Source organism: Bacillus sp. RO2, assembly GCF_012911845.1.
In the GTDB taxonomy this organism is placed as follows: Bacteria; Bacillota; Bacilli; order Bacillales; family Bacillaceae_I; genus Sutcliffiella_A.
Genome location: NZ_JAAXCU010000057.1, coordinates 288358 through 388557, shown reverse-complemented (window position 1 = coordinate 388557; position 100200 = coordinate 288358). Strand labels below are relative to the sequence as shown.

The following is a 100200-nucleotide window of genomic DNA, read 5'->3' as shown; positions in this document are numbered from 1 at the left end:
GACCGCCCGCAGGCAAGCGAAGCGCCTGGAACGGAAATCAACCGGATTTTCAATTTCTTAGATTAATGAAAAACAAATGACCCTGCCAAGGCAAGGTCATCTGTTTTATATTAGTTATTTACTTCCTCTTTTTCATAAATGGGTACCCAACCTTCTGTAGTAACGAAGATTCGAACAGCAACTACTTTACGATCATCCATTAAGGTGAAATAATGTCTGACATTTGGAGGGACAGAGATTAAATCCCCAGGTTCCAATTCAACATCAAAGAAAGAACCATCCTTTCCTTGAATGACAAAAATACCATGCCCACTAACAATAAAACGGACTTCATCATCTGTATGATGGTGCTCTTTATTGAAGTTTTGAAGAAGTTGCTCCAGGTTAGGTGTTGTCTCAGATAACGAGATAACGTCTTGTGCCTTGTATCCTCTTTTTAAGGAGATCGCAGCAATCTCCTCTTTGAAAACCGTTAAAATTTCTTCTTTATTTTCGTCAGATAGTGAGAAATTTTCTTCTAGGTGGGAAGGTAATTTTGCTATGTCCCAGTTTTCATAGATTACTTCGTTTTTGTTTAAAAAATTTTCTACCTTTTCCTTCCCTACGATTCTTTCATTTTTTTCATGCAATCTGATTTCTGCCATGTTACATTCCTCCTTAGGTTAAATAGATATTTTTGGTTGAACCAGGTTTTTCACACTTAGTAATTTTAAATGATAGGAGAATAGAAACTCCCAGGCTTCTAGGTATTTTTTTGCTTCAAAGGCAGTTTTGCCCCAGACGGTGATTCCATGATTTCTAATGAGGACTGCGCCAGCGTCTCCTTCAATAAATGAAGAAAATTCATCTGCTAGTGCTGGAATATCAGCATAATTTTTAATAATTGGGATGCTTACCTCAGCATCTTCCTCCCAAATACCAAATGCTTTAATGATTTCCTGCCCTTTGAATCTAATTTCCCTTTGTTCGCCGTATAGCTCAGATATGACATTATTGTCTATCGTATGGACATGCAAAGAGCAACCGGCTTTGGTTTTCCGGTATACTTCAAGATGCAGTAATGTTTCGGCTGAAGGCTTCAAGTCAGTATTCTCAACGGCTTTTCCTGATTCATCCACAAGTAGGAAATCCTCTGAGGTTATCTTCCTTTTATCTTTGCCACTTGAGGAAACCAAGAATTGCAGTGGGGAGTCTGCTACTTTAATAGAAAGGTTTCCACTTGTACCAAAGAACCAATCACGTAAAGCCAATTCTTCCTTAACCTCAGAAAGTTCTGTCCATTTCTTTAATAATTGGCTCATGCAGTCACCTCCCGTTTTTTCAAAGTATCCATCACATCATAAAAGGTTTCGAATGGAGAAAAGGCGATGGACTGCTCCTCGCACTTTTGAATAAGAAAGTCTCTCGCAATTACTTGATCAGCAAGCTTTGCCGCCTCTAAATCTGTAATGGAATCTCCAATCACAATTTTATGGGTGTCAGGTTCGGCAAGCTTTCTGATAATGGATGGCTTGCAACAGCCACAATCATTGTTACAGTTGTCATCACAGGCATGCGGCCAAAGGATATTTATTGTTTCACCGGAAAAATCAGACTTATTGCAATAGATGCTTGTTTCCTCTATCACGCCTGCTAAAAGTGGTTCCAAAAAGAAATCAATACCGCCAGATACAATATAAAGTGGAATTCCTTCTTCTTTTGTGAAAGCGACAAACTCCTTGAAGCCATCACGTATCTCAGCATGCGAGACTATATATTCCGTTATAACTTCCCTCTGTTTAGTAGGAAGAAGGGCAAACATTTTTCCTACACCTTCCTTGATGGAGATCTCCTGGGATAGCACTTTATTTTTTATGTCGTCCCATTCTTCAGGAGCGAATTTCTTCATGATGGCAATAATATTGTCACTATTGGTGATAGTTCCATCAAAGTCACAAAATATCATCGGTTTTTTACCTGTCATGTTGTAACCTCCACACTCCCCCACTGCTTAAGGGCAACCTCTAGCTCAGGATGCTTATGTGCGTAATTTGCCAGTGATTCCCCTGCTTTTACCGCATCTACCGCTTGACGGAAAGCTTTTGCCCCTGCTGCTCCTCCAAGCTCATGACCGTGAACCCCTCCTCCTGCATTGATGACCGCGTCATTTCCGAAATCTTGATAAAGTAGCGGTACAAGTCCAGGGTGTATGCCAGCAGATGGGACAGGCAGAGTCGCTTTTAACTGATTGTCTGATACCGTTAATGCATCACGGATTCCAAGCGCTTGTTCCTTTGGCAACGCAACACTTCCGTAAGGTGAAGGGAATAAAGAAAAGTCGGCTCCTGCAAAGCGTAAAAGTTTTCCTAACAACAATTCATTTGATATTCCATAAAATTCTGATGGTGTGATGGCTCCACTAACTGCCGGATGCGCCATGATTGGAATGGCTACTTCCTTGTCTTCAGCCAAACTTTGGAGTGTATCAAGACCATAAGCAAATACATTGAATAATAGAATATCAGCACCTAATTCTACAGCCCTTTTTGCCTTATCTTTAAGATCCAACGTACGACCTGTCAGGTTTACCGCATATCTTGCACGATGACCAGTCTCTTCTTTCACTTCCTCTAAGATCCTTCTGCCTTCGGTGATCCTTTTTTCAAAAGGGGTTAGTTCGTTTTCAAACAATATTTCGTCATCTTTGATGAAATCCACTCCTCCGAGTGCCTGCTCTTTCAACTGTTCCGTGTGATAAGCAAGGTCCCTGCCAATCACACCTTTGAATATACTCATGACAAATGGTCGATGATGAACGCCAGTAAGGGAGCGAAGCCCTTTTATTCCCAATTTCGGTCCCGGATAAGCTAGCTTCAAGTCTTCACTGAACTCGAGATCAATCAGTTTTATCTCCCCGTCAAGTGATAGCTTGCCAAATACCGTGGTTAATATGGCTGGGAGGTCATTGCTGAAGTTAAAACTGGGATATGCTATTTGGATGATTCCGCGTGTTACCACTTTCCCAAAATATGCATCCACCTTATCACTAGAGGAGAGTTTATTCACGCTTACTACTCTGCCTTTGTGCTTTTTTAGCTGTTCCTGTTCAAGCTGCGGGAGGTCTGTCCAAGATCCGATTGTAAGTCCGAGTGCGATACCTTCCGCCTTTTTTTCGAGATTGCCTTTTTGGTCATGTACCAGATAGGTTGCTAGAATTTCTGACATTATGTACACCCTTTCTTCCGATGATAAAAACAAAAAACCCCTTCCATAAGAAGAGGTTAGTCTATCTAACGTCCTCTTATCTATCAGCTTTATGCTGCAAGATTTAGCACCGTGCTTAATTGAATAAGTCGGTTGCCGGGTTTCATCGGGCCAGTCCCTCCACCTGCTCTTGATAAGATTGGATAATAATATTTAGAAATTATACTGAATTCTAGTTGAGATTATGACATCATTCTGGCTTTATGTCAACAGACTATTCAGAAAATCTTTAACTCTCTGATTCGTTGAACAGCTTCTTGTAATTTTTCTGTACTAGTTAATAAGCCGACGCGTACATAGCCTTCTCCAAAGGAACCAAAGCCAATACCAGGAGCTACAACCACATGTGCCACTTCAAGGAGCTTGTCTGCAAACTCCTCAGAAGTATATCTTTCGGGAACTTTTAACCATGCAAAGAAGGAGCCTTTTGGAGCTTGCACTTCCCAACCAATTTCCTGCAACCCCTGAATAAGGACATTTCGTCTTTCCTCATACAAATCTACCAGTTCTTCTACACAGGTTTGTCTATCTAATAATGCAGTGGCAGCCGCCTCTTGTATTGCTCCAAAAATACTTACATACATATGGTCCTGCAAAAGATTAATAGCTTTGATTACACTTTCATTACCTACTGCAAACCCCACACGCCATCCTGCCATATTAAAAGTTTTCGACAAAGTATAGATTTCAATACCGACATCTTTTGCACCAGGGGTCTGCAAGAAACTTAGCGGTTTTTTTCCATCAAACCCGATAGCACCATAGGCAAAATCATGCACCACACAAATATCGTGTTCCGTTGCAAGTTCTACTGTTTCCTTGAAGAATACAGAATTCGCCACAGCTCCTGTCGGATTATTGGGATAATTGAGGAACATGAGCTTAGCAGCTTTTAAGACTTCGGGATTGATGTCTTCATAGTTTGGTAAAAAATGATATACTTCTTTTAAAGGCATATATTCCATTTTAGCTTTTGCCAATGCTACACCAGACCAATAATCCGGATATCCCGGGTCTGGGACAAGTACAGTATCCCCTGCATTTAATAAGCATTGGGGAATTTCCACTAGTCCCGCCTTCCCACCAAAGAGAATGGCTACTTCTGTATGTGGATCTATTTCAACATCGTATTCTCGTTTATAAAAAGTTGCTATAGCTTCTTTAAAAAATTGGTGCCCCTGAAATGGGGAATATTTATGATGATTCGGTTTTTCGACCGCTTCTTGTAAAGATCTTACAATATGTTCAGGAGTCGGCTGGTCCGGGTTACCTTGGCCTAGATTAATAACATCGTGTCCTTGTTCCACAACCTTACCCACTTTTTCAACCAACGAAGCAAAGAACTGTTTAGGCAGTGTATTTAATAATTCAGATTGTTGAAAGTTTTTCACCTTTTTCACCTACTTAAAAAATTCTTGAAATCCTAGTCACAAATCATATATTGTTAGATTCAACTTGTAAAGTATTTTTTCAACGGGGGGACAAACTAATGAAATGGAAAATTGCTTGTATTCAATTTGATGTAGCCTTCGGAGATCCCGAGGCAAATATAGAAAAGGTGTGTGAATTGTTGACTGTGGCAGGCAAAGATCGCCCAGATATTATCGTTCTTCCTGAACTTTGGTCCACAGGCTACGATTTAGGACGCCTTGATAAGATTGCGGATTCCGGCGGTTTTGTGACGACCAAATTCCTTAAATCGGCTGCAAAAGAATTAAAAACTCATATTGTTGGTGGTTCTGTCGCGAAAAAGACGAACAAAGGAATTTATAACACGATGATCACTGTCAATAAAGACGGAGAAGTTGCAGGCGAATACAGCAAATTGCACCTTTTTCGCTTAATGGACGAGCATCATTTCCTTCAGCCTGGGAAGACAGATGGAATGTTCGAGCTGGACGGGCAAACTTGTGCAGGTTTCATTTGCTATGATATCCGTTTTCCTGAATGGATTCGTGCGCATACCACCAAGGATGCAAAAGCCATCTTTGTTGTTGCGGAGTGGCCTTTGGCAAGAGTTGACCATTGGCGTACCCTTCTTATCGCGCGTGCCATTGAAAACCAGTGTTATGTTATTGCATGTAACCGTTCAGGTGCTGATCCGAAGAATGCTTTTGCTGGCCACTCGATGATTATTGATCCTTGGGGAGAAGTTGTGGCTGAAGCTGGAGAAGCGGAGGAAATCATTACAGCAGAGATAGATTTGGCGAAGGTGGAGGAAGTAAGAAAAAGAATCCCTATCTTTGAAGATAGAAGACCACAATACTATTAATCAATATATTATAGTTGATTAGTTTGTCGCCGCTGTTCCTTTCCGCAAATGGCTTCGCTTTCCGCGGGACGGTGCTTGAGCCTCCTCACTTCGTTGCGGGGTCTCAATCTACCGTTACTCCCCCGCTGGAGTCTCAGCCTTTTGCTCCAATCCACAGCTAGTAATATGTTAAGATACTTTAATGCCTCTTCATGTAGCTCGATTAGATGGTTTTTCTTTAACCTAAATAAAATGAAGTCAACTAGTTGATTGGAGTGGAAGGCGCGCAGACGCCCGCAGGCAAGCGTAGCGCCTGGAACGGAAATCCACTGTATTATATATTCTCTTAATCTTTCAAAACTCTTTCAAAACAAAAAGGACTCCGCGATGGAGTCCTTTTCTATTTGGCTAGCATTATTTTGTAACGTTAGCAGCTTGAGGTCCACGAGCACCTTCAACGATTTCGAAAGATACTTCTTGGCCTTCTTCTAAAGTTTTGAAACCTTCGCCTTGGATTGCGGAGAAGTGTACGAATACGTCGTCTTGACCTTCAACTTCGATGAATCCAAAACCTTTTTCTGCGTTGAACCATTTTACTTTACCTTGTAACATGTTTGTTCCTCCTTGTGGCTAAACCACGTAAATATTACTATTCTTGCTCTTTCAAACATTTCAAGACGAAAACGTGTTTCTGACTTTCCATATTCACGAACAAAAATAATAGTTTAATAATAACAGGTGCCTATCATTTTTTCAAGGTTTTAACCAAACAATTCATACAATTCCATTTAATTCTTCTAAAAAATCAGATATTGGCTCATAAAAAGATTTTCCAAAAACTTATTGACAACTTTCCCGGCACCTTGGTATTATTTTCAACAAGCAATAATTTTCACACAATTTTATACATTCGCAATTAATTGATTGCGATCTCTTATCAAGAGCAGGTGGAGGGATTTGGCCCGATGAAACCCAGCAACCGACCGTAATACTGTTGTGAGACAGGGCGTTACACATTTGTGGACGCCGAACGAATTTGTTCTTAAGGCACGGTGCTAATTCCAGCAGAAATTATTTCTGGCAGATAAGAGGGGAGAAGTCTACTCTTCAAGCCTCTTTCTTATGGAAAGGGGCTTTTATTTTTGAATAAATAAACGCCCCGTTATTAATTAATCACATACACGGGGGTAATGAATATGACAATTACAGCAACTACTGAATATGAGCCGTTAACAGATTCAACCGCTATTACTTTAGCCAAAGACCTAAATTTTTTCAAAGATGGTGCACTCTTGCACTGCCGCGAAATTGGTGATGGAAATTTAAATCTTGTCTTTCACATAAGAGACGAGAATAATACAGGGATTATCATTAAGCAGGCTTTGCCTTATGCCAAAGTTGTCGGGGAAAGCTGGCCGCTGACCTTGCACAGGGCAACAATAGAGGGGAATTACTTAAAAAATGCCGCTACATTGGTTCCTAATCTAGTTCCGAAAGTCTATTATACGAACGAAGCTTTAGCGATAACCATCATGGAGGACCTTTCCCATTTGGAAATCGTTCGAAATGGTTTTCTTAATGGCAAAGACTTCCCTCTTTTGTCAAAGCATATAGGAGAATATTTGGCAAAAACACTATTTTACACTTCTGATTTTGGTTTGAATCAGCAAGAAAAGAAAAAGCTGCAACAGTCATTCGCAAATCCAGAGCTTTGCAAGATTACGGAAGATCTTGTTTTTACAGATCCATTTTTTGATAGTGAGACTAATGACTATGAGCCTGAACTGCTTAGTTCGATTGAGGAAATTTGGAATGATCAGGAGTTAAAGCTTGAAGTGGCAAAGCTGAAATACACATTTTTGACAAACGGAGAAGCACTTCTACACGGAGATCTCCACACAGGAAGCATCTTTGCTAATGAAATTGATACTAAAGTGATTGACCCAGAATTTGCATTTTTCGGACCGATTGGATTTGATGTTGGGCAGTTCTTTGCCAATATCCTATTACAAGCAATCACTAGGGATGTCAGTCAAAGGTCTAGTATCACTTCCCACCTGAATCAAGTATGGGAAGGATTCACTTCCACTTTCTCAGATTTAGGGAAGTCAACAAGTGTGGAATATTACTCCCAAACACCAGGCTATATGGAATTCATCCTGAAAAAAGTCTTTAAGGATGCTATTGGCTTTGCCGGATGTGAGGTTATCCGTCGAACGATTGGGCTGGCTCATGTAGCCGACCTTGATACCCTCAAGCCTTATGAACGTAGAATTTTAGTAAAGCAGCAAGCTTTGTTAGTAGGGAAAGCACTTGTTAAAAATGCTGCAACTATCCGAAATATCCAAGATGTAGAAGCACTACTTGAAATAAATATAAAAGGGAATGTTTAAATTATGACAGTCACTACTAATCTACCGCTATCAGTTGAATGGAAAGACACATATATTCGTTTATTAGATCAACAGAAATTGCCTCAAGAGACTGTATTTATTGATTTGCAAACCATTCATGATGTATATGATGCCATAGTCACCCTTAAAGTAAGGGGTGCGCCTGCAATTGGCATAACAGCTGCTTACGGCCTTGTCCTTGCTGCAAATTCATATACCTTGACAAGTTTACCTGATTTTCAAGATCAGTTAAAAAAGGACAGGGACTATTTGGCGACTTCTCGTCCAACAGCTGTAAACCTTTTTTGGGCAATAGACCGTCTGATACAAATTTCCTTGCAGGCTTCTTCAGTGAACGAAGCAAAAACAAATCTTGTACATGAAGCAATTCAAATTCAACTAGAGGATGAAGCGACATGCAGGCTTATCGGAGAACATGCCCTTTCCTTGTTCCAAAAAAATGATAAGCTGCTGACTATATGTAATGCGGGGTCTATTGCGACAGCACGATACGGTACCGCATTAGCTCCATTCCATTTGGCAAAAGAAAACGAGTTCCCCTTAAGTGTTTTTGCCTGTGAAACGAGACCTGTATTACAGGGATCGCGACTAACTGCCTGGGAGCTGCAACAATCAGGTGTGGATGTAACGTTAATCACTGATAACATGGCTGCACACACCATGAAATCCAAAGAGATTTCTGCTGTTATTGTCGGAGCTGACAGGATCACGGCCAACGGGGATACTGCAAACAAAATTGGCACTTACGGACTTGCTATTCTTGCTAAAGCTTTTGGTATTCCATTTTATGTAGCTGCCCCTTTATCGACGTTTGATTTATCTAAGGAAACTGGGGAGGAAATTGAAATTGAAGAAAGGAGTTCTGAGGAAATCACCCATTTGGGAGGAAAACAGATAGCACCAGATGGCATTTCCGTATTCAATCCTGCATTTGATGTAACTCCAAATGATCTGATTACTGCCATTATTACTGAAAAAGGTATCATCAATGGCGACTATACCAAAGCGATTCCTACACTTTTTGAAGATTGATATTCAAGAACCCTAAGTTCTATCAGCTTAGGGTTCTAAGTATTATTTCGCCCACATTTCTGTTGGGTTTAGTTCGTAAATTCCTGCTTCTCTATACATGTAATGATTAATAATGAATTCCCGGCGGATCGTTGCATAGTCCTCATGGAATTGTTTGATGTGTTCATTGATTTCCTTTTCACTGTACTTTTTACCCATTTCCAAGTCTTTTAGGATATGTTCGAATACAATTAATTTCTTCTTTCTTTGGGCAGGAATGGTTTTCAATTTCCCATCTCTGGCAAGAAAATTTTGCAAGATCTGCTCCCTCTCTTTTTGCTCTTCCATCGTCCTCTCCCCTTTTCCGCTTCTTTCTAACACGATAAAAAGACCTTCACTATGTTGTTTTAAAGCCTTTGAATTTAAATAATAATAGACCGTGTTTTTTTCTCTTCTTTCGTACACAGCACTTACTTCTTTAAGCTTAGAAATATGATGGGAAATCGTCGGGGGCTTTACCCCTAACCTTTCTGCTAATTCTTGTCCACTTAATGGTTCTTCAGTGGATAACAAGACAAGCAGTTTTATTCTAGTCGTATCTCCCATTACTTTATAAAAGTTAACGAGTTTATCCAGTTGCAAAAAAGTTTACTCCTTTACCTTAAATTAGACGTACATCTAATTAGATGATAATCTAATAACAAGGTAAAATCAACCTTTTTTCTTATTTTTCTTTAATATTGACCCTTTTTCTTCCACACTAATGATATTAAGTTTGGCTAATACTTCCGTATAAAAAATGAGTTTGTTATTTTTCCCCATTTTTATCATCTCCACTTTTGCCCTTGAGCAACTTTTTTAGTCTTAGTAAATTATATGAAGAAATAGAAAAAATGATACACGCATGCAACTCTTAAATAAAAAAAGTACGATAGCATATATACTATCGTACCTTGTAATAACTTTATTCTTTTTCAGCTCTATGCCAATGCGCCTTCTAATCTTAACAGCTCTTCTTTCATTCCGATTTTATCTCCTGCGTAACCTACCAGGTCTTTATTCTTACCAATGACACGGTGGCAAGGTATAACAATCGGCAGCGGATTTCTTCGATTCGCTTGTCCGATTGCCCTTACTGCTAATGGTCTGTTGATTTCTTTGGCAATATCCTGATAACACCTCACTTCACCATAAGGGATGTTACACAATGCGTTCCAAACTTCCTCCTGAAAAGGGGTACCATCCAAATTATATGGTACTTCAAATGAGGAACGGTTGCCCGCAAAATATTCTTGAAGTTGGGATATAACCATCTGACATAGTTGATCTTCAGGGGCAAAAAAGTAAAGACCTTCCGTGTCCTCCTGGAGGAATTCTGAATCAAACTCTATTCTAACTAAATAATCTTTACGACATATTACGTAAATAATACCTATTGGAGTTGGTGTGCTACTGTACTGATACATGTCTAGATACCCTCTTTCTTTTCATCCGATTCAATGCACAGTCGGAGACCCTATTGGTAATTTTATATAGAAGGTAGTACCTTTGCCAACCTCACTGCTGACTTCGATGGTACCATTATGTTCCTCTACAATTTTATAGCTTACCATAAGCCCCAACCCTGTTCCACGTTCCTTTGTCGTATAAAAAGGTTCACCAAGTTTTTTCAATTTATCTTCTGGGATACCTATCCCTTCATCCTTAAACGAAATAAGAACCTGTTCACCAGCTATCTTTTTTAAATCTACAGATACAGTTCCACCGCTAGGCATCACTTCTATCGCATTTTTTAAAATATTAATAAAAACTTGTTTTAATTGATTTGGTTCACAATATATATCCGGTAACCCTTCTTCAATGGAACTAATAAACTGTACATTCTCAAGGGATGCTTGTGCGCTTAACAGATCAAGGGTTTCTTTCATTATAACTGATATATTTTTTCTTTGATAAGAAATGGCTTGTGGCTTAGCCAATACGAGAAATTCGGTTATGATGGATTCAATTCTCTTTAATTCAGAGGTGATGACATCAAAGTACATGCCATATTGGTCTTCATTCATGCTGTTTTGTAAAAGTTGGATAAATCCTTTTAGAGCTGTCATTGGATTTCGTATTTCATGTGCGATCCCAGCAGCCAATTCTCCTACAACCGTCAAAGTATCTGACTTTCTTAGCTGATCTTCCATTTCCCTTTTTTCTGTTATATTTCTAAATATCGTCATGTGCAATCCTTCAATAACATGCTTCTTGGCAGAGTATTCAATAATCTGTTCTCCACTGTACCCTTCTATACATAATTCTCCACTTAACTCTTCGCTTTCTGGACATTCTTTCCACTGTGCTTGGAGTTCCTTAAGCTGTTCTTTAGGAATATACCAGTGAAGCTGATTATTCATCAATTCTTCTTTAGAGAGGCCCAATATCTTGCTTGCATTAGGATTGGCATCTATTACATCACATCTATCATCCCATAGAAGTATACCGTCCATGGCATTATTGAATATCTTTCTAAATTTTTGTTCGCTTTCTCTTAAGTCTTTCTCCATCTTCCTTCTTTCGCTCACATTTCGAAATATTATCATATTATATCCATCAATGATTCCTTTGTTTGCTGTGAATTCAAGAAGTTTTTTCTGTCCATTCGGCATATGGAACTCGAGTTCTTCTCGAATTTCTCCCTTTGCTCCAAACTGTTTTACGATGGAGAACACTCTTTTATCTTTTTTTGGAACAAATTCATGAAGCTTTGAGCATACCAAATCATCAAGTGGCAATTCAAAGGCTCTGCTTGCCGCAGGGTTGGCTCGCTTTATACTCCCGTTATTATCCACCAATACGATTGCATCTAAAGCATGTTGAAACATCTCTCTAAAACGTTCTTCGCTTTTTTTCAGTTGCAGCTCCATATTGCGTTTTTCTGTTACGTCTCTCATTATCGCTAAATAGAAATCGTCATAAATATTGGCGGTGATGGTTACTTCGAATGTTTTACGCTCACCTGTATGAAGAACTACCGGCAATTCTCCCCTAACCCTTCCATGACTATCTAGAAGGTTCCAAATTTTTGTCATCTTATATTGGAAACCATCTTCCAAAAAGTCATCTAACTTTGATTGCAGAAGATCTAATTTAGTCATAGCAAAATTAGAACAGAATGCAGGGTTAACATCGATAAATAAGCCATCTCTATCAAATACGACAATCCCGTCCACCGCTCTATTTATCACATCATGATACATTTGTTTACTTTTGCTTGATTCCTTTTCTAATTGTTTCTTAGCCGTTACGTCACGGATGATACATATATCGAGGCCACTTTCATCCGGATTACGAACAGCTGAATATTCCACGAATTTAATTGTTCCGTTATCTAAACGGACAATCAATTCATTTTTCAACTCTCCCAATTCTGTTAATTGTGCTTCCTGGTACTCTACTTCCTCTTTTGGCATTAGCTCCAGAAAATCATGTAATTTTCGTCCTAGTAATTCCTCTCTTGGTATTTCAAAAAGTTCGCAAGCTTTGGAGTTCACTTGAAAGAATTCGACATTTTCATTGAATAAAATTATGGCATCATTGGCATGTTCAAATGTAAGTTGCAGAAACCTGTATTCCTTTTCCAGCTTTTGAAGCTTGGCAGTTAGAGTTTCTATTTCTGCCTCCAACTTCCTGGTTCCTTCCTTCACCATGTGTTGGATCATGACCTTCCCCCACTTATTATATATTTAAATTCTTTTCTCAAAGATTATCATTATTGACCACGGACAAGTGACTTACTAGTAAAAAACATTATTTTTCCACCACTCTATATTCTTCTACATACCTTATCTAAATTCCTTTGTTCAACATTTAAAGCAATAAAAAAGTCATTTCAGAAATCATTTTGTAATAATTCCAGATTTCCTGTTGATAATGGAAGAGAGGAAAGATTTACTAGCCTTAGAAAAAAGGCATGAATTTATTACTCACCATATTTAATTGTGATAAACTATATTAGTTATAGAATTTTTCAATAGGAGTTTGATGGATTTATAATGAAGATAATTGCCACTACATTAAACGCGAAATATATCCATACCAATCTTGCCATTCGCTATTTAAAAGCTTATGCAGAGCCGGAATATACAGTAGATTTAGTTGAATACACGATTAAAGATCCAGTGATGAATATTGTGTCGGACCTTATCCAAAGAAAACCTGATGTTATCGGCTTTAGCTGTTATATTTGGAACATAGAAGAAACAATCAAGGTCATGAGCATGTTGAAGAAAATTAATCCAGAGCTTATCCTCGTTCTCGGTGGACCTGAAGTAACTTATGATGTGTCGGAATGGCTTGACCGGTTAACCGACGTTGATTTCATTGTTCTCGGTGAAGGGGAAATCACTTTTAAACAATTGCTTCATGAAATTCAAGGTGAAAGAAATTTCGAGTCCATCAGTGGCTTGGCTTATCGGGATGGAGAGGACAAAAAAATATCTCCTCAACGAAATAAAGTAGATTTAAAAGAACTTCCATCGCCATACAGATTTGAGGAGGACCTATCACAACTTGGTAAAAGAGTGACATACTTTGAGACAAGCAGAGGCTGTCCTTTTAGCTGTCAGTTCTGTTTATCTTCCATTGAAGTGGGAGTCCGCTATTTTGACCGAGAAAAAGTAAAAGAAGATATTCGTTTCCTGATGAATAATGGCGCGAAAACGATTAAATTTGTGGACCGCACCTTTAATATTAGTCGAAGCTATGCAATGGAAATGTTTCGCTTCTTAATCGATGAGCATCTTCCAGGGACTGTTTTCCAATTTGAAATCACAGCCGACATCATGCGACCGGAAGTTATTGAATTCTTGAACCAAGAAGCACCTGCTGGATTGTTCCGATTTGAAATTGGTGTACAGTCTACCAATGATGCCACAAATGAGCTTGTGATGCGCAAACAGAATTTCTCCAAATTATCTCGTACTGTGACGATGGTTAAAGAAGGCGGAAAGATAGATCAACACTTAGATTTAATTGCTGGTTTGCCTGAAGAAGATTACCACTCATTCAAGAAAACGTTCAATGATGTATTTGCCCTTCGTCCTGAAGAGCTGCAACTTGGTTTCTTGAAAATGTTGCGTGGAACAGGGTTAAGGATTCGCTCAAACGATCATGGATACAATTATATGGATCACGCTCCTTATGAAATTCTTGGGAATAACATTCTTAGCTTCGATGACATCATTCGAATCAAGCAAGTGGAAGACGTACTTGAAAAGTTCTGGAACGACCACAGGATGGATGCGACTGTGGAACATTTGGTTACCCATGTGTTCGAAACACCTTTTGACTTCTTCCAAGATTTCGGTGCCTACTGGGATAAACAAGGATGGGCAAGAATTGGGCATCAACTAGAAGATCTTTACAAGCGTTTGTATTCCTTTTTACATGAAGAAAGGCCAAACGCTTTATCCGTAATGGAAACGTTGATGAAGTATGACTATTTACGCCATCAAAAATTCAAGCCTCGTAAACCTTGGTGGCAGGATCGTCTCGAAAAAGAAGATAGAACCAATATTTATAAACAAGTCATTGAAAACCCTGCTTTATTAGGTGACCAATTTGCAGCACATAAATTGAACGAAAAAGAACTATATAAACACACGATGGTTGAAAGCCTTCAGTTTGATCTCGAACACTACCTTGTTCATGGTGAAATCGTTGAAGAGCAAAGCTATGCAGTAGTTTATTTCAATCAAAATACTAACAAAGCAGAAATTTATCCTTTATCATCTAAAACAAGAAAAACTGCTAGCTGAATCCAGCTAGCAGTTTTTCTTGTTTTTCTTTTTATTATTAGACTCTATTGCATTCTCAAATGCCTTCGCAGCATTTGGATCGCCAAATTCCGGACCAAATTCTTCGTTTAAACTATCTTGAGAAATAGCATGCTCCGAACTATGTGCCTGCTTTTGTTTTTTCTTTTTTGCATCCATTCTATACAGCCCCCTTATTTACCTTGTCTGCCGTGTTTAGAATTACGGTTTGCTCCACGAATCATATCCTCTTTATCATATGCAGCAGAGAATTCCGTATCAGGTAAGCTTTCCTTTGGAGTTTTATTATTATTTTTCGCTGCATCATGAGCAACTTTCCTCTTAGCCAATGCAATCACCCCCGTACTTATAGATTGCCCCTTTGTTATTTTTCACATTCTTCATATGCAATCAAAACTATTTCCTCTCCCATTTCTTCCCGCAACTTTTGTTCATATTCTGCAATTCGATCAAGTTTATCCTGTGACAGGTTGGCAATTTCAAATTTTTTAGTCATATTCGTTCCCTCCTACTTTTCTTCGTACATACTTATTTATTTTAATGAAATGCTAAAACTATACATTCGGAGGTGAAATCTATGGCTGATCAAGATAAGTCATTGGAAGTCCCATACATGGAAGAAACGATGCCGCATCAGATCAACTCCCCTTCCTTCAAAGGCTCTAATTTAAAAATGAAACCGCCTTTTGTTAACGAACACGGCGTAGTAATCGGTGATAGCAAATATAATTCAGAAGAGTCTCCTTTAAATAACTGGAGCGACGAAGTGGACCCTGCCATTATGGCCGGTGACCAATGGGTGCATCCAACAAATGATATCGGTTGGAACTCTGCCGAAAACCGCGAGCTTGTTGAAAAATCAATAAAGCCACAAGGCTTCCCATTTACACACCCAGATAAAGATGTTAGTTATGATGGGGATTAAACCTGTTTAAAAAAATTCCTTTAGGGGTCAGACCCCTAAAGGAATTTAACCACCTATGTCGAAGCGCACCAAAAAAGCAGAATGGAAATGTACTCCTTCCCTTCTGCTTTTTCTTTGGGTTAATGTGATTCGTTTTATTTTCCGCCTGTAAAAGATATTCCTTTGATGAAGTAGCGATTAAAGAAACCGTAGATGAGCAGGACTGGCAATGTGAAGACCATTGATGCTGCCATTATATAGTTCCAATAGCTGATATATTGTCCTTTAAAAGTATTCAGTCCAAGCGGCAAAGTGAACATTGAAGGATCTGACAAGATAATTAACGGTCGCATAAAGTCGTTCCAAAATCCCATAAAAACGAAAATAGCTTGTGCTGCAAGTGCAGGCTTTGCCAAAGGAAGCACTATCTTAAAAAATGTTCCGAATCTGCTTAGTCCATCCATTTCTGCCGCTTCTTCCAATTCTTTAGGGAAATTGATGAAAAACTGCCTCATCATAAAGATGAAAGTGGCGTTAATCATAGCAGGTACAATCATACCCTGATAAGAGTTCAACCAACCCAACTCACGTAAGATCAAGTAGTTTGGAATCATTGTTACTTGAGCTGGAATCATCAAGACTGCCAGTATAATAATAAACAATGTTTTACGCCCGGGGAAACTCAAACGTGCCAAAGCATACCCAGCCATCGAATTAAACAGCAGGTTGAGTGAAGTTCCGGCAACCCCAATTATTAAGCTGTTTAACAGCCAACGAGGGAATAACTCCTGCTCCAAGAATATCTGCTTATAATTATCAAATGTAAAATTATTAGGAATGAAATTAATTGTCCCACTTACAATTTCTTCAAGAGTTTTAAAGGATGATGAGACTGCCCAAATAAAGGGCACCAGTGTGATGACTGCATATAAAACGAGAATACCATACAATATTGATTTTCCAACGCTAAACTTCTTCTTCATATAGCAGCCTCCTTAATAAAGAGATTCTTCTTTTGAAAATTTTCGTTGCAGTAATGTTGCCACTAAAATCACGATAGAAAGCATAACTGCAATAGCAGCAGCATATCCCATTGTACCAAGACTCTTGAACGCATATTGGTAAATTAATAAAACGACAGTTAATGTTGAATTATCGGGACCACCCGATCCTCCAGAGAATATGAAAGATTGGTCAAATAGCTGAAATGTACCGATCAAACCCATAATTACCACAAAAGAAGTAACTGGCCGCAAATTCGGAACTGTTATATAGATGAATTTCTTGAAAGCATTTGCCCCGTCTAGTTCCGCCGCTTCGTATAACGAATCTGGAATGTCTTGCAAGGCAGCAAGATAAATGACCATAAAAAACGGTGCTGTTGCCCAAATGTTCATTATCATAATGGCAATTAAAGCTACACTAGGATCACCCATCCAGTTATAAGTTGGCAGGCCTAATATTGATAGGATTTCGTTGACCAATCCATTTTGGTTGTACATCCACATGAATATTAAGGTCAATACAGCAGAAGAAGTTAAGGTCGGAAGGAAATACACAATTCTAAAAATACTTTGTCCTTTTAATCCTGCGTTTAATGTTGCTGCTAAAATTAATGCTAGCAAGGTTTGTATCGGTACTACGATAATAACGTACTTAAAAGTATTCCAGAGTGCACGTAAAGCTCTACCATCATCAGAAATATTTGTAAAATTACTTAACCCAACAAACTCATACGTAGCAGTACCTAACAGCTGAACCTTATGAAAAGATAAGAAAAATGCATATAAGATAGGACCGATAACGAATAATGCCAGTACGAAAATTGTTGGTGCCATGAATGAATAGCCTTGTGATGCTTCTCTTAGCGACCGTTTTGAGTAGGTGCGCTTTTTCTTCATAAAATTCACTCCTTTTCCCTTCAAAGAGTCCCTCTTTTTCTACATGAACTCTTTCTAAAGAAGAAGAAACTAGACATTCTTCTTTACAAAGAAGTCAGTAGGGACTTCCAGGAGCCTGTCATCATCTACTTCTCAGACAGGCACCTTTAACGTCCAAACCTTCATCATTTAAGAAGTATTACTCTCCAATTTCTTTGTTCGCTTGCTCCTCTGCTTCTTTCAATGCTTCATCGAGCGGTCGCTGCCCAAGGAAAGCGGAAACGAATTGGTTATTAAAATTGTTCATAATAGTAGGAAGATTTACTCCATTTGCCCAAACAGTAGCATAGGATGCACCTGCCACCAGTGCTGCACGTTTCTCATCTTGATCAAATCCAAGTTTCTCGGCAACAGATTTTCTAGTTGGCAATGCATATCCCTTTGAAGTCCAGATCTCCATGCCTTCAGGACCTGTCAAATATTCAATCAGTTTCCATGAGGCTTCTTTTTTCTCGGATGCTGCATTCATTACATAGGAAACGGTATAAGCCATAGTCGATTTTTCACCATTTACTGTTGGAATTTCCGCTGTACCATACTCAACATTTGGGAATGTATCCTCAAGGAAAGGAATTGCCCAGTTACCTTCAATTACCATCGCCGCTTTTTCCTGTCCAAACATTTCACCGCCCCAGTTTGCTCCTACATCTGAAGCTTGTGCTGCAGTTTTATCTTCATTTCGTTGGTCGATGATTGGTTGTAATGCTTCAATAACTTTCTCATCTCCAAAGTTTGCTTTATTGTCCTTGACAACTTGTCCACCTAGAGATTCAGCTATATAATACATTCTTGCAAGTTCAGGAGCTACACCAAGTCCTACAACGCCATCCTTTGTCAGCTGCTTTGATACTTCTCGAAGCTCATCCCATGTAGTTGGCACCTCTACCCCAGCTTCTTCAAACATTTTCTTATTGTAAAATAAGGCGAGAGTGGAATAATCTTTAGGGAATCCGTAAGTTACACCATCCTTTTGGAAAGCTTCTAGTAGCGGCTGTTCAAAATCTTCCACATCAAACTCATCTGTTACATATTCATCAAGAGGTTCAAGTACTCCAGTTTCAATTAGAGCAGGAGCTTCAAAAGCATCTAAATAGAATACATCGGGTGCTTCTCCCCCAATTAACCGCGTCTTCATTACATCCATATACTGGTCGGAAATAACTTCATGTTTAACTTTGATATTGGGGTGTTTTTCTTCAAATGAATCCAAGGCCTCTTTCAGCAATCGTGTTTCAGATGGGTTCCCACCCCATCCGGCTAATGTAATTTCTACATTGTCTCCGGTGCTTTCTGAGGAACCACTGCTGTCTCCGCTACAACCTGACAATAACCCACCAATAAGCATCGTAGAAACACCTACTGAAGCCAACCATTTTTTTGCTTTCATCTTAAATCCCCTCTTCCTGTTTTGTGTATTTATTTGGACCAAGTTCACAGCAACTGCTGAGACCCAGCCATTTTTCAAGAGGAATATTCCCTCTGTAAAACCTAACTCTGAATGATTTCATAACCTGTAGTATTTTCAACAATTGTTAGCTCCACATTTCCTTCAGAACTTTTTTTAGCTATAAGGGATAGAAAACCTTCACCAATTTTAACCTTCTCTACATCAAGTTCATTCATTCCCTTTGGAAGTAATGGAGAAATAGAGATTTTCTTTTCTAAAGCATCAGGGAAAAGACCTAAGATAGTTTGAACAAATACAAGTGGTGTACCCGCAGCCCATGCTTGCGGAGAACAAGCAACTGGATATTTAACTGCTTTGCCAACAGACTTATCATATCCACAGAATAATTCTGGAAGACGATCATATTCAAAATGAGCGGCAGCCTCGATAAGCCCTTCAATCACTAAGTTGGCAGCTTCCTGCCTCTGTACTTTGGACATTCCTAGTAACACCATGCTGTTATCATGCGGCCAAATACTGCCGTCATGGTAACTCATTGGGTTATAACCCGCTTCCCCTGTGCCCATAGTACGAATTCCAAAACCTGAGAACATTTTTTGGGAAACCAGCGTCTCAATGACCGCAGTAGCCTTATCCTCATCGAGCATTTCAGAGAATAAAATATGTCCTGGGTTTGAAGTAATTGTTCCAACTTGTTGTTTATTTTTATCCAAAGCAATCGCATAGAAATTGACATCATCCATCCAGAATTCTTCATCAAACTTCTTTTTCAGCTTCTGGCTTTCTTCCCTTAATAATGCTGCCCTATTGGAATCCCCAAGCTTGTCATAAATCGATGCTATACCCATCTTAGCTTGATATACATATCCCTGAACTTCCGAAAGTGCTATAGGAGTATCAGCGTAATCTCCGTTTCGGTGAACAATTGAATCTCCGGAATCCTTCCATCCTTGATTGGCAATTCCTTTGCTCGCCTCCTGATGATATTCTACAAACAAATCGCCGTCGCGGTCACCATACTGGTCAATCCATGTCAATGCAGCTTCTATGTGTGCTTTTAGGTCCTCAACTACATTAAAGTCCCCTGTCCATTTAACATACTCTGATAGAAGTATTAAGAATAATGGTGTTGCATCAATAGTTCCGTAGTAAGGTGTAAATGGAATTTGCTCGGTTGTTGCAAGCTCCCCGTAACGAATCTCATGCATGATTTTTCCCGGTTGTTCATCCCTCCAAGGATCTACTTTCGTCCCCTGTTTACTAGCCATTGTATAAAGAGTACCTTTTGCCACTTCCGGTTGGAACGCAAGCATCTGGAGAGCTGCGATTAGACTGTCCCTTCCAAAAGGAACCCCAAACCAAGGTAGCCCTGCAACAGGAAACTTACCATATCCAAGGTCTGTCAATAATACTCTCAAATCCCCAAGACCCCGATCAATAAGGCGTTGTAAAGGAAGCCAATCCGTTTTCACTTTTGTGACGTTGGTATTCCAGCTATTATAGGATTCTTTCAATTTCTCTAAAGCAACAGAAGCCGAAAGAATATCATCTGACTTTTCTTCACCATGTTGCGGTTGTATCTTTAAAGTGATAGTCTGTTCTTCTTCATGATCTAACTTAAATTGAAAGAAAACTTCTCCTTTTTCTCCATTAATGCATTGAGCATCCTTATCCCATTCAATGTATGTCCGTCTTGAAAGATTATCTGCACCATCATAGTGGAAGGTCATCGTCTCCCCATCCACTGTTTGGCCAGCCCTTTTTCCAATTTCTCCATTTTGAAAGCCACGAACAATGAACATATCAGCGAAGTCCACGTCCATATGAACGCTCAAATCGAAATTTACACTCTTAGGGTAATAGTTTTTCAATGTCAGAGATTCGTAGAATACATCATTATAGATAAAACGTGTGCGTTTAATCTCGACGGATTCTCTCCATAAAATTAGTTTTCCATCCCTCTCCATATGTGGATTGGTCATAAGAATTGTCGCCTTATAATTTTCTGCTGCATCAGAGTGTAGCAGAATAGGTTCTTCGCCATTAATCTTTAGATCCAACTTGCTCAAAAAACGTGTATCTTTTGTATACAACCCCAGTCCGTAAGGGTGTTGCTCAGGAATATTTCCATTTGTATCTGTAAGTAAAAACAAGTCATTTTCTTTTATTACTCTATAATCCATTGTCCTACCTCCAAGGTGTCTAAAGTATCCGAAACGTTTTGGTTATTAGTTAAAAATAAAACCGAACTTTTTCCAAAACGTTTCGGATTTTTTACTTGTAAAAAAGCACTTGTAGTGCCTTATTTTGTTGATTCTCTTATAATAAGCTTTGTATCAATAATTTTTGCATGAGACTGCTCTTTTCCCTCCAGCATATCTAAAAGGAGGATTGCAGCTTCAAATCCTAATTTGAACTTATCTTGTCGTATTGTTGATAGACTTGGATTAGAATAGGAGGCTAGCATAATATCGTCATAGCCTATAACCGCGATGTCGTCCGGTACTTTCTTTCCAATACTCTTTACTGCCCTTAATACACCTAGTCCCATTAAATCACTGGCACAAAAAACGGCTGTGATCTCAGGATGTTCCGTCAACAGTTCCACTGCAACTTCTTCTGCTACTTTTTCTTTAAAATCTCCATTTTTAATCCATTCTGGTCTGAATGTCAGTTGCTCATTAGCCAGCACTTCCATATATCCTTTTAATCGTCGAATACTTACATCTGCCTTTTCATGTCCGTTTATCATGGCAATATTTTTATGGCCTCGTTCAATCAAATGGGTTACTGCTTTTTTTGCACCTTCTACATTGTCCGTCGTAACATAGCCTACTGTTGCTGATTCCTTAGGGATATCCACTAGAACGCATGGGATGTCACTTTCAACAACCTCTTGCAGATATGGATCATCCGTTTTTATCCCTTGCAATATCACACCATCTACTCTACGTTCTCTGCAAAGCTGAGTATAGGTTTTTTGGCTTTGTTTTGATGAGGTAGTACTAAAAAGGACAAGATCATAATCAGAATTAGCAGAAGCTTCATTAATTCCGCAAAGAACTTCAAATGTGAAGTTATCCTTGACTCCCTCTCTATTCATATCAGAAACAAGTAGCCCAATTGTTTTTGACTTCTTCATCACAAGACTTCTGGCAACTGTATTGGGACTGTAGTTTAATTCCTTTGCTACTTCCTCAATTCTTTGTCTTGTCTTATTGCTCACATCACTATAACCATTTAAAGCTCTGGAAACAGTTGTGACAGAAACACCAGCTACTCTAGCGATATCTTTTATAGTCGTCATGGTCTTCCTCCCAAAACGTTTCGGTTCATTTGTTACTTGAAGAATAACACGTTCCTGAAAGCGATTGCAATAGTTTTTAATAAATTTATGAAAAAAGAGACCTTTAAAGGGTCTCTCTTTAGAAAACATTTATTGATCAACCAATAATAACTCTCTCTACCGGGTAATGATAGTTCGGCGGTTTTTGTTTGCTTTCAAGAATGAACAGGAATGTTAGCAATCCGACTCTTCCAATAAACATTAAACAAATAATGATAAACTTACCTATGGTAGACAAATCCGGGGTGATCCCCATTGAAAGTCCAGTTGTTCCGAAAGCTGAACAGACTTCAAATATGATTTGAATCAACGCAAATTCTTCGGTGACGCTAAGTACGATGATAGCTGATGAACATATTAATATGGCTAGCAAAAGTACTACTAGCGACTTTATTATATCTTCCTCATGAATTTCTCTTCCAAAGATTTTAATGTTTTTATTCCCTCTGGCAAAATGAAATAAAAATAGAATGTTTAACGCAAATGTGGTGGTCCTAATACCTCCACCAACGGAACTTGGCGATGCACCAATGAACATTAGCCCACACATTACTAAAAGAGTAGAAAGGCCAAATTCACTGACATCCATAGTCGCAAGGCCTCCGCTTCTTGTAGTAACAGACTGGAATAAAGCATAAAATAAAGATTCATGCCAGCTCATCCCTTTGAAATAGGCGTTTGATTCCAGTATGATGATAGCAAGAGCACCTAAAGTAATTAAACAAGCAAAGGTGATGCATGTAATTTTCGTGAATAAAGAAAAGCGGAACCTTCCATTTTTATGCATGATGAATTCTTTTACTTCCACCAACACCGGAAAACCGATAGCACCAGCAGTAATTAAGATCATAACAATGAATTGGACGAAATAATCATTTGCAAATGGAATGAGTGATTGGCCGGTAATGTCAAACCCTCCATTAGTCGTCGCACTTACGGACGCAAAGAAGCCTTGAAAATACGCCTCTTGCCATGTATCAAAATGAGATAAGAAATAGGTACCTAAAATAAGTGCTCCAAGCAATTCAATAGTGAGGATCAAAAAAAGAATCTGCTTTATCAGCTTTACTATTCCTGAGAGATTCGACTGATTTTGGTCAATCATCATCAGCCTTCTCTCTTTTAGACCTATTTTACGTCCTAAGATAAGCCAGATAAAGGTACCAACTGCCATAACCCCCACACCGCCGAATTGCAGAACAAACGCCAAGATAAAGATACCCGGTACTGTAAACGTCTCTACTGTATTTAATACTGTCAAGCCAGTTACGCTAACTGCGCTGACTGCGGTAAAGAGCGCATTGATAAAACTCCAATCGACTCCCTCGTACCTTGCAACAGGAAGACTAAGCAGACTTACTGCAATAACGACAGCAATAAAGTAAAAACTAACTATGAGTTGTGCAGGAGATAAATTATTTACTTTCTTGCTTACTGAATTTTTTAATGTAGTCATAATTGCCCTTTCACATAACAATAAAAATAAATCTTAATCAAGTTAACTAATCCCCACTTATATTACAGTATTTGTCTAATACTTTCCAGTATTGATTAGAAAGAATATCTCATACTAATTTTACAGCTTTCATATAGGAAGCTGAACATAAAAAGGAGTGATAAAAATGGCACGTAGCAATAAATTACTCGTACCTGGAATCGAGCAAGCTCTTGACCAAATTAAATATGAAATTGCTCAAGAATTTGGTGTATCTCTTGGTTCTGACACTGCTGCACGCTCCAATGGATCTGTTGGTGGAGAAATCACTAAACGCCTAGTAGCACAAGCACAATCTCAAATTAACGGAAAATAATTTAATAAGAATGGATAAAACCCAGAGTAAGTTACTCTGGGTTCCTCTTATGTAGACTAAAATAATAATCGTGATGAAGAACAAGCGTACTTAATCGTTATCGTTGTCTTTCCACTTGTTTTCTTTTTTCCTATCGTCTTTTTTTTCTTCCCTTTTCTTTTCTTTCCTATCTTCTCGCTTTTCTTTCCTATCTTCTCGTTCTTCTTCTCTCTTTTCTTTCCTATCTTCTTGCTTTTCTTTCCTTATTTCTTTCTTTTCCTCTCGCTCTTGTTTCTTTTCTTCTCTTTCATCTTCCCTTTTTTCTTTCTTATCTTCTTGCTTTTGTTCTCTCTCTATTTTCCGTTCCTCTTGTTCCTTCTTCCGATCCTCTTGTCGAGCTTTTTTCTCTATTTTTTTCTGTTCCTGCCTGTCTTCACGCTCTTTTTTATCCGCTTCTTTTTCGCTCTTCTTTATTTCTACAAAGCTTGGCGGACCACTTTTCTCTTCTTGTGCATTGGCATGCTTGATTTCAAGTGGTTTTTGGTTCAGTGGCATAGTCGGTGCAGATTCTGACTTGGACGTATCTTCGCTATCCACCAACTCTGTTTTTTGTTCTTTTTGAATGTATTTTCCCGGAGAAATACCTTCTTTTAATGCATCCGAACGTTCTTCAATCGTAGTTTCTAATGTCGTAATACTGACCTTATCTTCTTGAACTTTCTCCGAAATCGTCGTTATCTTATTCTGCATCAATGTTTTCCAGTCAGAATTAGTTTCATGAGATAGAACAGATGCTATAAGTACTTCACTGTTTTCAGATAAAAAGCCCTTTTGGCGAAAAACATCAAAAATTTGTGATGACACGTTTGTGATATCCTGTTTCTCCCAATTTTTCAATTGGTTGATAATATCCTCGCCCTCTTCATTATATGCTTCCATAGAGATAACCTTCATATCTTTGTTTATACCTAGTTCAATACTTGGATTAACATCAACGGAGACATACGCATACACTTGGTTACTTGCATATTTAGGATACAGAGAAAAAGCTAAAATAATGGCAGTCATAACACTAATTAAAGCCCATTTTCCGCGTAAGCCCAAGGCTAATTTCCCTTTTTTTGCGGTCTCTGCCCTATGCAAAGGAAAAAAAACGATTTCCTCTCCTAAATCTACTTGCCCCTTTTGTTTTCGTGACTTCAAAAACTCACCCTCAGGGGTCAGAATGGTGACATGTTCATCATGAACTTCGAGCACAATCCCTTTTTTCACTCGTAATCGCCCCTTTTAAATAATCTTTCAAATATATATAATCCCCCGATAATATAATGGAAACGGCAATGATGTATTTTCGGTTGCGTTCTATTGTTTTCCTACTCACATCCACCAAGCCTTCCAACTGCTTCATTGGCAGCATTTTCTTTTCAAACAAATGGTTTTTTAAGTCTTGGTTTTGTACGAGTGTATGTGCAACCTCAATGGCATTTTGTCTTGCATCAGAATGCTTAGGTGAGCATTCCAAAAGATCTGCAAAGCTAAGGCCAAAATCCTTTAACACTGTTTGATAATACTTTATTTCTTCTCTTCGATGTTCTTGATCGATCTGCTTATTGAATTCTTCTACGGATAATGTAGCTTCTATTTTGTTAGAAGAATAATCGTCTTGATCTACTTCCTGCTCGGACATTGTAACGGTAAAGTTTTTGCTCTCTTTTCTTATATAGTCAATTACCCTTCGTTTAATGATCAGATCTGCAAAAGAAATCAAGGAGCTGCCTTTATCTTTGGAGTATTTCTCTATCGCTTCATTAAAGGCTATCAATCCGATACTGAATTCGTCATCCGTTTCACTAATATACCTTTTACACACGGATGACACTGCTTTAGCGATAAAAGGTTTATATTTATCAATCAGATTGTTTTGTAGTTGAACATTGCCAGCTTGTATCTCCAGCACTTCATCTTCAAGAGTCTTTGTGCGTCGTTTGCCGAATTTAAAAAGTAGGCTCAGCACCGGCTTCACCTCTCCTCCTGCTTATCTTATAACATATTATATAAATAAATGATTTCATAAGCATGTATTAAGAAGGAGGCTTTTTCATCTATAGAAAAAGTCACCTGTCCTATATATAAGGTGTACTTTTATCTATAAAATGTCAATGTAAAAACCTGTTAAGCCGGGGCCGGTTGTAATAATAAGTTAATATAAGTAACATTATTCCATTATCAAAATATTCAGAGGTTTTTATTTTTCCAAAAAATAAGTTTATTAAGTATCCATTCAGTCGGTTTTTAGCGTTATTCCTTGTCCTCCTTTATCGCATTGGCCAATTATCATTGACTAGTCACTTAAATGTTACGTGAATGTTTCAATCTTTTCGGGGGAGAAACAAAAAATAATTTTAGAATACTTCGAAATGCCTACTATTTTTCTTCAATTAGTTCTTTCGATTCGGATGCTAAAAACTTTAGGTGAATGGTTTAACCCACTGATCCTTTCTGCAAATGGCTTCGCTTTCCTAGGGGAGCTGGTGGAGCCTTCTCGGCTTCGCCATTCTACAGCTGGAAATTAGAAGAACGCAAGGTTACTGCTTTTTGGGGTTAAACTCGGTTTTTTAATATCTTCAAACAATGGAATAATCTTGTTTATTTCAGTGGAAGTGCATAGACGCAGCAGGCAAGCGAAGAGCATGGAACGGAAATCAACAGGTATTTAAAATTTCTAACTTTAATAAGAAAAGGGACTACTGCTCCTCATAGTCCCTTCGAAATTCAAATTCTGTTATGATATATGGATGTGTTTCATTTGGTCATATTTATGTTCGTTATAGTACTTTACCATCATATCAGCTGTTAAATGGAATGATGGGCAATTTATATCAGCATCATCAAGTATCCTTCTTGCTTCCCTACAATCAAAGCTGCCTCTCCATGTGTAATAATCCAAGGCCTCGCGTTCGACTTTCAGCCATTTCCTTGCTGTTGGAACACGCAGGAATGTTTTTGCCAATGGAAGAGGTATAGATCCTGTTGGTGCCTTTTTTAGAAACTTCTCCATCAAAACAGTATAGGCTTCTCTTATTGAGATAGGCTCAGGGTTGGTTAAGTGTAGGGTCTTACCTTGAGCACGCTCTGAATGGGTCAGATAGCATGTACTTTTTACAATATAATCAATTGGGACAACATTGAACTCCGCTTCTCCTTTACCCAAATGGGGTATTAATGGTAAAAACCGAAGAGAATGAAGGAAGTTTAACATAAGATAAGGACCATCGAACTTGGTTGTTTCCCCGGTTTGACTATGCCCTTTTACTATTCCTGGACGAATTATCGTGATTGGTAGCTGTTCTTTTTCCCTATCCACTAATATTTCCGCTAAATATTTTGTTTCCTCGTAATGATTTTTAAACGAAGCTTCATGTATTAATTCCGTTTCCCGAATCTTTCCTTCCCTTTTTCCAGACACATAGGCGGTACTGAAATAGATTAATCTCTTAAGATTCGTCAATTTCTTTACCCATTCAAGCACTTGTTTTGTTCCGATGACATTCACTTGAAAGGCGATTTCTCTTTTTACTGCTAAATCATAGATCGCTGCAAGATGATAAACATAGTTGGTTTTTTCTTGTACAAGCTGTTGGTCTTCCTTATTCATATTTAAATTTGGTTGTGTAATATCCCCTTCAACAAGGTGGAACGTTGTTGAAGGGAATTGTTGTTGATAGGTGTGGATGATAGGCACAGACATACTTTTTTGGGCTGGAAGTACTAATAAAAAAATATTGGTGACATTCTGTTTTGTTGATAACAATTCACGAACCAGTTCTTGGCAAATAAATCCTGGAAATCCAGTAAAGAAGTATCCACTCATATCAAAACACCCTTTCCAATAATTATCATACTCATCTTTTACAATAAGGATAAACTACAATCGAGCACCTGAATAGTGCTTTTGTCAAAATATTAAGATAATTTAGGTGATATAGCATGCACACAATGTGGAAAGGTTCCATCAGCTTCGGATTGGTCAACATACCGATAAAAATGTACTCTGCCACAGAAGACAAAGACATAAAGCTAAGAACATTGCATAAGGAATGCCACAGCCCCATTAAATATGAGAAAGTCTGTCCAAATTGCGAAAAAGAAGTGGAACAAGACGACTTAGTAAAAGGCTATGAGTATGTGAAAGGGAAATATGTCATTTTATCCGATGAAGAGCTGAAACAATTAAAAGAAGAACATGAAGACAAAAGTGTAAAAATCATTGATTTTGTTAAGCTTGAAGACATTGACCCTATTTACTTCAACCGCTCATACTTCTTAGGACCAGGGGAGAACGGCAGTAAGGCCTACTCCTTATTAAGAGAAGCCTTGGAGGATTCCAAGAAAATCGGAGTTGCCGAAATTACCATTCGATCCAAGCAACAACTTGCGATTGTCCGTGTCTATAAGGATTGTCTTGTAATGGAAACGGTCCATTATCCCGATGAGGTTCGGAATGTGGCAGATGTACCTAGTGTACCTGAAAGAAAAGATGTAGATAAAAAAGAGCTCGATACTGCCATTACGTTGATTGATCAGTTAACTACTGAATTTGACCCAGAAAAGTACCATGATGACTACAGAGAAGCAGTGCTAAGACTGGTACAAGAAAAAATAAATAAAGAAGAAGGAACGACGACACCTACTGATTCAGATAAATCCAATGTTGTGGACCTAATGAGTGCATTACAAGCAAGCATCGAAAGAACGAAAGATCAGGGCGAGAAACCCGTAAAGAAAAAGACGGAGACAAAGGCTGAAACTCCAGAAAAGAAAACATCCAGTTCCAAACCCAAAAAGCGGACAACCAGAAAAAAGAAAGCATCTAGCTGATAAGTTAGATGCTTTCTTCTGAACCATGCACTTTCTTGATAGGAAAGGAGTTATTATAATGATTAAACCGATGCTTCCGACACTTCATCAAAACCCACCGCAAGGGAAGGACTGGGTATATGAGGTCAAGTATGATGGATATCGATGTATCGCTTCCTTAGACACCAATAACGTTATCCTCCAAAGTAGAGGCGGAACGGACCTTTCCCCTTCCTTCCCAGACATCGTCCATTTTCTAAAAGACTTAACTCTTATTAATGCCTGGAAAAAAATGCTTCCCATCATTATAGACTGTGAACTTGTAGTGTTAACTTCCCCGCGAAAGGCGAATTTTGAGATTATACAAAAACGAGGAAGAACGAAAACAAAGGAAAGTATCAGCAAGTTATCCCACGAACATCCAGCCACACTTTTAGCCTTTGACTTACTAGAACTAGAAGGAGATACTCAAATCCCCAAAAAATTTTCAGAACGAAAGAAAACACTTCTACATCTTTTTGAACAGACTGGGTTACCCCTTTCACCAGTTGTGAATAACGTGTCAAAACTTCAGTATGTTCCTTTTTCAAACAACTCTGAGGAGTTATGGGAGCAAATTAAACTCGAGCATGGTGAAGGACTAATTGCCAAAAAAATTAACAGTACATACACCTTAGGAAAAAGAACAACAAATTGGATTAAAGTAAAAAATTTTAAAACGGTAACATGTTTCATCACTGCTTATCAAAAGGAAAATGGTTACTTTCATGTAGGTGTATTTAAAGGAGATGAAGTGGAAGGTATTGGTCTTTTTTCTCATGGACTAACATCTGAGGAGAGATCTGCACTAATTGAAGTCATCAAGCAAAACAGTTACAAAGAGGATGATAAGTTTGTTTATGTTAAGCCAGGTATTTGCGTAGAGATATTTTATCTCGAAGTTTATCAGAATCAATTAAGACACCCTGAATTTAGTCGTTTCCGCTTTGATGTAGAGGTGAAGGAGTGTTCCACCGAAACATTATTTAAACCAACACTTCCTGATTCTGTTACCATAACGAACCCAGATAAGCCACTTTGGGAAGAGCCGTTGGTGACTAAACAGGCCTTTATCGACTTCCTTTCTCATTGCTCTCCTTACATGCTTCCATTTCTAAAGGACAGAGCTATGACTGTCATTCGCTTTCCGCATGGTATGTCTGGAGAAAGTTTTTATCAGAAGAATTGCCCTGAATATGCCCCTTCATTTGTAGAGACTCATGTTGATCAAGATATTAACTTTATTTTATGCAACAATATGGAAACCTTGATTTGGCTTGGCAATCAACTTGCACTTGAATTTCACGTGCCATTTCAAACCGTTCTTACAAGTCAGCCGAGTGAAATTGTCTTTGACTTGGACCCTCCCTCTAAAGAGCATTTTTCCATCGCAGTAACAGGAGCTTTGATGATGAAGGAAGTTTTCAATCAACTCGGGTTGCACTCATTCATAAAAACATCAGGTAGAAAAGGGCTCCAAGTATACATCCCTTTACCGGATGGACAATTCACCTATCAAGATACCAGACAATTCACTGAGTTCATTGCAAATTACTTAGTTTCCAAAGAACCTACTCTCTTTACAGTGGAACGTCTAAAAAAACATAGAGGAAATAGAGTATATGTGGATTATGTGCAGCACGCTGAGGGCAAAACAATCATTGCCCCTTATTCACTTAGAGGGAATGACTTGCCAACAGTTGCTACACCCTTGTATTGGAGGGAAGTCAAAGAAAGCTTGAGACCAGAAGAATTCACGATATTCACTGTACAAGAAAGGTTAAAAAAACTTGGTGACCCTTTTCAAGATTTCGCTGCAAGTAAAACGACACAAGCATTCCAAGACGTACTATCCTCTCTAAGAGAATTGCGTCAATAGTATGAATGATAGCAGTGAATGCACTATGTATAGCAGGAAGTAATATTGGAAAGGATGGACACTAAAAAAGGAAAAGGTGATTGTCGTGCAAGCCTTTGCCGTGGTCCATCCCATTATTGAATTAGATGACAGTATCATTATTGAATTTTTAGACGAAACTGAGCCTAAAGATAGCCGCAAGTACCGACTATTTTTAGGAAAACGTACGATGCAAGTGTCTAAACTGATTGTTTTTCGTCCAACACTGGAGTCCTGGCAGGACATTACATCCATGATTTCTCCATTTTACTTGGCTTCATTAAGAACTAAACTGTTAGAACAGACCTCAGATTATATGGATAAAAAGGACGCTATTTCTTAATGGAGGTTACAAAAGATAAAGAATGAACAGTAAACTCGTGACACCAACAAAAACAGAAGCTATAAAACCAGCTACAAAAGGTTTCAGTCCTAGACTGCGAATGTTCTTCCACCTTACCTGAAGACCGACCCCAGCCATGACCATTACAATCAAGAATTTCGCAATAGATCCCATGTATCCACTGATTGCTTCCGTGATGATACCGGTTGAATACATTCCGCTCATGAATAAAAAACCGAAGATAAAAACCGGAAAGGCCCCTTTCAAACTTTGTGTACTGTCATTTCTGCGAACCATAATAAATGAAATGGCGAGTACCAGAGGAAGGATAAACAGGGTACGAACAAGTTTAACGGTTGTAGCAACTTCCCCTACCTCATCACCAAGTAAATATCCTACCGCAACTACAGATGAAGTATCATGAATGGATGTACCTGCCCAAATCCCCATTTGAATAATAGATAACTGAAGCCATTGGCCAAGTACAGGATAAAGAAACGTTGCCAAAATGTTAAAGAAGAAGATGGTGGAAATGGCATAAGCAACGATGGCTTCCTTTGCCTGTACTACCCCTTTGACGACGGAAATGGCTGTTGCACCACATATGCTGGTCCCGACTCCAATCAACAAGGCTAACATTTTGTCTATTTTCATCAGTTTACCTACTAATAATGTAACTCCTATCCCTCCGGAAACAACTAGTATGATCACTAGAATAGATTGAGCGCCGTTATCAAGGATACTTCCAAAGCTTAAAGTCGCACCTAAAAGGACAATCGCTACCTTAAGCCATTTTTTCACAACTGTCGATATTCCTTTATTGTATTTTTCATTGAGTTGAAAACTGTTACGGATTATGATTCCAATTAATAGAGCGAATAGTACTCCACCGATTGACGGGAAAAATCCACCGAGTAGTTTGGCGATTAGAGAAATGACTAGGATGAGTAATATTCCTGGAATCGTTTTGTTTATGCTTGTTTTATTCATATCCTGACCCCTAACAATTGTAAATGCACACTTCTCCTATTTTAAAGAATATAAAAAAGCCTGTCGAGAACTTTCGACAAGCAAAACATTATATAAAAATTAGTGTTTGAAAAACACCCGCAGTTGATTTCCGCAAATGGCTTCGCTTTCCTAGGGGCTGACGAGAGCCTCCTCGGCTAAGCCTGCGGGGTCTCCACCAAGCGCTATCTCCCTCAGGAGTCTTCGCCTTTTGCTCCAATCAACTGCTAGAAGATAAATTTATCAAACTTCTAACCGGTGGAAGTGTTTGCGCAGGCCTTCTCCCAATACATTAAAGGTTAGAACTGTAAAAGCAAGTGCTAGCGCTGGGAAAAACGGGATCCAAAACGCACGTAACAAATCCCCTCTCGCTTGACCAAGCATCGTCGCCCAATTCAAACTTGTATTCTCAATAATACCTGAACCATAGCTTAACTGAACAAACTGCTGAGTAATAAAAATACTAAAAATACCAAGCTGTCCAATCAACAATGCAATCCTGCCCATATCAAGGAAAAACTGAACCACCAAATCCGGCAAGGCATTTGGCAAATAATACGTTGTAAAAAGAGTGAGCGGAGATACGCCGACAGTGATACCCGCTTCCACATAGGGTGTCTTTTTTATCATATGGAAGTGACTTTGCAAGACTGTACCTACCCTTCCCACTTCAATCGCTGCCAATATTACGATTGCCCAGAAGAGGCGGTGTTCATGGAAAAAGATGATAGGTAAGCTCAAAAGAATGATAGCTGAAAAAATAACCGGCAAGGCAGAAAACACTTGATTCCATCCTTGAAGGACCCAATGAAATGGGCCCTTTTTATTTACTGACAGGACTGCAAATATTATGGCTATTCCATAGCGTAATGCGGCAACGGTCAAGATTAACCCAAGAGTTTCTCTTGCCCCGACCACTATGATGCTTAATAGATCCCTGCCCTCTTTATCAGACCCTAATAGAAAATCTGCTGAAGGCTTAAAAGGTGCCGTTTCCACTCCAGAGTCCGTGAAAATAATGCGTTTTGTTTCTAATACATTGTCTATAAAAGGCAGGTAGGGTCCTATTAGGGTGATTAGTACTAAGAAAAGAAAAAAGCTACTGCCTAAGATTAACGTCCAATTACGTTTCATCGTATCCACTCACCTACCTTGGTTCAAGTTTCTTCATTAATAGGATGGAAAGGACTTGCGCGATAAATACAATTACCATAAAACTTATACCGAACCCGATAATAAGCCCCGACTCATTCACATAACGCATACTCCCTGATAAAGAGCTTTTAACATCGAGTGCCTGAAACATTCTATAGGCTGCTCCCCTGTAATCTAGAAACCATTCCACTATAAGAAGATTGGATAATAAATAGAGCATGACAGCTGAAAGATTGGACATGATTGGATAAAGGCTGTTTTTTAGCATATGCTTCCATAACACTTTTTCTTTTGACAACCCTTTGGACCGGGCAACCTGAATATACGGTTTCCCTTTTTCGTTCCCAAGTGTTGCGGAGGTGATTCTTGCAACATAGAGCATTGGATATAATGCCACCAATAGTCCTGCTATCAAGAAACTAAACCAATGGGTATGGCCAAACAATTTAATAAATGGGAAATGAAAAATAATCACCCATTGCAGGCAGAGAATTAAAAAGAAATCAGGTATTGATTGAATGAGCCACGTCAACCCTTTTCCAAACACATTCCATCCATTATTACGGTCATAAAAGTCGAAAATTCCTTTAAGTATTCCAAAGATTATCGTGATAGCACATGCTGCCACTATTACTTTTAGACTTCTTCCTAAATGAGGCCAGAGTTCCTCTTCAGCCGGTTTATTATACCTGGTCATACCTAGTGTTTTATTTTCTTTTACATCATTAATAAAGATAGAAATATTGTGTTGGTATGCTGCCCACGAAAATTCATACCCATATTCCAGCGTTTGAGCCCTACCATGAACAGCTATGTCAGGTTGCCTTGGAAACAAGACTGCCAATATAAGTAACACAGCAATAAACAAAAAGAACAGAAAGGACTTTAATATTTTCCATAGAACCCCCATGACTTCCCCCTATAATCCCACGAATTCCGAAACATTTTCAATATAGTAAAATACTACCACTAATAGCTATGTAATTCTATGAAAATATTAACTATTCTGAACATGTGACCTCTATGCTATCCGTTGAAATCTTTAAAACTTCGTAGTAATATAGTGATTTATGATAGATTCGATAAATGTTCACTTGCCAAAAAACTATATTAAATGCACCCACCCTAAGGAGGTTTGTGCCTGTGAATAAAACAATTGATTGGTTCAACAGTTTCTGGACTGCGGATTATTGGACGGATATGAATTTTTGGATTGATATAGGGGTTTCCCTACTCATCCTCCTGTTGTTCCTTTTATGGAGAAAGTTGTTTACAAAGTACTTCTTTAAAGGTCTTTTGGCCATTTCCCAAAAGACACCTACTGATTTATTTACTTATATCGTGCTTGCCTTTAACAAACCAGTTAGAATGTTCTTTGTGATACTTGGGATATTTTTCGCTTTAAAAACAGCACCATTCTCTTTAATGGAGGCACAAACATTATCTAAACTGATGCGATCTTCCATTATTGCACTGTTTGCTTGGGGTATATTCAACTTCATCCCTTATTCTTCTAATCTATTTACCAACCTTTCAACCAGATTAGATTTTGAAGTAGACAAAATTGTCATGCCGTTTGTAACTAAAGTTTTGCGATTTATCCTATTAGCTCTATCGTTCAGTATTGTATTGGAAGTGTGGGAATATGATGTCGGCGCAATCGTAGCAGGATTAGGACTGGGTGGACTAGCCTTTGCATTGGCCGCACAGGAATCCCTGAAAAACTTATTAGGTGGCTTTATCATTGTAACGGAAAAGCCTTTTACGATGGGAGATTGGATTAAGACTCCAAGTGTAGAAGGTGTAGTAGAGGATATCTCTTTCCGCAGTACACAAGTAAGGACTTTTGCTCAAGCTGTGGTTACAGTTCCAAATGCAACATTATCAAATGAACCTATTACAAACTGGTCGAAAATGGGCAAACGACAAATAACCTTTAAGCTTGGCGTACAGTATGATACAACCCGTACCAGTTTAGAAAGAGTCGTGCGAAGAATTGAGAATATGCTTCGCAACCATGAAGCGATTGATCAAGAAACGATTCTTGTCCGCTTTGATAGTTTTGGAGCTAGCAGCTTAGATATCTTCCTCTATTTCTTTACGAAATCTGTCATGTGGGGCGAATATCTAGAAGTGAAAGAGGATATCAACTTTAGAATCATGGAGATTCTTGAGGAAGAAGACGTAGTCGTTGCCTTCCCAACCAGAACACTCCATATCGAAAGCCCACAAGAAGAAAAAGAAAAACCAAAACAATACAGCTTAAGAGGCGAAAAGGCATAACCATGTAACATAATTGAACGAAGTGGAAGGCGCGTAGACTTGAAAATGCTAGCGCATTTTCTTCGTGCGATGAACCGCTGTCGTAGCCTTCCTTGTCCTGCGGGAGGAAGGGACAAGGGAGACAACGAAGGCAAGCTATAGCCACTGTAAAGTTTTTCATGATTTCTAGCTGGTGATTGGAGCAAAAGGCGAAGACTCCTGAGGGAGATAGAGGTAGCTTGAGACCCCGCAGCGAGGCGAGGAGGCTCAAGCACCGCCCCTAGGAAAGCGAAGCCGTTTGCGGAAATCAACAGCGATGTCTGAACAACATCTAAAATCAATGACTTTTTTCAATGGACGAAGGCTTGCCGGGGAGGCTCCCGGACCGCCCGCGGAAGGCGAAGCGCCTACAACGGACTAAAACAAGTTAATGTGGTACTATAAATGTACAAGAAGGCATAACCCTAGCAATTAGGGTTATGCCTTCTTTATTGGACTGACTTTCTTACTAGGTACATCATAAAAGAAATAATTGTACTCCGTCTTCAACTCAGACGTTGTCATCCCATCCAACACCAGCGAGTCATACACCCCGATTAAAAGAAGTTTATTTATATAATACTCACGTTGCTGCTCTAAAGCCTGTTTGAGTTTCCTGCTCATTATCATTCACTTCCCTTTCATAGGCTACATGTAAAAAGGTAAGGTTTCGGTCTACGATCCTAATTACTTAGAATATACCCAAAAAATATTGATACAGGATAAAGCTATTGTAAATTATTCTTAAATTTTATTTCCTAATGAAATTTTGCCACTCCGGTGGAAGAAGACTCCTATATTTTGAATAGAAGTAACGATCATCTATAAGCAGTATGAACCCAGTGTCTTCTTCACTTCGAATTAACCTTCCCCCTGCTTGCTGCACCTTATTCATACCAGGGTAAACATAGGCAAAATCAAAACCGTTCTGCCTTTGTTTTTGAAAATGCTCCTTCATGACATTCCTTTCAAGAGAGATTCTCGGTAAGCCCACCCCAACAATTCCAACACCCTTCAAGCGGTCTCCTTTTAGATCAATTCCTTCAGAAAAAATCCCTCCCAGCACCGCAAACGCTATAAAGGTACCTTCCCTTGCAGGGTTGAAGCACTCTAAAAACATTTCTCTTTCCTTTTCTGTCATGACAGGTTGCTGTACAAGTGTTTCAATGGAGTCTTCCAACGCGAACTTCTCATATGCTTCAAAAACCAAAGATAAATATTCATAAGAAGGAAAGAAGATGAGAAAATTCCCTTTTTCCGTATGAAACACCTCCCTGATCGTCTCCGCAATAGGTAAAATGGATTTTTCTCTATCTTGGTATTTGGTTGAAATGTTTTTGGCATAAACCTTCATTTGTTCGGGGTGAAATGGTGTATGAAGCGATAGATGATAATCCCTCTCTTCCCCACCCAAAACGGTTTGAAAGTAACCAAGCGGATGAAGGGTTGCAGAGAAGAACACCGTTGCAACTGCCTTACTTGTCGACTCTTTGATAGCAGCCGAAGAGTCCATACAAGCAAGCTTAACCGACACTTCACTCTTAAAAATCGTCACAATGGTTTTATATCGCTCGTTATAGACTTTTGCTATTCTTAGGAAATCCTGACCTTCAAAGTAGGCTTCCAATATTTCTTGGTGTGCCATCCCTGAAGGATTTCGAATCAACCATTGTTCACAAGCTTCCACTGCTCCCATAAGCTCTTCAATTATTAGTGACGGCTTATCGTCAAATACAAACTCGTTTGTGATGAGAAGTTCCTTTTTCCACTTCAACAAAGAGTCATTGACTGCTTTGATTTTCATGTACAACTCTTCATCTGTTCCCTTTACTTGTCTTGCAGCCTGCAAAAAAACGGATTTTGACAAAGAAGCGGAAAGCATCTCACGTGATCTATCCACAAGATTATGTGCTTCATCAATTAACAGGATTGTCTCCTTATGGAAATCTCCCCAACGTTGCAACCGCACCTTAGGATCAAAAAAGTAATTATAATCACAAATCACCACATCAGCAAACATCGCAAGGTCAAGAGAAAACTCAAATGGACAGAGCTGATGCTTTTTTGCATATACCTCAATTGTTCTCCTATCCATCAAACGCTCATTCTCTAAGATATCTTTAATACCCTCCTTCAGACGGTCATAATAACCATCTGCAAAAGGACAAAATTCCTTTTGACAAATGGTTTCTTCTTGAAAGCAAATTTTTTCTTTCGCGGTGATTGTAACTGTTTTCATGTTCAATCCATCTTCTATAAGTAACCTAAACGCCTCTTCTGCCACCATTTTTGTGACTGTTTTGGCAGTAAGATACATTATTTTTTCTTGCTTCCCCTCCTGCAGGGAGAGTACCGCCGGAAAAATGGTGGCAATAGTTTTCCCGATCCCAGTGGCCGCTTTGGCAAACAACCTTTTTTCTTCCCGTATGGTTTTATAAACTGCTTTTGCCAGATCTCTTTGTCCCGTTCGATAGGAATCATACGGAAACTTAAGTGTTGAAATACTCTCCGTTCTAGCTTGTTTAAACTCCCATAATTGTTTTTGAAAACTAAGGTATTCTTTGGTTAGTTCCTCGACAAACACTTGTAGTTCCTTCATCTCAAACTGTTTTTCAAAAGTCTTTTCGTCCTTGTTTTCCCTTTTTGCATATACCATGTGGACTGTTATGTCGTCTAGTTCATTTTTTAAGCAATATATAAACGCATACATTTTCAGCTGTGCCCAGTATGCTTTATAATCTTCTTCAGTTACAGTGTTCAAATCCCTTGCAGTTGTTTTAATTTCCTCTATGATGACTTGGTTTTCATTGCGATAGATTCCATCACATCTTCCTTCTACATGCAGTTCATAGTCTTCTATTTGCATTTCGATGGAAAGATAAACCTCCTTTTCATAATTATCTCCTCTCTCAGCTTGCAGTCTTTGGTGGGTCCGAGTGCCCTCTTGCATAATATTGGAGCCTGCAAATCTTGTGTCAATGCTTCCACCCATCATAACGAATTCAACAAGTTTTCTAACTGATACGGACAATTTCTTCATCAAATAACCCCTGAGTTCTCATTTTCTTTAAGTATAACAAAAGAACTTCTTCTGCTATGCATAATTACAACCTTGTCATAGGAAAATAAAGTAAGTCGAAAGATCTAGCTTTGAAGGTGGTGAAGAATACCATGACGAATAATGATCCGCTCATATTGACGACAAAACTCGAAGAAAACCTTCTTCACTTAAGAGAAAGGTTTGTCCATTCAGAGGATTTCATCATGGAATATCTCCACCTACAAGATGAGGAGGCCTATTTAGTCTATATTGAAACAATTATAGACAAGAAGCTTGTTCAAGAAAGAATTTTAGAGCCCCTTAAGGAAACTAGAATCAGTTATAACGACTTAAAGCAACCTCTTTCATTAGTTAAAGAAACAAATAGTATGAAAGAGATTACACAGTCCTTACTCAAAGGAAGTTGTATCGTTCTTAGCAAAAATTCCGACCTTGCTTATATTTTTGAAGCGCCCTTTTCCAACAATCGAAATATAAAAGAACCCGAGACAGAAGGAATTATACGAGGTGCACATGACGGATTTGTTGAGTCCCTGTCTACAAATATTTCACTGATTAGAAAACGCATACATAATCCCCACCTTAAAGTTAAGTACTTTTCCATTGGCAATGATTCTCATACAAAGGTTGGCTTAATCTACCTTGAACATATAGCAAATAAAAAAACCGTGTCCATTATCGAGCAAAAATTATCTGAAATAAATATTGATTTTGTGTTAGCACCGGGCTTTATAGAGGAATATGTCAGCGACAACTCCTCCATTTTCCCAACTATGTTCAGCACGGAAAGACCAGATCGCATAGTTGCTAATTTAATGGATGGAAGAGTTGCCATCTTGGCCGAAAGCAGCCCTGGTGCGTTAATTGCTCCAACCACCTTCTTCACTTTTTATCAATCGCCTGATGATTACAACAGCAGGTGGTATTTTGGTTCTTTTATTCGTTTTTTAAGGATTATGGGTTTCCTGATTTCTATTGCTCTTCCTGCATTATATATAGCCATCGTGTCGTTTCATTTTGAAGTTCTACCTACTGAAATTGTGTTCTCTATTAAATCCTCCTTAGAGAACGTACCTTATCCCCCTTTGATTGAGGCATTGGGCATGCAGATTACTCTGGAGATTTTGAGGGAAGCTTCTATTAGGCTGCCGAGTAGAATCGCGCAAACGATCGGGGTTGTAGGGGGATTGGTTATTGGGACTGCTGTGGTAGAGGCGAACCTTGTATCTAATACCATGATTATTGTGGTTGCCATTACAGCAATTTCTTCATTTATCGTACCGATTACAGAGATGGGCTCCGCCATAAGATTGTTGGGCTTTCCGTTTATGCTCATGGCAGCTATGTTTGGCTTGATCGGAATGAGCTTCTTTTTTATGTTTCTACTTATCCACTTATGTAAACTTGAGTCCTTCGGGACGCCTTATTTCGCACCATTTTCCACATTGAGATGGTCAGAGATGAAAGACACTTTAATTAGAGTGCCATTCCCGCTCTTTAAAAAGAGACCTAGTGAAACGATGCCACAAAAGAAAAATAAGAAAGTTTAATAAGGAGTTATTCTATGCAAAAGGGCAGTAAAGTAAACATCAGTCAAGGGCAGTTGTTTTTCCTTATTATACAGGCCCAAATAGGCGTTGGTATCCTTTCCTTACCATTCGCTGTACACAGTACCGCCAAAGGGGATGGATGGATATCCACACTTTTGGCGGGTTTTGTGATTCAACTATGGATGATGATTTCTTTAATAATATCCAGATGTTTTCCTGAGAAAAATTTCTTTCAGATTTTACGTCATCTCTTTGGCAGGATATTCGGAAGTTTTCTCATCGTTTCCTATATCTTTTATTTTACAGCCGTTGCTGGCCTTGTAGCTGTTTTACAAACCGGACTAATCAACAAATGGATACTTCCCCTGACGCCATTTTGGGTACTTTATATACTGATTATTATCATTGCTGTATATTTAGCGACGGACAATATTTTAATCATCGCAAGATTTTTCGGAATAACTACAGGCGTCATCGTGTTTTTCATTCTCCTTATTGCAACCGTTTATCGAGATGCAAATAAAGCATACATTTTACCAGTCGGTCAGAGTGGAATAAAAAATATTATTCTGGCAATCAAGGATGTCTTAGTTGCTTTGACAGGCTTTGAGCTCATCCTTTTAATTTACCCTATGATAAAAAACAAACAAAAAACAGCCAAAACGCTCACCTTTGCCAATATAACAACTGTGCTCATTTATGGTTTCCTTGTATTTACAAGCTTAATTATTTTCAGCCCTGAAGAAATAACACTCGTCCCAGAGCCTGTCTTGTATATGTTAAAGGCTATATCCTTTGAAGTTATTGAAAGGCTTGACCTTATATTCTTGTCTATTTGGGTGATTCCCATGACGAACTCTTTCATCATTTACTTGTATCAAGCAAGCAAAGGATTAAAGGAATTATTTCATACACAATCCCATACACCTTTTGTACCTATAATTGTCTTACCAATATTCATATCAGGGTTCTTTCTTCAAAATAAATTTATTATTGAGGATATAAATAAGTTTTTTCAATACATTATTTTTGTTTTTGCTTTTATGTTACCACTTTTCATCTTACTGATTGCTTTAGTTAAAAAGAAAATGCATAGGGGGAAAAGTAATGAGTGGGCGAAATTTTAGAACTATAGTTTGCTTACTATTGGTATTGCTTCTCCTGGCAGGCTGTTGGGATCAACGCCTGTTAAAAGATTTAAAACTTGTGTTTACGGTTGCATTCGATTTAGGTGAAGATGGTTCAATCATTTCCCATATTGCTATTCGAGAATCGGAGAAATTAAGTGTCGGAGGACAACCGGGCCAAGCAACTGTAGCAGTGGTAGAAGGTAGGGGAATTACACTAAGGGATACCCGGTTAGCCTTTGATAGAAGGATTCCAGGAGAATTCTCACCTAGTAAGATGAGGGCGTATTTAATGGGTGAAAATCTTGCAAAGAAGGATATCTATTCCATCCTTGATATCTTATATCGTGACCCCAAAGCACCATTAGGGGCAAAGCTTGCCATTGTGCAAGGAAAGGGTCAAGACATCATACAGATGAAAACAATTAAAGAAACCCTGTTAACAGAAGCTATTTCAGACCTTTTGGATACAGCAGAAAACAATACTATCATCAAAAACGAAACCGTCCAAACTGTTTGTCCAACCATGTTTGATCCAAGTGCGGACTTCACTCTGCCTGTTATTAAAAAGATTGGATCAGATGATATTGAAGTAATAGGCATGGGATTAATCAGCGATAAGAGCTTTACCGGAATTACACTTAACGACAAACTATCAACTATCTTACTTATGCTGGCTAATGAAAAAGGGAAAATGGCACAAGTGAATATGCTGGTACATCCAGAAGAGGAAAATCCACAGAATCAGCATATGACATTAAGTATTTCCAAAGCGAAAAGTCATATCAAAACAACCGTCCACTCTCCAACGGATATTAAAGTGAAGATAGATTTAAAACTAACTGGTTCAATTGCTGAGTACCCGAAAAATCATTTGGTGGATAAACAAAAGGTAAAGGAGCTTGAAGAAAAAGCGACCCAACATTTTATGGCCAAGTCAGAAGAAGTGATAAAAATCATTCAAGATGCCAATAGCGATGTATTAAAAATCGGACAACATATCAGGGTTCATCACAATAAAACATGGAAAGATATTAAGTGGAGGGAAGTGTATCCGACCATTGAAATCGTTCCGAACGTGACTGTGGAAATAACAGGAACGGGAATTATTAATTAGAGGATAAAAAAGGAGGAGCGTTAAAAGCTCCTCACGATGCCTTGTACGATTCGTTTCCATTGTTCCTCTTTTGAGATACTTGCTTCATTATCCCCTTTTTGGAGACCATAATCTCCAAACTGAGAATGATTTCCGCCTTGAATAATAAATGTATACATCTGTGATGGCAAACGGGAATCAGCTTTAGTTAATTTTTCCTCATCAATAACACCATCAAGTTGGGCTTCAAAAGTAATGACATCTCCCTTAAATGTTGTTAAATCATCATCTTCTGAAGGGTATGCTGCCATTAAGATTAAGCCTGTGATTTTATCAGGATTGTTTTTCACATATTTGGCTGCCATAGCTCCACCGAGAGAATGTCCAGCTATCAACCATTCCCGGTCATCATACTTCTCAATGATCTTGTCCGCTTTTTCTGGATTTAGCACTGCCAGATGCAGAGGCATCTTCGCAATAATAAAAGGAACCCCTTGCTCTGCCAACATCTTGCCGAGTGGAGCATAGGCCGCAGCTTCTACTCTACCGCCAGGATAAAAGATGATGCCGGCTTCATCACTCTCTTCAGTTGGAAAGAAGGATATCCATCCACTGTTTTCTTTTACCGTTACTTCATCGGTTGATTCCCTACTCTCTTGATTAACCAATTTATAAGGTGTTGCAATCAGAAATAGACATGCTGCAGCCGCTACACCCACAACAATACCTAAGGTAACTAAACTGATTTTTTGCCATTTTTTCATCTTTGTACCTCACCATAATAGATTACTGTCTATTTTATGAAAACAAAGAAGGGAAAGCAAATTTCTACCACTTATTTTCTATAAGTACCGCTCTAACTGGGCTTCCATCCGCACCCTTTATTTTCAAAGGCAGGGCAATCAACTCGTACTCACCTTCTTTTATTTCACGTAAATCAATTCCTTCAAGTATACAAATGTTGGCTTGATGCAAGCTATGATGGATAGGTAGATCTTTACTATCTAACACATCTACACTAGGAAGGTCTACTCCAATTAAAGGTACTTCCATTTCCTTCAACATTCCTATCACTTCTAAAGATAGCGTTGGTATTTGTTCCGGAAACTCTCCTTCGTTCTCCCATGCATCCGTTCTAAAGAGAATTCGTTTTGCATGGTGCTGGTTAATAGCTTCTTCTACATGCTTTCGTTCAATTATATGATGCCCTCTCACATCCACAACGACGGCTGGACCTTTGAAAATAGAAATGTCCAATTCATCCATTCGCTTTCCCTTGTCATCAAAATGAAATGGTGCATCTACATGTGTTGCGGTATGAACACTCATTTTTATACTGCCCACATTAACTGACCCTGTATGCTGCTTGGACCAGTTTACATGATAGTGAAACGGAGTATCTCCTGGCCAAGTGGGAGTGTTCTCACTAAGTGGCCTCGATATATCATACATTTTCATCATCCTGCCTCCTTAAGCAACTACTTCACGTTCGTTGGAGTATTTTTCATAAAGTTTATCATCCATAATAGTTCGCAGAATCTGCACCGTTTCATAAACGTCTTTATAAGTGGAGTATAGTGCAACTGGAGCCAATCGGATGATATTGGGCTTACGGAAATCTGGCACCACTCCTAGCTCCTTCAATGCTTTACATATGCGTGCAGCTTCTGGATGTTCTAGACTCACATGTCCTCCACGACAAACATCATCCATTGGATTGGTCACTTTGAATCCATATTCCGAAAGCTCTTGATCAATTAGGTCCATCATCACTCTAGTTTGATGGAGTGATTTGTCCCTGATATTCTTTATCCCAATTTCTTCAAACATCTGTAAAGAACCAAGCAACGGAGCCATGCTGAAAATATGAGGTGTCCCAATCTGATAGGCACCACTTGTAGCAGCAGGTGTAAACGAATGCTCCATATCAAATTGTTTTTGCTTATCCGAACCAAACCAGCCTGTTAATCCAGGTGTTTTATCAAAGTGTTTTTCATGGACAAACAATGCCCCGACTCCTCCTGGACCGGAGTTTAAATACTTATAATTGCACCAATAGGCAAAATCAACATTCCACTGGTGAAATTCATGCGGAATGGCACCAACGGAATGGCATCCATCCCAACCGACAATAACACCCTTTTCATGAGCTGCTTTTGTAATTTTCTTTATGTCAAACAGCTGACCACTTCGATATAAAACTGTTGGCAAAATAAGAATGGCCACTTCTTCATTAAGCTGTCGGATGATATCCTCTTCACTAATGGTATGTCCATCCCTGCTCTTCACTCTAATTAGATCCTCTTCTGGATTTAACCCTTTTAGCTTTAGGATACTTTGGATCGCATATATATCGGAAGGAAAGTTCAACTCATCTGCCACAATTTTCGTCCTTTTCCCTTTTGGATGATAGAAAGTCGCTAGCAATTGATGTAGATTACTTGTGGTAGAACCTGTAACCATCACTTCTCCCTTTTTCGCACCTACAAGCGGCGCACTTAATTCACCAAGCTTTTCAGCAAAATAGAACCAGGGCTCCTCCCCGCTCGTCCAACCATCTATCCCGTGGTGTTTCCATGAATCCAAGAGGCTCAGGAGTGCTGATTCTGCCCTTTTCGATAGAAGCCCAAGCGAATTCCCATCCATATAAATAGAACCTTCTTTTATGTAAAATTCTTCACGATACTTTTTTAAACAATCCTCTTCATCCCATCTATGAATCATTTCCATCGTAATACTCATCTGTCATCCCCCTTTGCATTTCAACTACATTATCTCATTATTCTGTTAAGTGGAACAATGAAAAATAATTATGTATCAAGAAAATGATGTTCTTAGTGATTCATAGCTGTTGATTGGAGCAAAAGACGAAGACTCCTGAGGGAGATAGCGCTAGGTGGAGACCCCGCAGGCGTAGCCGAGGAGGCTCCAGCAGCGCCCCTAGGAAAGCGAAGCCTTTTGCGGAGATCAACAGCGGAGTCTAACAGAAATTAGCATAAAAAAAAGACTCTACTAATAGAGTCATCTAAAGAACATTTTGAGTTAATTGATAGAATAAATCCTGCATTTTCTTTTCCGCAAGATCATTCACGATATTTCTAGTTTGCAAGGAAGGATTACCATTGATTCGGAAACTGTAGTCAAGAATTTCTGGATGCATTTCGGAATACATAAATTCAATTTTCACTTTATGTCCTTCTGATTCCATCATCAGTGTGCATACTTTATTACCCATAAATTCTGTAATTTTCACGACGGATTCCTCCTTCTCTCCTTTCATAACACTAACTATTTCTACAGATAAGGACAAATTCCCTTTAAGTTTCAGCAAATTGTTTGAATTTTTTGCAAAAAAGAAGAAGCGGTTGTCGTTTCCGCTTCAAGTTAACTTTTACTCGTTGATTTACCTATCAGGCGCTTCGCTTAAAAATTCTTTTTCAAGTAGTTGTTGACTCTTCTAATTTCTCGATTGTTGCCTAGTGCATGGGTTACTCCCCATATGTTTGTTTCGCCTTCTTCTTTTGTTACTTCATTTAGGGTTACGTCCAAATCATGAAAGATTCGGTGCAAGTACTTCAGTGCCATTCTGTCATCGTTTCGTTCCACAAGCATAATAAGTCCGTTTGCATTTTCCATGTCATTCCACACTTTGGACGGGGCAAACCCTTCCGTTTTCATCCAACTGACTGCAGCTTTAAGTTCTTTCCAATCGTCAGATGTTTTCAAGTTGCGAAGATCGACTGTGTCGGCCCCTCCCCATCCTGTTACATTATTCAAATATTTATGTTGTTCTGCTAAGACTTCTAAAGTGCTAACTTCCCTGTTTTCCTGATATAAAACTGCATCTTCAAACTCTTGATGCTCTATTTCTTGCACACTTGCAAGTGTAGTAGAAGAAAATAAGGAACCCCCATCCACATAATCATAATAATGATAACCAATGCCCCCGATAATGGCCACCAGCATAAAAGTAGAGATAAATTTTAACAAAGTGCTCACTCCCGATCTGTCTTGCTCTCTTACCCTTTGCTTTGCCCTCTTCATCGTTTATTGGTAGGATAAAAGAAAAAAGCCATAGGTGAGAAATGATGAAAAAAAATCTAATTATCTTTATTATCGTCTGTTCTCTTACATTGTTAACAGCATGTCAGGAACAAAAGGAGACAAATGAAGCTGGCCCTTTGGACGGGTTGTTTGCTGGAAGTGAGCTTTCCTATGAAGAATATAAATTCATTATGGAATATATCGTAGATCGCGCAAAAGACATGGAAATTGAAAACAAAAATCTGGAAAAATGGGTCATCCGCGCAATTGGCGATGAGAGGCTTATGAATAAAAGAGACCTCACCAAAGAGGAAGCATTGGAGAAAGCAAAGTATAACTTGAGGTATTATGAAACATTTATGACTGTAGCCGAAAATAAATATAATATTACCGTCACAGAGGAAGAACTTGACACATGGATAACGGAAGGGCCGGACCAGAGTGATGTTCCCCAGCATAAAGCGTATGCTGAAGCACTAGGATTGACCCTTGTGGAATTAAACCATAATTATGATAGAGACTTATACGAGCAAACAATGGTGATGGAAAAACTCCAGTCTGTGTTATTTGAAGAATATGATACATCCGATATAGATGAAGTTAGAGATAGGTTCACTGAAGAAGTAGAGGAACAAATGAAATAGAACGGCCCTTTTGGGACCGTTCTATTTTATTTTCTGTGATAGATTAGATTCAAAAGATAGGCCCGCTTATCTTTGTCCCGATAAACCTTCATCATCTCCATCGAGAAAATGCAACATATTAACCAAATCATTCCGACGGCATAGCCTGCCAATATATCACTTGGGTAATGAACCTGTAGGTAGACCCTACTTAGGCCTATGCTGAATATAAGGACGGACAACAACCCAATCACAAACATTCTCGTTTTAAAGAAGCGTTTCTCTCTACCAATTAGATAGATAATGAAACCATATAAAATAAAACTCCCCAACGCATGCCCGCTCGGGAAACTATATCCGTTCCCGTCGTATTCGGGTGCTAATGTAGGTCGTTCGCGTTGAAAAAAATACTTTAAGACAAAGATAAATAGTCCACCACCCGCAATTGCAAGTATGAAAAAAACAACACCGTGAACATCACGTTTTTTCAACCAAAGGAATAAGACAGTGAGAACACTGGCAGCCGTTATCCACCAAATGGAACCTGTTTCTGTGATGGTTCTTAAAATGTTTGTCAATCTCCCGCTTTCTATAGATTGAAAATAATTCATGATGACCTGATCAAACGCAAACTTTTCCTGCTCCCATACATCCTCTGCCAATTCAAAGAACAAAGCCGTAGCGGTAATCATGAGAACTATTCCCGTAAAAATAAGCAGAGCAGGCGCCCATATCTTCCTTAGATCAATCTGTTCTTTCCAATAGCGAGCTTCCTCTTTTACATTCATTCAATCGCCTCGTTTGTGTCATAAGTTTGCCTATTAACTTATTCCACTTCAGGGACTACGTAAAACGTTAAAAGTGTTCAAAACCGAAATCAACCTCTTTAAAGTAAACCATAGGAAAAAGAGGCCACCCGATGACATCGAGCAGCCCCTATCAATCTATTACTTATAAACTTTTACTTGAACCTCTTGAACACCATAGTTAATAGCATCTTGCTTGTCCGGAATGAAGATATCAATTTTGTTTCCTTTGATTGCTCCACCAGTATCTCCAGCAATTGCCTCACCATAGCCTTCGACCCATACTTTTGATCCCAAAGGAATAACATCAGGGTCAACAGAAATAACTTTCATATCAGGGTTTTCTAATAAATTGATCCCTGTTGCAGTGATACCAGAGCATCCTTCACAACTTGCTGTATAAGCAGTAGCTGTCATCGTTAATTCTTGTGCTACCTCTTGGTCAGCTGCCGTTTCTTCCTCTGCAGGCTCTTCAGCTGGTGCTTCTTCTGCTGGCTCTTCTGTTACAGGTTCTTCAGCCGGTGCTTCTTCTGCTGGTTCCTCTGTTACAGGCTCCTCAGCCGGTGCTTCTTCTACTGGCTCTTCTGTTACAGGTTCCTCAGCCGGTACTTCTTCTGCTGGTTCCTCTGTTACAGGCTCCTCAGCTGGTGCTTCTTCTGCTGGCTCCTCTGTTACAGGCTCCTCAGCCGGTGCTTCTTTCTTTACAGGAGCTTCTACAGGAACTGGATTTCCATCAACATAGATTACCAGCTCGTCCCCTGCATAAATTAAATCAGGATTTGAAATGGAATTCCATTCTGCTAACTTTTGATAAGTAACACCTTCATAGTTTTGAGAAATCCCCCATAACGTGTCACCTTTTTCAATTTTGTAGCGTTCAGATAACGCCACTTTCAATTGATCTTGTGGGTGGATTACGTCACTTGATAGACCGTTCCATTCTTTGATTTCTTCTACTGATATATTGTTCGCCTTAGCAATGTCCCAAAGCGTGTCGCCTTTCTTTACCGTAACTTCTGCAGCAGAGGCATTTGCACCTAAACTAAACGTACCTGCAAGGGCCGCTGCCGTTACTAAAGAAACCATGCTCTTTTTCATACTAAATACCTCCTATGTATTTGACTCAGTGTTCTTATCATAACATGGTTCTAGTAGTTTAAAAGAACAGCAGAATAACATTTAGGTTACGTAGATAACGGGTATATTAAGGGATTATTACGACTTTTCCTTATATTAGAAGGATAAGGAAAACTATTCTAATAGAGGATTATTACCCCACAAAATAGAGCTCAGTTTGGAAATTCTCCAAAGTTGAGCCCTTCAATCACGATTCAATTTAATTTAATTTGGTAAAGGTAATTTGATACCAGCCGCCTTCTTTGATGACCGGCTGCATTTTTTCCACTTTCAACTCAGCTACATCTGCCAGATTTTTGAGATCATCTTCGGAAGGAAGAGGGTACAAATTATCAAATGCGGTAAAAAAACTGTTGAACACACTGGAGAACTGACCACCATGTTTAGAGTTGTGTATAGGTGAAACCACTGATAATGTTCCTTTATGAGGCAACCATTCACTTATTTTTTTAAATAGCTCCGTCCGGTCTTCTGGAGAGATATAATGTAGAATGTTATTTAACATAACAAAATCTACCTTTTCCTCCGGGGACCACTTATGAACATCTTCACAAACAATTTCAATTTGACTTTGTTTTTGACAGTTTTTACTCGCTTCTTCTGCCACGTCCTCATTGAGCTCGATACCAAGCATTTTCGCTTTCGGAAACTTTTGAGAAAGCTTTAGTAAATAGCCGCCGCTTCCACACCCGACATCTATCACAGTATTTGGTTTCGTTTTTTTCATCACCTTCATCACTCTTGGAATAGCCAGCTGTTCTAAAAGTGAAGAGGTTTGCGCGACAACCATTCCATGTTCTTTTTGATTAAAAAGCTCTTTCTTTTCCGTCTTCATCATTTTTGGGTACTTTATCAGAGTAGGTATATGAAGTTCCATCATCTCTTTTAAAAGCACCCCGGTGGAACGAGGGTTATGTTTACTCGAAGGGACCATGAACTTTTTCACGGTTTGGTAGCGTTCCTTCGATTTCTTTTTCAAGTATCCGATGACACCGCCTACTTCTACCCATCTTTTCAATAGGTCTTCCTTTAAATCGTGTTCTTTTGCTACTTCCATGATTGTTCTAGGTTTTTTGAAAGCTTCAAATAAATCTAGCTCATACCCAACATAGGCATGCCAACTATATAGGAAGGGCAAGTTTCTCTTCATATACCCTCGTGCTTTAAAAAGTCTCACATATTCACTTATCATACCTATGCTTCCTCCTTATTTCTCCATGGGTAATCTTCTTCTTCTGTAAAAAAATGACGGCGGTCAATGATCTGCTCATCCCGTTCTCTCCTCTTCGGGACAACACCAGACTGAATGACCCTATCCATTAGGGACTCTTTCCAAATGCCCAAGCCAGAGATATTTAGCATATGTTTAATATGAAGAACAGGGTCGTTTGTCAGCTGATCCATCACTTTGCTTCTCCACGTCACAAAAGATTTGAGAGGACGGGAATAAGCCAAAGCGGATAGATGACTCAATTTTAATACATGCCGAACTCTTGGTTTTCTTACTTCTTCATAAAAAGATAGATATTCTGTGGAATGTCTTTCTTTGTCATACATCCAACACAGCAATTCTCCAAGTACATCTCCGTCCTGAATCGCCAAGTTCATTCCTTCGCCTGCCATTGGATGAACGCTATGAGCCGCATCCCCAAGCAATGCTATGTTGCCTTTCACATAGTTAGAAACGTGATAATGCACCGGAATCATGAGCTGAATTTTTTTCCAAGAATCTATTTTCTGAACAAATCCATCCAGTTCTGGGCAGAGTTCTAAATATTTTTGGTAAAACGATTCAAGTCCTTCTTCAATCATCTGTTTATAAGAGCCTTTTGGAATTAGATATACGCTGCGCACAAGGTTGTCGGGCAAAGGGAAAAGCCCCAGGAAGGTATCATCTGTAGAAATGATCTTTCCTTCTATCATGTTTTCAGGCCTCGGAAACGTAACAGTCAGAAAATGATGATCATATTTCTTTTCTTTCTTCGGCACATCCATCGTTTCACGAACCTTAGACTTACGCCCCTCTGCACTAACATAATAATCTGCTTCTAGTAGTACCTCTTCCTTATCCATTCTCACCTTTGCCTTGTTCCCATCAAAACCGACGAACCGTCCAGGTTGAATATATTTGAAGGAAGGATATTTTTTTGCTTCCTCAAGTAGAATAGTTTTTAATGTTTCATGGGGGATCATCAATGCATAGTTATAAGGGTCTGGAAGTATGTTATAACTCATAGATTGAATCGGTTTTTTGTTTGATTTATTCAGCTTCTTCTTCTCTATCAACTCTATGCGGTTAATTTTATGTCCACATTGCAATACCTTAGGAAGAATGCCATTTTTCTCGAAAATTTGTAGCGTTTTCGGCTGCACTAACTCTCCCTTGTACATGTGTGGGCTCCCTTTAACCTGTTCCACAACCGTCACACCAACACCACACTTCGCAAGCTTCAGCGCAACCGTCAAGCCGCCAACACCGCCCCCAATCACCAACACATTCGCCTTCAACACCATCACCACCTATACATATTTCATTCCACTAAACCAACAAAGCAAAACTTAGAAACTCTCTGGGCGAAGGAGAAAAAAATCCCTTCAGGGGGTCAGACCCCTGAAGGATTTTTGAGACCAATGTCGAAGTCACCTGGCGCCGTTCTTGGGCCAGCTAGAAGGTAGCTGTAGCAGCTTAATGACGAAAAAAAGCGATAAATGCAGCAAAAACGGATTCGGGCGATTTTTAGAATTTACGGGCGACTTTTGAGATTTACGGGCGATTCGGGACCACTTTCGGGCGATAATTTCTATTTACGGGCGATTTTACAGATTTACAGGCGAAAATAGAAAAATACGGGCGATTCCCCTTATTTGTAAAATACTCCCTCGCCAAATCGCACACATTTTAGAATTCCAAAATCAAAAAACAACCTCTCCGGCTCTGAATAAAAGCCAAAAAAGTTGTTTCCCAAAACCAGCATTATTATAGATAGAAACTCGTCATTCATCTTACCTGTACCTTCCGCCCCCAGTAGTGCGTTTCAAAGCTTCAATATCCTCTTCAACGGACCCCCAACGTTCTTCCACCAATGCCTTCGCATCGGCAATTCCCTGATTATAATAGTAAGGTCCCAATTCTTTCATAAAGATGTCCAGCAATAAATCGGCACCTAACTCGCCAATCTCTTCGTCTCGTTCTTCTTCGAAATATGCCTGGATCCTGCCAATCATTTGATCTTTCATTTCTTTAGGAATAGAAATCATCTTCAACACACCCTTATTAACGTCAGTTAGCCGCTTTGTTCCGTTGCTTCCAATAACGGCTCATACATCATAATAGCATGATTTTCGGTTACATATTGGTCATCGATTTCCATTCCCTGAAGGTTCATCACTTTTCGATAAATAACATTATGACGTAAATAACCTCCCCAATAAGCGGATGTGATGCTATGGTCTTTTTCATACACCTTATACTTTACCATTGGAGGATTTGCTGACCTCCATTCCCCGAACAAGAAGTCTCCTTCTATTCTTACCTTTAGTTGAAAAGCTTGGTCTGTATCATTTTTAATCTGTAGATCCAGATAATTATAAGAGCAGGTTGCACCACTGCCAAAAGGCTGCGTTCTCCTAGAATCAGGAAAAACATCAAAACTGTGGCGGTATCGTTCTGTCACAGTCAGCGGTGTGTGCAATGTCATCCAATAAATAAGATTTGACATTTGACACAAACCTCCTCCAAGCCCTGGCTTAAACGTACCATAAAAAAGAACCATTCCATCTACATACCCTTTGCTCTTCGTTGGCTTTCCAATCAATTTCCAATAGGAGAAAGTTTCACCCGGTCGAATTACTACGCCATTTAACTTCTGCAGGGCGATTTTCAAATTAGTTACCTTATTGTACTGGTACCACATATCTACATCCTTTAACTTTCTAAGCGTAGGAGTCTTATGTACAAAAACTTGATATGGCAATAATTCCTCTGTCATTTCTTCTGCATAGATTTTCTTACCTGTCTGCCACTCTACCCATCTCTTGGCTATGTAGAACTGGGTTCCAAGCCAAATGCGAAGTTTTGACCTTTTTTTTGGTCGTAAATCTACGTGATTCATCGCGAGACCACCTCCCATTTTCCCCTAATAAGTTAGACGGACAGCCCATGTAAATGTTTCAAAATATTCATAAAAATTACTCTATATAACTAAATAGTTTTACAATATTTCTCAAGGATATTATTCCCGATTCATTTAACACTAAAATTAAATTCCTATTGACTTTGATGAGAAGAAACAATTAAAAGTAGGTGACTGACATGGACATATACCAACAAGCTCCGTCTTCCTCGCTACAAGAAGGAGATGTAGTGTACTTATTTTATCGTAATCCGCACACACAGAATGTCGCATCCATCCAACAGGCAAGCATCATGGCTAATCCCTACGAGGAAGGACAGCTTTCCATCTTTCTCTATGATACGTATTATCCATTATCGGATGAGTTCGTTTTTTTCACTTCATTAGAAGAAGCAGAGGCATTATATAATGAATATTTTGGACCAACATACGAATAAAAGGGGGGCAGTACATGAAACCATTTGTTCCACAGCTTGTATATATTGAACCTAAAGCGCTTGACTATCCACTAGGAGTAGAATTAAAAGAGAAATTTGAATCGATGGGACTTGAAATCCGTGAAACTACCTCTCATAACCAGATAAGAAATTTACCTGGAGATAATGATTTTCAAAAATACAGGACGGCTAAATCCACACTAGTTGTCGGGGTAAGAAAAACACTGAAGTTTGATTCATCCAAACCTTCTGCTGAGTATGCCATCCCTTTTGCCACTGGTTGTATGGGCCATTGTCATTATTGTTATTTGCAGACAACTATGGGAAGCAAGCCTTACATCAGGACTTATGTGAACCTGGATGAAATCTTTGACGCAGCCGATAAATATATGCAAGAGCGTGCTCCAGAAATCACTAGGTTTGAAGCGTCCTGTACATCGGATATCGTCGGTATTGATCATCTTACTCATTCTTTGAAAAAAGCGATTGAGTACTTTGGTAAATCTGAACATGGTCTTCTTCGGTTCGTGACAAAATTCCATCATGTCGATCACTTGCTTGATGCAGACCATCGAGGGAGAACAAGGTTTCGTTTCAGTGTGAATGCTGATTATGTAATAAAAAACTTTGAACCAGGAACATCTTCTCTAGATTTAAGAATTGAAGCAGCTGCAAAAGTTGCAGGTGCAAACTATCCACTTGGTTTTATCGTTGCACCAATTTACTTGCATGAAGGCTGGGAAGAAGGATATAAAACCTTATTCCAAAAGCTATATGATAAGCTTCCTGCACATGCCACTGAGGACCTTACATTTGAATTAATTCAACACCGATTTACCAAACCTGCAAAAAGGGTCATTCAACAAAACTATCCGATGACAAAGCTTGAGCTAGACGAAGCAAAGCGTCAGTATAAATGGGGACGCTATGGGATTGGGAAGTATGTATATACGAAGGACGAAGCGACCGAGATAAAAGAGACATTGTCAGAGTATATCCATTCTTATTTTCCTCAGGCGCGGATTGAGTATTTCACATAATAAAACGTCCCACGATCAAACAATCGTGGGACGTTCTTCACTTTAGTACTTCACCATACCAGACAACAAGTAATGGTAAATCAATTTCTCCGTATTTTCAATCGAGCTTGCGTGTGTGCGTTCGAAGGCATGGGAAGATTCAATTCCCGGGCCAATCAATCCGTGGATGATATCGTGGCCAGAACGGATGGCAGCGGATGCATCTGAGCCGTAGTATGGATAAATATCCACTTTGTAATCCACTTCGTTTTTCTTTGCGAGATCAACAAGGTGCTTTCTTAATCCATAATGGTAAGGTCCGCTGGAATCTTTTACACAAATAGACACTGTGTACTCGTCTGATGATTGTCCATCTCCAAGGGCTCCCATATCCACCGCAAGGTATTCCACGGTCTCCGGGGTGATATTGGAGTTCCCACCATACCCTATTTCTTCATTATTAGAAATCAAAAAGTGTGTAGTATATGGAAGAGTAATTTTATCGTTCTGAATAAATTTTATAAGTTTGAGTAAAATCGCCACGCTAGCTTTATCATCAAGGTGCCTAGATTTGATGTATCCACTTTCTGTGATTTGTACTCTAGGATCAAAAGAAACAAAGTCTCCCACTTCAATTCCTAGAGCTCTTACTTCATCTGCGTTGGTGACTTTTTCATCGATGCGTACCTCGATATTCTCATCGTTTCTTGGTGCATCTCCAGCATTTTTATAGACGTGCACAGAAGTTTGATGCATGAGAATGGTCCCTGTGTATGTTTTTCCAGAAGATGTTTCTATCTCGCAATATTCCCCTTCGACGGAATTCCAGCGAAACCCTCCGACTGTCGTGAGTTTTAATCTACCATTCGATTTAACTTCTTTTACCATAGCTCCCAATGTGTCGACGTGGGCTGTTAGCATGCGATGTTCTTTATCATTGGTTCCTTTAATGGAAGCAATTAAGCCTCCCTTACGGTTTCGTACTGTTTCTACTCCAGATTCGCTTAAGTACCTTTCAACATAACCTATTACCTTGTCCGTATTTCCTGAAGGGCTCGGAATAGAAACAAGTTCTTTGATTAATGAAAAGGTTTCCTGTACATTTGGTTGATAAGTCATTGAGACACTTCCTTTACTACTAATATTTACCTCTATTAAGCATAAGAGAAAATCCTTGTCTTGTATAGTCCGGTGTCAAGGTAATTTTAATCCCATAACCGAGCAGCTGACAGACATAAAAGAGCATTTCAAAGAAGAAGCATTTGATTTTAAGGAAAATATAGTATACTGTATATTATTACTATGCGTTAATAGGAGGGATCAAATTGAATGAAATCTCCAAGAAACTATCACAATTACTTCTCGATAAAAAGGTGGCCTCCGGTTGGTCTTGTGTAAAAGATACCATAGATCAGGGCTACAATAGTTCGTTTGTTTATGACTTTATCCTTCGTGACGCCATGTACCGCATTGGCGAAATGTGGGAGGAAAATAAAATTTCTGTTGCGCATGAGCACTTGGCGACAGGGACATGCGAGATGATTTTGACCAAATATCATTTAGAAAAATTAAATGATAGACTAATAGAGGAGCACTCTCCTTCCCCACGAGCCATGTTTTTTTGTGTAGAAGGGGAAGAACATGATTTGGGATTGAAAATGGCCTCTTCCCTCTTTGAAGAATTTGGTTGGGATGTGTATGACCTTGGTTCCAACCTGCCGTTGGACTATGCAGAATATAGCTTAAAAAAATGGAACCCGGATGTTGTATGTATATCCGTATCCATTAGACATCACCTTCCAAAACTAAAAGAAACAATAGAAAGACTGCAAACTATAAACGCTGGCACCACTTTCATAGTTGGAAGCCGCCTGCATGCGGAATCTGCTTTTCGGTCATGCTGTCCTGCGGAAACTCTCATTGCTAAGGATACAACCTTCCTTTTTCAATGGTTGGAAAATTATAGAAAGGAAGCCGGAACTATCAATAGAGGAGTGCTTCTTTAATGTACCGGATTCCCGTCCCATATTTCAAAATGACTGAGGATTTTAAAATTATCGATGTATCCCAGTCAGTCACCCGCATCTTCTATCCAGTTACCTCATTTCTAGACTTGGTAGATTGGGATAGTAGAGGAAAGCTAAAACAAATAAAAACTCTTCCTTCACCAGGTGTGATGGAGTTAAACTTAAAAACAACAGATTCTCCCACTACCTTGTTCACTGTTTATTTTCACTATCAACAAAAAGAAAAGCTCATTCATTTAGTATGTATGAATGAAACGTCTGCCTTTCAGCACGTACAGTCGGAATTTCAACAATGGCGGAAAGAGCTTGAGAACAATGAATGGAACGATGTTGTTACAACAAGTGTAGAACCTGATACTTCTTTTGAGTTTCATAAAAAACAAACCGAAAGAAAAATTTCCACTATCAATGATTTACTTGGAATTATTCAAGACGACTTATCAGAGGTTGGAAAATTGGAATATATTAAATTAATTCAGACGGAATTAGAAGATATTAAAGACCTTCTCCGTTCTAAATAAAATAATTTAACCCCCGTCGATGATTTGACGGGGGTTTTATTGTGCTTATTGATCATCCATTAGAAAGCTTTCAATGGCCAATTCAAGCTTCTTCATCTCTTTAAGCATAGCAGCAGCATATTCTTCTTTGTAGAACTCTTGCTTTTTAATTATTTGGAGAAGTCCTTTAACGAAGAGTATGGGATGATACGAATCAATTTTAAGCGTTTCAAATTTATCCTCATACTTCAAGTGAATGTCCTCAAGCTTCCCATGTAAATTAACAATGCGCTCTTTAGCTTGGATCAATTCTTCATTCAATAACTGCAACTCTTTCTCGTATTGACTTTTTTCTTGTATTGCATGAAGGCCCGCGTCTTCACTGCGGTTACGATCTTCCACCTCTTGCTTTATATATATCTTCCACTTTTTATTAATCGCTTGAAATAGTTCTTTGCTATCTCCTATAGAACCCGATTGTCCCAGAAACAAATATCCGCTCTCATTTAGAGAATGGTGGAAAGAAGAGATAATCCGTTGTTGCTGTGTCGGCTGAAAATAATGCAGTACATTTCTGCAACTGATAAAGTCAAGATGTTGAAACCCCGGATCTTTTGCAATGTTGTGAGGGGCGAATATGATATTCTCCCTTATTGATTTTTTCACTACATAAAAATCCTGCTTCTTGTCAAAATACTTATTCAGAATGTCAGATGGAACATTTTCAAAAGCCGTTTCAGGATAGACTCCCGCACCAGCAACCTTTACAGAATCATAATCCAAGTCCGTAGCGTAAATCTTAAATTCCATTCCCATAACATCATGCATGGATTCTATTGTCTCTTTTAACAAAATTGCCAAAGAGTAGACTTCCTGCCCAGTGGAGCATCCTGCAATCCAAATTTTCATCTCATTTTCAGACAAATCCAGCTTCTTTTCCAGTATGGTTGCAAAAACTTGTTTTTGAATGAGATTAGCCAATTCATTGTTTCTCAGGAATTCTTCTGCACTACTTGTTGATTGCTTCAAATCTTGTAAGTTTTGACTTAACATATCTAGTCTCCCTATAAATTGTTCAACTACTTCTCTATATCTTTTTTCTATTTTACCAAATTCCAACAGAATTCAGTAAAAATTTTTTCCTACAAAAATCGAGTTTTATTTTATCTTCTTGACATTTCTATTATATGTTGTATAATACTAGTTTGGGTATACACCCAACACATTAGTAACTTGATATAGAAAGGAAGAACGTTATGACATTCTTAAGCAATACCAACGTGTCACAAGGATGCACTGGCGTTCCATATAGTTTTTTCACAAAGGCTTAATCGATCTGGCACGGCCTAGGAGCTGTAAGGACGTATGAGAGGTAGGGCTTACGTTGTTTAAGTAAGGGAAACTACCATGGAATTATACCGCGGCAAACGAATATAATACTTTTATGTCATTTATAAATCATGTCCATATAGCTGGACAGCTTATAATGCTTGTGATGAAGCAAGTTACTAATTGCGCTATTCATCAACTAATTAGCGCCTTTATTCGAATAAAAAAGATAAAAGCAAGTTATCCTTCGCGATGACTTGCTTTTATTTTTTTACGTGTAATTTGAAAGATATATAAAACACCTGTATAATAATATGCTGATTGTCAATTTTGCTCGGAAAATAACTATATTTGTAGATTGCTTAAATAAAGTACTAGGGGGAATTAGATGTCTTTCACAAGCTTATTCATGGCCGAAGAAGAGACAAGAGATAAAGAAGAAATCAAACAGGAATTAGATGAATTGGAAATTCAAATGTTCCGCATGAAAGAAAACATGAAAGAAATAGCTAAAAAATGGCAAGTAATCGGCATCGATCAAACGAAAGACGATAACTGGGTGGTCGTTTACACAAACAATGACCATAACTCATGTAAAATTATGCTTAGCGATTGCGAATCTGCCTATCGTGGCCAGTGGGATTTCTCCATTCAAGCAACATACAAAGAGGATGACACCATTTTCATTGGAGATATTAAAGGCCCTAAAAATAAGGGTTACGGTTCTATCTGCATGAATTATCTTAAAGAAGTAGCCAAAGATCAGAATATCCATTGTATTACTGGTGATATCGCAAAGCGTGATTGGGATCACGTAGATCGGTTAGTTCACTTCTATGAAAAACATGATTTTCAAGTGGAAATAGATGAAGAAAATATGTCTGGTGAAATAGTTTGGCAACCTAATTAATTTCACAAAATAAGGAGATAAATGGAATGACTGTAAAAGTACTCGGTTCCACAGTTGATAGTTTTACACGTTGCACGCATTATCATTCAGAAAAAGATATCATTGCCATAAAATTTCATTGTTGCGGGGAATACTACCCTTGCTATCAATGTCACGAAGAACATGCAGATCACCCAGCCAGTGTCTGGCCTAAACATGAGTTTCATGCCAATGCAATTCTGTGCGGGAACTGTAAAACAGAACTGACCATTAACGAGTACTTAAACAGTCAATCGATTTGCCCGACTTGTAAGGCTGCCTTTAACCCTGGTTGCCAACTACATTATCATCTATATTTTGAAAAATAGAGGCTTTCCATTTGGGTAGCCTCTTTGTTAACCTTTTTTAATTTGTTAAATCGCAATACAAATACGGTATGCACGGCAATACCTTGAAGGTGTCCTAACCTCTTGGACAATTCCAGTTGAAGGAAACACCTCAACTAATACAGGATTCCCCATGTTTGTAGCCCATACTAACATCGGACATAATGGAGTACCACCAACCTCAGCGGATGTTAGACTAGTTGCAATTACTTGTAGCTCTGTTACCGTAGGTGTTCTGAAACCTAAAGTACAGAAAGTAGCACTATATTTCATCGTTTGATTATAAAACCTGAACTGTAGGCCACTTACAGTTACTACTCCCCTGTCTGCGAGATCTTGTCTTAACCCCTCACACTCAGCGCCTTCATTCCACCTAACCGGATTTGGACATCTATCCCAATCATCATCACAACAGCAACAACAACGTTTTCTATCACAACATTCTACATAAACTATTCCCACTATTATCACCTCCTATTACTTGAGATACTATATAATATGTTAATTGCTAGATTACGCTTGTGTGTTTCTACTAAAACAAAAAAATAGACGAACGCATTTAGCGCACGTCTATTCTCCTACTAGCAATTAATCATTGTACCTGTAATAACGCGATGCTCCAGCACTACAACCACAGCTTCTTTTACCTCGATCTGAATAGTCCTTTTCATAGTCCATTTCATAGTCCATCTCACATCTTTTAAAGCATTTACACTTAAATTTGCAACAAACTTTGCACTCTACATACACAACTCCCACGACTCTCACCCCCTCTGCTAATCTATTAAAAGTATATTCATTTTACTAGAAAGTGACTGTGTTATTTCCTCAATCACAAAAAAATAGACAGATAATAGAGTCACCTGCCTTTTTCGAGTATAAAAAAACCCGGAATTTATGTTCCGAGTTGTCAATTCGTCTTATACCATTTTTAGCTTCGGGCACTTACAGCTATTACCAATGACCCTATATCCAATCACTTCAATACCTTTTTTCTTTAAGTAACGAACACTAATGTTTTTTTCCATATGACTAGAAGCAAGAACAACTACTCTATCACCTTGAAATTGTTGGTAGTTACGTTGCAGATAAGCAACAGGGATATTGACTGCAGCCTGAACGGGTTCATCTACGTAGTTATAATCTCTTACATCAATAGTTTTTACAGCGGATGTATTTTCAAGATCCTTAACACAAGGAACACCTAATACAGGAACATATCTATTGTAAACGTAAATAGAAACTATCATGCATAACAAAGCAACAGAAATGACCAACGACCATCTCCTCCAATACGATTCATTTTCCTTATATGTTATACCCCTCTAGGTATAATTGTCAACATTTCTGATTGAAGAAACAAGCCCATTTTTTAAACCTAGAAAGAAAAAGCCCCACCCTCTGATTAAAAGGATGGAGCTTTTTAGATGATCTGAGAGGGATTCGAACCCCCGACCCCTACCCTGTCAAGGTAGTGTTCTCCCACTGAACTATCAGATCACGTATGCGACTGTAAATATTATTATAGATAGTCCGCACATGTTTGTAAAGAAGATTTTACGAAAATACACGCTAGATGAATTATCTCAAAATCAGGCGGGATTTATAGCTGTGGATTGGAGCAAATAGCGGAGACTCCTGCGGGAGGGTAGCGACAATGTTGAGACCCCGCAACGAAGTGAGGAGGCTCAAGGTCGCCCCGCGGAAAGCGCAGCTATTTGCGGAAAGTAACAGCGGCATTTACAAACAATGAAAAACCGCCCCAAACTCGGAACGGTCATACTTCCACGCCTTTTTCTTTCCTTCCCGAAGCAAAAGCATCAATCATAAGAATAATCGCCGTTACAGTATGCAGGACCCAACCAAGCAAAAAGACCCAACCTAAGCAAGAAGTAACAATTCCCCAGATGCTGCCGTGAAACTTCTGCCCTTCTTTTGCACTAAACACCAACGTAATGATATGTAAAATCAACATAAGGCCTAATGGAGAATAACCAAAACCCATCACAGTTAGACCGCCAAGAAAAGGAATTGCCAAAAACGCCTCCATTCCTCCAGTTACCCATTTTAATGTGGTAGATGGTTTCACAAAATCACCTCCCTTTCTTATTTCAAGTATATTCCTTACTGCCCAAAAAACAACAAGAATATACGTTCGTATTTTTATTGAATATAAAACGTATGTTCGTATATAATGAATGTAAGGAGATGATATGATGAAACGATTACTCGATACCTTTAGAGTTTCCAGAACACCAATAGAAATGATATATATGGCAAAGGACGGCTCCATCACCCAAAGGAACATTATGGTATTGGAGGTCAATGAAAAAACTGTTACCGCTTTTTGTTATTTACGACAAACAAAAAGGACTTTTCTGTTACAGAGTATCATGTCATTTCGCCCTATGAGAAAAAAATATGAAAATGAAGTCATTTAAACGCGCTCAATTATTGCACACTCTACTCCATTTATGATATTCTATAAAGAAAAACATTTTTACAGGAGGGAGATATTAATGAGAGAAGTAACACTTACCGATATTTTCACACACCCTATTACACAGAAGTATTTAAAGCGCTCCGGTGTAGCTCATGCCCTAGAAGTGGCCAACCATGCCTTTCATTTGGCTTTTAAATATAATGTTAGTGTAGATTTGGCTACCAAAGCAGCTCTTCTGCATGATATTGGACATTATGAATGGTACCGACAAGGAAAATGGGACTATGAGCTTTACAGAGAAAATGATATCCATGCAATTAAAGGTGCAGAGCGCGCTCACAAATTATTAATTCGCTTAGGAGAAAATCCACAAAACGCTAAAAAGATTTCTGTAGCTATCCTTTTGCATACAGATTCCTACCTGCCTGAAATAGACGTTAAAAGAAGTCCATTACAAAAAGTAGTGAAGCTAGCGGATGAAATGGACGAGGAAAAAGGCGGAAACCACCACTATAAACAAATTGACAAAAATCTTGCGCTTGAAAAAATAAACTACCTTGATCAACTCGTCGAACATTACCTTCCAAAACAACAACTTTCATCACCTTCACATGAAAAATCAATGTAACAAACGAGAGGTAGCCGTTGCTGCCACCTCTTCCATCACAAATGATGAAAACCCTTACTTGGCTAGATAATAATCAAACCCATCCACTACTCTAAAACCAATATTCTCATAGAGCCTTATTGCCCCTTCATTTCTCACGTCCACATCTAACCTTATTGATTTTTTAGGGTACCTAACTTTAATGTCGCTTATGATCCTCTCCAATATGGCACGTCCATATCCATTTCTTCTTTGGGATGAAGTGACCGTAAATGCGCTTAAATACACTGATTCCTCTTCATCACTTATAGTTATTGTCGCAATAGGAATCTTATCTACATGTACAAGAAACAGCTCATATCCCAGCTTAGTCAAATTGCTCTCAATAAGTCTTTTTACATTTTCATCAGAAGGAGCAACATCAAACCCTTCCGAAAAAAGCTTCATAATCATTGCTGATTCTGACAAATCTGCTTTGTTAATGGACATGTTTACAGGACAATCGTATTTTTTATGATATATTCCCTTATATTCCATGGTGAATTCGGTATACATGTACGTCGCTTCCATTTTTAATGCGAGATGAATTGCAGATTCAGACTTTATTGGACAAACGAAAAGCACTTCATTTGCATCCCGTTCCCTCGTTATTTGCTTAGCATGTTCTAGCAACCTACTAAACTTCCCTTGATTTCGATAGGCAGGATGAATCATTCCTGCAAGCTCCACCTTCTTTGGATCGACAAATGAATATAATCCCAAAAAGCCAACTAATTCTTTTTTCTCGTGCGCCAAAATAATATCAAGATGCTTGTCGTCCCCTTTTTGTATCATGGATAAATTTAGACAAGCACCTATTTCGAACGAATCATGCCTTTCGCATGTTTTTAACAGCGAAACCACTTCTCGATATTCCTCTTTAGAAAGACAGTTTGTTTTGGTAATATCCATCGTTTTCCCCCATACTTTTTCATGCTTTCCTAATAAACATAAAACACCCATATGACATCATATGAGTGTTCAAGGCAAAACGTAATTCTTATAGTTAATCCGTTACTTTTTCTAAATCTTCCATGATTTCTTCTAAAGGAACATCGAGTCCACTGTACGACTCCCTTACAAATCCTTCTTTATCTACCAAGAAAATACTAGTACTATGCATATACTGATCCGAACCTTCCTCTTTGGAAGCTGGAACCATAAACGATACATTTGCAAATCGCTCAATCGTTTCCTGGTCATATCCTGTGACAAAATTCCACGCTTGATAATCTGCTTGATATAAATCACCATATTCTTTTAACGCTTCGGGGGTATCATTCTCAGGATCGATGCTAAAAGATACAATTGGAACTTCAACACCTGTTTCCTTCATTTCTCTCTGCACCCTTGCCATATTGGCTGTCATAGGGGGACAAACTGTATCACAATTGGTGAAGATAAAATTAGCCAGCCAGAATTCTCCTTCATGCTCCGAACTCGAAAAGGCCTGTTTGTCCTGATTTACACCTTCTAATTCTTCTACATCAAGCTTCATGGAAAATTCTTCATCTAAATTAACTTCGCTGCTTCCGCAACCAGCCAAAGCAAGTAAAATTACAAGTGGCAATAATGGCCAAATTCTTTTCAAGTTTATTCCTCCAAACTCATAAAAAAGTGTCGAGACCATTATAGCCCGACACTCTTATGAAATGCTAGTTAACAAATTGTGAATCAATGAAATTTTTGAAATCAGGCTTTTCCTTCAAGAATTTAAGTTCAAAGGAAGAGTTTGCGAATTCCTGCACCACTTCCGCATCTACTTCATGAGTAAAGCGAATTCTTTCCCAAGCAGAATCAATTACTTCTTTTGAAAGTTCTTGGTTTGTCAGTTCTTTAATAGAAGTAATTGCAATTTCTTTTGCCTCATCCGGATTTTCCGAAATAAAGTCTATAGACTCTTGATGTGCATCCACTAATTTTTGCACCAAATCTTTATTTTCGTCAATCAGCTTGCCACTTGTAACAAAGATTGTGTTAGGTAGAGTAGTACCAAACGAAATCTCTTTACTGTCAACAAGAATATTCGCACCGTGCTCGATGGATAACAAGGAAGCCCATGGCTCCGGCACTGCCGCAGCATCTACACTTTCTGCTTCAAACATCCCCGCGTATTGTGCAGGATTTCCTGTTACATGCTTCATGCTTCCCCCAATACGGGCAGAGGATAAACCATAATCTTGTAAAAATGTTTCCATTTGAACGTCATGCGTACAACCAACACCTGGTGTGATGAATGTAGCCCCATCAAGCCCTTCAATAGATGTAATGCCACTCTCTTTACTAGCAATGATTACCGTTCCACCAGAAGAAGCTCCCGCCACCACTTTCACATCTGCTCCGCTTACATAGTTGTTCATTGCCGGACCTGGTCCAACTAAGCCACCGTGAATATCTCCTGTTTTCAATGCCGTCATAAATGCCCCACCATCAGGGAAGGTTTTGTATTCCACTTCATATTGATCACCAAGGGCTTCTTCATATAAAGCTTTCTCACGCGCCACCATTGCTGGAACATGATCGATATTAGGAAAATACCCAATTACAATTTTCTCTTTGCCATTAGATCCGCTTGTGTCAGAACCGCAACCAGTAAGGACCCCCATTACTAATAAAAATAATGCACTAAGAATCAACCAACCTTTTTTCATCTCTTTTCCTCCCATACTCTCTATTTATGAATCCAAGCCCCAGCGTTTGATGACATTTTTCTCAAAGCGCTGGAAGATAACTAAATCAACCACTGAACCAATCACACAAATTATTATGATGACTCCAAAAACTAAACTCATCTGGCCGAAATCTGCCGCATATTTCAACGTATAGCCTAAACCAGGTCCCATACTCAATAATTCAGCTGCCATCAGCGCTCTCCATGCAAACGCCCATGCAAGCCTTGCACCAGTCACCGCGTACGGAACAGATGCAGGTAAAATAATCTTCCAAAACATCTCCACACCACTTGCTCCCATTGTGGAAGCAGCTTTGATATATAAAGGCGGGACACTTTTTATGCCCATCCTCATATTAATTGTCATTACGAGCGTACCACCAAGCGTTACAATAAAGATGATAGCCGTCTCGTTAAAACCGAACCATATGATTGCTAAAGGCAACCACACAATACTAGGTACACTTTGCAAAGCAAGGACAAGCATCCCCACTGTTTCATCTGCCGTTTTCGACTTCGCTAGCCAAATTCCAAGCAGGGTTCCGATGATGAGTGCCAAAAAAAGTCCCACTCCTAGGCGCTTAAAACTCGCCCCTAAATCATAGAGCAATGTTTTATCCATAAACCCTTGGTAAAGTGCCACAGCTACATTCGATGGTTTCGGCATCACAGCCGGTGACCAACCGATTAAGAGCACCACCACTTCCCAAATAATAAATAAGGATGCAAAGAAAATGAGTCGTTTAACTCCAGCTTTCATCGTCTCAACTCCTCTTCTACAACCTTATCAATCTCTTTTTCTAACATTGCACTGATTTGTGCTTCCAACAGTGCTACCTCTTCATTTGTCCGTAAACGAGGACGAACTGCATTTACTTTTATGTCTGCGATAATTGTTCCAGGTCGTGTCCCCATTACAAGGATCCGATCAGACAGTTTAATTGATTCATGAATACTATGTGTGACAAACAATACGGTTTTCTTCGTCTGCAACCAAATCGTTTCTAGTTCCTGTTGAAGTCTCAACCGCGTTTGTTCATCTAAGGCACCAAAAGGTTCATCCATTAATAGAACAGTCGGGTCCATCGCAAGTGCTCGGGCAATAGAAACCCTTTGCTGCATGCCACCTGATAATTCATGCGGATACTGTTTAAGGTTACTGCCTAGCTGCACCATCTTTAAGTAATGAAGGGCCCTCTTTTCTCTTTCTTCCTTGTTTTTCATTTCACGTATGGCAAAAAGCACATTTTCTTGCACCGTCATCCAAGGAAATAAAGCTGCCTGCTGAAATACCATCCCCCTGTCTTTCCCTGGTTTTGTAATGACCGATCCCTTCAGTCGGATTTCTCCTTCTGTTGGTTTAAGTAATCCTGCCACCATGGAAAGCAAGGTGGATTTCCCACAGCCAGATGGCCCAAGTATGGATACAAACTCCCCTTCTTTTATGTCCACATTTATGGATGAAAGCACTTTATTTTCAACATTTTGCTGTGTATAAATTTTTGATATATCAGATATCTGTAAAAACAACCTATGCACCTACTTTACACTTTTCGCATAATCCATATTAGATTAATCGGATTAATTGGATAAAATATATTATATAACGTATGTGTAAAAGGTCAATATATTGACAGAAAATAATTGAAATAATTTATGATGTGGTTTTTACTGTTAAATTACAACACCCGTTTGACTGGAGTGGAAGGTAGCGGTAGCTTGAGACCCCGCAACGAGTGAGCCATTGAAAAACTGATAACGTAAAGTTTTTAATGATCCCTAGCTGGTGATTGGAGCAAAAGGCGAAGACTCCTGAGGGAGATAGCGCTAGGTGGAGACCCCGCAGGCGTAGCCGAGGAGGCTCCAACAGTGCCCCTAGGAAAGCGAAGCCATTTGTGGAAATCACCAGCGGTGTTTAAAGAAAATTCTAAAAACCCGCGGAAAGCGAACACCTGAAACGAAAGGAAATAGGGAGTTTGAAAAACTCTCGACAACAAAGCTTACCATTCAACAAATAGATGAAAGATATGGTATTATAGTGGGTAAAGCGCTTACCACAATAGATAAAGGCATCACAGGAGGTAATGAACAATGAGCAAAAACGTTGGGCGTATTGAGGAATTCACACTCTACAGCAATGAACTTAATGAAGAAATGACCCTAATGGTATACACACCAGCTAACTATTCACCACTCTATAAATACAACATCCTGGTAGCACAGGATGGAAAAGACTACTTCACACTAGGTCGTATTGGAAGCACAACGGACAAACTGCTAGCCGCAAACGAAATGCAAAATACCATTATCGTAGGTATTCCATACAAAGACGTAAAAGATCGTTGGGAAAAGTATCACCCAGACGGAAGCAAAAACAGTGCGTACATTCGCTTCCTTGCACATGAACTGACACCATATATCGATGAGAAATATCCAACGTATCAAATGGGTATGGGACGAGCTCTTATTGGAGATTCTTTGGCTGCCACTGTCTCCTTGATGACCGCTCTTTCTTACCCACACACATTTGGCAAAGTCATCATGCAATCTCCATACGTGGATGAAAAGGTCATGACTAAAGTGGAAGAATTCGGCCAACCTTCCTTCCTTTCTCTTTACCATGTAATCGGTACAAAGGAAACCGAAGTACCTACCACAAATGGAGAGAAGAAAAATTTCATCGAACCAAACCGTGCACTGCACTCACTAATGAAAGAAAAAAGATTTTCTGTATACTACGAAGAATTCGAAGGCACACACACCTGGACCTACTGGCAACCTGACCTAAAACAAGCCCTACCAAAAATGCTATCGTAATTTAAGTGAAATTAGTTGGCAGTTGGAAATTTAGAGCTGTGGATTGGAGCAAAAGGCGAAGACTCCTGAGGGAGATAGCGCTAGGTGGAGACCCCGCAGGCGAAGCCGAGGAGGCTCACGTCAGCCCCTAGGAAAGCGAAGCCATTTGCGGAAATCCACAGCGGTGTCTTAACAATATCTAAATTCAAAGACTCTTTCAGTGACCTTGACTAAGTCGAATAGGCTCCAGCACCGCCTCTCGTAAAACGAATATCCGGAACGAAAAACTACAGGTGTTATCCTACACCAATAGTTATTTAAGCATGAACGGGAAACTTTTCTATTCTTTTGAAAAAAATTACGATAAAATAAAAGTAGAAGTTACTATATTGCAAACGCTAATAGGAGGGATATTGGATGAAATATGGAATAGCTATTTTTCCGACCAAAAAATTACAAGATCTCGCAAATTCATTTCGAAAACGTTATGACACTCACTACGCATTAATTCCGCCGCATGTGACGTTGAAAACAGCATTCGAAATAGATGAAAGTGATATGAAATCAGTAACTGATGAGCTTGCTGCTATCGCGAAAGATACCACACCAATCCCTTTGAATATTTATAAAGTGAGCTCTTTTGCTCCAGTAAACAATGTCATTTACCTTAAAGTAGATCCAACAGACGAACTTTTATCCCTACATGAGAAACTTCATTCCGGCATAGGATATTTCCAGGATAATCGTGAATTTTCCTATGTGCCGCATATAACGATCGGGCAAAATTTATCTGATGATGAACACTCGGACGTTCTGGGTCAATTAAAAATGACCAATATTGAACATGAAGAAATGATTGACCGCTTCCACCTTTTATATCAATTAGAAGATGGAATGTGGACGGTTTATGAAACATTCCGCTTTGGAAAGGATTGCTGACCCTTGCATGTACAAGTAGTAGACACAGACAAAGAACTGCAGGATGCTTATTCTGTCAGGAAAACGGTATTTGTAGAAGAACAGAATGTTCCTCTTGAAGAAGAGATTGATCAATACGAAGAAGACTCCACCCATTTTGTATTGTACGATGAAGATCAAGCAGTCGGAGCTGGTCGCTTTCGTATTGTGGAAGGCATAGGAAAGGTAGAGCGTATTTGCGTCCTCCCTTCCTATCGTACATCCAAAGGCGCTGGTCGACTTATCATGAATACCATTGAAGAATATGCAAAGACAAAAGAAATGCATGTATTAAAGCTAAATGCTCAAACACATGCGGAAGCCTTTTATGCAAAACTAGGTTATGAAACGATATCTGACATTTTTATGGATGCAGGAATTCCTCATGTCACCATGACTAAAAATATCTAAATAGATATCTCTCCAAGGGAAACCGACGAGAGATATCTTTTTTTGTTTTCATACTTTACCTGCTCCTAACTAATACTACTGTCAAGGACCTAACATAAAGGATGACACAATAATGATGGACTACGGTCAAATTGCAGTAGAATTGGTAATCGGTTTCTTTGCCCTATTTTTCATTACCCAGATGCTCGGTAAAACTCAAATCACTCAAATAACGCCATTTGATTTCATATCAGCACTTGTATTAGGGGAACTTGTGGGAAATGCATTATATGATAATGATATAGGTGTACTAAAAATCCTCTTCACATTAGGGATGTGGGGAATTTTAATCTTATTACTTGAAACGATCACACAGAAAGTGCGAAAAACTAGAGGGATATTAGAAGGAAGACCGTCTATCGTCATACATAAAGGAATGATAAACAAAAAAGAGTTGAAGAAATGCAAACTAGATATTGATCAACTAAGACATCTACTTCGTTCAAAAGGTGCTTTCTCCATTCAAGAAGTGGAGTATGCCATACTTGAAACTGATGGAACTGTCAGTGTGTTAAAGAAACACCCATATGCTCAACCTATTAATGAAGATCTTAATATCCCTATTAAAAGTGTCACGCTTCCGATTCCTGTGATTTCTGACGGAGAAATTTTAACAGACAATTTAGATGAATTTAACCTCTCAGAGCAATGGCTAATAAACGAAATAAAAAAAATTGGCTACCATACCCCACAAGACATTGTATTTGCTGAATGGGAAGAAGGAAAGCCAATATATGTTATGCCTTACACCGAAGAAGATTCCACGACCAATTGATTGTCTCGAACGATTAGGTTCACGCGGTCTTCTTGTATTAACTTGGTCAAATAAGCTGTCACCGCTGTTCTGAATAACATAAATGACGGCACGTTGCGAATGGTAATTCCTTTTTCGTCGCAAGCTTTTGTGACTAGCTGTTCAATAGTTAGACCTTCTTTTTCTTGGATAACCAGCGAGAATAGTAAGAGCTCAATCTGGCGGTGAACCTGTATATTTTCTTCAATGGTAGGAAGGTAGTTTATTTCAAACCTCCCATGTCCAGGTACCGCACCTGCACATGGGAGGCTTTTTATTTTATCAAGGCTTTCCATTGTCTGTTTTGCATCGACAATATAAGGAATGCCATGTTTATGTATGACTTCCACACCGAAATAGGCGTCGGCGGCAAAAAGTATATCCTCGACCATTATCCCAAACTGATGATAACTGTGCCCAGGTAAATCAACGGTCTGAAAGTGGGCATTTTCTACTATCACCTCACCTGCTTCTTCAAGAATTAAATCCACTTTTACCGGCTTTCCCTCTAAAAACTTATTCCGCCATTCCTGGATTGGGTTGACGCCATGAAACAAGTACAATGGCTCAAGCATCGGTTCGTGAAGAATCGCAACTTCAAATTTAGGAGCGATTGTATAAACCTTATGTTGCCCTTGCAAATAGGCCGCTCCTCCATAGTGGTCAGCATGCGCATGGGTTAGAAATAAATGCGTTAATGGTAGTTCCTTGTTTTTCAGCGTTTTTAACACTTTTTTCATGGCCTGTTCTTCAAGCCCTGCATCAATGAGCATTCCTTCTCTGTTCGAAAAGCGCACATAACCTATGTTAACGGCCCCTTGAAAATAAAACACGTTATCTGTTATTGAATGAAACTCCACGTCACACACACTCCCTGTTTCATTAAACTACTATATGCTTTCGTGAAAGAAGCGTCCTTTTCCTGTTATGTCGGCCAATAATTTATCGGAAATGCCAGAAGCCTGCTTTTCTCTTTTTCGATTAAACTGATTGTGTTGGGTATTTTTATGGATTTCTTCCCACGATAGCTGCGGGTCCACTCGATAAAAAGTCGGTCTTATTACAGGATCAAGCTTAAGCCTTTGTTTCTCAGAAATAGTACGGTTTGCATATTGTGTGTAGGCATCCATTTGTACTGGTAAAACATATCCCATCACATTTCTCCCCTTCCTATTCTATCTATAATTTTCCCTGTTTTTGCATAACACAAACTTCCTTTGACTCGTGTTCTCTCTATATAATATGTGGTACTATGGATAAGATTGACGGTTATAAAGGAGTCTGCACAATGAAATCTGCTGTTTGGAAAGAACGAACATTACATATAAAATCAATGACTAGAGAATTGTATCAAGAGGTGTACGACGCCGGTGTAAAGGGCGATCTAACATGCAAAATCTGTGGTGAGAGGGTCAAGTTATATTTAGGATTAAGGAAAGAACCTCATTTTTATCACCTAGATGCTTCTATAACTCATAAAGAAGAAATACCGAAGACAGAAACAGTGATAACCCAAAAACAAGAATATGTGGAACGAGATGGATTTCGTTATCCAAAAACGAGAACTGTTATTTTGGAAAAAGAAAAGCCAGTGGAGACATGGAAAGGGCCAAAGCAGCTAACACATCTTCCTATCTTTATTAAAGAACATACGAAAAGCCATTTGAATATAAGCGGGTTCTTTCATGGATTACAAGAAAAAAATATATTATTAGATCCTGCCCAGCAAGAAGCAGTTTCGACAGTGGATGGGCCATTACTAGTACTAGCAGGTGCCGGCAGCGGGAAAACAAGGGTATTAATCACTCGGGTTGCTTATATGGTCCAAGAGGAACAAGTCAATCCAAAATCAATCATGCTAATTACCTTTACAGCAAAGGCAGCCAATGAAATGAAAGAACGACTGCGCCTATATGAGACCCCTGGTTCAAGAATGTTCGCTAATCTTCTATCTGGTACGTTTCACAGCATTTTCTACAGAATGCTTCAACACCATCACCCCCAGAGGTGGAACGGTGAGAACTTGTTGAAATGGGATTGGCAAAAGGAGCAGTTCCTAAAACAGGCCGGACGCAAGCTTGGTTTGGATGAAAAGGACTTCCCATTCGATCAGGCCATTCAGCAAATAGGCTATTGGAAAAATAATATGCAGACACCAAAGGAGATTAAACCGACCAGCAAGCTAGAGGAGCAGTTTCAAAGTTTATATCAGGACTATGAGGACTGGAAGCGAGAGAAAAACGTTTTTGATTTTGACGATATGTTGCTTGGCTGCTACGAACTTTTGTTGGAAAATCCAACTCTGCTCACGAAATATCAGGAAAGGTTTCAATATTTCCTGATTGATGAGTTTCAAGATATCAATAAAGTTCAATATGAAACAATGAAACTACTAGCCAAAAGCGGAAATATCTGCGCGGTTGGGGATGATGATCAGTCGATTTATGCGTTTCGAGGCAGCAGTCCCGATTATATATTAAACTTCCACAAGGACTTTCCCTCTAATAAAGTCGTCACCCTTTCTGAAAACTACCGATCAACTCACACAATAGTTGCGGCAGCCAATCAGGTAATTGAAAAAAACAAGAACCGCCGAGTGAAAAAGATGATCGCTCAACGAGACAATAAGCATTACCCTGTTCTTTTTTACCCTTATGATGAGGAAGAGGAAGCTACTATTATCGTACAAGATATGAAGGAACATATTGAACAAGGCGCCACCCCTAGTGACTTTGCTGTTCTATACCGGACCCATAGTGCGGCACGCGCAATTTTTGAGAGGCTCTCACAATCCGGCCTTCCATTCAAGCTTGATCAAGACTACGAAAGCTTCTATAAAAGACGGATTGTGAAAGGCATCCTTGGTTTCCTGAGATTAAGTCGTGACTCCAATGATGTTCAGGCTCTATCAGATATTCTGCCGGCTCTCTTCCTCAAGCAATCAAACCTTCAAGATGCAAAAGCCATTAGTATTTTGGAAGATTGCAGTTTAGTAAAATCATTGAGTAAATTGACCAATATACAACCGTTTCAAGTAAAAAAAATCAATCGGATCATCCCATTATTTAAATCACTTGCCACCGTATCCCCATCCGTTGCTTTGGAGATGATTGAAAAAGACATGGGCTTTGATGAATACATTAAGAAACGCGGTAATGAAGGGAACGCACTTGAAAAAGGATCCGATGACATTCGTGATTTGAAGGTAGTTGCCCGCAAGTTCAAGACCATCGCTGAATTTCTAGACCATGTGGAAGATATGATTGCCAAAACAGATGAGATGAAAAGGCTCAGCAAGCAATATACGAATGCCATCCATCTCTCCACCATCCATCGCTCTAAGGGGCTTGAGTATACAAATGTTTACGTCCTTAGCGCCGTCGATGGCAGTCTACCACATGACTTCGCACTAGAATCCTACCGAAACGGTGAAATCCAGGCATTAGAAGAGGAGCGCAGGCTATTGTATGTGGCAATGACAAGAGCCAAGGAATCCTTGCAGCTCTCCATTCCTATGAATCGTCGCGGAAAAAAGGCATATATGACTAGATTTATAAAAGATATTCTCTAACGTAAAGCGCAAATCCTTCTTTATTTTTAGGATGGCGCTTTTTCGTTTTGTCAACAAAAATTCAACAAAGAAAATTTATTTTTAGAATAGTTAAAAAGTGCGTTTTAACTGCTCCTATCTGGGTATGTACCCTTTATAGATAAGTGGAAAGGGGTAAAATCTTTTGAAAACATTGGATCCTCACCATAACTGTTCCATCACAAAACTGTCCGATGAATCTCTCCAGTTTGCATATGAAAATGCCAAAGCAGAGAATCTCGATCACTATTTTATACAGCTACTGGAGGCAGAACTACTGAAACGAAAAGAAGGTTGCGTGTATTAATTATTCTCCATTTTCTTGCTGAAAAATGATACTATTTAGAGTATATAGATAATTTTTTCGAAAAGGGGATATCCAATGACCAACGTCACACAGGAAGAGCAAGATTTACAATATACCTTTCATAGAAAAACAGCAATTAACTTATTCAATGAAGTATGGGATTTGATGGAGAAAGCGGAACGTACTCCAGAAGAAGATTTCCAAATGATACATAAAGCACATGCCTCCCGCTTTCACTGGGGCGAAATTGGTGAACCTGTTAACTTCTCCCGAGGCGAATGGCAAATATCAAGGGTTTATGCCGTTTTACAACGCCCAGAACCATGCCTCGCACATGCAAAAAGAAACCTTGAAATCGTTTTAGAGCATGAGATTAAGGACTTTGACCTCGCATTCGCATACGAAGCCCTAGCCCGAGCTTACAGCCTAAGCGGAGATAGTGCGGCAAAAGAAAAGTACCTTAACCTGGCAAAAGAAGCATCCATACAAATTGCAAAAGACGCCGACCGCAATATCGTGTTGCAGGATTTGGAGACGATAGAATAGATTTCCATGTCGCGCGATATATTTATTAGGTCATGGTATTTCTAGCTGTGGATTGGAGCAAAAGGCGAAGACTCCTGAGGGAGATAGCGGTAGCTTGAGACCCCACAGGCGAAGCCGAGGAGGCTCAAGCACCGCCCCTAGGAAAGCGTAGCCATTTGCGGAAATCAACAGCGGTGTTTAACAGACTTTTATTAAAATAGAAAAAAAACAGTGCTTCTCTTTTAAAACACTGTCCAAACTGATTTATGAAAGTATAATAGCTTATTCCTTCGGTGCTTCCAACCGCTTCTCCAATTGATCAATCCGCTCCAGCAACTTCTGATTCTGCTCTTGTAACTCCTGATTCACACCCCTTGAAGAAAAATAAGGATCCGTTTCCCACCAATCCATTCCAATCTCCTTCGCCTTATCCACAGACGCCACAAGCAATCGAATCTTAATAGTCAATAATTCCACATCAGCGAGCCCAATCTTGATATCTCCAGCAATAACAACACCTTTGTCCAGAATCTTTTCTAGTACTTCCACCAAGTTACTGGAATTTGACGGTGTTTGCATTGACATACATAACAGCTCCTTCACACGCTAAAAAAATTATAGAAGATTCCCTAGCGGTCCCAAATTAATATTTAGATCTTCATCATCTAAGTCGAAAATCTCCTTAAGGTCTTCCATCTTCAATTCCAAGTTCATCAATGCCGTCCCAAGCTTTTCGATCTCATCGTCTGTTAAATTGCCACTATCCACTCTTCTTAGTGCATGCCGCTCTATCAGTTGACGCAATAATTCTATTACCGTCAGGACAAGTTGGGATAACCCTTGCTCCACATTATCCGGGTCTAACTGGATCCTGCCGCTCTTTTCTGGTCTATGCTCCATTTTGTATCCTCCTCACCGATTATTTTTCGTTCATTGGATTCCATAAGTTTATCTACTGAGGTAATTAACAAACGCAAATCCAGGTATATCAAATCAATGTCCGCGATGGAGATGATAAGTTCCCCTCTTAGCACGACACCTTTATCCAATATGACATCTAAAATGTCCAGTAAAGAAACATCTTGATCAGGGTTTACACCATAATGCGTTGGCATCTTGTTCCCTTCTTTCTGGCTATAAGTTTGCGAAATGATAACATGGCCACGGACCGGTATATTCCATTGTAAAACCAAGCTCCTTGTATTCTTTCTGAAGATGTTTAACTTGTTGTAAGAAGGTATCTCTCTTATTTTCATTTAATAGATAAATGCCGTTCCAATTCATATCTTGCTTTCTACCGGACATTTCCTGGCTCCAGTTTTTCTTAACATCTGACTGGGAACACAAGCCTGTCAAACTTTTATGAATTTCATCACACTTACTTCTTTTCACATTTACAACGGCTTCTTCTATTTTTTGCTTCCATTTTTTCCGTTCAAAAAACTGCCTTCCTGGACTTAGTGTTTCGATTGCTTTTTCTTGTTCTTTGATGTCTGAGGAGTGCTCTACTACTTCTTCTTTGATCTTTTTATCGTCACAATAGATTTTTAGATTCCATTCTTCTTTTTGCGCAATATTTTCGAAGAGCTGGTGGAATTTAAGACCCTCAGATTCTATTGTTCTAGCTAAATTCTGTTCACTTTTGTAAATGGTACAGAACTTCAGCGGGATAAGTGTATAGTTATTATGAAGCTTTACAAGTGTTTCATGATGATGCAAGGCTTTCGCTTGCAACCATTCCATATCATGATTAACCTTATCTTCTATAACCTCTTCAGAAAATTCCTCTTCATCAATTTCACATAGGATTGCTGTCACTTCGCCTATCTGTCGCTCATATAAGTGATGTTGCTCATCAATTCCGGCCAATGGCATCAGCGGTTTATCTTTTAATTCTTCTGTAGGTACTAATCCATAAAGATAGAACAATGACTTGTCTGTTTTTGTTTCTGTCATGTTCAGCCACCCCCATCTCTTCTTTTCAAGTCTTCAAACATTCGCTGCTCCCTAAGTTTTGCCACTTCGTAACGTTGCAGCAGCTCTTCTTCTTGAGCATGATATTCTTCTTCTGTGATTTCATCTGTTTCCATTAACATTTCCAATTGAACTAGTTGCTTCTGAATATGATCAATATCATACATTTCCCGGTCCACTTCTTCTTTTATCTTTTCTCCGAGTTTCACTAACGCACCCATGGGGCCGGTAAGAAGTTTATGGATCATTAAGCTTCCTTCGCCTTCAATTTAATATCAATAAAATTGTAAGCAGGCCATGGACCGGTATATTTAAATTCCACTTTGTCCTGCCACATTTCATAGATTTTATTTACCAATTCATCAAACTCTTCCTCATGGTCTCTGTCTATCAAGAAACTTGCATTGATTAGCATCTTGCCTCCAATTGTTTCATTTTGTTTTGCAGAAACCGCTTTTTCGGCTAATGGCAAGAAAACTTCCTGCATGCAGATTTGCATTTTTTCCTTCATGAACTTCTGGGCCATATCTCCAAGTTCAATTCGTTCATAATAGGAAGCAGCTTCTGATTTACCACTGATTTTTTCCTTTAGCTTCATCGCTTTTTGGTTCTTGTTGATTTCAGCTTTCAACCAGTCTTCCTTACCGATTATTTTCAGGCCTACTTCTATTTTGTTTTCTATTTTTTTATAGATGTCTTGAAGATCTGTGTATAATGATTTCATCAAAAATTCAACATCTGCCTCTGTTTCAAATACATTTCCGAAGCTCATTGGGATGACCGTCGTTTTTTCCATTAGGGAAGACACGGCATTCTGATGTGTTAATAGGTTTTCCTTTTTAGGATGATAAATTTTGATAGGAGCCTTTGTGACCACCATAGAGAACTCCTTGTGATCAATGGTCTGAAGCTGTCCGGTCTTCCCCTCTAACACCACATCTCCCAATTCTATTTTTTTCTGTTCGTTTGGTATGACACAAAACGTATAATAGCCATGGTTATTTTCCATTTGCGTTCCCTCCAAAGGCTTTCTTAAATTCTTGAGTAATAAGAGATTGAGATCTAGATTGCTTTTCATATTCCATCCCTTTATGGACGGAATGCAACAATACGTCTATACAAAGCTGTTTGAAATTCTCATCTTCGGTGCTTCGATCCATTTCCTTTTGCTTTGAAATCGTTGCAATCATGATGGCAGCTCGGATACCTGGTGCATGCTTGCCTTTATTCAAGCATTTGTCTCTTAGTGCTGATATAAAATTGGTAATACGAGTTGCATCCTCTTCAGATATTTCTACTTTCTTTTTCAAGATTTCAGTTTCAGCATCCTTTTCCATATATCCAAGTTCTATCGTAATCATTCGGTCCAGCAAGGCATCCTGAGTGTTGTGAACGCCTGCATATTCTGCAGGATTACTCGTAAAAATGATGGAGAAATTCTCATGAACTTTTACCCATTTCTCCTCATGCTTGGAACCATATAAAGGAAGAACTCCCTCTTCAATAACCGATAGGAAAAGATTGTTTGTTTCAGGTTTGGACCGTGTAAATTCATCGTAGATAAGTGTATATCCGTTTTTTACCGCTTCCAATAAAAGCCCTTCCTGGAAAGACTCTTTCATTGTTTCTTCCTTTTTCATGACGGAGCGGACATAATTATCCACTAATAGCTTCTTGGTGTACCCGTTAAAGTCTCCAAGCAGATCTGCATTGGTCATTTCTTCATGCCCTTGCAGTACCACCACCGGCCTCTCTAGTTGTCTGGCAACATGGAGAGCCATGGATGTCTTCCCTACTCCGGTCGGTCCAGTAAAATGGACGGGGAAATTATTTTTCAAGTAGTCTACCGTTCTAGAAGAAATTTCTTCGACCTTAGCATGTGTCACAATCTCCTTCTCCAGCTGTTTGTTCATGTCCTACTACCTCCATCGCAAATGGCCCTTACTCATTGTTCAAATCTATGGAACTTCTAGACCGCAAGCCCCTTCGATTATATGATTCTACTTCCATTTCTTTATTAAGCTTGGCATGATAAACACCCACCATTTGGTCTTTGGCATATGCCTTCATGTATTCTTTTTCTTCTATTACTTCGACAACAACGTCCCACCCCTGATCAGTAGGCTGCACAGCTGTAATCTTATATGGAGGTTTTACGAACTCCGTAAAAAAATCTGTTACCTCTTTCAACACCTTCTTCATGCTCAATGCCAACCCCACCTTTATGGAAAATGGAACAAAGGCACATGTAATATGTGCCTTAATTCCCAAGTATTCATTTATCAACTATTATGCATTTTGACGTTCTGTAGATTGTCCGGATAAGTGAAATTCTCCGTCCATTAGGTCATCTCTTAATAATCCAACCGCTTCTGCATAACGTAACCATGTATCCACACTGGCAATAACGACGCGCGCTTCCACCGTGATCAGTTCGATTCCAACGAGGGATACCCGTGCATAGACGTCAATGACGACACCCTTGTCTAGAATTCTATCGATTACTTCTGCAAGACTGGATCCATCCGTACTTTTTTGAATAGCTGCCATTTTACTTCACTCCTTTAATGTCACTCACATTTGGGATTTGATCGCTTCGTTTCACGGAATTCATTCCATTTAAATCATCAGCCCGTTTTACATTTGAATAGGATTTGATTCCACTGGAACGACTTCCCTTTCCGATTTTTTCTTGAAAGCTTTCGCCTGCATCTTTCACTTTCTTCAATCGATCTTTCACCTTTAAAAGCGAGTCTTGCACTTTTCCCTGGATGTCCTCTGCCTTGCTATGAACCTTGTCTGCAAACTGTTCAGTGGAATCATCTAGATTATCTGATACATTTTGGACTTTCTTTTGCATCTTGTTCTTCGTTTTTTCCTTTTTATAATCGACATATTGTTCCGTCGCTTCTTTTCTAGCTTTCTTTAACAGCTTCTTCTTCAGTTCCTTCAGGTTGCTGCTCCCCTTCAGTTCGCCAAAAAAATTTCATCACCTTATTTCGACGTTCTTTCTTAAATAGTAAAGCCGAGCTTGCTGCTACACTTCCGACAACTGCCCCTGTCACCCACTTGTTTTTACTAAGTTGCACGGCACTATCTTTCACACTCATTTACATCCACTCCTTTAAGCGATTTTTATTCTGTTTCAGGTTATATTCACTCTCTGTCTAATCTTTAAACAAAAATCAGGAAATAGGGTACTATTCCCTACAGATTTAGTAATTGATTCCTTGAGTGGGAACTTTTCTTTTCTTGCCAGAAATAAAAAAACCGGGCAAGGCCCGGTCAGTTTAATAGCTTATATTAATGTTAGTTTTTGATTATATCCGCTGTTGATTGGGATTTTTTACTTCCATAGGGATTATATAATTCAACTTTTCATTTTATTAGCCACATTTTGTTTTATTGTCCACTTTACGCCATATAAAGGCGATTCGACACACATCGACACATTCAATGTTGAAAAGGCTCACAAATGGCCCACAGGATTTTTTTTACATTTCACGAACCCATTGGACAAGCTTTAGGGATAAATGGGTAGCATCCTCTTCAGAATCTACAACAGATTGGAACTCCGCCTCCAACCTCTTTGTCAAACTCGTATTATCCTCCTCGTACGGTATGATAGTAGACCATTTAATAGACGGAATCGCGATCAACGTCTGCTCGTCTTTTTTATTCTCATGAATATACACACTTACCGTATTAACCTCTAAATTGGCTTTTCTAATCTTCATGCAGAAACGTCCTCCTAAACTTTATAGTTCATATTTTAGCGAGGCTTATTAAAATATTCAACCTCGTCAATTGTTAACCAAACAAATAATGGTGTTGACAACTATCAAACTTTTAGATTATCATTTTATTGTTAACTATATACAACAAAGGGGTTTACATTATGAAACGTTCACTGTCAACATTGGATATTACTTATGCAGCCATGTTTGTTGCCTTGATGGCAATTGGTGCCAACATCGTCTCTTGGATGCCATTTCTTCAAATCGGTGGTGTTCCACTATCTATGCAACCATTTTTCTGTGTTTTAGCTGGAATTCTACTAGGATCAAGACTTGGAGCCATTTCCATGATCGTGTATTTATTAGTAGGTATTGCTGGTGCACCAGTTTTTGCTCAGTTTAGTTCTGGGTTTGCAACAATCGTTGGACCGACTGGAGGATTTCTATTATCCTATGTGGTTACCGCTTTTGTAGCAGGTCTAATTGTTGAAAAGAAAGCTCAACCGAATCTTGGCACTTTTATGATTGCCTCTTTCGTTGGAATTATCCTTATCTATGTTATCGGAACAAACTACATGTTTGTCATTCTCAATTATGTACTTGAAATTAGCACGCCTTATGTAGCAGCATGGGCTACAATGACCTTATTTGCTGTTAAAGATGTGGTGTTCACAATCCTTTGCGCAATGCTTGCATCACGATTATTTTATGTCGTCCATAAAACAACTAAAGCACCACACACACGTAAGGCTGCATAATGAACAAAGCCAGGCCGCAAAACGCGCAGCCTGGCTTTCTTGTGTATTTTATAAAATCACCGCAGCAATACAACCAAAAATAATCAGCGGGATATTGTAGTGTAGAAAAGTCGGTACACACGTATCCCAAATGTGGTTATGCTGACCGTCCGCATTCAAACCTGAAGTCGGCCCAAGCGTACTATCAGAGGCAGGAGACCCAGCATCACCTAGAGCAGCAGCCGTACCAACGATAGCAATGGTTGCCATTGCGCTAAAGCCAAGCTCCGCACATAACGGGACAAATATCGCTGCAATAATAGGTATCGTGGAAAAAGAAGATCCAATCCCCATCGTGATAAGAAGCCCGACAATAAGCATAGCTAATGCTGCAAGTAATTGATTAGATCCAATCCACTCTGCAGAAGAAGCAACCAATGTCTCAATATGGCCAGTCTCTCTTAGTACACTGGCAAACCCAGAAGCTGCAATCATGACGAATCCGATGAATGCCATCATACGCATACCTGAAGTGAGGATAACATCGGTCTCATTGGATTTCATTACTCCGCCCGCATACAGGATGATGATACCTACAAGGGAACCATAAATCATTCCATCTACACCAAGCACGTCACTTAAATAGACTTGTGTAGCAAGCGAGATTACAACCGCCACAATAGCAATAATGACGGACTTCTTTGTATATGTCTCTATTGCTTGATCAGCAATAGCCTTTTGTTCGTATGTTCTCGGCTTTTTATAGCTGAAGAAAACCGCGATTAGAAGTCCAACTATCATTCCTGAAACAGGAATTAACATGGCAGTCGGAATAGAGGATAAGCTGATATCCAAACCGCTTTCTTTCATATTCGTTTTTAAGATACCGTGAAAAATACCACCAAAACCGACAGGCAACAGTATATATGGTGCTGTTAGTCCGAATGTGATGATGGTCGCTGTTAGCCTTCTGTCAATATTCAGTTCATTCAATATTTTAAGTAATGGTGGAATTAGGATTGGAATGAACGCAATATGAACGGGAACGACGTTTTGGGACATAATCGATACTGTTAAAATAATTAGTAAAATTAGTACTTTAGATAATTTCTTTTTTCGTGTATCTTCTTTTGTTCCCACAAGTTTGATTGCACCTTCGACAAGTGCATCCGGAAGACCTGTTTTGGATAATGCCACTGCAAAAGCACCTAAGAGTGCGTAACTAAGGGCTACCGCTGCATTTCCTCCCAATCCATCTGTAAAAGTATTAATAGTGGTTTCGAGGCCTAAACCTCCCACCATTCCTCCAATAAAAGCACCTGAAACCAGGGCAAGTACAACATTTATTCTAAGTAAACTTAATGTAAGCATAACCAATACGGCTATGATAACTGCATTCATACTAAAGACTTCCTTTCTTTCTGTGTTTCTTGTTGTTTTTAACTTTAGTTAATTAAATCATTAGAGAATTAGAGTGAGAAAGCATAAAGATAAATTAACATATATTTTTAATGACTGTCAACGGAAAAGTTAGGAAGAGGACTTGAAGGGAAACGCGCAAAAAAATAATGCGCACCCTAAATTAGGATGCGCATTGTATACACTCTATATAAACGATTAATTTTCTTCTGTTTGTCCAAAACGCTCTACTAGCGTCACTAGAGTTCGAACCATTGCTCCTGTCCCACCGCTTGGTCCAAGGTCATGTGCTGACTTTGCAGTTGCTGTGCCTGCTATGTCCAAGTGTACCCACGGTGTACCTTCTGCGAATTCTCCAATGAATGCTCCTGCAAAAATAGCGTGTCCGTCGCGACCAGGTGAGTTGTTCAAGTCGGCTACCTTACTGCTGCGAACTCTTTCTTTTGCATGATCAAAAATTGGAAGTCTCCACATTTCTTCTCCCGCTTCATGGGATGCTTCAAGCACTTGTTCAAACCATGCTTCGTCATTGGTCATCGCGCCTGTCGTATGATTACCTAACGCGATAATAACCCCGCCTGTAAGGGTAGCAACATCAACAAGGTAGTTAGCACCGTGTTGCTTAGCATAGGTTACCGCATCTGCTAATACAAGACGCCCTTCCGCATCGGTGTTTAAGATCTCGATTGTTTTTCCACTCATGGATGTGATCACATCATCCGGTTTGAAGGCTTCTCCGCTTATCATATTGTCTGTTGATGCAATAACTGCTAGGACATTTTGCTCTGGCTTCAGTTCTCCAATCGCTTCCATTGCTCCAAGAACAGTTGCCGCTCCACCCATATCTGTTTTCATTCCGACGATGCCGTCTTTAGGTTTGATGGAATATCCTCCAGTATCAAAAGTGATTCCTTTTCCAACTAAACCAATCACATCTGTCCAGTCTTCTTTTCCTTGATATTTCAACACGATCATCTTAGGAGGTTCCACCGACCCTTTGTTAACAGCTAACAAAGCACCCATTCCAAGCTTCTCCATCTCTTCTTTTTCAAGGATTTCTAGTTCAAACCCATACTTCTCTGCTAGGCCAGCAGCATGGTTTGCCAGGTCTGTGGCAGTCAGCATATTTCCTGGCAGGTTAACAAGCGTACGAGCAGTATTTGTACCTTTTGCAAACACATATCCTACATGTGCACTTGCTCCCACTTCTTCTTTATCATGATCTGTCAGGAGAATAACCTGATCCAGTGTCACTTCTGGTTCATTAGATTTTTGCTTATATCCATCAAACTTATAAGTGGATAATGAAATGGACTCCCCTATCGCATGAGCAGCGTCTAACACATCCACATTTTCCGTTACAAAAGTATCAAGCGCCACTACAACATGGTTAAGCCTTGATTCTTGAATGGTTTTACCCACTTTGCCAAAAACTTTGCGCAATTCAACGAAAGTTAGTTTCTCTTCGCGACCTGTCCCCACTACAAAGATTCTTTTATAAGACGTTTTGCCGAATGTATGTATTCTTGCTAACTTTCCTTTTTTTGCAGATATGTCTCCATCCTTTAATAACTGCGTCAGATGCCCTTCCAATTGAGAATCTAGTTCTCCCAATAAACCATCTAACTTGCTATGTTTCTCGGAAAGGCCTACTACTAGTGCCTCCTGTTGATTTGAAAAATCAGCTTCATTATGTACGACAAACATATTTGTACACCTCCATTTTATTATAAGTTAATTATATCGAACTTATGGAAATATTTCGAGTTTCTAATCATATTCAAAGTGATCCAGATTAGAAAAGTTTGTGCTCTAATCATCATTTTGTCCTATATTCACCTTAACAAATTCGTTATAATGATTCATAATAATAAGAATATTAACTATACATAATACTCTACTTAACGTGCTACATCCCGTAAGAAAGGGTATAGTAATAGATACAACTGCAGAGAAAGGGCGATTCTATCAGATGGAGTTATTTTCTAATTTTCCTTTATGGGCTGCTTTGGCAGCAATCGGATTTGCACAATTTGTAAAGGTACCTATTCAATATATTGCCTCAAGAAGAATTGATTGGTCCTTGATTACAAGTACAGGTGGAATGCCAAGTTCCCACTCCGCTGCGGTAACTGCCTTGGCTACAGGCGTTGCATTTGAAACTGGAATGGATTCTCCCATTTTTGCAGTAGCGACTGTATTTGCAATTATTGTCATGTTCGATGCAACCGGAGTTAGAAGACATGCCGGCGAACAAGCCACTGTATTAAACAAACTTGTTGGAGATTTCAATCGTTTTGTGGAAGAGACTAAGAAGTGGCCAAAAATGAATGAGCAAGAAAAAGTAAAAGACCTGAAAGAATTGTTGGGACATAAACCGATTGAAGTATTTTTCGGTGCGATTACTGGAATTTTGCTGACCATCGTTATACATTACTTTGTTCATGTCTTGTAAAGGGGGATAAAGTTTTGAGACTCATATCTATTTGTCCGAGTAACACAGAGTTACTCCACTATCTAGGTTTGACAAGCACACTAGTTGGAGTGGATGATTTCTCTGATTGGCCTAAAGAAGTTTCAAATCTACCGAAGCTTGGACCAGATTTGAATATCAATATGGAAAAATTGGAAGCCTTGAAGCCTGACTTAGTATTGGCCAGCTTAAGTGTCCCTGGAATGGAGCGGAATGTTCGAGAATTGGAAAAGCGCTCTATTCCTCATGTGGTACTAAATCCGCAATCACTAGAGGATATTGCCCGTGACTTGTTGACGGTAGGAGAACTTACAAATTCTTCTTCCAAGGCAACCGAGGTTGTTTCTTCTATGCGTGAAATTATCCATACATACAGACAGTTAGCTACATCCACCCAGGAGAGACCTGCTTTGTTTTGGGAATGGTGGCCAAAACCAATTTTCACTCCAGGCAAGGTCAATTGGCTGACGGAAATAAGTGATTTCGCAGGGGCGATAAATATCTTTTCCGATATAGATGTAGCCAGTTACCAGACAGAATGGGCAGAAGTGGTGGAAAAGAATCCTGATGCGATCTGTATGATCTGGGTTGGTGTAAAAGAGTCAAAAATGAATCCTAAGCATGTGATGAAGCGGGAAAATGCCGAGACGATCAAAGCTGTTCAAAACTCCCAAATCTATGTATTAGAGGAAAGCCTCTATTGCAGGCCTTCGCCAAGGCTTATCTTAGGATTACAAAAACTCGCTTCCCTTCTTCATCCGAATAGCTTTCCTGCCTATACAGGAGAAGATGCTTTACTTAAATAACAAAAAGCCGTATCCTCAGAAATCATTCTGAAAGGTACGGCTTTTGTCCTGCTATTCTCCGCTGCCTCTGTATTGCTGGCGGAACACCTGCATGCTTTCTTCTTCGTTTAATCTTGTCAACTCTTCCTCGGTCAATGTACCATCGCCTTTTTTAATAATGTAAACTTCGATGGTCTGTTTGCCCCAATCATTGAATACTTCATCTACTGTGTCGTAATAGAGATCTATCTTATTCCCTTTAATTGCTCCGCCAATATCAGCGACTACTCCGTACCCATAGCCGGGTATAAAAAGTATCGTACCTATCGGAAAGACATTGATATCTGCCGCAATGGTAGAATATAAATCCCTTTTAACTTTAAGTCCTGAGTATGTAATTCCATAGCTTGGATCGCCAGGATTTTTGCCTGTTGATTCATAGCCTGCTGTATATCCAGTTGCGTGAACCGTATGTGTCTCGTATTGATTCCAGTCTAGATCCTCAAGCTTCTTGGGTTTTTCTATCGCCTCTTCTGCTGAGACCATGGTAGGTGTCGCAGAAAGGAAATTCAACTGTTTTAAATTCAGTCCGATTTTCTTGAAGAAACCCTCTTTTTCTTCTTCTTGTTTTCCTTGTCCATTAGTGGCATATATGTTATTTTCTTTTAGCCAGTTGTGAATGGTTGATGCCTCAACACCTGATATGGATTGGAAGGTTACAGACAAGGCTAGTACAAATAGTAAGCCAAAAACCGTCCTTCGAACAATCATTTTCGCTATTTTCATGTGACACACTCACACTCCTCTCACAAGATATTCCTTCCCTGTTTTTAAGAAAAGTATTCCTTTTTTGTGAGAAAAGCTAGTAAACACCTATTTTTACCAATTGAAAATAATAGATTAGTGGAGTATCTCGGGGAATCAGGCAATTAAAAAAAAGTGCAAAAACGGAGGGGTCTTCTTTATCAAAAGTTAGTGGTGTTAGTGTTAATAGCCGCTGTTCCTTTCCGCAAATGGCTTCGCTTTCCGCGGGACGGTGCTTGAGCCTCCTCACTTCGTTGCGGGGTCTCAACCAACCGTTTCTCCCCCGCAGGAGTCTCCGCCATTTGCTCCAATTCACAGCTGTAAATCACATAAACGTTAGGTTAATGCTTATTCAATAAACCCAATTAGATTGCTTTTCATAAACCCTTGGATAAGTTTAGACATCTTGTTGATTGGAGTGAAAGGCGCAATAACGCCCGCGGGATGAAGTGACAGGCTTACATCCCAATACGTAGGAAGTCACTGAAAAATTGATAATGTAAAGGAAAGGTTAAACTGTCTTATAGAAGCGCTCTATTCACCCGAAGACCTTTAAAAAACAGTTAATCTGTCTAATAGAAGCGCTCACACCCGAAGACCTTCAAAAATTGCTTGCTGGTGATTGGAACAAAAGACGAAGACTCCTGAGGGAGACAGCACTAGCTGGAGACCCAGCAGGCGTAGCCGAGGAGGATCTCTTCAGCCCCAAGGAAAGCGAAGCCATTTGCAGAAATCAACAGCGGTGTCTTAACATCAACAACAACATCTAAATTCAAAGACTTTTTCAGTGGCTTCCAGGAGCGAGAAGGCTCACGGACCGCCCACATGCAAGCGTAGCGCATGGAACGGAAATCAACCGGTAAATATACTTTCTTATCCTAAAAAAAGAACCGGCTAACTGGGCCGATTCTTAACTTGACGTTAAAACATTTGATATCCATTTTTGCGAAGCATTTTAATAACTATACCAGAAGTTATTGCCCCAGCTAAGCCACTCACCAATATAGTGATATCTGCCACCTGTAAGGACGCCACCTCTGAGCCAAGTTTTGAAAAAGCACTGCCAGGCTGCCTGAAATAATCGATCAACCTCACATCATCCTGAGAGATGATCCACACACATACTAAAGGATATATAATGGCCATAATCCAAGACATGCGCAATAACATATTTAAAAGGAATCCGATCCCAAAGAAAAGCACGAAAAATAAGACAACAGATATAAGTAAAATTGGTATATTCAATACCAAGCACCTCCATTACACATCTTTTCTTAGTGTACTGAAAGCGTTGATACGAGTCAATTATTTTTGGCATTCAAACAAAAACACAATCGCAATTGTCCTAAATACGTCATAAATGACCTATCATAGAACGAGCGCGATTGTGTGTAAAGCATCTATTAGCTATTTATTTCCTTCCGCTTCCTCCACAACAGGAACAAGTTTCAGATCCACCTAGCAATAACTGAAAATATCCTTTACCTGAACAATACGGGCAATCCTTTTTCTCTGTTTGCAGTTGATTTTTCATTCCATATCCCTCCAGATGATTTTCTCAAAACAGAATTTAATTTAATTTAATTTTCTGATAATATATCATCCTTTTACGGTTAAAGGAAAGGGACAAAAACGGCTGAAAAATACGATGTAAGCGAATACATCTTATCCAATCTATCTGTTTCTTTCTTTTTCTTAAATTTACAGAATTATTAGAAAAATAACTTGTACGAACTATAGTTAAATACCTGTCCAGGATTCATGGCATCCGTTTCTTTTAAAACAGAAAGGTTAGTGAGTTTGGCGCAATAGTGGATGAGCAATGAGGAATCAGGATCTAGCTCAAGTTCCTCAAGCGTTTTAAATGCCGCGTCAGATAGTTCGCTTTCCTGATAGACTACGTCGTGGTTTAGAGGAGTACATAAGAATAGGAGCATATTATCGCTGATTTTATCCTTAATGACACCAGATCTAACTCCAACCAGCCCCTCTACCTTTACGTTGATGCCCGTTTCTTCTAATATTTCTCGAACTACCGCCTCATCTACGGTTTCATTCGCTTCCACAAATCCTGCTGGAAAGGACCACTTCCCCTTAAGTCCACCGTAGCGCTTTTTTACGACAAGCCATTTGCCGTCTTCTGCTACTACAATACCCGCAACCGCGAGCCAGACATTTTCTCTTTTCCCCATGTTATCGTCCCCCTGTTTGTATCTAATAAAGTAATGGTATCAGGAAAAATGGCAAAAAGAAAAGCTGCACGTTAAAAAATGTGCAGCTTCTCAAAATATATCTTATAAAACGTTGAATTTACCTTTTTTCATTACTAGGCCCGCTCCACCGATCATGTATAGTGCACGGTTGTCGACCATTTTCTTCATGAAGGATGCTTTAGAGCCCCAGATCTTGCGACCGAATACTACACCGATTGCATCGTCTTCACCTAAAGAACATACCGTTCCTTTTAGGTCAGGCGTGAAGGTTTGAAGTTCACCTTGGCCACGAACCAATACTGCCAAGTTTTTCGCACAAACTTCCCCTTGCTGCATCGCGATTTGAGCAGTTGGAGGGTATGGACGGTTGATTTCTTCGTTGATGATTAGAGAACAGTCTCCAACGATGAATACATCCTCATGTCCAGGAGCGCGCAAGTATGGATCTACTTTCACACGACCACGCATGTTTTCGAATCCGGAATCTTCTACCAAGTGGTTTCCACGTACACCAGCAGCCCATACAACTGTACCAGCTTTGATTTCTTCCACTTCTTCGTCTTTAGCAACGATGATTCCTTCTTCCGTCGCTTCTTTGATTGCCGTACCGATTTTAAATTCTACGCCTTTACGCTCAAGCGTGTTTACAGCATATTCCACTAGTTCCGGATCAAATCCAGGAAGTACAGTCGGTGCTGCTTCTACACACACGATGCGTACTTTTTCTTTAGGAATATCAAACTCTTGGCAAAGTTCAGGAACACGGTTAACCAATTCTCCTAGGAACTCGATACCAGTAAATCCAGCTCCACCAACTACGATAGTTAGACGATCATCGCGACGGTGTGCTTCTGTATTGTAAGTAGCAAATTGATATTCGATGTGCTCACGGATCTTACGAGCAACATTTAAGTTTGCGATCGTGAACGCATGCTCTTTCAAGCCCTTGATGCCAAAAGTCTCTGCTTCATAACCAAGACCAACCACTAGGTAGTCATAAGAGATTTCTCCGCCTTTAGTCAAAGCAACAGTTTTCGCTTCACGGTTGATGCCTGTAACTGTATCGTGTAAGAAATGAACCTTGCTGCGATCAATTACATCAGAAATTTTGTAACGCGTACGATCAGCTGGCAATGTTCCTGCTGATGCTTCGTGTAACCATGTAGACTCATAATGGTAATCGTTTTTGTTTACCAACGTAATATCAGCTTCATTTACACCGATCATTTTTTGAAGACGAACAGCCGTTACAAGTCCACCGTAACCAGCACCTAGAATAACTATACTTGGCTTTTTCAAATGAATCACACCTTTTATATTGAAATTTTTAATAAAATAAATATGAAGACATGAAACAAATCTCACTGTACCTTTTCTTACTATCCACTATTAAGTTAAAATTTATTAGAAATAAATGATTGTGAAATACTTCACGAATATGAACGGCAAAAAAGTGTGAAATTTGTCACAAAGAAACTTAACCTACCTAACATCATATTCTTTTTCCGTCTTTTTTTCAAGACAAAATCATAGTTTAAAAAGCTTTAAAATATTCGGAAAAAATAAGTAATTCCATGCCGAAATTCCTAAATCTCTATCTATTTTTAGTATATGTTCCCCTTTTTCCAAGGTTGAAAACAGAAATTGTGAGAAAATTATGCTATGATAAAGAAAGAAAGTAAACAATTGTTTAGGGGGATAGATTCAGATGAGCGAAGAACAAAAAGTATTTGACATCACCATCATCGGTGGAGGGCCAACCGGCTTATTCACTGCTTTCTACGGAGGTATGAGGCAGGCTAGCGTCAAAATCATTGAAAGTCTACCACAATTGGGTGGACAGTTATCCGCGTTATACCCCGAAAAGTACATATATGATATTGCCGGATTCCCAAAGATTCGAGCACAAGAATTGATCAACAATTTAAAAGAACAGATGGCCAAGTTTGAGCCAACGGTTGCACTTGAGCAATCCGTTCAAACACTTGAAAAAATGGGTGACGGAACGTTCAAGATTGTAACAGACAAAGAAACGCACTATTCCAAAGCAGTCATCATCACTGCTGGTAATGGCGCTTTCCAACCACGCCGCCTCGAGCTTGAGAACGCTAAAGATTATGAGAACAAGAACATCCACTATTTTGTGGATGATATGAATAAATTTGCAGGTAAAAAAGTTGTTGTATTCGGTGGCGGGGACTCTGCTGTTGACTGGGCGCTAATGCTTGAGCCGATTGCTGAGAAAGTAACGCTCGTTCACCGTCGTGACAAATTCCGGGCACACGAGCACAGTGTAGAAACATTAATGAATTCCAAAGTTGAAATTAAAACACCTTACGTACCGGCAGAACTAATCGGTGACGATAACGCAATCAATCAGGTTGTCCTCGAAAAAGTGAAATCCGAAGACCGTGAAGTGTTGGATGTTGACGATGTTATTGTGAACTACGGTTTCGTTTCCTCCCTTGGCCCTATCAAGGATTGGGGACTTGAAATCGAAAAGAATTCCATCGTAGTCAATTCCAAAATGGAAACAAATATATCCGGAATTTATGCTGCCGGTGATATTTGCACCTACGAAGGAAAAGTGAAACTAATCGCTTGCGGCTTTGGCGAGGCACCTACTGCTGTAAACAACGCCAAATCTTATATCGATCCAAAAGCCAAAGTACAACCGCTTCATAGTACTAGTTTATTCTAAGCCGGCTATGAAGGTGCAGCCAACCCTTGTGGGAACAGGGGTTGGTTTTTTTGTGTCAGGTAAACCAAAGTAAAATGAACCTGTAACCTTCCTCCCTCATTCAACGTCTAACCTAGTAACAAACCTAACGAGGTGATCAGCTAAATGAAATTCTTCAAAGTTGCTGTTCTTTCGATCCTCCTCTCTATCTTATCCCTACCTTTCTATTCACCAACAAGCTATGCGTGCTCTTGCCTTGCCCCTGGTACACCGCAAGAAGAACTGGAAAAAATGGATGCCGTATTCACAGGAAAAGTGTTAGAGGTTGATGAGAAATACAACAGTACAACAGAAGTGAAATTGAGTGTGACAGAAACATGGAAAGGTGTGGACACGAAGGAAGTAATCATTTACACCGCCATGGATTCCGCAGCATGTGGTGTGAATTTTGAGAAAAACAAAGACTATTTGGTCTATGCCCATTTGGAAGACGGAGAATATACGACTTACCTTTGTTCAAGAACAGCAGAGCTACCTCAGGCACAGTCAGATTTGAAGGAACTTGGAGAAGGTACTGTGCCCACAGTTGATAAAGAGCCATTCGCGAACTTCTCCACACAAAATGCCATAATCGGGACCCTTGGATTGGCACTTGTTTTAGGGGCTTGTTTCTTCTATCGCTGGAAAAGTACAAAATAAGTGAACATGGAAAAGCACCTTTCCCAAAGAAAGGTGCTTTTCTTGTATGATAAATTTACCAAAAGACAACAATCCTGCCATTATCAAGGCTAATGAAATATCCTACATAGTCCCCAAGATCTACACTAACCTCTTCTCCAGTTTCCAGGACGTGTTTAATGCCCTCCACTATTCCGGTATACTCCGTCCAATCCTCTGTAGAAAAATAATCAATCAATACTTCAGCATGTTCAACATCTGCCATCGCGGCACCTGTACTCGTGGAAAGTAAAATTCCTTCTGACTCATGATAGATCATAAATCCATCGGATTCCGGAATTCCATATAGGTGGGCACCATGCTTTTCTGCGATGGTTATGTGACTTTTAAATCTCTCGTCAAGGATCTTATGGTAGGTATAGTCACCAATAATAACTGTTTCTACCTCATCTTCTACATGGTCAACAGGTTCAGCGGCTGGGGGCTCTTCTCGAGGAGTTTCAGTTGGTTTTTCCACCGGCTGCGCACTAACTTCCGTAATTTCTTTTACTTCATTGCTATCTATGGAAAATGTATTAGATGGTATCGCCATACGTACATATTGATTGGAAGGTTTTGTTGAATGAAATTGGTATGACTCACTGGCCTCTGTTTCGACTCCTTGACAGGCTGTTCCGATACTTGCAAATCCTAGCGCCGACAATAGCACAATTGAAATGCTCCTCTTACCTTTCAATGATACCACTCCTTCTTTTTCACCTATCTATTTAGACGGTTTGGAGTGGTAGTTGGTTTCATATTTTTGGAAAATAATCATAAAAAAACTTGGGTAACCTAACAGGTTACCCAAGTTTTTAACTATTTTTAGCACTCTTCCGGTGTACCAGTGTTCGTCGCCGTACGGAAGGAAGACCCACACCCACAGTTTGCGATGGCGTTCGGGTTATCGATCGTAAAGCCGCCGCCCATCATGGATTGTTTAAAATCAATTTTTACATCTTGAAGAATTGGCTTGCTTTCAGCGTCAATTAAAATTTTGATACCGTGTTGTTCTAATTCTATGTCCTGTTCGCCTTTTTCTTCTTCAAAGCCCATACCGTAAGAAAGACCGCTACATCCTCCACCCTTCACGCCTACGCGTAAAAAAACGGATTCCTCGCCGTGTTCTTTCATCATATCTTTTATTTGAAAAGCTGCTGCTTCTGTAATTGTAATTACATCACTCATATGTTACACCTCCCAATGTATTTCCAATTCCATTTCCCCCATTATATCGTGAAATGGAAGTCTGCTCAAACTTACTGCTTTAATAGTATATGCAAAAGGAACAAGCCTTTGTGATTAATAATAGAAAGTTCCGGTACAGATAACTTCCGCTGGTCCACGCATTCTGACAGACCCCTCGTTCGTCCATGTGATAAAGAGGTCACCTCCTGCTAGATGAACAACCGTCTCTCTGTCACGCGCTGTCTTTTCATTTAGTACAGACGCTACTACAGCTGCACAAGCTCCCGTCCCGCATGCCTGTGTAATGCCAGACCCTCTTTCCCAAACACGGAAGTGCAACTCATCTTCTGCCGCAACCTCGACAAACTCAACGTTTACCCCCTCAGGAAAGCGAGGATCCTTTTCTACTATAGGACCAAGCGTTGTTAAAGGAGCATCCTTTATATCATCCAAATAAAAAATGACGTGTGGATTCCCCATGGAAACTGTGGTTATTTCGTAAGTTTCTCCAGCTACTGTAAATGGTTCAGCAACTAATACTTCCTTTTCGTCCACAAGTATCGGGATTTCCTTTGTATGGAGCTTTGGTTCTCCCATGTCGACCGTTACAGAGGTAACCTGGCCACCTGCTAATTCAACTTCAGCTTCCACTAGTCCAGAAAGTGTTTCAATTTTAAAAGTTTCTGTTTGGACGATTCCATGCTCGTAAGCATATTTCGCCACACAACGAAGACCATTCCCACAATTTTTTCCTTCGGATCCGTCGTTATTAAAGATTCGCATTTTTACTGGTGCTTTCTCAGATGGGCAGATCAAAATCATTCCATCAGATCCGATGCCGATATGGATATTTGCAACTCTTATGGCAAGGCTGGATAATTCATCTTCCTTTAAGTTTTCCTCAAACATATTAACATATATATAATTGTTCCCTAGTCCGTGCATCTTGGTGAATTGAAAGGAGCGCATGTTTACTTTTCCTCCAAAAATAATTTATTTCTTCAAGTATAAATACATAAAAGTCTGAACACAATAGAAATATCCCCCGTTTTATATGAAAAACCCATGTATCGTTTGCTTCAGTGGAAGCACGAAAACATGGGTTTTTCTGGTTTGGGCGATTGTACATTTTATAAAGACTGCGCTCGCTTAGAATTCTTCTCTCACAGGTCTTTATACTTATCCGACAACAAAAAATCCACACACCAGGACACCGGCGAGTGGATTTTTCTATCGTTTTAGAACAAGAACATACCCGCAATTGCAGCACTTAACAAGTTAGAAAGCGTACCTGCAATGATTGCGCGGAATCCTAAACGTGCGATATCAGGACGACGGCTTGGAGCTAAGTTTCCAAGTCCACCTAATAGGATTGCCAAGGAAGATAGGTTAGCAAATCCGCAAAGTGCGAATGCGATAACAGCTACAGATTTTTCGCTGAACATATCAATCTGTGCAGAGAATGTAGAGTAAGCTACGAACTCATTTAATACAAGCTTTTGACCAATCAAGTTACCTGCCGCAACGGCTTCACTCCAAGGAATACCGATAACGAAGGCAAGTGGTGCAAATAGATAACCAAGAATGTAGTCAAGTGAGAAGTTTTCAGCACCGAACCAACCACCGATTCCACCTAAGATTCCATTGATAAGAGCAATTAAAGCGATGAATGCAAGTAGCATTGCACCAACGTTAAGTGCAAGTTTTAAACCGTCAGATGCCCCGCGAGCAGCAGCATCAATTACGTTGGTTGCTCTGTCTTCTTCAGACTCACCAATTTGGGCATTAGTATCGTTTTTTGGCTCTTCCGTTTCAGGAATAAGCATTTTTGCCATGATTAATCCACCAGGTGCCGCCATGAAACTTGCTGCCAATAAATACTCTAAAGGAATTCCAAGTGCAGCATAACCGAACAATACAGAACCTGCTACAGATGCAAGTCCACCTGTCATAACAGCAAACAACTCAGATTTAGTCATTCCCGCGATATAAGGACGAATTACTAAAGGTGCTTCTGTTTGTCCAACAAAGATGTTAGCGGAAGCAGATAAAGATTCTGTCTTACTTGTTCCTAAAAGCTTCGCAAGACCTCCACCTAAGAAACGGATAACTACTTGCATAATACCTAAATAATAAAGAACGGAAATTAATGCAGAGAAGAAAATGATAATCGTTAATACATGGAATGCGAATACAAATCCTGTTGCTTCAGAACCAGGATTACCTAGTACCGGTCCGAAAAGGAAACCAATTCCCTCATTCGCGTAATTGATAATATTTTGTACAAGTTCAGTTAAGCCAAGAAAAGCTGTTCTTCCTAACTCCCACTTCAATACGATAAATGCGAATAGCAATTGGATAGCCAATCCGCCTAAAATAGTACGAATCTTGATCTTTCGTTTGTTTTCCGAAAGTAGGAATGCGATTGCAAAGATAACTGCGATTCCCATTAAACCCCAAAGGATATTATTCATAATATTCACCTCTATTAGAAATTTCTGCAAGTTGTTTGTCGTCAGACATCTAACTATCACAGTACCACTTTACTACGAAATGAAAGCGTTTGAAAGAACTTTTTTTTGTCAATATGTTACAACCATTAAAAAACCGTTTTCCTATCTGTGTGTTCTTAAATAAATTACCCAAGAATAGCTAAATAATGTATAGGCAATGAAAAAAACACATCGCTTTTTATAGGTATTTTGATTCATTTAAGTTGTCTCCACCTTTCCCTTGTGGTACTTTTGTATTATATTGTCAAGAGAGTTAAGAGAAGGTGACAAAAATGGAACAATACTATAGCCGAAATATCTTGTGTGAAAATTGTAAACATGAATATAGCACGTTTAAAATAAAATCCCGTTATATCCGTCCTTTAACCCATGATTCGGATTTTTGTTCAACTTACCAGTCATTAGAGACCAACCCTCTCCTTTATTACGTTTCTGTTTGTCCACATTGTGGATATGCGGTTTCAGACGAATTCAACCCTAAATTGACGAAAGAAGCACATTTCGCCATCCAAACAAAGATACAAAAGCATTGGAACTATAAAAACTACGGACAGAAGCGATCTGTCGAAACTGCTATAAACTCATATAAATTAGGTATCTATTCGGGGATTATAAAAAAAGAAAAACCCATAGTCATGGCAGGTCTCTATCTTCGACTTGCTTGGATATATCGCACCATTGAACAAAGTAATACGCAGGAGCAGAGATTTCTAAAGCTTGCTGTAGAGCAGTTTGAACTTTCCTATACACTAGGGGACTATGAAGAAAAGGGGATGTCTGAAATAAAATTGCTTTACTTAGTAGGTGACCTTAATTGCCGTTTAAACTTGGAACGTCAAGCCATTCGATATTTCCAGATGGTCATTGGGCACAAGCATAAAGACAACGAACAACGCCTTGTTGAAAAAGCAAGGGACCGTTGGTATGAGATACGCAGATCCTCTAAATTGAAGGTAAGTAGCTAGGTTGGATGAAGTACATACCAGTACAATATAAAAAGAGCATGGTTCCCCAATGTGGGCTCCATGCTCTTTTTTTAATTAGAACATTGGGTTCTCTTCCAGATAAATATATATGTTGTCTACCAGTTGTTCTGGAGACTCTCCTGCCACAACATCTCCGTTAACGAGAGCAAAAAGTGTGTCAAAGCATTTGCCACAATATCCTAGGCAGCCGTATTCCACAATATCCAAATTTGGATCTTTTTCCAACACTTCTCTCGCTCTTTGTGAGCCACTGGCTAAATTACTTATACAAAATTCGATGATTGGCTTCACTAATTTCACCCCTCTATTGCACTTCCATGCTACCTTTTTTTCCTTAAAACGTCAATTATGAAGTTTCTCTATAAAGTGTTGATATTAATCGACTTAACTCAACATTTTTCCGAAAGAATGTTGTTATTTTGTCATAATTTCGATATACTTTTAATGTTATTTTATTTAAACGTGTTATACATTTTCAAAATGAAAGCGCAATTGTATTACAATTTGTGTTTTCTTTCACATATAAGTTTTCCTAGAATACTAGTTTTATCTTTCTTCTTACTATTACCTTCAAAGGGTCTACTTTATTATACTTTTGATTCTATTCGCTTAAAAAGGGGTTTAGCTGCTATGAAAAAACTTGTTGTGCTTGGCGCAGGCTACGGCGGTATGCGCGTTTTACATCGACTTCTTCCTAATCAATTACCATCAGATATCGAAATTGTATTGGTGGACAGAGCTCCATATCATAGTTTGAAAACAGAATTTTATGCACTGGCTGCGGGAACGATTTCAGACCATCATGTCCGTGTAACTTTTCCAGAACACGAAAGACTCTCTGTTAAATATGGGGAAGTTTCCAATGTCGATATGGAAGAGAAAGTTGTACACTTTGAAGATGGGAGCACGCTTTCGTTTGATGATCTCATCATCGGCCTTGGCTGCGAGGACAAGTACCATGATATTCCAGGTGCAGAAGAACACACGTACAGTATCCAGACCATTAATAAGTCCAGAAAGGCTTACCAAGCTTTAAACGACTTACCGGCTAATAAAGTGGTTGCTATTGTCGGTGGTGGATTGAGTGGGGTTGAGATTGCGAGTGAGCTTCGTGAAAGCCGCCCGGACTTGACCATTAAACTATTCGACCGCGGTAATATCATTCTTTCGAGCTTCCCTGAAAGACTGAGTAAATATGTACAAAACTGGTTTGAGACGCATGGAGTGGAAGTAGTGAATGGCTCAAACATCACTCGTGTAGAGGAAAATACCCTTTACAACCATGACGAACCGGTACATTGTGATGTAATCGTTTGGACTGCAGGAATACAGCCAAACAAAGTAGTTCGTGAGCTAGATGTCGAAAAAGATGGACAAGGTCGCGTAGTTCTGACAAAACAGCATAACATACCAGGACATGAAAATGTTTATGTAGTTGGGGATTGTGCAAGCCTCCCTCACGCACCAAGTGCTCAATTAGCAGAAGGACAAGCTGAACAGATTGTCCAAGTGTTATTGAAGCGCTGGAATGGCGAAGCTCCACCAGAAGAATTCCCTGCCATCAAGCTAAAAGGAGTATTAGGCTCTCTTGGCAAAAAGCATGGATTCGGCTTGGTAAATGAAAGACCGTTAACTGGCCGAGTGGCGCGTTTATTAAAATCCGGTATTCTTTGGATGTATAAATATCATAATGGCTAAAAAATATCCCCAAAAGTCGCTTTGACTCTTGGGGATCATTTTTTATGATGCCGCGTATCCATACTTCTCCATCTCAGAATAAATGGTTTTCAACTTCGGATTGCCTTCTCCCACAATCTCCCCTTCAATGACCACAACGGGATAAAACATATCTTCTTCCACGACTCTAGCGGCAAATTCTCTCTTTTCACCGTCACAATCTTCCGTATTATAAATATCTATATAAGAGATGGAGAATTCTTGATTTGGATATTTTCTTGCTACTGCAGCTTCTAACCATTCGTAGGTTTCTTTAGATGATGGAAGGTTAACACAGCTAGGGCAAAGCACCTCTGCACCATACACACAAATTTCTACCTTTTTCTTCATAAGCCGATATCCCCCAATATTTATAACTTTTTCTTTATTTTATCGTAAAACGCTTACTTTTTCATGGAATTAATTTCGATTTCCTAAAAAGACCCAATGCAGAGCAATAGATTTTTTGAGAGGTTTTCTTTATAATAGAATTATGTAAGGAAAGGAGCGATAACTATGTCTAACCCGGAAATCAATGCGCAAGTTCAGGAAGTACTAGATAAATTACGTCCATTTCTTCTTCGTGACGGAGGGGACTGTGAATTAGTAGATGTGGAAGACGGCATCGTAAAGTTGCGTCTATTAGGTGCATGCGGTTCTTGCCCAAGTTCCACTATCACGTTGAAAGCTGGTATTGAGCGTGCATTACTGGAAGAAGTACCAGGCATCATTGAAGTAGAGCAAGTATTCTAAAGTTAAGGGATTTGTAGGTGTTGATTGGAGCATAGGGCGTAGAGTCCTACGGGAGGTAGAGCTTAGAGGAGACCCCACAGGCATAGCCGAGGAGGCTCCGCAAGCACCCCGTGGAAAGCGAAGCCCAGTGCGGAAATTAACAGCTGTGTATTATAGTCCTGACATTTAAACAAAACCGGCAAGCGGACATTTCTAGTCAGCTTGCCGGTTTTTTATATCGATGACACTTTACATAAATGATTGGAATGCACCTCGCTGCCTGCTTTACTTACTTGCAAAAGCTCCACTCTATGCTGTGGGAATTCCGAGGACAGCGTGCTAACGACTTTTCTCCCTTTTCCTTTTTCACAAAAGCAGATGACAGTAGGTCCGGCTCCGCTGATTGTCACACCAAACGCACCTGCCTCCCCTGCTCTCTCCTTTAGTTGTTGAAAA

At 39.3% G+C, this 100200-nt stretch carries 111 protein-coding genes, 1 tRNA gene and 2 riboswitches (1 of these 114 only partly in view); of the genes, 36 read left to right on the top strand and 76 right to left on the bottom strand.

Annotated features, from left to right (window positions below; all coding sequences use genetic code 11):
- Window positions 1-110: 110 nt before the first annotated feature.
- The 5 genes from HF078_RS20775 to HF078_RS20755 all read right to left on the bottom strand — a co-directional run bounded on the left by HF078_RS20775 (window position 111) and on the right by HF078_RS20755 (window position 4634).
- Window positions 111-644, bottom strand: coding sequence for a 1,2-dihydroxy-3-keto-5-methylthiopentene dioxygenase (locus HF078_RS20775; RefSeq protein ID WP_169292850.1), 534 nt, complete (start codon window positions 642-644; stop codon window positions 111-113).
- Between the two features lie 18 nt (window positions 645-662).
- Window positions 663-1301 (bottom strand): methylthioribulose 1-phosphate dehydratase, encoded by a 639-nt coding sequence (locus HF078_RS20770; protein WP_169292849.1) that lies wholly within the window; start codon window positions 1299-1301, stop codon window positions 663-665.
- Window positions 1298-1963, bottom strand: a complete 666-nt coding sequence (locus HF078_RS20765) for a 2-hydroxy-3-keto-5-methylthiopentenyl-1-phosphate phosphatase (protein ID WP_169292848.1) — start codon at window positions 1961-1963, stop codon at window positions 1298-1300. Before HF078_RS20765 ends, HF078_RS20770 begins: the two co-directional genes overlap by 4 nt.
- Window positions 1960-3204, bottom strand: coding sequence for a 2,3-diketo-5-methylthiopentyl-1-phosphate enolase (mtnW, locus tag HF078_RS20760; protein ID WP_169292847.1), 1245 nt, complete (start codon window positions 3202-3204; stop codon window positions 1960-1962). The genes HF078_RS20765 and mtnW overlap by 4 nt, the downstream gene beginning before the upstream one ends.
- A gap of 73 nt (window positions 3205-3277) precedes the next feature.
- Window positions 3278-3383, bottom strand: a riboswitch (SAM riboswitch).
- A 78-nt stretch (window positions 3384-3461) separates the two neighbouring features.
- Window positions 3462-4634 (bottom strand): aminotransferase class I/II-fold pyridoxal phosphate-dependent enzyme, encoded by a 1173-nt coding sequence (locus HF078_RS20755; RefSeq protein WP_169292846.1) that lies wholly within the window; start codon window positions 4632-4634, stop codon window positions 3462-3464.
- Window positions 4635-4732: 98 nt separating this feature from the next.
- On the opposite strand from HF078_RS20755, the gene HF078_RS20750 reads away from it, so the two are divergent.
- Window positions 4733-5515, top strand: a complete 783-nt coding sequence (locus HF078_RS20750) for a carbon-nitrogen family hydrolase (protein ID WP_169292845.1) — start codon at window positions 4733-4735, stop codon at window positions 5513-5515.
- A gap of 393 nt (window positions 5516-5908) precedes the next feature.
- Here HF078_RS20750 and cspD read toward each other — a convergent pair whose 3' ends face one another.
- Window positions 5909-6106 (bottom strand): cold-shock protein CspD, encoded by a 198-nt coding sequence (cspD, locus tag HF078_RS20745; RefSeq protein WP_010192350.1) that lies wholly within the window; start codon window positions 6104-6106, stop codon window positions 5909-5911.
- Between the two features lie 319 nt (window positions 6107-6425).
- A riboswitch (SAM riboswitch) is annotated at window positions 6426-6585 on the top strand.
- Between the two features lie 105 nt (window positions 6586-6690).
- On the opposite strand from cspD, the gene mtnK reads away from it, so the two are divergent.
- Both mtnK and mtnA read left to right on the top strand, forming a co-directional pair.
- A complete protein-coding gene (gene mtnK, locus HF078_RS20740) occupies window positions 6691-7887 on the top strand; it encodes an S-methyl-5-thioribose kinase (RefSeq protein ID WP_169292844.1) in 1197 nt (398 codons plus the stop codon).
- Between the two features lie 3 nt (window positions 7888-7890).
- Window positions 7891-8940, top strand: coding sequence for an S-methyl-5-thioribose-1-phosphate isomerase (gene mtnA / locus HF078_RS20735; RefSeq protein WP_169292843.1), 1050 nt, complete (start codon window positions 7891-7893; stop codon window positions 8938-8940).
- Window positions 8941-8982: 42 nt separating this feature from the next.
- Here mtnA and HF078_RS20730 read toward each other — a convergent pair whose 3' ends face one another.
- The 3 genes from HF078_RS20730 to HF078_RS20720 form a co-directional block, all read right to left on the bottom strand.
- Window positions 8983-9561 (bottom strand): DUF2087 domain-containing protein, encoded by a 579-nt coding sequence (locus tag HF078_RS20730; RefSeq protein ID WP_169292842.1) that lies wholly within the window; start codon window positions 9559-9561, stop codon window positions 8983-8985.
- A 338-nt stretch (window positions 9562-9899) separates the two neighbouring features.
- Entirely contained in the window at window positions 9900-10385 is a 486-nt protein-coding gene (locus tag HF078_RS20725; protein ID WP_169292841.1) for a methylated-DNA--[protein]-cysteine S-methyltransferase, read from the bottom strand.
- A gap of 30 nt (window positions 10386-10415) precedes the next feature.
- Window positions 10416-12626, bottom strand: a complete 2211-nt coding sequence (locus tag HF078_RS20720; RefSeq protein ID WP_169292840.1) for a PAS domain-containing sensor histidine kinase — start codon at window positions 12624-12626, stop codon at window positions 10416-10418.
- Between the two features lie 333 nt (window positions 12627-12959).
- Between HF078_RS20720 and HF078_RS20715 the strand changes: the two genes are divergently transcribed.
- Entirely contained in the window at window positions 12960-14723 is a 1764-nt protein-coding gene (locus HF078_RS20715) for a B12-binding domain-containing radical SAM protein (RefSeq protein ID WP_169292839.1), read from the top strand.
- A gap of 6 nt (window positions 14724-14729) precedes the next feature.
- Here HF078_RS20715 and HF078_RS20710 read toward each other — a convergent pair whose 3' ends face one another.
- Genes HF078_RS20710 through HF078_RS21135 form a run of 3 tightly spaced genes read right to left on the bottom strand, consistent with a single transcriptional unit; the run spans window position 14730 to window position 15237 of the window.
- Window positions 14730-14900, bottom strand: coding sequence for a hypothetical protein (locus tag HF078_RS20710; RefSeq protein ID WP_169292838.1), 171 nt, complete (start codon window positions 14898-14900; stop codon window positions 14730-14732).
- Window positions 14901-14914: 14 nt separating this feature from the next.
- A complete protein-coding gene (locus HF078_RS20705; protein WP_169292837.1) occupies window positions 14915-15070 on the bottom strand; it encodes a hypothetical protein in 156 nt (51 codons plus the stop codon).
- Window positions 15071-15105: 35 nt separating this feature from the next.
- Window positions 15106-15237: a hypothetical protein gene (locus HF078_RS21135; RefSeq protein ID WP_262372367.1), complete on the bottom strand. Its 132-nt coding sequence runs from the start codon at window positions 15235-15237 to the stop codon at window positions 15106-15108.
- Window positions 15238-15318: 81 nt separating this feature from the next.
- Between HF078_RS21135 and HF078_RS20700 the strand changes: the two genes are divergently transcribed.
- Window positions 15319-15666 carry a DUF3905 domain-containing protein gene (locus tag HF078_RS20700; RefSeq protein ID WP_169292836.1) on the top strand — a complete coding sequence of 116 codons (348 nt, stop codon included), beginning with the start codon at window positions 15319-15321 and terminating at the stop codon, window positions 15664-15666.
- Window positions 15667-15800: 134 nt separating this feature from the next.
- Here HF078_RS20700 and HF078_RS20695 read toward each other — a convergent pair whose 3' ends face one another.
- The 6 genes from HF078_RS20695 to HF078_RS20670 all read right to left on the bottom strand — a co-directional run bounded on the left by HF078_RS20695 (window position 15801) and on the right by HF078_RS20670 (window position 23795).
- The gene (locus HF078_RS20695) at window positions 15801-16628 is read right to left on the bottom strand and encodes a carbohydrate ABC transporter permease (protein WP_169292835.1); all 828 of its coding nucleotides are present in this window, start codon (window positions 16626-16628) and stop codon (window positions 15801-15803) included.
- A 12-nt stretch (window positions 16629-16640) separates the two neighbouring features.
- Window positions 16641-17546, bottom strand: coding sequence for a carbohydrate ABC transporter permease (locus tag HF078_RS20690; protein ID WP_169292834.1), 906 nt, complete (start codon window positions 17544-17546; stop codon window positions 16641-16643).
- Window positions 17547-17724: 178 nt separating this feature from the next.
- Window positions 17725-18972, bottom strand: coding sequence for an ABC transporter substrate-binding protein (locus tag HF078_RS20685; RefSeq protein WP_169292833.1), 1248 nt, complete (start codon window positions 18970-18972; stop codon window positions 17725-17727).
- A 101-nt stretch (window positions 18973-19073) separates the two neighbouring features.
- Window positions 19074-21176: an amylo-alpha-1,6-glucosidase gene (locus tag HF078_RS20680; protein ID WP_169292832.1), complete on the bottom strand. Its 2103-nt coding sequence runs from the start codon at window positions 21174-21176 to the stop codon at window positions 19074-19076.
- A gap of 119 nt (window positions 21177-21295) precedes the next feature.
- Entirely contained in the window at window positions 21296-22300 is a 1005-nt protein-coding gene (locus HF078_RS20675; RefSeq protein ID WP_169292831.1) for a LacI family DNA-binding transcriptional regulator, read from the bottom strand.
- A gap of 136 nt (window positions 22301-22436) precedes the next feature.
- Complete coding sequence (locus tag HF078_RS20670; protein WP_169292830.1) at window positions 22437-23795, bottom strand: TrkH family potassium uptake protein; 1359 nt, start codon at window positions 23793-23795, stop codon at window positions 22437-22439.
- Window positions 23796-23961: 166 nt separating this feature from the next.
- Between HF078_RS20670 and HF078_RS20665 the strand changes: the two genes are divergently transcribed.
- A complete protein-coding gene (locus HF078_RS20665; protein ID WP_148986895.1) occupies window positions 23962-24150 on the top strand; it encodes an alpha/beta-type small acid-soluble spore protein in 189 nt (62 codons plus the stop codon).
- A gap of 90 nt (window positions 24151-24240) precedes the next feature.
- Here the strand turns inward: HF078_RS20665 and HF078_RS20660 are convergent, their stop codons facing one another.
- The 3 genes from HF078_RS20660 to HF078_RS20650 form a co-directional block, all read right to left on the bottom strand.
- Entirely contained in the window at window positions 24241-25401 is a 1161-nt protein-coding gene (locus HF078_RS20660) for an anti-sigma-I factor RsgI family protein (protein WP_169292829.1), read from the bottom strand.
- Window positions 25370-26152, bottom strand: coding sequence for an RNA polymerase sigma factor SigI (gene sigI, locus HF078_RS20655; RefSeq protein WP_169292828.1), 783 nt, complete (start codon window positions 26150-26152; stop codon window positions 25370-25372). The genes HF078_RS20660 and sigI overlap by 32 nt, the downstream gene beginning before the upstream one ends.
- 759 nt (window positions 26153-26911) lie before the next feature.
- Window positions 26912-28000, bottom strand: coding sequence for an SDR family oxidoreductase (locus tag HF078_RS20650; protein WP_169292827.1), 1089 nt, complete (start codon window positions 27998-28000; stop codon window positions 26912-26914).
- 116 nt (window positions 28001-28116) lie between these two features.
- Here HF078_RS20650 and ku point away from each other — a divergent pair, with 116 nt between their 5' ends.
- From ku to HF078_RS20635, 3 genes are all read left to right on the top strand, one after another.
- The gene (gene ku / locus HF078_RS20645) at window positions 28117-29007 is read left to right on the top strand and encodes a non-homologous end joining protein Ku (protein WP_169292826.1); all 891 of its coding nucleotides are present in this window, start codon (window positions 28117-28119) and stop codon (window positions 29005-29007) included.
- A 58-nt stretch (window positions 29008-29065) separates the two neighbouring features.
- A complete protein-coding gene (locus tag HF078_RS20640; RefSeq protein ID WP_169292825.1) occupies window positions 29066-30904 on the top strand; it encodes a DNA ligase D in 1839 nt (612 codons plus the stop codon).
- A gap of 76 nt (window positions 30905-30980) precedes the next feature.
- Complete coding sequence (locus HF078_RS20635; RefSeq protein ID WP_169292824.1) at window positions 30981-31265, top strand: hypothetical protein; 285 nt, start codon at window positions 30981-30983, stop codon at window positions 31263-31265.
- Window positions 31266-31271: 6 nt separating this feature from the next.
- On the opposite strand, the gene HF078_RS20630 is transcribed toward HF078_RS20635, so the two are convergent.
- From HF078_RS20630 to HF078_RS20620, 3 genes are all read right to left on the bottom strand, one after another.
- The gene (locus HF078_RS20630; RefSeq protein WP_169292823.1) at window positions 31272-32255 is read right to left on the bottom strand and encodes a YeiH family protein; all 984 of its coding nucleotides are present in this window, start codon (window positions 32253-32255) and stop codon (window positions 31272-31274) included.
- Window positions 32256-32516: 261 nt separating this feature from the next.
- A complete protein-coding gene (locus HF078_RS20625) occupies window positions 32517-33407 on the bottom strand; it encodes an ABC transporter permease (RefSeq protein WP_169292822.1) in 891 nt (296 codons plus the stop codon).
- A 13-nt stretch (window positions 33408-33420) separates the two neighbouring features.
- Window positions 33421-34338 carry an ABC transporter permease subunit gene (locus HF078_RS20620; RefSeq protein ID WP_169292821.1) on the bottom strand — a complete coding sequence of 306 codons (918 nt, stop codon included), beginning with the start codon at window positions 34336-34338 and terminating at the stop codon, window positions 33421-33423.
- A 233-nt stretch (window positions 34339-34571) separates the two neighbouring features.
- Between HF078_RS20620 and HF078_RS20615 the strand changes: the two genes are divergently transcribed.
- Complete coding sequence (locus HF078_RS20615; RefSeq protein WP_346775383.1) at window positions 34572-35711, top strand: mechanosensitive ion channel family protein; 1140 nt, start codon at window positions 34572-34574, stop codon at window positions 35709-35711.
- A gap of 456 nt (window positions 35712-36167) precedes the next feature.
- Here HF078_RS20615 and HF078_RS20610 read toward each other — a convergent pair whose 3' ends face one another.
- Both HF078_RS20610 and HF078_RS20605 read right to left on the bottom strand, forming a co-directional pair.
- Window positions 36168-36353: a stress protein gene (locus HF078_RS20610; RefSeq protein ID WP_169292820.1), complete on the bottom strand. Its 186-nt coding sequence runs from the start codon at window positions 36351-36353 to the stop codon at window positions 36168-36170.
- A gap of 127 nt (window positions 36354-36480) precedes the next feature.
- On the bottom strand, window positions 36481-38769 hold the full coding sequence (locus HF078_RS20605; RefSeq protein WP_169292819.1) for an ATP-dependent DNA helicase: 2289 nt from the start codon (window positions 38767-38769) through the stop codon (window positions 36481-36483).
- Window positions 38770-38900: 131 nt separating this feature from the next.
- Here HF078_RS20605 and HF078_RS20600 point away from each other — a divergent pair, with 131 nt between their 5' ends.
- From HF078_RS20600 to HF078_RS20590, 3 genes are read left to right on the top strand one after another with little or no spacing between them, the layout of a single operon-like run.
- Window positions 38901-40340: a spore germination protein gene (locus HF078_RS20600; RefSeq protein WP_169292818.1), complete on the top strand. Its 1440-nt coding sequence runs from the start codon at window positions 38901-38903 to the stop codon at window positions 40338-40340.
- Between the two features lie 14 nt (window positions 40341-40354).
- Complete coding sequence (locus tag HF078_RS20595) at window positions 40355-41467, top strand: GerAB/ArcD/ProY family transporter (protein ID WP_169292817.1); 1113 nt, start codon at window positions 40355-40357, stop codon at window positions 41465-41467.
- Window positions 41448-42584 carry a Ger(x)C family spore germination protein gene (locus HF078_RS20590; RefSeq protein WP_169292816.1) on the top strand — a complete coding sequence of 379 codons (1137 nt, stop codon included), beginning with the start codon at window positions 41448-41450 and terminating at the stop codon, window positions 42582-42584. The genes HF078_RS20595 and HF078_RS20590 overlap by 20 nt, the downstream gene beginning before the upstream one ends.
- Window positions 42585-42604: 20 nt before the next feature.
- On the opposite strand, the gene HF078_RS20585 is transcribed toward HF078_RS20590, so the two are convergent.
- From HF078_RS20585 to HF078_RS20565, 5 genes are all read right to left on the bottom strand, one after another.
- Window positions 42605-43327 (bottom strand): alpha/beta fold hydrolase, encoded by a 723-nt coding sequence (locus HF078_RS20585; RefSeq protein ID WP_169292815.1) that lies wholly within the window; start codon window positions 43325-43327, stop codon window positions 42605-42607.
- 64 nt (window positions 43328-43391) lie between these two features.
- A complete protein-coding gene (gene kynB, locus HF078_RS20580) occupies window positions 43392-44024 on the bottom strand; it encodes an arylformamidase (RefSeq protein ID WP_346775382.1) in 633 nt (210 codons plus the stop codon).
- A gap of 9 nt (window positions 44025-44033) precedes the next feature.
- Window positions 44034-45305 (bottom strand): kynureninase, encoded by a 1272-nt coding sequence (gene kynU / locus HF078_RS20575; protein ID WP_169292814.1) that lies wholly within the window; start codon window positions 45303-45305, stop codon window positions 44034-44036.
- Window positions 45306-45588: 283 nt separating this feature from the next.
- Entirely contained in the window at window positions 45589-45816 is a 228-nt protein-coding gene (locus HF078_RS20570; RefSeq protein WP_148986912.1) for a hypothetical protein, read from the bottom strand.
- Window positions 45817-45986: 170 nt separating this feature from the next.
- Complete coding sequence (locus HF078_RS20565; RefSeq protein WP_169292813.1) at window positions 45987-46553, bottom strand: hypothetical protein; 567 nt, start codon at window positions 46551-46553, stop codon at window positions 45987-45989.
- Window positions 46554-46648: 95 nt separating this feature from the next.
- On the opposite strand from HF078_RS20565, the gene HF078_RS20560 reads away from it, so the two are divergent.
- Complete coding sequence (locus HF078_RS20560; RefSeq protein ID WP_169292812.1) at window positions 46649-47251, top strand: hypothetical protein; 603 nt, start codon at window positions 46649-46651, stop codon at window positions 47249-47251.
- 26 nt (window positions 47252-47277) lie between these two features.
- Here HF078_RS20560 and HF078_RS20555 read toward each other — a convergent pair whose 3' ends face one another.
- The 6 genes from HF078_RS20555 to HF078_RS20530 all read right to left on the bottom strand — a co-directional run bounded on the left by HF078_RS20555 (window position 47278) and on the right by HF078_RS20530 (window position 53285).
- Window positions 47278-48018: a phosphatase PAP2 family protein gene (locus tag HF078_RS20555; protein WP_169292811.1), complete on the bottom strand. Its 741-nt coding sequence runs from the start codon at window positions 48016-48018 to the stop codon at window positions 47278-47280.
- Window positions 48019-48177: 159 nt separating this feature from the next.
- Window positions 48178-49134, bottom strand: a complete 957-nt coding sequence (locus HF078_RS20550) for a 3D domain-containing protein (RefSeq protein ID WP_169292810.1) — start codon at window positions 49132-49134, stop codon at window positions 48178-48180.
- A 238-nt stretch (window positions 49135-49372) separates the two neighbouring features.
- The gene (locus HF078_RS20545) at window positions 49373-50365 is read right to left on the bottom strand and encodes a class I SAM-dependent methyltransferase (protein WP_169292809.1); all 993 of its coding nucleotides are present in this window, start codon (window positions 50363-50365) and stop codon (window positions 49373-49375) included.
- 2 nt (window positions 50366-50367) lie between these two features.
- The gene (locus tag HF078_RS20540; RefSeq protein WP_240951804.1) at window positions 50368-51687 is read right to left on the bottom strand and encodes an FAD-dependent oxidoreductase; all 1320 of its coding nucleotides are present in this window, start codon (window positions 51685-51687) and stop codon (window positions 50368-50370) included.
- A gap of 489 nt (window positions 51688-52176) precedes the next feature.
- A complete protein-coding gene (locus tag HF078_RS20535; RefSeq protein WP_169292807.1) occupies window positions 52177-52431 on the bottom strand; it encodes a DUF2164 domain-containing protein in 255 nt (84 codons plus the stop codon).
- A gap of 26 nt (window positions 52432-52457) precedes the next feature.
- The gene (locus HF078_RS20530) at window positions 52458-53285 is read right to left on the bottom strand and encodes a VanW family protein (RefSeq protein WP_169292806.1); all 828 of its coding nucleotides are present in this window, start codon (window positions 53283-53285) and stop codon (window positions 52458-52460) included.
- 200 nt (window positions 53286-53485) lie between these two features.
- Between HF078_RS20530 and HF078_RS20525 the strand changes: the two genes are divergently transcribed.
- A complete protein-coding gene (locus tag HF078_RS20525) occupies window positions 53486-53743 on the top strand; it encodes a transcriptional regulator SplA domain-containing protein (protein WP_148986922.1) in 258 nt (85 codons plus the stop codon).
- A gap of 14 nt (window positions 53744-53757) precedes the next feature.
- Window positions 53758-54783 carry a spore photoproduct lyase gene (splB, locus tag HF078_RS20520; protein WP_169292805.1) on the top strand — a complete coding sequence of 342 codons (1026 nt, stop codon included), beginning with the start codon at window positions 53758-53760 and terminating at the stop codon, window positions 54781-54783.
- A gap of 42 nt (window positions 54784-54825) precedes the next feature.
- Here the strand turns inward: splB and HF078_RS20515 are convergent, their stop codons facing one another.
- Window positions 54826-55881, bottom strand: coding sequence for a M42 family metallopeptidase (locus HF078_RS20515; RefSeq protein ID WP_169292804.1), 1056 nt, complete (start codon window positions 55879-55881; stop codon window positions 54826-54828).
- Between the two features lie 206 nt (window positions 55882-56087).
- Here HF078_RS20515 and HF078_RS20510 point away from each other — a divergent pair, with 206 nt between their 5' ends.
- Together HF078_RS20510 and HF078_RS20505 are read left to right on the top strand one after the other, a co-directional pair.
- Entirely contained in the window at window positions 56088-56768 is a 681-nt protein-coding gene (locus HF078_RS20510; RefSeq protein ID WP_169292803.1) for a cobalamin B12-binding domain-containing protein, read from the top strand.
- Complete coding sequence (locus HF078_RS20505; protein ID WP_169292802.1) at window positions 56768-57310, top strand: hypothetical protein; 543 nt, start codon at window positions 56768-56770, stop codon at window positions 57308-57310. Before HF078_RS20510 ends, HF078_RS20505 begins: the two co-directional genes overlap by 1 nt.
- A gap of 45 nt (window positions 57311-57355) precedes the next feature.
- Here the strand turns inward: HF078_RS20505 and HF078_RS20500 are convergent, their stop codons facing one another.
- Complete coding sequence (locus tag HF078_RS20500; protein WP_169292801.1) at window positions 57356-58342, bottom strand: CheR family methyltransferase; 987 nt, start codon at window positions 58340-58342, stop codon at window positions 57356-57358.
- Window positions 58343-59006: 664 nt separating this feature from the next.
- Between HF078_RS20500 and HF078_RS20495 the strand changes: the two genes are divergently transcribed.
- Window positions 59007-59528 carry a GNAT family N-acetyltransferase gene (locus HF078_RS20495; protein ID WP_205831691.1) on the top strand — a complete coding sequence of 174 codons (522 nt, stop codon included), beginning with the start codon at window positions 59007-59009 and terminating at the stop codon, window positions 59526-59528.
- A gap of 26 nt (window positions 59529-59554) precedes the next feature.
- Complete coding sequence (locus tag HF078_RS20490; RefSeq protein WP_169292800.1) at window positions 59555-59875, top strand: CHY zinc finger protein; 321 nt, start codon at window positions 59555-59557, stop codon at window positions 59873-59875.
- 45 nt (window positions 59876-59920) lie between these two features.
- Here HF078_RS20490 and HF078_RS20485 read toward each other — a convergent pair whose 3' ends face one another.
- The 4 genes from HF078_RS20485 to HF078_RS20470 form a co-directional block, all read right to left on the bottom strand.
- Entirely contained in the window at window positions 59921-60355 is a 435-nt protein-coding gene (locus tag HF078_RS20485) for a hypothetical protein (protein ID WP_169292799.1), read from the bottom strand.
- A gap of 458 nt (window positions 60356-60813) precedes the next feature.
- Window positions 60814-61170 (bottom strand): hypothetical protein, encoded by a 357-nt coding sequence (locus HF078_RS20480; protein ID WP_205831690.1) that lies wholly within the window; start codon window positions 61168-61170, stop codon window positions 60814-60816.
- A gap of 151 nt (window positions 61171-61321) precedes the next feature.
- Window positions 61322-61393: transfer RNA gene (locus tag HF078_RS20475), tRNA-Val, on the bottom strand.
- A 277-nt stretch (window positions 61394-61670) separates the two neighbouring features.
- Window positions 61671-61982: a hypothetical protein gene (locus HF078_RS20470; RefSeq protein WP_169292798.1), complete on the bottom strand. Its 312-nt coding sequence runs from the start codon at window positions 61980-61982 to the stop codon at window positions 61671-61673.
- 430 nt (window positions 61983-62412) lie between these two features.
- Here HF078_RS20470 and HF078_RS20465 point away from each other — a divergent pair, with 430 nt between their 5' ends.
- Window positions 62413-62964 carry an HD domain-containing protein gene (locus tag HF078_RS20465; protein ID WP_169292797.1) on the top strand — a complete coding sequence of 184 codons (552 nt, stop codon included), beginning with the start codon at window positions 62413-62415 and terminating at the stop codon, window positions 62962-62964.
- A 54-nt stretch (window positions 62965-63018) separates the two neighbouring features.
- On the opposite strand, the gene HF078_RS20460 is transcribed toward HF078_RS20465, so the two are convergent.
- The 5 genes from HF078_RS20460 to HF078_RS20440 all read right to left on the bottom strand — a co-directional run bounded on the left by HF078_RS20460 (window position 63019) and on the right by HF078_RS20440 (window position 67183).
- Complete coding sequence (locus HF078_RS20460) at window positions 63019-63894, bottom strand: GNAT family N-acetyltransferase (protein WP_169292796.1); 876 nt, start codon at window positions 63892-63894, stop codon at window positions 63019-63021.
- A 94-nt stretch (window positions 63895-63988) separates the two neighbouring features.
- A complete protein-coding gene (locus tag HF078_RS20455) occupies window positions 63989-64573 on the bottom strand; it encodes an SCO family protein (RefSeq protein WP_240951803.1) in 585 nt (194 codons plus the stop codon).
- Window positions 64574-64637: 64 nt separating this feature from the next.
- Entirely contained in the window at window positions 64638-65633 is a 996-nt protein-coding gene (locus HF078_RS20450; RefSeq protein ID WP_169292794.1) for an aliphatic sulfonate ABC transporter substrate-binding protein, read from the bottom strand.
- A 24-nt stretch (window positions 65634-65657) separates the two neighbouring features.
- Window positions 65658-66413 (bottom strand): ABC transporter permease, encoded by a 756-nt coding sequence (locus tag HF078_RS20445; protein ID WP_169292793.1) that lies wholly within the window; start codon window positions 66411-66413, stop codon window positions 65658-65660.
- Complete coding sequence (locus tag HF078_RS20440) at window positions 66410-67183, bottom strand: ABC transporter ATP-binding protein (protein ID WP_169292792.1); 774 nt, start codon at window positions 67181-67183, stop codon at window positions 66410-66412. Before HF078_RS20440 ends, HF078_RS20445 begins: the two co-directional genes overlap by 4 nt.
- Before the next feature lie 561 nt (window positions 67184-67744).
- On the opposite strand from HF078_RS20440, the gene HF078_RS20435 reads away from it, so the two are divergent.
- The 4 genes from HF078_RS20435 (at window position 67745) to HF078_RS20420 (ending at window position 70631) form a co-directional block, all read left to right on the top strand.
- Window positions 67745-68470: an alpha/beta hydrolase gene (locus HF078_RS20435; RefSeq protein ID WP_169292791.1), complete on the top strand. Its 726-nt coding sequence runs from the start codon at window positions 67745-67747 to the stop codon at window positions 68468-68470.
- A gap of 396 nt (window positions 68471-68866) precedes the next feature.
- Window positions 68867-69388 (top strand): YjcG family protein, encoded by a 522-nt coding sequence (locus HF078_RS20430; RefSeq protein WP_169292790.1) that lies wholly within the window; start codon window positions 68867-68869, stop codon window positions 69386-69388.
- A 3-nt stretch (window positions 69389-69391) separates the two neighbouring features.
- On the top strand, window positions 69392-69817 hold the full coding sequence (locus HF078_RS20425; protein ID WP_169292789.1) for a GNAT family N-acetyltransferase: 426 nt from the start codon (window positions 69392-69394) through the stop codon (window positions 69815-69817).
- A gap of 112 nt (window positions 69818-69929) precedes the next feature.
- Window positions 69930-70631 (top strand): DUF421 domain-containing protein, encoded by a 702-nt coding sequence (locus HF078_RS20420; RefSeq protein ID WP_169292788.1) that lies wholly within the window; start codon window positions 69930-69932, stop codon window positions 70629-70631.
- Here the strand turns inward: HF078_RS20420 and HF078_RS20415 are convergent.
- Together HF078_RS20415 and HF078_RS20410 are read right to left on the bottom strand one after the other, a co-directional pair.
- Entirely contained in the window at window positions 70601-71509 is a 909-nt protein-coding gene (locus HF078_RS20415) for an MBL fold metallo-hydrolase (protein WP_169292787.1), read from the bottom strand. The two genes, HF078_RS20420 and HF078_RS20415, sit on opposite strands and share 31 nt — an antisense overlap.
- 30 nt (window positions 71510-71539) lie before the next feature.
- Window positions 71540-71803, bottom strand: a complete 264-nt coding sequence (locus HF078_RS20410) for a hypothetical protein (RefSeq protein ID WP_169292786.1) — start codon at window positions 71801-71803, stop codon at window positions 71540-71542.
- A gap of 134 nt (window positions 71804-71937) precedes the next feature.
- Here HF078_RS20410 and HF078_RS20405 point away from each other — a divergent pair, with 134 nt between their 5' ends.
- The 3 genes from HF078_RS20405 (at window position 71938) to HF078_RS20395 (ending at window position 75091) form a co-directional block, all read left to right on the top strand.
- Complete coding sequence (locus HF078_RS20405) at window positions 71938-74220, top strand: UvrD-helicase domain-containing protein (RefSeq protein ID WP_169292785.1); 2283 nt, start codon at window positions 71938-71940, stop codon at window positions 74218-74220.
- A gap of 163 nt (window positions 74221-74383) precedes the next feature.
- Window positions 74384-74545: a sporulation histidine kinase inhibitor Sda gene (gene sda, locus HF078_RS20400; protein ID WP_169292784.1), complete on the top strand. Its 162-nt coding sequence runs from the start codon at window positions 74384-74386 to the stop codon at window positions 74543-74545.
- A 75-nt stretch (window positions 74546-74620) separates the two neighbouring features.
- Entirely contained in the window at window positions 74621-75091 is a 471-nt protein-coding gene (locus tag HF078_RS20395; protein WP_169292783.1) for a hypothetical protein, read from the top strand.
- 261 nt (window positions 75092-75352) lie between these two features.
- Here HF078_RS20395 and HF078_RS20390 read toward each other — a convergent pair whose 3' ends face one another.
- From HF078_RS20390 to HF078_RS20335, 12 genes are all read right to left on the bottom strand, one after another.
- On the bottom strand, window positions 75353-75655 hold the full coding sequence (locus HF078_RS20390) for a gas vesicle protein (RefSeq protein ID WP_168865280.1): 303 nt from the start codon (window positions 75653-75655) through the stop codon (window positions 75353-75355).
- A 30-nt stretch (window positions 75656-75685) separates the two neighbouring features.
- Complete coding sequence (locus tag HF078_RS20385; protein WP_169292782.1) at window positions 75686-75970, bottom strand: gas vesicle protein K; 285 nt, start codon at window positions 75968-75970, stop codon at window positions 75686-75688.
- Complete coding sequence (locus HF078_RS20380; RefSeq protein ID WP_169292781.1) at window positions 75931-76185, bottom strand: gas vesicle protein; 255 nt, start codon at window positions 76183-76185, stop codon at window positions 75931-75933. Before HF078_RS20380 ends, HF078_RS20385 begins: the two co-directional genes overlap by 40 nt.
- A gap of 19 nt (window positions 76186-76204) precedes the next feature.
- Window positions 76205-77026 carry a GvpL/GvpF family gas vesicle protein gene (locus tag HF078_RS20375; protein ID WP_169292780.1) on the bottom strand — a complete coding sequence of 274 codons (822 nt, stop codon included), beginning with the start codon at window positions 77024-77026 and terminating at the stop codon, window positions 76205-76207.
- A gap of 2 nt (window positions 77027-77028) precedes the next feature.
- Window positions 77029-77292 (bottom strand): gas vesicle protein GvpG, encoded by a 264-nt coding sequence (locus HF078_RS20370; RefSeq protein ID WP_169292779.1) that lies wholly within the window; start codon window positions 77290-77292, stop codon window positions 77029-77031.
- On the bottom strand, window positions 77292-78053 hold the full coding sequence (locus HF078_RS20365) for a GvpL/GvpF family gas vesicle protein (protein ID WP_169292778.1): 762 nt from the start codon (window positions 78051-78053) through the stop codon (window positions 77292-77294). The genes HF078_RS20370 and HF078_RS20365 overlap by 1 nt, the downstream gene beginning before the upstream one ends.
- Entirely contained in the window at window positions 78043-78957 is a 915-nt protein-coding gene (gene gvpN, locus HF078_RS20360; protein ID WP_169292777.1) for a gas vesicle protein GvpN, read from the bottom strand. Before gvpN ends, HF078_RS20365 begins: the two co-directional genes overlap by 11 nt.
- Before the next feature lie 28 nt (window positions 78958-78985).
- Window positions 78986-79246: a gas vesicle protein GvpO gene (gvpO, locus tag HF078_RS20355; RefSeq protein WP_240951813.1), complete on the bottom strand. Its 261-nt coding sequence runs from the start codon at window positions 79244-79246 to the stop codon at window positions 78986-78988.
- A gap of 87 nt (window positions 79247-79333) precedes the next feature.
- The gene (gvpA, locus tag HF078_RS20350) at window positions 79334-79594 is read right to left on the bottom strand and encodes a gas vesicle structural protein GvpA (RefSeq protein WP_148989232.1); all 261 of its coding nucleotides are present in this window, start codon (window positions 79592-79594) and stop codon (window positions 79334-79336) included.
- 1 nt (window position 79595) lies between these two features.
- Complete coding sequence (locus HF078_RS20345; protein WP_169292775.1) at window positions 79596-79904, bottom strand: hypothetical protein; 309 nt, start codon at window positions 79902-79904, stop codon at window positions 79596-79598.
- 55 nt (window positions 79905-79959) lie between these two features.
- A complete protein-coding gene (locus HF078_RS20340) occupies window positions 79960-80154 on the bottom strand; it encodes a hypothetical protein (RefSeq protein ID WP_169292774.1) in 195 nt (64 codons plus the stop codon).
- A gap of 384 nt (window positions 80155-80538) precedes the next feature.
- Window positions 80539-80781, bottom strand: coding sequence for a YueH family protein (locus HF078_RS20335; protein ID WP_169292773.1), 243 nt, complete (start codon window positions 80779-80781; stop codon window positions 80539-80541).
- Between the two features lie 161 nt (window positions 80782-80942).
- Between HF078_RS20335 and HF078_RS20330 the strand changes: the two genes are divergently transcribed.
- Complete coding sequence (locus HF078_RS20330) at window positions 80943-81539, top strand: biotin transporter BioY (protein ID WP_060665521.1); 597 nt, start codon at window positions 80943-80945, stop codon at window positions 81537-81539.
- Window positions 81540-81587: 48 nt separating this feature from the next.
- Here HF078_RS20330 and HF078_RS20325 read toward each other — a convergent pair whose 3' ends face one another.
- Window positions 81588-82919, bottom strand: a complete 1332-nt coding sequence (locus HF078_RS20325; protein WP_169292772.1) for a Na+/H+ antiporter family protein — start codon at window positions 82917-82919, stop codon at window positions 81588-81590.
- 216 nt (window positions 82920-83135) lie between these two features.
- The gene (locus HF078_RS20320) at window positions 83136-84644 is read right to left on the bottom strand and encodes a leucyl aminopeptidase (protein ID WP_169292771.1); all 1509 of its coding nucleotides are present in this window, start codon (window positions 84642-84644) and stop codon (window positions 83136-83138) included.
- A gap of 265 nt (window positions 84645-84909) precedes the next feature.
- Between HF078_RS20320 and HF078_RS20315 the strand changes: the two genes are divergently transcribed.
- Window positions 84910-85392: a divergent PAP2 family protein gene (locus HF078_RS20315; protein WP_169292770.1), complete on the top strand. Its 483-nt coding sequence runs from the start codon at window positions 84910-84912 to the stop codon at window positions 85390-85392.
- A 14-nt stretch (window positions 85393-85406) separates the two neighbouring features.
- Entirely contained in the window at window positions 85407-86216 is an 810-nt protein-coding gene (locus HF078_RS20310; RefSeq protein WP_169292769.1) for a cobalamin-binding protein, read from the top strand.
- A 51-nt stretch (window positions 86217-86267) separates the two neighbouring features.
- Here the strand turns inward: HF078_RS20310 and HF078_RS20305 are convergent, their stop codons facing one another.
- The 5 genes from HF078_RS20305 to HF078_RS20285 form a co-directional block, all read right to left on the bottom strand.
- Window positions 86268-86981, bottom strand: a complete 714-nt coding sequence (locus HF078_RS20305) for a 3D domain-containing protein (protein WP_169292768.1) — start codon at window positions 86979-86981, stop codon at window positions 86268-86270.
- Between the two features lie 939 nt (window positions 86982-87920).
- Window positions 87921-88250, bottom strand: coding sequence for a YuiB family protein (locus tag HF078_RS20300; protein WP_169292767.1), 330 nt, complete (start codon window positions 88248-88250; stop codon window positions 87921-87923).
- Between the two features lie 160 nt (window positions 88251-88410).
- Window positions 88411-88533, bottom strand: a complete 123-nt coding sequence (locus HF078_RS20295) for a YuiA family protein (RefSeq protein WP_157860702.1) — start codon at window positions 88531-88533, stop codon at window positions 88411-88413.
- 178 nt (window positions 88534-88711) lie between these two features.
- Window positions 88712-89191, bottom strand: coding sequence for an NUDIX domain-containing protein (locus tag HF078_RS20290; protein ID WP_169292766.1), 480 nt, complete (start codon window positions 89189-89191; stop codon window positions 88712-88714).
- A 102-nt stretch (window positions 89192-89293) separates the two neighbouring features.
- Window positions 89294-90511 (bottom strand): NAD(P)/FAD-dependent oxidoreductase, encoded by a 1218-nt coding sequence (locus HF078_RS20285; protein WP_205831689.1) that lies wholly within the window; start codon window positions 90509-90511, stop codon window positions 89294-89296.
- Window positions 90512-90920: 409 nt separating this feature from the next.
- On the opposite strand from HF078_RS20285, the gene HF078_RS20280 reads away from it, so the two are divergent.
- Both HF078_RS20280 and HF078_RS20275 read left to right on the top strand, forming a co-directional pair.
- Window positions 90921-91913: an NAD(P)/FAD-dependent oxidoreductase gene (locus HF078_RS20280; protein ID WP_148989219.1), complete on the top strand. Its 993-nt coding sequence runs from the start codon at window positions 90921-90923 to the stop codon at window positions 91911-91913.
- A gap of 144 nt (window positions 91914-92057) precedes the next feature.
- Window positions 92058-92591 (top strand): hypothetical protein, encoded by a 534-nt coding sequence (locus HF078_RS20275; RefSeq protein ID WP_169292765.1) that lies wholly within the window; start codon window positions 92058-92060, stop codon window positions 92589-92591.
- A gap of 55 nt (window positions 92592-92646) precedes the next feature.
- Here the strand turns inward: HF078_RS20275 and HF078_RS20270 are convergent, their stop codons facing one another.
- From HF078_RS20270 to HF078_RS20255, 4 genes are all read right to left on the bottom strand, one after another.
- Window positions 92647-93306: a hypothetical protein gene (locus HF078_RS20270; protein WP_169292764.1), complete on the bottom strand. Its 660-nt coding sequence runs from the start codon at window positions 93304-93306 to the stop codon at window positions 92647-92649.
- Between the two features lie 128 nt (window positions 93307-93434).
- Window positions 93435-93797 carry a HesB/IscA family protein gene (locus tag HF078_RS20265; RefSeq protein WP_169292763.1) on the bottom strand — a complete coding sequence of 121 codons (363 nt, stop codon included), beginning with the start codon at window positions 93795-93797 and terminating at the stop codon, window positions 93435-93437.
- Window positions 93798-93911: 114 nt separating this feature from the next.
- Window positions 93912-94766: a diaminopimelate epimerase gene (dapF, locus tag HF078_RS20260; RefSeq protein WP_169292762.1), complete on the bottom strand. Its 855-nt coding sequence runs from the start codon at window positions 94764-94766 to the stop codon at window positions 93912-93914.
- Between the two features lie 269 nt (window positions 94767-95035).
- Window positions 95036-96271: a NupC/NupG family nucleoside CNT transporter gene (locus HF078_RS20255; RefSeq protein WP_169292761.1), complete on the bottom strand. Its 1236-nt coding sequence runs from the start codon at window positions 96269-96271 to the stop codon at window positions 95036-95038.
- 311 nt (window positions 96272-96582) lie between these two features.
- On the opposite strand from HF078_RS20255, the gene HF078_RS20250 reads away from it, so the two are divergent.
- Entirely contained in the window at window positions 96583-97275 is a 693-nt protein-coding gene (locus HF078_RS20250; protein ID WP_169292760.1) for a DUF2225 domain-containing protein, read from the top strand.
- 75 nt (window positions 97276-97350) lie between these two features.
- Here the strand turns inward: HF078_RS20250 and HF078_RS20245 are convergent, their stop codons facing one another.
- Window positions 97351-97587, bottom strand: a complete 237-nt coding sequence (locus tag HF078_RS20245) for a YuzB family protein (RefSeq protein WP_187442110.1) — start codon at window positions 97585-97587, stop codon at window positions 97351-97353.
- Window positions 97588-97926: 339 nt separating this feature from the next.
- Here HF078_RS20245 and HF078_RS20240 point away from each other — a divergent pair, with 339 nt between their 5' ends.
- Window positions 97927-98994 (top strand): NAD(P)/FAD-dependent oxidoreductase, encoded by a 1068-nt coding sequence (locus HF078_RS20240; protein WP_169292759.1) that lies wholly within the window; start codon window positions 97927-97929, stop codon window positions 98992-98994.
- A 42-nt stretch (window positions 98995-99036) separates the two neighbouring features.
- Here the strand turns inward: HF078_RS20240 and HF078_RS20235 are convergent, their stop codons facing one another.
- A complete protein-coding gene (locus HF078_RS20235; protein WP_169292758.1) occupies window positions 99037-99363 on the bottom strand; it encodes a YuzD family protein in 327 nt (108 codons plus the stop codon).
- 165 nt (window positions 99364-99528) lie between these two features.
- Here HF078_RS20235 and HF078_RS20230 point away from each other — a divergent pair, with 165 nt between their 5' ends.
- Window positions 99529-99765: a NifU family protein gene (locus HF078_RS20230; RefSeq protein ID WP_010196573.1), complete on the top strand. Its 237-nt coding sequence runs from the start codon at window positions 99529-99531 to the stop codon at window positions 99763-99765.
- Between the two features lie 212 nt (window positions 99766-99977).
- Here HF078_RS20230 and thrB read toward each other — a convergent pair whose 3' ends face one another.
- Window positions 99978-100200: the 3' portion of a homoserine kinase gene (thrB, locus tag HF078_RS20225; protein ID WP_169292757.1), read on the bottom strand. It continues 698 nt past the right edge of the window; the window shows 223 of its 921 coding nt (coding positions 699-921); its start codon lies beyond the right edge, outside the window; the stop codon is at window positions 99978-99980.

Coding starts and splice junctions, on each gene's coding strand:
- HF078_RS20775 (WP_169292850.1), bottom strand. CDS start 644: ATGGCAGAAATCAGATTGCATGAAAAAAATGAAAGAATCGTAGGGAAG.
- HF078_RS20770 (WP_169292849.1), bottom strand. CDS start 1,301: ATGAGCCAATTATTAAAGAAATGGACAGAACTTTCTGAGGTTAAGGAA.
- HF078_RS20765 (WP_169292848.1), bottom strand. CDS start 1,963: ATGACAGGTAAAAAACCGATGATATTTTGTGACTTTGATGGAACTATC.
- mtnW (WP_169292847.1), bottom strand. CDS start 3,204: ATGTCAGAAATTCTAGCAACCTATCTGGTACATGACCAAAAAGGCAAT.
- HF078_RS20750 (WP_169292845.1), top strand. CDS start 4,733: ATGAAATGGAAAATTGCTTGTATTCAATTTGATGTAGCCTTCGGAGAT.
- cspD (WP_010192350.1), bottom strand. CDS start 6,106: ATGTTACAAGGTAAAGTAAAATGGTTCAACGCAGAAAAAGGTTTTGGA.
- mtnK (WP_169292844.1), top strand. CDS start 6,691: ATGACAATTACAGCAACTACTGAATATGAGCCGTTAACAGATTCAACC.
- mtnA (WP_169292843.1), top strand. CDS start 7,891: ATGACAGTCACTACTAATCTACCGCTATCAGTTGAATGGAAAGACACA.
- HF078_RS20725 (WP_169292841.1), bottom strand. CDS start 10,385: ATGTATCAGTACAGTAGCACACCAACTCCAATAGGTATTATTTACGTA.
- HF078_RS20720 (WP_169292840.1), bottom strand. CDS start 12,626: ATGATCCAACACATGGTGAAGGAAGGAACCAGGAAGTTGGAGGCAGAA.
- HF078_RS20715 (WP_169292839.1), top strand. CDS start 12,960: ATGAAGATAATTGCCACTACATTAAACGCGAAATATATCCATACCAAT.
- HF078_RS20710 (WP_169292838.1), bottom strand. CDS start 14,900: ATGGATGCAAAAAAGAAAAAACAAAAGCAGGCACATAGTTCGGAGCAT.
- HF078_RS21135 (WP_262372367.1), bottom strand. CDS start 15,237: ATGACTAAAAAATTTGAAATTGCCAACCTGTCACAGGATAAACTTGAT.
- HF078_RS20700 (WP_169292836.1), top strand. CDS start 15,319: ATGGCTGATCAAGATAAGTCATTGGAAGTCCCATACATGGAAGAAACG.
- HF078_RS20695 (WP_169292835.1), bottom strand. CDS start 16,628: ATGAAGAAGAAGTTTAGCGTTGGAAAATCAATATTGTATGGTATTCTC.
- HF078_RS20690 (WP_169292834.1), bottom strand. CDS start 17,546: ATGAAGAAAAAGCGCACCTACTCAAAACGGTCGCTAAGAGAAGCATCA.
- HF078_RS20685 (WP_169292833.1), bottom strand. CDS start 18,972: ATGAAAGCAAAAAAATGGTTGGCTTCAGTAGGTGTTTCTACGATGCTT.
- HF078_RS20680 (WP_169292832.1), bottom strand. CDS start 21,176: ATGGATTATAGAGTAATAAAAGAAAATGACTTGTTTTTACTTACAGAT.
- HF078_RS20675 (WP_169292831.1), bottom strand. CDS start 22,300: ATGACGACTATAAAAGATATCGCTAGAGTAGCTGGTGTTTCTGTCACA.
- HF078_RS20670 (WP_169292830.1), bottom strand. CDS start 23,795: ATGACTACATTAAAAAATTCAGTAAGCAAGAAAGTAAATAATTTATCT.
- HF078_RS20665 (WP_148986895.1), top strand. CDS start 23,962: ATGGCACGTAGCAATAAATTACTCGTACCTGGAATCGAGCAAGCTCTT.
- HF078_RS20650 (WP_169292827.1), bottom strand. CDS start 28,000: ATGAGTGGATACTTCTTTACTGGATTTCCAGGATTTATTTGCCAAGAA.
- ku (WP_169292826.1), top strand. CDS start 28,117: ATGCACACAATGTGGAAAGGTTCCATCAGCTTCGGATTGGTCAACATA.
- HF078_RS20640 (WP_169292825.1), top strand. CDS start 29,066: ATGATTAAACCGATGCTTCCGACACTTCATCAAAACCCACCGCAAGGG.
- HF078_RS20630 (WP_169292823.1), bottom strand. CDS start 32,255: ATGAATAAAACAAGCATAAACAAAACGATTCCAGGAATATTACTCATC.
- HF078_RS20625 (WP_169292822.1), bottom strand. CDS start 33,407: ATGAAACGTAATTGGACGTTAATCTTAGGCAGTAGCTTTTTTCTTTTC.
- HF078_RS20620 (WP_169292821.1), bottom strand. CDS start 34,338: ATGGGGGTTCTATGGAAAATATTAAAGTCCTTTCTGTTCTTTTTGTTT.
- HF078_RS20610 (WP_169292820.1), bottom strand. CDS start 36,353: ATGAGCAGGAAACTCAAACAGGCTTTAGAGCAGCAACGTGAGTATTAT.
- HF078_RS20605 (WP_169292819.1), bottom strand. CDS start 38,769: ATGAAGAAATTGTCCGTATCAGTTAGAAAACTTGTTGAATTCGTTATG.
- HF078_RS20600 (WP_169292818.1), top strand. CDS start 38,901: ATGACGAATAATGATCCGCTCATATTGACGACAAAACTCGAAGAAAAC.
- HF078_RS20595 (WP_169292817.1), top strand. CDS start 40,355: ATGCAAAAGGGCAGTAAAGTAAACATCAGTCAAGGGCAGTTGTTTTTC.
- HF078_RS20590 (WP_169292816.1), top strand. CDS start 41,448: ATGAGTGGGCGAAATTTTAGAACTATAGTTTGCTTACTATTGGTATTG.
- HF078_RS20585 (WP_169292815.1), bottom strand. CDS start 43,327: ATGAAAAAATGGCAAAAAATCAGTTTAGTTACCTTAGGTATTGTTGTG.
- kynB (WP_346775382.1), bottom strand. CDS start 44,024: ATGATGAAAATGTATGATATATCGAGGCCACTTAGTGAGAACACTCCC.
- kynU (WP_169292814.1), bottom strand. CDS start 45,305: ATGAGTATTACGATGGAAATGATTCATAGATGGGATGAAGAGGATTGT.
- HF078_RS20560 (WP_169292812.1), top strand. CDS start 46,649: ATGATGAAAAAAAATCTAATTATCTTTATTATCGTCTGTTCTCTTACA.
- HF078_RS20555 (WP_169292811.1), bottom strand. CDS start 48,018: ATGAATGTAAAAGAGGAAGCTCGCTATTGGAAAGAACAGATTGATCTA.
- HF078_RS20550 (WP_169292810.1), bottom strand. CDS start 49,134: ATGAAAAAGAGCATGGTTTCTTTAGTAACGGCAGCGGCCCTTGCAGGT.
- HF078_RS20545 (WP_169292809.1), bottom strand. CDS start 50,365: ATGATAAGTGAATATGTGAGACTTTTTAAAGCACGAGGGTATATGAAG.
- HF078_RS20540 (WP_240951804.1), bottom strand. CDS start 51,687: ATGGTGTTGAAGGCGAATGTGTTGGTGATTGGGGGCGGTGTTGGCGGC.
- HF078_RS20535 (WP_169292807.1), bottom strand. CDS start 52,431: ATGATTTCTATTCCTAAAGAAATGAAAGATCAAATGATTGGCAGGATC.
- HF078_RS20530 (WP_169292806.1), bottom strand. CDS start 53,285: ATGAATCACGTAGATTTACGACCAAAAAAAAGGTCAAAACTTCGCATT.
- HF078_RS20525 (WP_148986922.1), top strand. CDS start 53,486: ATGGACATATACCAACAAGCTCCGTCTTCCTCGCTACAAGAAGGAGAT.
- splB (WP_169292805.1), top strand. CDS start 53,758: ATGAAACCATTTGTTCCACAGCTTGTATATATTGAACCTAAAGCGCTT.
- HF078_RS20515 (WP_169292804.1), bottom strand. CDS start 55,881: ATGACTTATCAACCAAATGTACAGGAAACCTTTTCATTAATCAAAGAA.
- HF078_RS20505 (WP_169292802.1), top strand. CDS start 56,768: ATGTACCGGATTCCCGTCCCATATTTCAAAATGACTGAGGATTTTAAA.
- HF078_RS20500 (WP_169292801.1), bottom strand. CDS start 58,342: ATGTTAAGTCAAAACTTACAAGATTTGAAGCAATCAACAAGTAGTGCA.
- HF078_RS20495 (WP_205831691.1), top strand. CDS start 59,007: ATGTCTTTCACAAGCTTATTCATGGCCGAAGAAGAGACAAGAGATAAA.
- HF078_RS20490 (WP_169292800.1), top strand. CDS start 59,555: ATGACTGTAAAAGTACTCGGTTCCACAGTTGATAGTTTTACACGTTGC.
- HF078_RS20465 (WP_169292797.1), top strand. CDS start 62,413: ATGAGAGAAGTAACACTTACCGATATTTTCACACACCCTATTACACAG.
- HF078_RS20460 (WP_169292796.1), bottom strand. CDS start 63,894: ATGGATATTACCAAAACAAACTGTCTTTCTAAAGAGGAATATCGAGAA.
- HF078_RS20450 (WP_169292794.1), bottom strand. CDS start 65,633: ATGAAAAAAGGTTGGTTGATTCTTAGTGCATTATTTTTATTAGTAATG.
- HF078_RS20445 (WP_169292793.1), bottom strand. CDS start 66,413: ATGAAAGCTGGAGTTAAACGACTCATTTTCTTTGCATCCTTATTTATT.
- HF078_RS20435 (WP_169292791.1), top strand. CDS start 67,745: ATGAGCAAAAACGTTGGGCGTATTGAGGAATTCACACTCTACAGCAAT.
- HF078_RS20430 (WP_169292790.1), top strand. CDS start 68,867: ATGAAATATGGAATAGCTATTTTTCCGACCAAAAAATTACAAGATCTC.
- HF078_RS20420 (WP_169292788.1), top strand. CDS start 69,930: ATGATGGACTACGGTCAAATTGCAGTAGAATTGGTAATCGGTTTCTTT.
- HF078_RS20410 (WP_169292786.1), bottom strand. CDS start 71,803: ATGGGATATGTTTTACCAGTACAAATGGATGCCTACACACAATATGCA.
- HF078_RS20405 (WP_169292785.1), top strand. CDS start 71,938: ATGAAATCTGCTGTTTGGAAAGAACGAACATTACATATAAAATCAATG.
- HF078_RS20395 (WP_169292783.1), top strand. CDS start 74,621: ATGACCAACGTCACACAGGAAGAGCAAGATTTACAATATACCTTTCAT.
- HF078_RS20390 (WP_168865280.1), bottom strand. CDS start 75,655: ATGTCAATGCAAACACCGTCAAATTCCAGTAACTTGGTGGAAGTACTA.
- HF078_RS20385 (WP_169292782.1), bottom strand. CDS start 75,970: ATGGAGCATAGACCAGAAAAGAGCGGCAGGATCCAGTTAGACCCGGAT.
- HF078_RS20380 (WP_169292781.1), bottom strand. CDS start 76,185: ATGCCAACGCATTATGGTGTAAACCCTGATCAAGATGTTTCTTTACTG.
- HF078_RS20375 (WP_169292780.1), bottom strand. CDS start 77,026: ATGACAGAAACAAAAACAGACAAGTCATTGTTCTATCTTTATGGATTA.
- HF078_RS20370 (WP_169292779.1), bottom strand. CDS start 77,292: ATGATCCATAAACTTCTTACCGGCCCCATGGGTGCGTTAGTGAAACTC.
- HF078_RS20365 (WP_169292778.1), bottom strand. CDS start 78,053: ATGGAAAATAACCATGGCTATTATACGTTTTGTGTCATACCAAACGAA.
- gvpN (WP_169292777.1), bottom strand. CDS start 78,957: ATGAACAAACAGCTGGAGAAGGAGATTGTGACACATGCTAAGGTCGAA.
- gvpO (WP_240951813.1), bottom strand. CDS start 79,246: ATGAAGAAGGTGTTGAAAGAGGTAACAGATTTTTTTACGGAGTTCGTA.
- gvpA (WP_148989232.1), bottom strand. CDS start 79,594: ATGGCAGCTATTCAAAAAAGTACGGATGGATCCAGTCTTGCAGAAGTA.
- HF078_RS20345 (WP_169292775.1), bottom strand. CDS start 79,904: ATGCAAAAGAAAGTCCAAAATGTATCAGATAATCTAGATGATTCCACT.
- HF078_RS20340 (WP_169292774.1), bottom strand. CDS start 80,154: ATGAGTGTGAAAGATAGTGCCGTGCAACTTAGTAAAAACAAGTGGGTG.
- HF078_RS20335 (WP_169292773.1), bottom strand. CDS start 80,781: ATGAAGATTAGAAAAGCCAATTTAGAGGTTAATACGGTAAGTGTGTAT.
- HF078_RS20330 (WP_060665521.1), top strand. CDS start 80,943: ATGAAACGTTCACTGTCAACATTGGATATTACTTATGCAGCCATGTTT.
- HF078_RS20325 (WP_169292772.1), bottom strand. CDS start 82,919: ATGAATGCAGTTATCATAGCCGTATTGGTTATGCTTACATTAAGTTTA.
- HF078_RS20320 (WP_169292771.1), bottom strand. CDS start 84,644: ATGTTTGTCGTACATAATGAAGCTGATTTTTCAAATCAACAGGAGGCA.
- HF078_RS20315 (WP_169292770.1), top strand. CDS start 84,910: ATGGAGTTATTTTCTAATTTTCCTTTATGGGCTGCTTTGGCAGCAATC.
- HF078_RS20305 (WP_169292768.1), bottom strand. CDS start 86,981: ATGAAAATAGCGAAAATGATTGTTCGAAGGACGGTTTTTGGCTTACTA.
- HF078_RS20295 (WP_157860702.1), bottom strand. CDS start 88,533: ATGAAAAATCAACTGCAAACAGAGAAAAAGGATTGCCCGTATTGTTCA.
- HF078_RS20290 (WP_169292766.1), bottom strand. CDS start 89,191: ATGGGGAAAAGAGAAAATGTCTGGCTCGCGGTTGCGGGTATTGTAGTA.
- HF078_RS20280 (WP_148989219.1), top strand. CDS start 90,921: ATGAGCGAAGAACAAAAAGTATTTGACATCACCATCATCGGTGGAGGG.
- HF078_RS20275 (WP_169292765.1), top strand. CDS start 92,058: ATGAAATTCTTCAAAGTTGCTGTTCTTTCGATCCTCCTCTCTATCTTA.
- HF078_RS20265 (WP_169292763.1), bottom strand. CDS start 93,797: ATGAGTGATGTAATTACAATTACAGAAGCAGCAGCTTTTCAAATAAAA.
- dapF (WP_169292762.1), bottom strand. CDS start 94,766: ATGCGCTCCTTTCAATTCACCAAGATGCACGGACTAGGGAACAATTAT.
- HF078_RS20255 (WP_169292761.1), bottom strand. CDS start 96,271: ATGAATAATATCCTTTGGGGTTTAATGGGAATCGCAGTTATCTTTGCA.
- HF078_RS20250 (WP_169292760.1), top strand. CDS start 96,583: ATGGAACAATACTATAGCCGAAATATCTTGTGTGAAAATTGTAAACAT.
- HF078_RS20240 (WP_169292759.1), top strand. CDS start 97,927: ATGAAAAAACTTGTTGTGCTTGGCGCAGGCTACGGCGGTATGCGCGTT.
- HF078_RS20235 (WP_169292758.1), bottom strand. CDS start 99,363: ATGAAGAAAAAGGTAGAAATTTGTGTGTATGGTGCAGAGGTGCTTTGC.
- HF078_RS20230 (WP_010196573.1), top strand. CDS start 99,529: ATGTCTAACCCGGAAATCAATGCGCAAGTTCAGGAAGTACTAGATAAA.